This is a genomic window from Candidatus Nitrososphaera sp. 86-2, from assembly GCF_056726185.1.
In genome coordinates, this window is record NZ_JBWZON010000001.1 from 931,315 (window position 1) to 1,040,692 (window position 109,378).

The window sequence follows — 109,378 nt, forward strand, 5'->3', positions numbered from 1 at the left end:
AACCCTTCCACCTCCACAGTCACTTCTTGGGTGTCGAAGGGGTAGTTCCTAAAATCCATGTTCTTTAAGAAAGTGCCTTTCACTCTCACTTCGTAATAGTGTGGCTCAATTCGACTAGGTTCTATCTTAGCATTCATAGAGTTCATGAAATCAAATGCAGGTTTTTGTTGTGTAAAATCTTCCGTAGAGTTGGATGCTGAAGCGAGCCAGAAGTAAAAGTCCAAATCATAAGAGCCCGCTTGGAGGTCTACCTTTCCTACGTTGATAAGATATACTCCTGCACTAAGGCGTCCCGGCTCAGTAACTGAAGAAGAATTGCTAACGCTATCTCGCCCATCCGGAGAGATTTGTGCGTATGCATCCCTTATCAGACTTGAGGTATTATTTGTCGAGATATCTGTATTCGATGATTGAATTGATAACAAAGATAGCAGTCCTGTCAGTACAAGGACAAGCAAAGACAACAATGCGACATGCGAAAGATAGTTATGCAAGGCTACTTGCTCACGTTGATTCTATTAATATTAATCTACGTTGAAGCCGCTGAGTCGTTTGCCCTCGCCGGCGGAAACGGCCAAGGCCGGCTAGGGTCGTGGGATGACAGCTCAGCGTGCTACGGTGTGCGAGTGTAAGTCGATCAGGTGTGATCTTTATGATTCATCTGACGAGGGTGGTATGGGATTGTTGTAGAAGTGTTTTGTGCGCACAAGATACTGTCAAATATGCATTTGATACAACCGATATGATCTAAACGTACCATTTTTCTTACAAAATGCAATTTGTAGGCACATATCAGAAAAGCCCCTACTGTGAAATACAGAGTATGAACAAGGCAGTAGGGGCTAATATGTCATGGCTTGACGTTTCAGGCGCACATAAGCTCTGTTCATGACGCCCGATACTTCCTTTGCCCAATTATCATAGAAATGACTTTCTCATTAGCAGTCTTATCCGGTTCTGACGTCAGCCGTAGCACCTATAAGGGATAAAGAACCCAGTTCAATCACAGAAACTTATCTGAAATGTGATGTGATGGCATTGCGAATTCATGAATTGTTCTCATTAAAGGGCCAAGTATGGTTTAGGCGGGGAGATTACTACTATTCACTCCGCCAAGTACAGGTCCTTATGAGAGACACGATTAGGATGCAGCCGGAGAATGCAGAGAAAATCTTTAGGCAATTCAAGGTGTGCAACAACCCGCCAAGCTATCTTGAATCTAGTGCGTAAGGCTAGCCGCTAGGACAAATACTCAAGTACACCTTTACGACATTTTCAGACATGGCCGGACGTTCGTCCGTCTTAATACATCGAAGAGATTACTGTATGGCAGGGAGGGCCTAGCATCAGTCACCACCGCAAAAGCATATACAATTCAAACTTTATCATCCGTCCCCAACTATGGAGACTATTGAATAAGGTGTGTCCGATTGCTTTGCGTGTTGCAACTCCACCTCTGTAGAAGTTGTTGGTCGCTCTCATTCGTTAATTTCGGCATTATACCATAAATGACTTTCCGATCTGGCAGTTACGTCCTCGCCGAGAACTAGCCATTCCCGGCGAGGATAAACAGATTGCCGGGCGACTTGGGGTCCACCCGGCAGCAACAACTACGGATTCTTGTGATAACAATTAGATGGTCATTAACAGACATAGCTCAGAGCATGTTTGCCAATGTAAGGCTCTACCGAGTCTAGACTTAAGTCGCCCTCGCCGGGGAAAACGACAAGCCCGGCGAGGGCTGGCACAAGATTCGGTAATCAAGCGCCTTGGCAAGCGCCTGACAGCATATTATAGAAGATTGTTATAATAACTGCCATGCGGTCACAAATGCGGTATACAGTAAGATTTTTTGCCATTTGGATAAAGCCTCAAGTACAACAACACAATATTTTCACTTGTGGCAGGGCGCTCATCTCTCATCGTGATGATCCTTACATTTGCCGCCTTGGGCTCTCTACTCTTTTTGACTGACCTACCAAACAAGAAAAACTGGAGCATAAACTATCCGGCCGTTATTCCTGTGCAACCAAACATATCCTAAGTTCAAGCGTTTCAAATTGCACAGGAGGATCTAAAAGCAAAGTTGGGTACACTCGAAGGCGTAAGGATAGGACTAGGTTACTACAACTACTCAAGGGAGCGAGACGGGAACAATCTAGATTATGATCGGTATGTAGTCGCAAATCATCTGAATCGTGGCTACCCAATCGCTGACGCCTACCAGCATCCTGAGCTACTGAACCTGCATTTACACTATATCCGGCCGAATGGCACGTTTCCTCTGATAGTATGCATTTTGAATTTGTCTTCTTCTCTCAGGATGACGTCGCTGCCAGTCCATAGAAAGATCAGAAGCGCACTTTCCGCAATAGTGCGAAAAGTGCCGTGTACTTGTTACAAAGTTTTCCAGCGGCAGCATTTGCCTGCATTTGGTGCATTCGATTAAAGCATTGTCGTCCATTACTATAAAATAATATAATCTGATTTACGAAACTAGGAATCAAAATAATAAGTGCGAAATGAAAGCCAGAGAAGAGTACCGTAACAGGGCTTTTGCCCTTAATTACATGAATGCAAATGGAAAATATTGGAGTTCATATCAATTCTAATTTACGCAACGTTTGTGCGTTCGGTAAAGCATTAGAGATATCAAAAACACACCCCGATGGGCACAGGGACAAACAGAATTGTTTGTGTATGCGCCTTTTAATCATAATATATAATGCTGTCTCAAAACATGGAAAATAGAGTAGTAAACATACATGCACAAATTGCTTTATTTGAATAGTTTTCTTGCGAACTGCGGGGCACTATATGGAGCTATGGCTAGGAGATGTTTATTGTCTAGCCTTGCCATCAGCCCATTCCTCTTGAGGCATGGAATGTCTGGGACGGTAGGGGCGTTCAGAAGTACGTTCCAAAGGATATTTTTTCCTAGTGTACCGCCTCTGTGCTGTAAGATACGGCCCTGTCTTCTTTTGCCGATAAGTCTTGTTGGCAGATCTAATTGCCACACGAGCGCTAACCGGATTGGCTGCAATCCACTTGTGCCTAACTTCCAACAGACATTGTTTACATCGGCACCTACATGATTGGTAAAAATCACTTGCGGGTTTATCAAGTCCGCATCTCAAACAGTGTTTTGTGTGCCGTAGTTCATCCATATATAATGAAAAATAAATGCAGAGTAGCTAGCTCGGAATAGCGAATAAGAATGTGCAAATGAAAGAACAGGATAGGGCACATTTACCGATATTATATACATGACATTTCTGAAATAGAAAAGCTGTATACTTTTATCTTATTCTTATGCGTGCATAAGAAAAAGTGTTTTTTACAGCTTCGAAGCCAGTACTGTAGGACAGGAATGGATTAAAGCAAGATAGCCCTTTCTAGCGTGAAAATGGAAGCGAATAGACCACCCAACGTCGCTAATTCAGCAACCATGTCATGTGAAGTCTGTGAGCATCTAGTATCAAGACATGCACCAGTTGAAGGAATGAGCAATGTTCACTACTGCGCCGTCTGCCATCAGGAATGTTATTTTCGAGAGGGTTCATAGGCTCCGAATACAGACCGATACTATTGCACAACAATAGTAGAGTGGGTCTATCTACCAGTACGGACGCCACTAATGTAGGAAAGTAATGGTTTCTCTAGCCAAAATAATCCGTTATAGAATTGGCTTTTATTTTCCCATTCCCCTCGCATGTCTTGCAAACGACGGTTTTGTAGCCAATAGTGACAGCTCCAGTCCCTTTGCAATTTTGGCAAATTTCTTTTTCCATAGGCGAACAGGGAAGAGGAATGATCTATTTGAGTTTTCATTATGTGACACAAGAGGTAATGTTTTCTGTCATTTTGGTGTATAACCTAGCTATATTGAAGGTATCTGATAGATAGCTATGCTATTATCCTGATATGTGGTTATTCTGGCTCGTGGAACTCACACACACAATAACACACAGAAAAGCTCGAAAAGGAATGCAGGAGAAAAAATATGAAATTTAGAAGCAGGGTGGACATTTGTGCAGATATTCTTGCAGCAGCCAAAGACGGCGCAATCAAGACCAGAATAATGTACAGCTCCCGCACAGCAATGAGGCAGCTTAATGAGTACCTAGACTTGCTTATCGAAAATGAGTTGCTAGTGTATGCGTCCGCCGAGAGAGTTTACAGTACCAGTGAGAAAGGCATTCGTTTTCTTGAAAGCTATGAAGAAGCTTGGCGCACTCTCATTCCAAAGAGCAAAAAGCTTCCACGCCAAGAGCCGGTTCAGGTTGTAAGCAAAGGGAATAGCCAAACTAAACACTAGGTTGCTAAGGGAAGTTCGTCTTTCAATTATTCAGGAGAATTACGCACTGCTTTCCATCTTTACTTTTGTGTAAAGCAATGCCGCAAGGAGTTCTGCAATTTGTTTGTCGTCTAGATCTTTCAAGAGCTCTGGCTTTATGCCTAACTTGACCAGCAAATTACGATCGCCTGTGGAGCTATTAGGTTTTGCAGATATGGCATAACTGCGCAAGTCTCAGCCTATACATGTTGAGGTTATGAGAATTTATGAAAGCAGTTCAAATCTCCGTTCTTCCCGATAATTGTGGATCCTCTATGTCATTTTGAGAATCGGACCGATTAGTGAAATGAGGGCGCTGGCGCCTCGACTCCAGTCGGGAGACAAATACATCAGCGTGACCTAGGAAAGTAGCCGCCATCTAGAATAATGCCCGATTAGTGAGCCACCGTCTTTTATAGACAACATGAACATTCAGCACTATTTTATGCCCATAGAGAGGACCAACGAATCGGGTCGTCATGTCGTTGAGCAACTGTTTGGAGCCCGGCGGTTGGCACTGATTTGCTCGCCTTATATCTCCTCAGAATATGCAAGAAAAATCACAGGTCTAGCAGCAAGAGGAGTTTTAGTAAAGGTATTGACTTCAGATAAAATTGTCGAATCAGATTTCCGCATAAGAGAATTTTTTGCAGAGGTGAAAAGAAAAGAAAAACTGGATACCCTCAAGACACTCGTGATTAGTCACAGGATGTCATTTGAACACTCCAAGATGTACATAATTGATGATGAATATGCTGTAATGGGTTCTGCCAATCTGACAAGAGCTGGCATGTGGGAAAATGGTGAGACCATTGATATCTACCGCACTCATACAGATGTTCAGCTAGCTAGGGAAGCATTTGAAAGTGCATGGAAGGATGCACTTGCAGCTGCATTTGGAAACAAGAGCAATACATATCAGCATACTTCAACTTACTCACGCCAAGGTACACGTGCCAATTACCAAATCCATGAAAAAACAGGATCCAAGAAAATAGAGGATAGAGATTCCATTTTCGATGTTATCAAACGTGAACTAAGGAGTCTGACTAAATAACCACGAACATTGTGCCCGCCGCACAGCTTTCCTCCTCCGCTTTATCGTTAAGCGTTCCTTCTGTAAAAGATACTTCACGTTTATGGAGTAAGGTGCGCTAGCCTAACTCAAAAATCAAGTTCACGCTCATCCAAAAGTATATGAACGTGAATTCGTGCCATGTTGTTTACAGCTTCTGCCATGCGTTTCTTAAATGTTACTTGCACGTTTTTGAGCGCAAAAAACGAAAATCGGCTTGCATGACGCCGTTCACCGGTCGGCTCATAAAGGTTAAATATTCGAATTCTAATGGGTAGGATAGTATGAACAAGCCAATCGTAGTGGCTCTATCTGTATTGGCTGTACTCTTCTCTGCAACGGCTGTATCGGTGTTGCCGGTTGCCCACGCCCAGTATGGTGTCGGTGGCAGCCCGGTGGCAGGTGCAACCCCAGCACAGCTTCAAGAATGCCAGACTCTTGGCATCGACAAGTCCGAGTGCACCGAGAACGCAATTCTCGCAAAGAGAAAGATCATAGCAGTACAGGACAACGTAAACAATAAGGACAAGGGTTCAGGAACTAACTACTTCTCAGGAAACGAGACCTGGGTATACATCGGCGTCCTGGCCGCAATCTTTGGCGGAGTAGCTGCAGCGTTCTTCTTCAAGGGAAGAGGCGCAACACCTCCAAGCTAAACGTCCCTTACCTCCTCTCTTTTTGTTTATTTTTATCTTCATCCTACTATTCTAACTAAAAGCTCTTTTCACACAAGTCTCTTCTCTTTGTTTTGCAAAGGTTTTCACGGCAACCAAAATGTATATATCATTGTACTCTCTGGACTATGCTAATGAACTTCTTAGGAAGTCTCGGAAGTCTACTTGGGCAGATCGGTCCGAACTACGACCCGCTGTTCTATGACGTCATGGTCTACATCTTCGGAACCATGCTGTTTGCAGTGTTCCTGCTTGGCGTGATCGCCTTCTGGCTCAGAAGGAAGGGTCTTGGCGGTGGCTCTGCAAAGGAAAAGTGGGCTCAGGAATTGGAAAGGTACTTTGAACGTGAGCAGATCGGCCTGATTCCGGACGAAAAGCACCACTGGTAAAAAAACAAACTCAGGGCTTTACGCCCTTTTTATCTTTCTTTTACGACATCATCATTAATTACCTGTTAGATAGCTCTTCTTGCCGTTGCTCGTACTAGTCCACCCCTCGCCAATGACAAGCGCAAAAGAGCTTGCAGGGGCGCTGCAAATATTTGGCGCTGCAAGGGCACAAGACGGCCTCGTCGTGCTAGAGACTACGCGTGTCCAAGAAATCGCAGGCATGTTTGGCGTCGCAAAGGCGTCTGTAGCAATAGAATGCGAAAGTCAGTTTTCCCCGATATTAAAGGCAATAGTACAGGCAGGCAAGCGGACCGTCCTGCAGGGCCAGAGCTTTTTCGTTAAGGTCAGCCTCACCCAAGCCCGTGACTTTGCCGCGAGAGATTTAGAGTTTGCAGCCACTGGCGCGCTTGCCGCAGAGCTTGCCGGCGTTTCAAGCCCTGCAAGAAGCGAGGACGAAGCAGGAGCAAAAACAATAGCAGCGTACGTGGGCAAGGGAAGGAGGGCATTTGTAGCCCTCAGGGAGTACGAGGGTGCAGGCGGAGCGCTCGCCGGCTCGCTTGGGATGGCGTCGTGCACGCTGACAGGCCCTCTGTCGCTTGCCTCCTGCGTCGCGGCCTGCAGGGCTGGGTTTTCTTTGCCAGAACCATTGCTCCTGTACAGCGACGAAGATGACCTTTGCAGAAACGCCAAGCTTGCGAGGTCGCTGGCTGAAAAGACAGGAGCAAAAAAGCAGAAAATTGCGATAGCAAAGGTACGCGCAAAGGGCGGCAAGGCAAAAACGCTCCAGCTCGACCTAGTTGCTGCAAGGACGCTTGCCGGGATGAAGGGAAGCAGGTACGTTGTCCTGCCGCTGTCGCTTGCCACGCACCCACAATGGTTCATAGAAATGGCCACAAAAGAAGTCCATGACGCCGGCAAAGTCCTTCTTGCGCCGATGATGTTTTCAGAAATGGGCGCGTCGGAAGAAAGGGCAGAAAAGGTCACGCGCCGAGAGTTCATGAAACTAAAGACGGTGTCGGAAAATCCGAGGCGCCTCAGCCTAGAGGTAGGACCTAACTACCTTCACGACATTATCGATTCCGTCTAGCGACTCGGTCATCTTTTTCAATTCAAGGACGCTCTTTCTGTATGCCGGGTCTGAGAGCACCTGTTCCATTGCTGCCGTGATTTTCTCCGGCTTTAGCTTTTTCGGGTGGACCATTACGCCTGCGCCAAGCTTGGCAATCTTTTCAGAGTTGCCCAGCTGCTCGCCGTGGTTTTCTATCGGTATGGTCACGACGGGCTTGCCAAACTGTATGGCCTGCGAAAGCGCGGTGTGACCTCCGCGCATCACCACGAGGTCGCTCAGGGCAAACACCTCGTCACGGACAGGGCACCATTCGTAATACCAGCCAGACTCTATCCTTTTCGGCTCGATGCTGCCGTGCGGACGGCCCTCTGAGAAGATGAACTGGATGCCCTTGCTTTTATTGTCTGCATGACGGGTCGCTTCAAGTGCAAGCCTGATGAGCGGCATGCGCGTCTCCATCGGCCCGCTGACGTGCACAAACGCGACGGGCCTTGACCTGTCTATCTTGAGGTCTGACGCCACCTTTGCCACCTGCCCTTCTGTGACAAGGGGTTTGGGCGCAGTAAAGCCGATGTACTCTAGCTTGCGCGCTGCCGAGCCGACGCACCACACGTTGTGCGCAGCTATCGTGTAGGGGGGCGGCAAATCTGGGACGAGTATCCTGTCGGCCAAGTTCCACATCGAGCCAAGGAACTCGCCCACCATAGCCTCGAACAGCCGCGAGATTCTGAATTCCCTCAGCCTCGGCGACAGCAAGAGCTTCACCTGGTTCAGGAGCACTATGGAAGGAATCCCGAGAAGCTTTGCCGCAAAGAGCGGCGAAAGGCGCGAGTCTGACAGGATGACGTCTGGGCTGTACATCGTCATGTTGCGCGTTTCATGGTTCACCTGCCGCGCCAGATTTGTAAACCAGATGGGGATGTTGGCGATGCTCTGCTTTACGGAAAAGCCGCCTTCGACGCTCCATGCAAACTCGACAGGCGGGGCGTTGACGCACTGGTAGCCCCTCATAGAGACGTATTTTACGGCCTCGCCAAACGAGGAAAAGCGCACCTGAACGTTGCTTCTCTGCAGGTGGTCTGCCACCATGACCATCCGGCTTGCATGACCAAGCCCAACGCCGTACGGCGCAAGATACGCCTTGCCCAACTAACTCTACAGAAATGCATGGATGAGCTGGCGATATTATTTGTTATTATTGTCGTTGGCAACCCGGACCACGTTTCCCCCGGGTTTTTCCTCCTTGAACACCTGCGTCTGGAACGTAAAGAGCCTTGAGGAGGGGTCGAGCCAAGCGTCTGACGGCGCCCCGGCCTTGTAACAGATGTTTGCCAGGTATTCGTCGACGTCCCAGCCAAGCTCGACTGGCACCTGCGGCAAGAGCAGGCCCGAGCCGTGCCTCCACTTTAACAAGAGCCCGTCGCGCCCGATTACGATGCGCTCTTTGCGCCCGACAGGGCTTGCCGTTATTATTTCCTCCGGCGCAGTCAGCACACTCACCTCAAACACCAAGTGCTCAAGCTCGCTGCCGTCGACAGGCGCAAAGCGCGAGTCTTCTGTAGCTGCGGCAATCGCGGCCTCGATGACAGACTGGTGCAGTTCCTTGTACGGCAGTGGAAAGCCGATGCAGCCGCGCAGCTCCTCACCTTCTTCCGTTGGGCGGCTTAACGTGACAAAGACTCCGGATTTTGGAAGCTCTGCTGCAGGCTTCTCTATCACCACGGACTCGGCCACGTATCTTTCCACGGCCAGCCTTGCAAGCCGTACGAGCTCTGCCCCTAAGGTGTCTGATATCACGCTTTTTGAAAATCATGCTAAACTAAAAAAGCCATTGGAAACTGAGCAAACATGGGTCAGTCTTGCTTTTATACAAGTTTGCAAAGACAGGTTTCATGAAGTGTGCCCATTGCAGCCGCGAGCTTGCCTTTTCCACAAGGTACGACAGGGGTTCTGGCCAGCAGGTCGACGTGTACCGGTGTGTGTACTGCGGGTCTGAAATGCGCGAGTACAGGCCCAACAGGCAAATAGTCCGCAGTTAAAGACGCGTCTGTATTGTAGACGCACACGCGGCTAGCCAAGCTAGGAACAGCGGCAAGAAAAAGATGCAGAGCTTCTCATATACGCAGCAGGGCATCACGGTCCGGAGCACAGAAAACAGCTTTTGCATTGCACGCAGCGCCTAGACGGCATTGCACAGGCACTCTATCAGCACAGGCTGGGTAGCAGGCAAACTAAAGACTTCCTCCGTCCAAGTCACGCGTTGCACTTCGGGCAATTTCTTTATCTGCCGGATGAATCGCAAGACCTCGTCGTTTGTCTTGTAGACAAAAGACACAGACAGATCAGAGTGGCCCAGAGGCACCGACACCAGTATCACGCCGCTTATCTTTAGTATTTTTTTTGCTACGCATTCAATGTCGTTGTCTTTGAGGCAGATATCCAATAGCCCTTTTCGGCAGCCCAGTTTCAAATAGTCGACTTCGTATTTTTTCTTGATGTAGCCGTTTTGAAAGAGTATCCTTATCCTCCTCTGGACGGTGCTCAGTGGCTTGTCCAGTTTGGCAGCAAGGTCTTTGCTCGAATAGCTAGTCTGCGATGTCAAAAGGCTGAGCAGCTTTGCGTCAAATTCGTCAATGTGTGGCGCATCAACGTTGCTTTTTCTCATGGTTATCCACCACTTCTACAACAGACACTCATTGTTCACATTGAACAACTATTCACTTAACCAAGCAAATTACTTAAAATTTAGCTCCAGATTTAGCAATTACCTTAACTTTATGAGTCATTACGCTATCCCGGAAGGATTGCGCAGGAAATCACGAACTTGACATACATGTCTGCCAGGCATCACGGCGGCTGGCACCCATTATAGTCAGAGTCATTTTAGATGGATTAGTAGAAGATTTAATTATCATGCGCCCCTACCTACCATAACTGCCAGCGGCAAGTAGGGGCATCGGGGTTTTTGTTCGCACTTGCTCAGGCGCGATGCTGGCACGCGCCTGATATGAATAGTGCAGATGCAAAATTTTAATGATTTTCTGACCCAAACACGAGCCTTGCAGATAATTTATCCTTGCACGGGCATCAAGCCTTCGAGTGTCTTTGAAGGACCTGCACTTCTTGGCGGTCCAAACCGGCGAGACAAAGCATATTAACGGTATCAGCAGAGACTCTATCGTATATATATGATGAACTGCCCAGCGTGCGGAGCGGTAATGGTGTGGCTCAACGGCTCCGTCCTGCACGACCCGCCGACAAAATTCTATGAATGCAGGCAGTGCAAGATCAAAGTGACCAAGCTTGCTGACGGCACCATAGAGACAGAACAACAAGAGCTGCCGCAGCAGCAAGAGCAAGAACAACAGGCAGCTCAATGAAGGTCAAAAAAGTAATAGAGACCTGCATCTATTCCCGCGACCTAGAGTCGCTAAAGAAATTCTATACAGGCATTTTGGGGCTAGAGATAGTCGAAGAGGAAGAGGGCAAGCTCGTGTTTCTAAGGGCGGGAGGCAGCATGCTCCTCGCGTTCAACCCAGACCGGACGTTTCCTTCAAACGACAGGCTGCCTCCGCATGGGGCGCACGACGGCAGCATCCATTTTGCGCTTGAAATAGAAGCAGACGATTACGAAAAGTGGAAGGAGCGCCTTGTGCAGAACGGCGTTCCGATAGAGCTTGAAGTCAATTGGAAGGAGTCGGCAAAGTCGCTGTATTTTCACGATCCTTCTGGCAACCTCGTGGAACTGATAACGCCTGGCGCTTGGCCTGTGGATCATTACTAAAAGCATAATAATGTTGCACAGTTTTTTCACATAAATGCAAAAGCCGCCTTCTCTTCGTGAGCAGCTTGACGACAAGAACAGGATAATAGTTTTGCCCGGTGTGTTTGACGCACTGAGCGCGAGGATTGCCGAGCAGGTCGGGTTCGAGGCCATGTTCCAGACGGGCTACGGCTCGTCTGCCGCGCTCCTCGGTATGCCCGACTTTGGGTTCTTGAACGCCGGCGAAACGGTCGATAATGCAAGGCGCATCATACGCGCAGTCAGCGTCCCCGTGCTCGTGGATGCGGACACTGGCTATGGCAATCCGCTCAACGTGTGGAGGCTTGTCCGCGACTTGGAGGCGCTTGGTGCGGCGGGGATATTCCTCGAAGACCAGATCTGGCCCAAGAGGTGCGGCCACATGGTGGGCAAGGACGTTATCCCAAAGGACGACTATTTGCCAAAGCTAAAGGCGGCAGTAGAGGCACGAAAGAGCAAGGACTTTGTCATAGTCGCAAGGACCGACGCAAGAGCGCCCCTCGGCCTTGACGAGGCAATAGCAAGGGGCAAAGCGTACAGAAAGGCCGGCGCCGACGTGATTTTCGTCGAGGCGCCAAGGACCGTGGAAGAGCTGAAAAAGGTCGCCGACGAGATAGACGCGCCGCTAGTTGCAAACATGATAGAGGATGGCGTGACTCCGAACCTGACGGGGCAGGAGCTGCTAAAACTGGGCTACAGAATAGCAGTCTGGCCACTCTCCGGCCTGTATGGCGCTACCTATGCAATGCGCGAGGTGTTTTCAGAACTGAAAAAGACCAGCTACACCAAAAAGACGCGCAAGATGATGGTCACATTCAAGGACTTTAACGAGTTTGTTGACCTTCAAAAATACATGGGCCTTGAAAAGCGCTACGGCTAAAGGCTTGCTTAATTAGCAGGCACAAGGTGAAAAAACCGTGCCGAAAAAGGCAAAGAAGCAGGACGACGAGCAGGTTGAACTCTTGCACGAGATACTTGCCGAGCTTCGCAGGCTCAATGCAAACCTCGAAAAGAGGCAGCAGGCAAAGGCCGCGCCTGAAATTGAAGACGCCATCGACGTGGAAGACGAGGATGATGATGACGATGAAGACTCGGAAGAACTGGAATATTTCGAGTGACTGTTATAATTTACCGGCTTCGCGCAGGCGCTGCTGCATCCGCTTTTCGCCCTCGGAAAAGCGCTTCTTGTCCTCTGCAGTATTTAGCATGAGCGGAGGCACCTCTGTTGCCTTGCCGTCCTTGTCAAGCGCCACGAGCGTCACAAAGGCGGTGCCTGTCCGGACCCGCGTGCCATTGTCATAGTCCTCCGACTCGACTGTAACTTCGACCTCCATCGACGACCTTCTGACATAGTTTATTCTTGCAGAAAGCACGAGCGCGTTGCCGATGAATACCGGCTTTAGGAACGTCATCCGGTCCATCGTCGCGGTGACGACGTTTGGATGCCCCACGTGCCTCTTGGCAACGATGCCGGCAATGAGGTCCACGTTCTTTAGTATCACGCCGCCAAACACGTTTCCCATTGGGTTTGCGTCCGAAGGCATCATCAGGACCGTGGTTTCAGCCTCTGACTCTTGCGGGCTTTTTGCCTTCAACAACTTGATTTGCGTCTGCCCTCGGCTATAAAGCGATTCCTGTTGCTTAAAGCGGTAGAGTATGGAAGTAAGATGCTAGTGGGTGCTGAATGCGTGTATTTCATCTGTGATAGAATATCTGCCGGGATTCGTTGTACAACCTTATCAGCATGCGGCCTTTATCTGTAGTATAGTATGTTCTTGTTTCTTGGTGATAGTGTAGCATCCCATTGTGGATTAGCATATTGATGTAATCGCCTATCTGAGGAGACGAAACATAGGCTTGAGATGCAATTCTTGATTTTAATGCGCCTCCCATCGCAGCATTTAGTATAGCCGAAGCGATATCAATTCGACTTCGATATTTTGCACGAATATGGTTCTTTACTGTGTCGTCAGAGGGATGGTAAGAATGCGAGTGTTCTTTTCTTCCCACCTGCCTTGAATCATGCCCACCATTCGATCTGGCAATGCAATAATCGACAGTATTTGAATCTTGGCCTAATGTGGCAGAATCGCTATTATTCCACATCAACTAGTCACCTCCCGCAAATTTATGTCCGGGTCCACATGTACAGGTATGGCCTTGCGATCAATGCGCCCCACCGGCAGCAACAATGAGCTTCCATTGAATCAAGGCGTCCGAGCATTCGTGCACAGCTGCGGCTCGAAATCCTGTATCTATTTCGCATGTACCATCTATCAGACAGTGTAATAAAAATACAAAAGGTGGACGATTCATAAAGAATTATGTTGTACATTCTGCCCATATATTTTCTTCTAAAGCCCAACCCAATGCCCCTTATCTAACATATGTAAGTAGGAATACTATTGATATGTCTGTAAACATCCGTAACTAAAATAATCTATTCAAAAGCTACTATACAATAATGCTAAAGGGCCCATCAACAGTTGCCGATATCCGTCGGTGGACCCAGCTACTACGGCCGAAGGTCGTTTTTTCTTTGCTTGACTTGTGCTTTAATGCAGCTGGATAATAAAAAATATGGCTTAACATTGTTCATGTATGATTAATGTAGCTTGTACGTTGGTGCATGCATTCGCACTCGACGTTCCTATTTTTATCGCGCGTTAATATTCGAGAATGAGCTTAAAACAGTCACGATCCAGAGTTCATCAAGGGCTCAAAACCATTATTAGTAGACAAGTTGCGATGTCAAGTTTAATTCACGACAAAAGAATTTTGACATACGTCCTAGTGGCCGTTGGATTGGCAATGGTGGCAGGGGTGATGGTGTCGCCAAGCGTCGCATATGCCGACGGCGGTGACCATCATGATCACAAGGACAATCACCATCACCACAAGAAGCATCACAGGCATCACGACCGCAATGATGAGGATGATGAAGATCCATGATCCATGACAAAACTAATGACAACAACATAAGTTGTCACCCCTTCTCCTTTTTGATAGTCCAAAAAATGCTGGCATGTCCAACTAATCATTATCGAGGCGTCCTGTCTACAGAGCATATTAGTTAAGATTGGCAGATGTGTGACTGATTCCAAGTAGACCAGAATCAATTTCAAGCAGTGTAGAAACGGCGTACGTCTAGGCGCAATTCATAAGGCGTTTACCAGCCGGTTCATCTTGTCAAGGCTGACCTCAAACCCAAAGCGGCTCTCTTCCTTTTTCATGTGACGGTACATGCTCATCAGGAGATTTGCGTGGCGTATGGTGGACAGCTTGCCATCCATCTTTAGCCTCACGATGCGGTAGACGTCGTCGTAATAGTCAAAGTACGAGAGCACTTTCTTTCTGTACTTCTTGGCGTCAAAGGAGCCTTTCTTGTCGTCAAGCGCGTCAAGGAAAAAGTCACAGCACAAAAGCGATGGGATGATGCCTTCTCCAAGCATCGGAAACACGCAGCCTATCGACTCGCCGACTCCCACCACGTTTCCGTCAAAGAAAGGCTCCATCTTTTTCGGAGGCGCAAGCCTGATTGGCCTGCCTATCTTTTTGACTATTTTTGCTTCTGGGTGCCGCTCAAAGAATTCCTTTATGCCGTGGTATTTTTTTTCCACATCACCGGCACCCATGTAGCCTCTAGCGTCTCCGAGTGGAAAGTACCAGAAATACCCTTTAGCGCCCTTGTAGCCGATTGTGTAAAACTCGTCCTCTCCCTTGACACCTTCAAGTAGGTATTCGTACGCAGGTATGAGAAAGTCCTCGTCAGATTTTGGCAATAGCGTGCGGTGCAGGCCCGTGCAGTCAAGGACATGGTCGTATTTCTCAAGCGGAAAATCCCCCCTCGTCACCTTGGTGCCGTACTTTATCTCCAGACCTTGCATCAGGTCGTGCTCCCACTTGCGCTTGTCGTACGTGACAAGCCCCTTAAGGTCGAGGTATTCCACCTTGTCTGCCGGGAGATCCATCCGCAGCTTCTGGCCGACATGCATGATGTAATCTTTAAAGTCAAGCCCCGCTTTATCTGAAAACTTTGTCAGCATGTGCCTTGACGCGCCCCAGGCGCAAACGGGCCAGTGATTCTCCGGTCTTGAAGACTCGAACACATGGACCTCGTGGCCGCGTTTCTGGAGCATGTTGCCAAGGTAGCTCCCGGCCACTCCCGCACCTGCGATTGCAAATCTCAACGCGCAGGTGTCAGGGCCGCAACTTTACTTATAATCCTTGTCGCCTTCTTCTTCTTGCTCGTACCGTTCTGCAACCCGGTAGCGCACGTACTTGTCGTCTGGCGAGTATTTTGGCGGGTGCGGGTCTGCGGTCTGCGCGTGGCATTTGGGACACGCGCTTGCAAGGGTATATGCGCCGCAGGCGGTGCACTTGCGGATGAGGTGCTTCATTATGCCTTTCCCCCCTCTATCCTTGGTGCGACTTTTTCGACTCTTCGCGGATAAAGTTGAACGCGCCATGCTGCTTTTCAATCGCAGAGCGGATCTTTTCCACCGCGTTATTCATCGACTTTTCAGCCATCTTAAAGTTCTCTGCCGTGACTACAATGCGGTAACGCGGGGCGCCCACGTACGTGACATCGGTCGTAGCGTTTCCCTTGCTGCTCTCCACGCCGGCAAGCGTGGTTTTTATTATCTCGATGCCATCGGGCTTTTTCGAGGCGATCTCCATGACGCCTCTCACCTCGACGTGGGGCACCTGGATCTTGTTGCTTTCCTCCTCCATCGCTTTTTTGACATCGTCTGAAAAGTCGAACTTTTGGAGAAGCTCTGGTCCCTTTCTTGCAATGTCCTCAAAAATGTCATAGACATAGTCGTACTTTTGCAGGACTTTATCCTCTATCTCGGCCACCTGCGGGTCTGCAAGTTTCAGCTTGGCCTTTATGAAATCCATGAACACATCAGCCTTTTCGCTCTTTTTAACCTCGATGAGCTTTGACTTGCGCTCCTCGCCGGAGACCTGCTTGAGCGAGCAGTCGACCTCGCCCCTTGCCCTGTTGACGCGGATTACCTTCAGCACCGCTTTCTGCTTTGGCCTGACATAGCGCTCAATGTTGCGTATCCAGCCGGTCGCAATCTCGGAAATGTGGAGAAAGCCCGTCATGCTATTGTACTCGTCGAGCGTGACATAGGCGCCGTGGCCGGTCACCTCCCTCACCGTGGCGATGACTATCTCGCCTTCGTCCGGCAGCCGGGAGGCCTCTTGAGCGGCTGACAAATCATTTTACGCGGTGCGCAGTCCATACTTTAAGGTTGCCCTAAAAGTCGACGCCCTTTCTGGCCTTTATCCCCTTCTGGTACGGATGCTTTACTTCCCTCATCTCGGTGACAAGGTCCGCCGCTTCGACCACCTTTTCGTGCGCATGGTTGCCCGTCAATACAAGCGTGGTCCTGTCTGGCTTGGCTGCAATTATGCCAAGGACATCATCTACTGGTACAAGATTGAGTTTGACTGCATAGTTCACCTCGTCAAGGATCATGACGTCATACGTCCCGGAGGCAAGCTTTTCTCTGACAAGCCCAACTGCCTCCCGTGCCGCCTTTTGGTGCTCCTCTATTGGGTGGTCGTCGTCGATGATTCCCACGAACCCCTTGCCGGCGGCTATCATCTCAAACTCGGGTTCCAGCCGTTTAGAGCTTGTCAGCTCGCCATAGTACCACTCGCCCTTGATGAACTGGATCATGCCCACCTTGTGGCCGTGGCCTACTGCCCGGAGCACTATTCCAAGCGCCGCGGTGGTCTTGCCCTTGCCCTTGCCAGTGTAGACTATGACCGGGGCCCTGTCTGGAGGCATATATGTTGTCAGTGGAGTTGAATTCGGATAAAAACCAACCTGACCTGCCCGACCCTAGTAGAAATATCCAGAACCTCCTTACATTATCTATTTTAGTAAAAAGAGTAGAGGTCTGCTAAATGATGCTAGAAAGGATGGACCCTGACATAGCCGGCCTTCTGATGCCCGGAGAGGAGATACTCTTGGTGGCTTCACAGTCCAAGGTCGCGCCCGGCGGGTCCATCTCGTCTCCGGACAGGATATACATCACCACGACTCGCGTGCTCTTTAAGGACCCCAAGATGTTTGGCCTCAGGGCAAACATCATCGCCGTGAAATATGAAGAGATTGCCACCGTTATGCTAAAGCGCGGCGTGTTTTCCACAGAGATACTCCTAAAGCCCCGCGCATCGCTCCAGCACATCGACCTGCCAGCAGTCGACAAGCAGGTAGCGCTCAGAGTAAGTTCGCTCATCCAGAAAGGCATGAGGGGCGAGCTGGCAAGCCGCAAGGCCGCGCCACCGTCTAGGCAAGAGTCCCTGCCCGAGATAAAGCCAGAGCAGGAAAAACCCAAGATAGACGCGCTTGACAGGCTCGAAAGGCTGGCTCTCATGAAGCACCAGGGCATGATAACCGAGGAAGAGTTTGACATCCTCAAGGAGGAGCTGATGCTCGGCATAAGGCCGCAGATAAGCGGCGAAACACTTGCTTCCATGCAACCGCCAGAGATGGAGCAAAAGAAGATAATAATAGAGCCTCCAAAGCCGGCGGCACAGAAAGCAGAAAAGCCAAATGAAGAAGAAAAAGAACAGGCGATTGCGTGCCGTTACTGCGGCTTTGCCTCTGTGCCCCAGGCAGCCAAGTTCTGCCCGGACTGCGGCAAGGACCTAAAGGCAGAAACCAACGTGTGGAAGATGTGCCCCGCGTGCGATTCTCTGACGACCAACGACGCGGCGTTCTGCTCTGCCTGCAGGCAAAAATTCCCCGAGACTCTAAGCTAAGTTAATAATAATACTACCCCGCAATTGTTGCGTGGTAGTCCCAAGGATAGTGGTCGCAGGGGTCACGAGCGGTGTAGGCAAGACCACTATCGCAGTCGCAATAATGCACGCCCTGCGTAAGAAAGGGCTTGTCGTACAGCCATTCAAGGTCGGGCCCGACTTTATCGACCCCTCATACCATACGCTTGTCACGGGGCGCAAGTCGCGCAACCTCGATGTGTGGCTCATGGGAAGGCGCGGGGTCATAGACTGCTTTAATTCCGCGTGCGAGGGCGCCAACGTTGCGGTCATCGAGGGCGTCATGGGCCTCTTTGATGGAATGTCTGGAAAGGACAACTTTGCAAGCACAGCCCACATGGCAAAGATGCTCGGCGCGCCCATCGTCCTCATAGTCGACGCGGGCAAGAGCGCGCGCTCTATTGCGGCGATTGCCCTTGGATTCATGCACTTTGACAGGAGTGTCAGGATAGCAGGCATCATCCTGAACAACGTGGCAAGCGACAGGCACGCAGGCTATCTCGGAGACGCGCTTGCAGGTGATGGAAAGATAAAGGCGCCGGTGCTTGGCATGATAAGGCGCAACAACGAGATAAGGATGGAGGAGCGCCACCTGGGTCTCGTGCCTGCGCAAGAGCTGCAAAAGAAAAAGCGTAAGGAGGTACTTGGCGCCGCAAGATACGTTTCAGAGCAAATAGACGTCGATTCTGTCTTGAAGGCGTGCGGTGCAGGAACGCTCCCTACTGCTGCAGCATCATCGCCCGCAGTTGAAAAGGCGCCAAAGAAAAGGACCACGATAGCAGTCGCGCTCGACGAGTCGTTCAACTTTTACTATGCCGACAACCTCGACGCGCTAAAGAGGGCGGGCGCAAGGCTGGTCTTTTTCAGCCCGGTAAACGACGCAGCGCTGCCAGAGGGAATAGATGGCATCATCCTTGGCGGCGGCTTTCCAGAAGTGCTTGCAGACAGGCTTGCAGAAAACAGGTCCATGACAAGGTCTGTTGCAAAAGCTGTAAACGTAGGTATGCCGGTGTACGGTGAGTGTGGCGGGTTGATGTACCTGACGCGCTCGATAAGCGGGTACAAGGGCGAGAAAAAAGTACGAAGGATGGCAGGGCTGATTGACGCCGACACGGTCATGACCTCGCGTCTTACGCTCAACTACACCGAGGCAGACTGCAACGGCCCGGTCTTTGGAAGAACAAACTTGCGCGGCCACGAGTTCCATTATTCTACGATAGAAGGTATTTCCAAGGACAGCAGGTTTGCGTATGCCATGAAAAAGGGAAAAGGAGTCGCTGACGGCAGAGACGGCTTTGTAATCGGCGAGGTCGGCCTTGCAGCGTACATGCACCTGCACTTTGCAAACAATGTTCTTGCAGAGAGGCTCGTGCGCAGCTGCGCGTCCTATTCGCGCCGCTGATTGTTTTGGTACAGCAATAAAAGCGCGTTGATTATCGACGACGCGGCGGGGCTCCCACCCTTTCTTCCGACGTTTGTTATGAAAGGCACGTCGGCTTTGGCAAGCGCCTCCTTTGACTCGGGCGCAGACACAAAGCCCACAGGGATTCCTACTATGAGCGCCGGCCTGACCACTCCTTCTTTTACCATCGAAATGACTTCCAAGAGCGCGGTCGGCGCGTTGCCAACGACCACAATCCCTCCATCTATCTCTTTTGCCGCGTGCCTCATGGCCATCTCTGACCGGGTCTTGCCAATCCTCTTTGCCTCCTCTGCCACGCTCCTGTCAGAGATATAGCAGGCAGTCCTGAGTCCGAGGTCGGAAAGCGACTTTTTGTTGATGGCCGCAAGCACCATATCGACGTCCGTGACTATGGTGCACCTGTTTTTGACCGCGGAAAACGCGGACTCTATCGCGCGCTCGTGGAACAGTATCTTGCCGTTTCCGGCAAATTCAAAGTCGGCCGTCGCGTGGATGACCCTGCGCACCAGTGGCCATTGTAATGAGTCATAGTTGTGCGGGCCGACCTCAGAATCAATTATCTCAAAGCTCCTCTTTTCAATGTCAAATGCCCTTTCCGTCATGCTCCTGCTTGCCGCAGTCCCGAAACTGCCGTCCGGCCCCTGGCGGTTTTCCACCTCCTTGGCGCGCTCAACTATCAGGTTTACAAGCTTGTCGTCAACGCCAAGGTGCCTTGCCATGTAAGCATTTTTGAATTGTGCTTTGTCAAGCGCAGCTGAAACGTCGTTTACCACGTCGCGCTTTATGTGGGCGCCTTTGTGCAGGAAATAGGGCATCATCAGGAGAACCTTTGGTTGTTTGGCCACCGCCTGCATTACTCCTTGCTCGATGTTTGGGCTGTCAAGCTCCAAAAAGCAATGATGCACATTTCTGTATCGCGGCCTTATCGCCTCGGCGGTGTGCACGAACGCGTCGTGTGCGTTCCTGTCGCTGCTTCCGTGCCCTATCAAGAGCACGTCGCACTGACTGTCAGGCAGGCTGACGCTTTTTTCCTTCTTTAGCTCTGCTATTCGCTCTGACACAAGTTCGGGCATCATCGGGTGATAGCTGAGCGGCCTTGTGATCACAAGTTTCAGGTTCTTGTCCCGGCCCATCTTGGCGCTCTGCCTTACTGTATCTTTTAGCTTCATGCCGGGATAGAGGAAATAGGGCATCACGGTTATCGCCTCTGCGCCGGCATCGACGCATTTTTTTATGCCCTCGCCGATGAACGGCGGGAGCACCTCAAGGAAGCAATAGTCGGCAAAGTCATAGCCTGCCTTGTCCTTTGCAAGCGCGCATATCTCCTGCATCTCCTGCCGTACCTCCGGCTCCCTGCTGCCCCTGTCGACGATAAGAAGTGCCCGCTTCAACTGCAAAAAACGTGTGCGCGCCTTGGGATAAAATATCTTTCTCGCTACTGGCCTACTGATGTAGCAGCGACCCTGCACACGGCCACGGTGAGGTTTGGAGGAAACTTTTGCTTTTGCACTATCAGTTCACCATTATTTGAGTCCAGGATGGCCGAAGCCTCTGACACGCTTGCCGTCCCCTCGAACTTTTGCACTGCCGGCGAGGGGTTTGGCACCTCCACTTTTGCCAAATCTTCCTTTTTGTATATCCGGACAGACACTCCATGCTGGCCGGCAAACTCGTCGAGGCCCTTGACCCTTGCCCCGCGGTCGACGCTTGCGATGTTGCGTACGCTCTTTAGTGCAAGGCCCTTTTCGTTGAAAACTGTCGTCACTCCAGACTCTATGACTTCCTTGCTAGTATCCCAGTGCAGGCCGATGCCGACAACGAGTGTCTTCGGCCTGTACACGACGGACTTGGCCGCAACCTCTGGATCGACTGCCCTGTCGGTGATGACAAGGGCCGCCTTAAAATCAGGCGACTTGACTTTATCGATGCTATCGACGAGTGTGACGTTTTTCGGAAGCTGTCCCTGCCACCAGCCGCGCTCGCCGGCGTCCTGATAAACGGCTATCTTTTCCTCGTTTACCATGAACGCGCTTGTACGCGTGACGTTGTCAAAATTCTCCATAGTCCATCCAAACTCCCTGCCCACCAGGTCTACCGCGATTGTTTCGTTGACGTCCGCGGCGGTGGTTATGACAGGCTTGGCTCCAAGGAATGACGCGATGAGTTTTGCAAGTGCGTTTGCGCCGCCAAGGTGGCCCGAAAGCGCGCTGATGACATAGTTTGCCCTGTCGTCTATCACAATGACTGCAGGGTCGCTCTTTTTGTCCACGAGGTGCGGCGCGACCATGCGGATGGCTGCTCCAAGCGAAAACACGCATACTAGCGCATCATGCGACTTGAACAGGCCGGCTACAAGCTGCGTGCTCTGCTCTGAAAACCAGATAATGTCGGTGCCGCCGTCGCTGTGCTTTTCCGGGACATAGACTTCCACCTCTGGCATCCTGCCCTTAATCTTTCTGGCTATCTCTATCCCGTGCTTTGTGATTGCGACGACAGCCGTCTTGGCCAAGGCAAAACTATGCACATTGCAATGGGAATTAATCTTTTGCTTCCAGTTTGTTGCGAGTTTTTCTGGCGCCGTGCGCTGCGTTTGTCGGTATATTACTTCAAGACCATTATCTTGTAGTACTCGTTTTCATAAACTGTGTTGTAGTATGTTGCAAGTTCGTCCTGCCTGTCAAGCCAGTATTTTGTCGTATTTATTGCGTCAGAGCCGGGATGGCTTGTTATCACCATCCATCTGTCATATGACCAGGGCTCCTTGAATGAAGCCTTCCATGTGCTTGGCTCGATGATTTCGTCAAAATGCCGGAGGGCTATTCCGCTAGTTACCATCACCCTTTGCTCAAGCCCCGAACCTGTCAGAATCATGATGCTGCCGTTGCCGTCGTACAGCGACTTTAACGCCTCCCCTGTTTTTATCGCAAGCTGGTTTTCCTTGACATTGTAGCCGCCCTTGGCATCGTCCAGCGTGATGACTGCGGAAAAAGCGGGCGTTGACAGTTGGTAGACAAACAGGGCGCCGATCGCGGCGGCAATGACGATGCGCTTCTTTGCCCGGCCGTCGAGCCGGGCAAGAAATATGCACGCCATCACTATTATCAGAGGCGACAGGAGCACCATAAATCGTGAGTTGAACCAATACGACATTTCTCCGATTCCAACCAGCAGTGAGGCGATTGTGAACAGGGGAGGAAGCGCCAGAAAAAGCAGCACGACCTTTTTGCCGTCGATTCGGGCCTTGCGAAAGAAATAGTACCCTGCCGCCCCCGCTCCGAGCAAGAGCGGCCCGTACATCACAAGCGCGGTGATGCCGTAGACCGATAGGACGTTCATTGGCTGCAGGAACAAGAGCTCGCGAAACGGCCTGTTCTGGGCGTACCATGAGGCAGAATAGTATTGCGCGTTGCTGAACTCGAACGGATCTCCGTAATGGTACTGGTTCCAGGCTAACCAGAATACTATGCTTGACAGCGAGAGGATGGAAGCAAGTATGGCAAGTACCTTCCGGTTGTTGCTTTCGCCCTTGTTTCTTAGCGCAAACACGCCTACCACGATTACCAGAAAGACGGGCAGGAACCAGCCTTCGTACTTGCATAGCGCGGCAAAGGACAGGAAGACCGAGCACAGTATCAGGTTTCTCAGCCTGTTGCCGTTCTGATACCACGCTTGGAAATAATAGGCAGAGGCCACGAAAAAGAGCATGAAGGGGGCCTCCGTCATTGAAGTTATCCCAAGGTACAGGATGTTGGGGTTTGTCGAGTACAGCAACGCTCCCGCAAATGCCGCGTACGACGGCATAACGGCAATGCTCGGTATTTTTAGTGCCTTTGCAATCTTGTACAGGTATACAGAGGTCAGGGCCAAGCAGGGCAGGCTCAGCGCCAGGCCCGCAAACCCTGTTGCAAAGAGCGAGTCTATCATGACGAATGGAAAGAGCAGGAAATGTGGGAGCGGCATCCACACCGTACCAATCTGGCCCAGACCGGGGTTTTCGCCCCAATCTGCGAACTTTCTGGCCGCGACTGAATGCGAGACGGCGTCCCAGTAATAGAGGAGCATATACTTGTCGACTATGAAATACAGGTACAGCGCCACTGCCAGCCCGATGGCGATGACAGCCAAGAAGATTATCACGGGTTCTCTTTTGTGGACTGCCACCTGCAGCATATGTGTCCGGAAAACTTTGTTAGGATAAAAGCCTTGTCAAGGAACATTCTTTTGCCGTACGTCTATAGCGTCTCCCTGGTTGTTCAGCGCCATGCTGGTGTATGGATATATGCTGACATCATAGTTTCTGGAGCTGCCGTAAAAAGTCCTGACGCTTGCGGTGCTGTCGTATGCCTGCCCTATCTGCGTCTCATTGATGCTTCCCTGCAGGTGGGGCTCTGACACGAGCACCACCTTGGCCGTCTTGATTGTAGAGTACAGGACATCTCGGTAGTCATTCATGGCATAAGGCATGTGATACGCAAAGATGTAAGGCCACGCATAGACAGGGTTTGCAATTATCGTCGTGTCCTTGTCTGCTATCGACAGGACAAACGCCGTGGCCTCAAACTGGCCCGACGTCACGTTGGTGGTTATCAACAGCGTGGTGCTCACCAGCCCAAAAATTATCACTGAAGCCGCTATGCCGTATCCTACCAAGTGACGCCTCGGCTTGATTTTGTCGATGATGTCGTTCAGCCACAGGGCTGCCGCGATGCAAAACACGGGCAGCGCCGGGAGAATGTGGAAATACTGCACATATCCTATGAGCCACAGAAATGCCAAGAGAGGTCCTAGCCAAAACAGGATAAACAGGTCTTTTTTCAGGACGGCGCACCCTACTCCAAGGATGCCCACCGCCAAAAGGACAGGGTCGATGACAAAAAAGATCCAAAAGACACCTGCGACACCATAGCTGTGCCTTTGAGTCTGCGCCAGAACGCCTTTGACCCAGTTGTCAAACGAATCCGTGGATATGCTCTGAAGGGGCCACAGCAAAGGAATCAGGACCACGGGAATGAGCCAGATGCCGACGTTTCGCAGCCTGCTTTTTCTGCTTCCCTTGCTGCCGGCGTAAACCAAAAAGCCGACAAGGGGGATCATGGTGAAAACAGGAATCTTGGTGAAAATTGCCAGACCCAGGCACACGCCTGAAAGCAATGCCCGCAGGTACTGTTTTTGGTTTGAGCGCGCCATATAAAGCGCAAGCAGGATCGAGGATAGCAGGAAAGGCATCAGCAACGGCTCTAGCAGTATCCGTCGGAGAAGCCGGCTCATTGGCATCACCGCAAACAGCAGCGAGGCAAGCAACGCTATACGCGTGTTGTACTTGTATTCGGCAATCTTGTAGACTAGGAACGTATCAAGCACGGCCAGCAATCCCATCCATATCTTTGGGATGAGGTAGAGTTCTTCGATTGACTAGACCGAAGCGGACGGATGCAGAGAATCTGGAAAGCCCGTGGCGTTCCAGAGGTGCGTAAAAGAGGACAGGATTATTGGGATAAAGATAATCATCGAATATTTTTTCTTGCTGACAGTAACAGAAAGCAAAAACAGGTATGCAAAGAACTAGCGACTATAAAAAATCTATCGAGGTTCAGCGCGTAACGAGGGTCAAGATTAAAAGAACAGTCGTGCAATGTACATGCACTATTGCCAGTCCAGCTTGACGACACGGACGTTGCGATACTAAAGTCATTGATGGCAGACGGACGCAAGTCTTTCCGGGCAATATCCCGGGAAATCAAGGTGAGCACGCCCACGGTCAAGGCTAGGTACGAACGCCTCGTCAACATCGGACTCATCAAGGCAGTCAGGCCTGAGCTAGACTTGTCCAAGGTAGACAAAAAGGATGGCGAGATTGGCGACGCGCTCCAAGAGCTAAAGAAGCAGAAAAAGCACTTTCACGTGCGCGTAGACGGCCTGAAGGTGAAACTGAAATGCGACTTTTGCGGCGGGCCGGTCCACGGCAAACCAAAGGTGCTCAGGTTTGCAAGGTTCGAGCGGTTCTTTTGCTGCGTGCAATGCAGGGCGTCGTACAAGGAAAAGTACGGCGGAAGGATAGAGATGCTGCTAAAGCGCAGTCATGAGGAAGGAGAAGGATAGCGCGCAAGAATTTTTCCGTCAAAGTCAAACATGATGATTTCAAGTGCTAGCTGCCCCTTTGAATGCTCGTGCATCTGCGCGTACACTTTTTTGCAAAGCAGACCATAAAAGCCAGAGACGTTGTTTTTTGCCACTATCTCGCCTGCGTGCCGGGCGGTGTTTGCCTGCCTTATTTCCGCTACGATTGGCGCGGTCGCGCCGCACTGCTCGGCAAGGCCGGCCATGAAATCAAGGCTTACGTGCGAGCCCCGCACGTGCGTCTGCTTTATCCCCATTGCCATCTTGGTCAGTTTCCCGATAAAGCCGGCGATGACTGCCTTTTTGATGTTCTTTGCAGCGCACTGCTTGACCGAATATCCGGCAAAGTCTCCCATCTGCACAAAGCTGTGCTCACGAAGGTTTGGAAATAGCGCCTTGGCAAAATCCTCACTCCTCCCGCCGGTTGTCAGGACGGCGGTGTCGGCCCCCATCGCGATTGCCACGTCAAGGCTCTGCCGTATCGCTGCTGCAAACGACGCGGTAGAATATGGTAGCACTATGCCAGTCGTTCCGAGTATCGAGATTCCGCCCATTATTCCAAGGCGCGGGTTATCCGTCTTTTTTGCAAGCTCTTCCCCCTTTGGAACCCAGACCACAACGTCTACGCCCCTTGCCTTCAACTGCTCGTGCGCTGCTTCGCCCACAGCCTGTACGAGCATCTTTGTCGGAGTCGGATTTATAGCGGCCTTGCCCATCTCTAGGCCGAGGCCGGGCTTGGTCACCCGGCCGACTCCCTTACCGCCGTCTATGTTTATCGCGCCGGGTTTGCCGCTGAACGAGACGGTTGAGCAGATCTCCGCCCCATGCGTGACATCGGGGTCGTCGCCACCGTCCTTTATCGCGGCGCATGTCGCTTTGTCGCTTTCAATCTTTGTCCACGCTATCTTTAGCGTCGCAGTCCTGCCCTTTGGCAGTGACACGTCAACCTGCTCCACAGGCCTGCTTGTTATGAGCGCCAAGAGCGCGGCCTTGGTCGCCGCCGTTGCAGTGGTTCCGGTGGTATAGCCGGTGCGCAGGACGCCTTTTTTCTTTTTTTCCTCGACCTCTGCAGGCAGTTCCTGCTCCTGCTCTGCCAGCTCTAGGTCGTTATTATTTTCATCATCAGTAGTGGCAGAAGTCACAGAAGCACCGCCCCACCGTCAATTACTATCGTGTTGCCTGTAGCAAAGGAAAAGTCCTCGCCTGCAAGGCTCGCCGCGACTCTTGCGACTTCTCGTGGTTTTCCCCACCGCTTCATCGCGTTTTCCTGCGCTGCTTGTCTGCGCGCCTTTTCGTCCATTGAGTCAAAGGTCGCGTTGGTGGCAATGTTGCCAAGCGCAAGCGAGTAGGCGCGAATTCCCCTGTTGCCGTATTCAAGCGCGACATGCTTTGTCATGGCGATGATGCCGGCCTTGGCAAGGGTGTAGGGCGCGCCCTCGACGTGGCCTGCTATTGCAGGGGTAGACGAGATGCTGATGATAACACCGCTCTTTTTCCTTACCATCACAGGAAGCACCGCGCGTGTCAGGCGGAACGTGCCTTTTAGGTCAACGTCAAGGATGCGGTCAAACTCTTCGTCCGTGACCTCGTGCATCTCCTTGTACCACGTTTTTTTGTCAAAGGGGTAGCCGGCGTTGTTGACTAGGACGTCTATCCTGCCATGCCCTGCGACTGCGTCTTTCACAAAGGCTCTGACGCTTGCAGGGCTTGAAATGTCGAGTGAAAAAGGGTGAGCATTCTTGCCGACCTTCTTTGCGGCGTCGCCGGCGCTCTTGATGTCCCGGGAGCACAAAAGGACAGCGGCGCCTCTCCTTGCAAACTCTAGAGCCATTTCAAAGCCGATGCCCCGCGTGGCGCCCGTGATTGCCGCAACTTTGCCCTTCAATGGCAGATGGTAGATGATGGACATTATTATTTTAGATTGCTTGCGGCCGCTATACTCTGCTACAGCTGGGACGCCTTGTCTGTCTTTTCCCACGTAAAGCCCGGCTCGCTCCTTCCAAAGTGGCCGTATGCCGCAGTCTTGCGGTAGACGGGGCGTTTCAGGTCAAGCGTCTTGATGATGCCAGCAGGCTTCATGTCAAAGACCTTGCGGACCCGTGCCTCTATCTCCTCTTCAGGCGCTTTGCCCGTACCGAACGTGTCTACCATTATGGACACGGGCTCGGCGACTCCGATTGCGTACGCTACCTGCACCTCGCACTTGTCTGCAAGGCCGGCAGCGACCACGTTCTTGGCGACGTACCTTGCCATGTAGCACGCCGACCTGTCGACCTTTGACGGGTCCTTGCCCGAGAATGCGCCTCCGCCGTGCCTGCCCATGCCGCCGTACGTATCTGCGATTATCTTGCGGCCTGTGAGGCCTGTGTCGCCAGGAGGTCCACCTATCACGAATCTGCCGGTCGGGTTGACGAGGTATTTTGTCTTGTCGTCCACCCACTCGCCGCACACCGGCTTGATTATCTTGCTTATTACTTCCTCGCGCAGCTGGTCCATGCTAATATCGGGCGAATGCTGTGTTGATACTACGACCGTGTCGATGCGCTTTGGAACGCCGTTTTCATAGACGACTGACACCTGCGACTTGCCGTCAGGCCTGAGCCAGCCAAGCTCCTTGCTCTTTCTCGATTGCGAGAGTTTCATTGAGAGCTGGTGGGCCATTGTTATCGGGAGGGGCATCAGCTGCGGAGTCTCGTTGGTGGCATAGCCGAACATGAGACCTTGGTCGCCGGCGCCCTGCTCCTTCTTTTCAGTCGCAGTCACGCCCATCGAGATGTCAGGGCTTTGCTCGTGCAGTGCTGCAAGCACAGAGCACGAGTCGCAGTCAAAGCCGTAATCAGGCTTGTCGTAGCCGATCTCGCGGATTGTGTCGCGGACTATTTTCTGCACGTCGACCCTGCCCTTTGACGTCACCTCGCCGGCCACAAAGACGATGCCAGTGGTGGTCATCGATTCGGCGGCGACGCGGGAATCTGGGTCCTGCCTGAGAAACTCGTCGAGAAGCGCGTCAGAAATCTGGTCGCACACCTTGTCCGGATGACCCTCTGTGACGCTTTCAGAAGTAAACAGCCAGCGCTTTACCATTTAGGCACCACGCTAGAGGTCTTTTTCAAGCCTGATGAACAGAACGTTGTTGCCCCGGATGACTACTTTGCCGTAGTTGGCCATCACGTCGGCGCCGTTGAACTCTTCTGCGTCAGTAAGTATCAGGTTCATGTAAGAATCGACGTTGTTCATCCTCCCCTTGTACTCTATCTCACTCTTCAGGCGCACTGCGACCTTGCGGTTGAGCGATCTCTGCAGAATCGAAAGGGGACGTTTTGGTTGTTGAGATGACGGAGAAGACACGCTAGTTAATCACTTTGGAGGACGTAGGTTCTCGCCGCAAATAAAAAGGTTCCCTTGCTCCCTTAATTCATAAAAAGGCCGCATCCCAGATGAGAATGAGGATATGTTCATCCAGACCGGCTCGCAGTCGCTTGACTTACTCCTTGGAGGCGGCGTCAGGACAGGGATGGTCATCGACGTGTACGGCGAAAGCGGCTCAGGCAAGTCGCAGTTGTGCTTCTCGTTGTGCGCGAATTGCACGAAGGCAGGTTTTCGCGCGTTTTTCGTGGACACTGCCGGCACGTTCCGGCCCGAGCGCGTCTGCGAGATGGCAGGAACGACAAAGGTCCTAGACAGGATAACGTTCGTGCGGGCGCTCAACACCAAGGACCAGATAGGCGTAGTCGAAAGGGCGCGGGACGCAGACGCCCGGCTCTTGATAGTCGACACGCTGACGTCTCTTTTCTCGGCCGAGTATTCCGGCCCGGCAAGGCACCTTGCAGTCATGTCTCATTTGCACGACCTTGCAACATTTGCAATAGGTGCCGACTGCGCGGTGGTAGTGACAAACATGGTAAGAAACGCGCCCACCGAGACTGGCAAATCCATACAGCGAGAGTACCTTGGGAGCTCGGTTTCGATATACTCGCACGTCAGGATGAAACTCTCCACGGAGGACCCCTCCAGAGGGCGGTTTCATGCTGCGCTCTTGCAGCCGCCTGGCGGCAGCGCGCAGTTTGCAATCACTTCACGTGGCCTGTTGGACAGAGGAGACTAACCGTTTTATAGAACGGCAGTCTAAAAACAACCGTGGACGTTTCGCCGCAGGAACTTGTCGTCAAGCAGGACAAGATGCCGCTTTCAGTCATCCTGCCCACGTACAACGAGTCGCAAAACATCTCCAAGATGCTAGACTCGATTGCAGAGGCGCTCCCGCGCAACGCGCCTGCTGAAATCATAGTAGTCGACGACAACTCGCCCGACGGAACCGCGGACATTGCGGCCAACCACGCCAAGAACCTCGGCATCCACGACAAGCGCCTGCACATACGCGTCGTGCGCAGGCAGGGCAAGCAGGGCCTCAGTTCTGCAATCCTTGCAGGCGTCCATGAGGCGACGGGCGAGGTGGTCGTGGTCATGGACAGCGACCTTTCCCATCCTGCACACACCATACCCAAGATGCTTGAGGAGATAAGACAATCAAGGTGCGACATCGTAGTCGCCTCCAGGTACATCAAGGGAGGCGCCATATCGGGCTGGCCCTTCAAGCGCAAGCTCATGAGCAAGGGCGCGACCAAGATAGCAAAGTACAGCCTCGGCATCAAGATAAAGGACCCCATGTCCGGCTTTTTCGCGTTCCGCCGGCACATCATCCATGGGATAAAGTTCGACTCTATCGGCTACAAGATGCTCCTAGAGATGCTAGTCAAGGTCAGAGGGGCGAGGATAAAAGAGATACCCTATACGTTTACAAACAGGTGCGCCGGCGCAAGCAAACTCGACTCGAAGGTGATGTTTGACTATATACGCGCGGTATGGCGCCTATACCGCTACGGCAGGGCCGCATCAAGCGAGCGCAGGACCTCTGTTCGCTTTTTCTCAAAGGCAGGCAGGTTCTACACGGTCGGGGCAAGCGGCCTTTTGGTCAACTATGTCGTCTCGTTCATACTTTCGGCGCTTTTCCCGGGCATCTGGTACCTGCACGCGACGGTGGTCGGCATCATATTCTCGATTACGTCCAACTTTGTCCTCAACAAGATCTGGACGTTTGAAGACAGAGACTTTGCAGCCAGAAAGACGCTTTTGCAGTACGGCATGTTTGCCGGCTTTTCCGCGTTTGGCGCGCTGGTGCAGCTTGGCATAGTGTACGCGCTGGTCGAGACGAGCGAGCTTAGCTATCCATTTGCACTCATTGTAGCTGTCGCCACCGCATCGCTGGGCAACTTTCTCCTGAACAAAAAGTGGACGTTCAAGGAAAAAGTGTGGAGTTAGTTCGACAAGTGACTATTTATATCGACCCCGAATGTGAATTATAACCTACAACAATCTTTTTTGTATGAAATTTATACTATAATTCCACCCTATTAGCATAATTCTAAAATCTTATGTTGGAAAGACTTAATAATTTATCACATCAATTCCAAACAACGAAATAAACTAACTAGATAGGGACCCCCCGTATCACCGGCGCGGCGCGTGGCCGGCCTTTCGATAGGGGGATGACCCTATCTAACCGGCTTTATTACTGTGAGATAATTTTTGAAAATATCAGTTGGACCTGCGCTTTCTTGGCTCTATCAGGCCCATCAGCTGGTAGCCATATTCCAGGTTGTGCTTGACGTGGTTGATGCCGTGCGTTCCGTGCGGGACGAACTTGCCGTCAAGCACGTTCTCGATGTACGTCTTGGCTTTGCGTATCGAGTTGGCGGCGTGCTGTAGCTGGTTGTCGGTGAGCTTGCGGCCAAGGTCCTTTTCCACTTCTTTCTTCAGGTCCTCCGGCCTTGCCAGCTTGCCATACTTTTGCAGGCGCTTGTGGTTGACCGAAAGGTCGGTTATCTTTTTCACGTCGGCGGCGGGCAGGCTTGAAAGCGACAGCTCTAGTTCCTTCTTTGACCTGCCTGTGATGATTGCAAGATTGTCTACAAGGTCGTCGCTGAACATCACCGGCGCGGCGGGCTGGCTTGTGGACCTCCTTGCTCCCTCTGTCGCGGGCCTTGACGCATAGCTGGCCAATGGGTCTTCAAAAGGCGCGCCGGCCTTGCGCTCCTGATAGTAGCGCTCGATGCCATAGACGCCTACCGCCTCGCCCCGCGTGTCTACGCCCTTGTCCAGTATCGAGATGACATCAACTATTATCCGGGGAAAGTGCAGCTTCAACTGCGCAGACGCCTTGGGATAGTTTTCCATGATGTCCATGTAGATGTAAAACGTGGCGTCGTTTACGGCCTTTGTACCTGCCCTCTTTGAGTCCATGCCCTTTGCTGCAACTGTCAAAAAGTCGCACAGGTCCGATTGCGAAAACGTGTGGCCCGATACAGTGCAGGCATCGGCCACCGCCTTGATGGAGGCTATCCACTTGCCGTACGCGTTGACAGTTGCGAGCGACACGTTGCCCACAAACTCTACTGCCTTTTTGCGGATCTCGGCATCCTCTATCTTTAGCATGTCAAGCGATGACGAAAGAATGTTTCCGAGCGAAGCGGAATCTTCGAGCCTTGGTGAGGTTGTAGCAGGTTGCCTGCCAGAAGCCATAGCGAGCTGTACTATCACCACATGCCTTAAAGCTTTCGCAACACCTCGACACTAGTCGGACAATCATCATAAGCAGCAACTATTTACCTGCCCGCCCAAGACACAAAGCACGATGGACACGCTAGAGACGATATTTTCCATGCAGAAAGAGCTTGCAGGCATGATGGACTTGTCGAGATATCCCGCGACGGCCGAGGGCAAAGTCTCGGCTCTTTCCACCGCGATAATCCACGAAGCGGTGGAGCTTCAGCGCCTGACTAACTGGAAGTGGTGGAAAAAGCCTTCCGGCTTTGACGAGGCGGCTGCAAGGGAGGAGTTGATAGACATCTGGCACTTTGTTGTGCAGGCGTCTCTGGAACTTGGCATGACGCCGCAGGGCATACTCGATGAATACAAAAAGAAAAACCAGGTAAACCGCGACAGGCAAAAGTCAGGCTATTAATGGCGCTAACTTTTCGAGGTCGGTGACTCCGGTCATGTCGATTATCTTGACCTGCTTCCGGAACGCCTCGACCTTTTCCCGTGGAGACAAGAGTATAGGGTACGGGCCTTCTGCCCCGATTATCCTGCCCTGCCCATCGATGCCGTTTCTGTGCAGGGCCAAAAGCGCATGGCCTGCCATGTGCCCCTTCACCTCTCTGCCGCACACCACTATCCGCTTCAGGCCAGGGTGTGCAAAAGCGTAATCGATGATGGCATCGATGCCCTTGTTCTCGGACAAGAGCCGGCCGGCTATCGCGACCTTGCCCATTATTTCAGACTTGGAAATCTCTTCAAGAAGGTCTATGCTGCCAAGGGTGCATATTGCCACCTCTTTGCCCCTGCCCTCGAAACTCTCGTGCTTGACTGGTATGAGCGCCTCGCAAATCTTGCCTGCCGCGTCGTCAAACTTTTTCTTAAAAGTCATAGGCCCCAGCTGACCTTGTTTGTAGGAACCACGCGCACAAAGGGCGCCTCGCCCTCCTTCCAGGGGTCGAGCCTGACCCACGCAAACCTGTCGTGGAAGATCTTGTATAGGCGCGCAAACTCTTTGCCCCTCTCTATTATCTCGGCCATGCCCTGCACGCATACCGCCTTGTTGCCAACCGAGCTGTCATAGATGTCGACTGCAAGCGCGACTTTGTCATTTTTCTTTACGTTCTCTAGCTTCCGGGTTTCAAGGTCCGTGGCAAAGTAGAACGCGCCGGCCTCAAACACGTACGACACAGGGACTACGTGCGGAGTGTTATCGTGGCAGGTCGCAAGCCTGCAAGCCTCGTTTGCAAGCAGGAACTCTTTTTCGGCCTTGGTAAACGAGATCAATTATACAGGAATTTCCTGTTTCTCGTATTTATTATAGCCGGCGCGAAGCAGAGGGTGGCAACAGCCCGCGCCCTTGCGCTGGACCCAAAGATCCTCCTGATAGATGAGCCTTTTGCTAGCCCGGCGCTGCCGCCTTGGATTCGCGCCAGCGGCTGTAGCGGATCATCAATATCCCTGCCGCAATAACGATGAGCGAAAGCGCAAGGAATGCAGGGGAAAACACCGGCTGCAGCTGCCCCGGCGCGGCTGACGAGTACTCGCACTTGCCGCCATCGCAGATCTTGGCCACCGGGAACACCAGAAGCACGATGACAAACGTAACGAGCAGCGCGACTCCTGCTGCGGACACTATTGCGCCCGACTTGGCCAGCAGTTCGATGCCGGTAGCCAACGCAGACCGTTGCGCCTTGGGAGCACATAACTATTTCCGCTCAGCTCAGATCAGAGGCTGGTCGCGTCCAAGGTCGAGTACTTGCAGCCGTCGCTCGTTGTGCGCTTGAACTGGCTGTCAAAGTAGAGGAACGGCTTGCCCTTGTCCTGATGCTGCCGCCAGAGGTCGTGGACGTTTTCAAAGTACTCTTTCTTTTTGCGCCCCTGCATCCGCAGGATCTCGTGCGAAAGCACGTGCGAAATGCGCGGGCAGTTTTCCTCCGCAAACATGGCGTTGCGCTTTGTCTCCGATCCTTCCTTCGGCCTGTTCCAGAACGCAAGGCCAAAGTTGTCGGTGGTGTAACCCTCTGTCTTGCAGTCCGTGAAAAACGGCTTGAACGGAGTCAGGTAAAAGTGGTATATGTCATGGCCTCTGCTTTCGTGGTCGCGCAGGAAAAGCGCAAGCGACATCCTGTCAAACAGCTTGCCCGGTATCACGGGCAGTATGTCTGCTTCCACTGCTATGTCAAAGTCGTAATAGCGCCTTATCCACCACTTGAAAAAGCGCGCCATGGAAGACACGTAGCCCCAGTCCTCGGCCTGCAGGCGCACCCATTCGTCATTGCGGGCGACATAAATGAAGAACAGTTTCTCTGCTTTCAAGGCCATGCTACTACTCGTGATGGTGACCGTGCATGTTGCTGCCTCCGCAGCTGCAGCTGTGCTCGTCCTCGCCCCCCATCCAGCCTATCCTTTCGGGCTGCGGGTGGCTCTTGCTCACGTGCTTGGTCAGCTTGTAGTCAGAGTCAAAAGTCTCGCCGCAGACGTTGCAGGTCAAAAGAACGCGGAACTCTTTCAACATGCCATGATTAAATAAGAAGGCATTAAAACCTTATGACGCTTGGCCTACGACCCTACGAAATACAAACAGGACTCGATGGACAGCTGGAACAGCCGTGCGCGTGATTACCACGACGGCTGGGCGGGCGCGGGGCGCGGGCCGTTCCGGTCTACAAGAGAGCTCGTAAATGCGGCCGGCATTTTGGAAGACAATTTCGTACTGGACGTTGCGTGCGGCACCGGCGCCGTGTCAAGGGAGGCATTTTCTCGCCTCGGGCCGGCGGGAATGCTTGTGGGGATTGACTTTTCAAGAGGGGCGCTAAAGATAGCAAGGGAAAACGTGCCGGCGGGCCACTTTGTAGAGATGGATGCAGAGAATATTGGTCTGCGAGGCAGGTTCGACAGGGTGCTGTGCCAGTACGCACTAATGTTCTTTCCAGAGCCGGCGCGCGTGCTGAAAGAACTGCGCGTGCTCTTGAAAAAAGGCGCCACGATTGCAGTGGCCGTGCACGGCACGGCTCAGGGTGTGCCCTATTTCAGCACCATAATGGAGCCGGTGCTAAAGCGCATACCGGACATCAGGCCGGAAGGTGCGCCGACGGTGCACCGTTTTGGCGACCCGAAGGACCTTGAAAACGTGCTGGCTTCTGCAGGTTTTGCAAGCGTCACTGTCAAAAAATTCGTGTTCGATTATGAAGCAGGCCCGTTTTCCGAATACTGGTCAGACTACATGTCTACGACAGCAGCCGCCATACGGCCAAAGATAGAGGCAAAGGGCGCGCAGGTGGTGGCCGAGATAAAAAAGGAAGCAGAGGAAAAGGCGCAGCGTTTTATCAAAAACGGAGAGATAAGGTTCCCGTGGGACGTCCTCGTCGCGACTGCAAAAAGCTAACTATGTACAGTAACTTTATTACATTCACGCCTAATCCACGGACATATGCCTCCATGCAACAAGGAATGCAAGGTAAAGGTCTACGAAGCAAGAAACATCAAGTTCACCAACAAATTTCCCGTCAACGGTGGAGCAAACTGCAACAAGACCCTGAAGGGCGACCAGAAACTCGTCGACTTTGTAAAAAGGTCTGTTGAGAGCAAGACTACTCCGATAGAAGGCCACCTGTGCGCTGAAGGGTGCACGTGCGATCCAGTAGGGACGCCAAAGTGGGGAAACTGGCGCAAGTACAAGTTCAAGATGACAGTGGTCGACGGCAACTGCAAGTTTCCGATTGCAGGCAACTATGAGAAAAGGTCGGGTGTGTCGGAGGGCGTGTGCGTAGAGCCGGAGGATTCTGAGGATGACTATGGCGAAGTCCCGATAGCCTACGCAGGCAGCGGCAGGAGCGCAAGAAAGACGCAAAGAACCGCTTAGGGATTTTTTTACCAGACATGGCGACAAGTTCTTGATTATACTTGTCATTGCAGACGAAAACTAACTGATTGTTTACTGGCCGTGTTCTCTGTTCAGATGACAACAGTGGATGCAGGGCCGTACGCAGGTCATCCTGACTGCATTCTGGCATTTGTATCCATGCTATAAAAAACTCGATTGACCTTGTTTTACTGGAGACTCTCATAAAACCATAGGGGTCGATGTCGGCCTCTGCGTGTTCGTCAGCAATAGTTATGGCTTGCAAGGATGGAACAAGACGAGCCAATCACCCAAGTGTCCGACATCTAACCCCTAATGTGATTCTAGGTGAATTTTAAATGAGTTTCTGTAGTTAGCATTGTTATACAAAGCGAGTCTTTCTTTTTTAAAACCTAGCATTCCACAATTAATGACTATCTACCAGAGATTCGCCTCTGAAGATCGGTCACCTGTTCATCAAGGGCATGAAAGCTTGGGGTTAGCCGGCAAGTAAGGCCCTCTACTTGTCATTCTCTGACAGGAACGAAACTGTGCTGAATAAACCCTTCTCTTATCATTCGCATAATGAATCCGGCAGAGCAAGAGCTGACGCATTTAACTACTCACAAGGTCATATATCCCTAGGAACAGACCGTGACCTGCCGCATAGTTGAGAGTGATGGGGGATGATTGTTGACCAATACCTCCAATATGCACAGGAAATGATTACCAAGCTTTCAACCAATCCGATCTTTATAGAATTTGGCCTCCCGGGGCTTTTCGTCAATAGTTTACTTGCATCTACCGCTTTACCTTTACCCATAGAGATTGCAGTATCGGCCCTTCTGGCGGCAGGTCAGGACAAGTTCCTAGTTTTGCTCACTCTAGCTGCAGGTACTGTCGCCGGAGGATTTCTAAGCTACTTTATCGGCAAATCAGGAGACAAGGTATTTCGCTTTTTAAAACCCAAGAAACAAGAAAAGAAGCAGAAAAGGGGACATGACATATTGACAAAGTACGGATGGCTTGCTTTGGTTGCAGCTCCATGGATCCCCGTCTTTGGCGACATTATAATCATGATAGCAGGGGCAAAGAGTTATGATATTCGCAAGTTTACAATAGCAATGACAGCCGGCAAAATCGCCAAAGCTGTCGCTACGGTGTATTTTATCAGTTTGGTCACAACGAGATTGTTTGGAGATATGTGAATTAGAGATGCGATTAAAAGTCGGCGAGTGTTTCGTTTCTTTATTATAGAGGAACCTCATAATCTGCATTAGGCAGACACTTGTCACAATATTTCTGAATGACTACACAACCTTCCAGCTGAAATAATGCATTGGTTGTTGCTGTCGCTGAGCATATCCCGCAGTACACTGCGTTCTGATTTCTTTTCAATTGTACAGGCGTTATTCGGAAAGGTTTTGTCATTATTCATTAGTCATTTGCCGAGTATATAACGACGACTTGATTTAGTATGGTAAGACTTGCTATCCTACTCTCATATATCATATCCAAGCATGAACGACAATGTACCAAAGTCCTTGTCGTTTGCTGCTGCCAAAAGCTAGCCCCGTCTACAAAAGGCAACTAAATAAAGTATAACATTCTGAAAAAGCGCAAGACTCTTACTGATGACCTGCTTAATGTTAAGGAGGTCTTGGAGAGGCTGGAAGAATTATGAAAGATTGCATTCAGTGCCTTAATCCCATTAACGCGGAGACTTTGTCCTTTGAGCAGCGTCTTATCGACGACCAGGACTTTTGTCGCAAATGCTTTGAAGAGGCGGCAGAAGGCGACGGTTTGGCCTACCTGGACAATTCCCGCTTTTTGACTTCTAACAGATAGTGTCGCGGTATTATGTTTGGAATCGCTAATGTGACGGCAACTCATACTCTGCTTTATCCAGACATTTCTCGCAGTATTTCTGAACTACCATACATTCATCCAGTTGGAATAACGCTTCCATTGTGGCATTTTTAGAACAGACAATACAGAATATGGGCGAATTGGTGGTAGTCTTTGATGCAGGTCTTGTCTTAATTGGTTTTAGCACCATTCGGCTTGACAGGCACTCGATATAACCCTTCAGGATTTGCATCTAGTTGCAATGTACACTAGACTGTTTTAAGAGATGGTCGGGACGTACTAGTACGTAATAATGAGGTACTGGCTCCGCCGGGCATCCTGTTTCACGCTTCAAAGGTTTGTCACACCCGGCGGGCCATCATCATCATCAAATTCTCAGTGATTGAATTCTACCATGACTCTCCAGCAACAACGGGTCTGAATCAGGGCTTACTTTGTGCATAAGTCTTTGCGCCAGTGAAATCAATTGCCACACAAGGCTCGTTTCCTACTACCCACGCGTCATGTCCTGGAGGCACTAGTCCCGTATCACCCGCAGAAAATTCTTGTTCGCTTCCATCGTCCATTCTGACTCTCATCCTGCCGGAAATCACGTACATCGTATGAGATTGCTTGCAAGAATCCGTCTTGACGATGGGCTTCACAGACGTGGACCATTTCCATCCTGGTTCAAATGTTGCCTTGCCAATTGTTGCTTCTCCAAGATTTGTTAGGTCGATTTTCCCGTTATCGAATTTTCTTGTTTCATCCGGACTTGACATACTCTTTCTTTGCATTTCCACCATAGTAATTAGAAGAATGGCAATAGTTTCTAAAATCGATTGTGAAAGTTACTACCTAGATCTTATTCTAGAATTTGCGCCGAGAACGCGGGGTTTATGCAGTTTGGAGGAGAAAAGGAAACACGAGTTGTATTTTTTAGTCTCTTTCTGGCACCATAACAGCATCAATAATAGGGATAATTTCTATAGAGCCAAACTGTTAGAAATAGATTGTTTCGTCAATATTATCCTTAGATTTTCAAACTAATCTCGTTATTGATCATTTTTTTCTCAACTCATTATAATTATAACTGTATATTTAAGGTAATGTCCAATCTAACAGGAACCAAAAAGTTTCTGCTCCCTGTTCTTTTGGTCGCTGTCTTGGCGATTGCATCCTTTGCATACGCCATGCCGCATGTTTTGGCACAAGACGCGACCGACCAGGGAAACGACAATAACGATGACAACACTCTGACTGCACCCTCTGAAGACAACAATACAGCCAATAATGCTCCGGTCGTCCCTCAAGAGAATAATACCAGCAGCGACGGTGCCCTGACCGCTCAGAACAATAACACTACATCTACCCCGGAAGGTAACAATAATCTGAATAACCAATCCACGGACAACAATACTCAATCAACAACGCCAGAAGGAGGCAGCAACGCGATGAACATTCCGGAAAATAACAATGACAACAACACTATGACCATGCCGCCGTCGGAGAACAACAATAACACTATGACGACTCCCCCTAGAAACAACAACACCGGGACTACTCCTCAAGAGAACAATAACACTTTGACCGCTCCATCTGAGAACAACAATACTAACACTAACACCAATACTAACAACAGCACTAACACCAACAATAACACAAGCAACAATACTAATACAAACAACAATCTCCTCAACAATACCAATACCAATACTAACACTAACACCAACAACGTACAGGTAACACAGCAAGTCGTCGGGTCGGTTAAAGTAGCCAACAACCAAAAGGTGGAGAACTTTTCAGAGGCTAATCTAAAGATCAAGCACGACAGAGCGGAAGAAGTAGCAAAAACTCACTTTAAGAGCGGAAACGTGATTGACAGCCATCTGAGCATAGTAAACAACTTTCTCGTGTACACTGTCATCATTGCCAATGTACAGTCCAGTACTGTCAACATTGTATTTGTTGATGCCGGCAACGGAAACGTGATCTTCATATCGCCCCCGATACCCGCCGACCGCGAAGACATATCCAGTGGAAGAAACGAATGCGACTGCAACTGCGATAATGGAAAGGAGCATCACCATCACTGGCCATGAGCAAAACCGTCACCTGTACTGATGTGCACGTATGACATCATTACAGCAGGCAGCGCGCTCGTGTAAAGCCAAAGCCGCGGACCTCAATAGAGTGAGGCCCTTTTCTTCTTTCTTTTTCTCTGCTATGTGCAGTTATGCACTTACAAAGCTTGTGTAAGGGTCGTTAACTAATGCCTATACCACCTCCGATAAGTTCTTAATTTACCTCCCCAACATTTCTCTAGGTGGACTAGTTTTGGCATTCAAAAAAGTCGGCGCGGTCATACTGCTCGTCTCAAGCATGGACAAGTCGGTCAAGTTCTACAAGGACACGCTTGGGCTGCAGCTAAAGAGCAAGTCCAAGGATTGGACCGAGTTCTTCAAGGACGGCACGGTACTAGCGCTCACCCCGGCCAAGAGAAAGAGCATGGTAAGCTCTGGCACGGGAATGCTTGTCGGCTTTATGGTAGCCGACATGAACGTCACGGTAAAGGAGCTAAAGGCGAAAAAAGTAAAGTTCTTCAAAAAGCCCAAGGACGAACCGTTTGGCAAGCACGCGGTAATCGAGGATCCGGACGGTCACCTCATATCCATCGCAGAGATAAAGACAAAGTCTGAGGAAGGCTTTGACATGCTCGGCATGTTCGGAACCGATTAGTACTACTTCCACGCGGTGACCAGGTACAGCGAGCCTCCGAAATCCTGCAGGGCCATTCTGGTAAAGCCGGCTGCCTTGAGCAGAGCCTCTACTTCGTTTCTTGTCATAAAGCGGTAGCCCTGCAAGGAAAAGTCCACCTGCATACCCATTATCAACCTGCTCTCGTCGCTTGTCTTTTCGGGCAAGAGCCCTTCCACTATCGCAATCGCGCCGCCTTTTTTCAGCGCGCGGTAGCAGTTTGACACTATCGCCTGTTTGTCAGACGCCGCATAGAGCGACTCGCCTAGGTAGACGAGGTCGAACTCATTCTCAAAAGCCATCGCTTCACCGGTCTCCCGCAGTATCTCTACAGGCTTGCCGGCGGCCATCTCCATCGCCCTGTGCGCGGCCTCGGACGGCTCGACTCCCACAAAGGATGAGCGCGGGTAGCCCTGCAGCAGTTTTTCAATGAACGTGCCGGTGCCGCAGCCGACGTCAAGCACCCTGCACCCTCTGGAGAGCATTGCATGCAGCTTGCGGCCCTTGTTGGTTTTTATAGCGTACAGAAACGCGTTGTGGTCCCAGTCGGTCGCCTCCACAATCGCCTCAAACGTGGAGGTCATATCGCGCGTCCTGCCCGTCTTTACCAGCTCTTCAAGCCCGCCATACTCTAGGCTGCGCAGCGCAATGTAGGAGAACTGGCCTCCAAGGTAGTTTTGGCTTTTTTTGTCAAGGAGGATCTCTTTCATCCTTGCCGGCAGGTGCAGCTTTTTGCCTTTCATCTTCAAAAAGCCAAGTGCGACAGCTGCAGAGCACCACGCCCTCACTGCATCCCTGTCGAAATTGGCCTGTGCCGCAAGGCCGTCGGGAGTCGCATCGGCCTGTACAAGCGCGTCAAATAGCCCCGTCCTGCGCCCGACGTGCGCGACCCACACTCCGTACAGGCCGACAGAGTACCCCCACAGTCTCTTGAATTCCGCGCTCCTCGCCTTCCAGGCAGCTGGCATTATTATGGCCAGCTACACATTGCGCCTGCTCTTAAACGGTACTTTCTTGCCGGGGTTCAGAAGACAATCGGGGTCGAAAAGTTCCTTGACGGTTTTGAAGAGCGCGGTGATTTTTCTACCATACATCTGCTCGATGTAGCCGACCCTCGCAAGGCCGTCGCCGTGCTCGCCCGTTATCGTCCCGCCGCTTGCTATGACCTGTGCAAAGACGCGGGAGGCAAGCGCGCCGATCATCTCCGACTCGGCTTTTGAATCCGTGTCGACTAGAGGCCGCGTGTGTATGTTGCCGTCCCCCACGTGGCCGTACATGACGTAGTCGAGCTTGTTGTCTCTGTACGCGACAAGCAGGTTTTCCGTATGCGCGGCAAGTATCTCGGGCCGTACTACAGTATCCTCCACGAGCCCAATCGGCTTTCTGCTTCCAACCGTCATCTTCATGATGTTTCCAAGAGCACCTTTTCTTGCGGCCCATATCCTAGCCATGCTCTGCTCGTCAGTCGCGTATTCCACTACCTTGGCGCCTGCGGCCGTCATCCTGTCTCTGCATCTTGCCATCTGCGCTTCGACCTTGGCGCGGCTGTCGCCGGCAAACTCGACGTACAGGAGGCATCCAGTCTCTGTGCTTTTCTCCAGCGCAAGAACCGTTGCGTCCAGCATTTCAAGGGCGACCGGCGATGATTCCAGTATCGCAGGGACCGCCCTTACCGCGGCAAGCAGGTCCTCAAAACCAACCACAAGAAGAAAGCGGTGCTGCGGCAGGTCCAGCACCCGCAGCCTTGCAGATGTGACGAGCGCAAGCGTGCCCTCTGACGCGGCGATGGCCTTGTGTGGCTCAAAACCGCGCTTTATCACCGCGTCGAGCCTGTAGCCGCACGAGTTCTTGCTCACCTTTGGGTAGCTGCTGATTATAGTTTCAGCGCTTGGCGCAAGCAGCATCTTTAGTTTCTCCATACGGGCGTCAAAATTATCCTCGCCTGCATGGCCGGCAGAGCCGTCCGCGTATACAAGGTCAAGTGCCTCGACAAAGTCTATGGTGTTGCCGAACCCGAGGCAGTGCACGCCGCTTGAATTGTCCGCTATCATGCCCCCGATTGTGCAATAGTTGCTGCTGGCAGGGTCCGGCGGCAGGAACTTGCCCTTCTTTTTCAATTCCTTGTCAAGGACGCCTTTTACTATCCCCGGCTCGACTATTACATAGTCGTCGCCTGTTTCAAGCACCCTGTTCATGTGCCTTGCAAAATCAAGCACGAGGCCACCATCCGAAAGCGACTGTCCAAGCAGGCCGGTTCCCGCGCCCCTCCCCACCACGGACACCTTTTTTGAAAACGCGTAACGGCATATCGTCTGCACGTCGCCGGCGTCTTTTGGGCACGCAACCAGCGCGGGCTTGATTTCATAGTGGCTTGCGTCCATCGAGTAGACCTGCCTGCTCCACTCGTCAGAGAGCACCTCTCCCTTGGCAATGCGTACAAGCCCGTCGCTTATCATCGTCATCAACTAGCTTTGGCGGTGCCACTATTATAACAAACTCGGCTATTTCAAACTGAATGATTAAATAACACTGGTTATGCTGTAGCGGATATGATGCAGGCGGAACACTGCCCCGTATGTGCAGGCAAGGGAGTCATCGAGATAACGGATTCCCAATGCCCGTTCTGCAACGGCACGGGCGAGCCAAGCAGGGCTGCAGAAAGTTACATGAAGGTCCACATCTGTCAGTGCATATTCCTCGACAGGAAGAACTGCCCCATCTGTGGCAAGCGTTGCCATCATAGTACTCCCAATAGGCCAAAAATACTAATAGCACCAAGATAGCAATAATTGTACTGGAAAATTATTCTATATTTTCATGCACACGGTGTTTTGCAATAACTACCATAGGCAACTGGTGTTGGAACAATGAAGACAAGCCGTACTGCAAAAAATGCTACAAGCATCTCCGTTATCACGACCTATGGAAAAAGGGCAATGACAGGAGGATGAGAAGTCTAATTGCAAACCCATTCAAGGGCAAGACACATTCGCTTGAAAGTCGTTTAAAAATTTCTGCAGCCAAAAGTGGAAAATCAAACAGCATGAAAGGGCGAATAATGCCGCAACATGCCAAGTTTGGCAGCAAGAATCCTAGTTGGAAAGGTGGCGTCTCTAAGCTTAGTAGAAGGATCAGGAGATTAGCTGAATACAAAGTATGGCGTTCAAAGGTATTTCAAAAGGACAACTTCACTTGCCAAAAATGCGGCAGACGCGGAACCAGCTTGAACGCACATCACATCAAGCCATTTTATAAAATTCGAGAAGAAAATGGCATCACTATGGTTGAGCAAGCATTACGCTGTCCAGATCTTTGGCTCGTTTCAAACGGACAGACGCTTTGCATAAAATGTCATTCTATTGATGGGCGCCCAAAGCAAGAGCCTAATCGCCCAAAGATCCTGATTGCGCCGATGTAATATTGATCCGTACTCTTTTTATCTTCGCTTGTTAGCTATGCAGGTAGTTGCTGAAAGTCACAGGCTTGATCGCACTAGGCATCATCCCGGTCTTGCTGTGCGCGTCTTTTGCAAGCAACGCGTACGCCGAAATCTTGGGCTATAGCGAAACAAAGGTTGTTGTCAAGAGCAGCCAGCAGCATTGTTTGCAGTATGAAATCAAGGCAGTGGCGATTGGGTTTAGAGATGTCAACGGCAATATAATAAAACAAGCGGCGGCGGGATCACAAGTGTCTGTGCAGATTATAATCAACAATGGTTGTGATATTGTAGATTATCCTGCCACAATAGCGCTTGAAGTCAGGGACTCTGAGGGCTTGACCAAGTATTTGGCACTCCAGCAAATCGCGCTGGAACCGGGCCATCAGCCAAGGGTTGGTTTCTCGTGGACGCCAGACAAACCCGGAGATTATGATGTAAGGGTATTTACCATAACTTCCATAAACTCCACAGGTACTTTGAATCCTGTCATGATGCACAAGATTTCAGTTTACTAACATCTACATCGATAATAGACACAAGATTTAAAAATTATCTGCGCGCTTTTGTAACTGTTGAAACAGGTCGACGACATGGTCTGCACGTTTTGCAACGCCAAGATAGACTATGGCAAGAGCGTATGCGATGCCTGTGCCAAGAAATTCAACATCGGCAAGTACGACATGAGCAAGGACGGCTGTGGCTGCGACGGTTAAATTTTTGGGGTCAGCAAGTGGTATATACAATCATCGGGATCTTTCAGCCACCACATCATCATACCCCGTTATTTTTCGACGCCAATCCTGTCCATTAAATGTTAGCTATTGACTAAAGACTTTAGAAAGTGAGTAACACACCCACGCCCGAGCGCCCAACCTGGCTATGAAGGGCCGAGCGCGGACTCAATGAATAATCTACTCATGATAAGCAGCTGTTTCAGCTTGAATAGGTAAATAATACTATAACTACCTTCCAGATATGACTCGAAGGTATTACATTACTGCGATTATCCTTACCCTTTTGCTTGCAGGAGTTGGACACCTCTATCTAGGCATGAAAAGAAAAGGAATCGTCTTTTTGTCGATTGGAGTGGCGGTAGTCATAACGTATCTTTTCTTCTTTTATAATTTGTATGGATGGATTCTGAATATCGTGGTAGTAGCAATAGCACTAGGCGATTTGATAAAGACAATCGACAATAGAAAGCAAATGATACAGGGCTAATCACCGACGAGAATAGAAACCCGCGCCCAACTCGCAACATGGCTATGAAGGGCCGAGCGCGGATGTAAGAATGTCTGGAAGGTTGTTTTACCTTCCCGCATTGTCTGACGCCTCTTTGATAAGACGTTTTTGCCGCATCAATCCGCCATAGGTTCCAGGTCAAAGCCAATGTTTGACTAGTGCCTTGTCCGGCGTATTTCTGCTTATCCTTATTCTGTACGCGAACAGCTTTAACCGTTTTGAGCTTGAGTAACTATACCTAACTCGGTAAAAAATGGGCTAAAACCTAGTCTGAAAGCTTGTTATTGAGATAGTTATGATAGTGGTTTATTCCTTCTTGAGTCAGTCTGAACGGCAAGAATGCGGTTCTTACATGCCTTTCTATTTTGATAGCTGGTTTCAAGAAGCCCCACTTTTGCAATCCTCGATAAGCCTTTTCGACCATCGGCCCACTGATAACAGGGCCGTCTTTGTTCACAATAAAATCATGCAGGTCTTTGCTTGATGCCGTACCGCCATATTCGACAAGATAGCATAAAACCAAGTCTTGCCCGAACATAGGTTTTTTGATTGTAGTCGGTGCGTTCTGTAGGACTGTAGCCAACAATAGAATGTTGTTACGGCTAGCTTTAACCCTTCATGCCTTCTACAGTATGATATGCAAGCGTTTCGCGCAGCTTGCATGATAATATTTGTTAGTCTTGCAATGTCTGACTGCTAGTTTCTGATCCCTAGTCATTGCCTGCCCGCAACCATAACACAAGCCTTTCTGCTTTTCCAAGGCTCGATTGAAACAAATTTCAAATGCGCTTCGCTGTATAATCATGGCGGGCATGTCTAGGGTACTTGTGGTAGTTTCTCGTTATACTTGTTCTGTGCTATGCGGATTGTAATTGCAAAGCCGACAAGTGCAACCATAAGGGCCAGCATTGAATCTGCTAGATAGTGGGTAGACTGTACATCGAGGCTGAAAAGTAGCTTACCCAAAACTTCGGGGCCAGCGTTGTTATAGAGATAACTGCTCCATATTGCAAGGTCATAAGTCGCTAGCTGAAAGACCAGATAAGCCACCGGCACAGCATATAGGAAATATCGTGCTCTTAGGGTGGAGAGTCGTTCCAGCACATTTGTAGATATGTACAGGTGATATAAAGGGCTTATCCTACTCTATCTTTATGCCCTTTAATGCGTCGGCCAAGAAGGGGCTGAACGATTTTAGTATGTCGTTGGCTCTGTATGTCCTTTCACCATAGCGCAGCTTCCTTCCCTTCTTTTTGCGTGGTCTTTCTTCATCTTCAAAGCCAAACGGTATAAACGGAATTAGTGGCGTTCTTGGCGTTTCTATGGTAGGAGTTGGGAATACTGGAGTTGTTGTAAGCAGTATGTCGGTAGAGACAATTGGCGTTACCTTTGGAGTCTGGCCCGTTGTCGGGCTTGTGACAGGTGAAAGAAGGGGTATTATGTCGGTCAGCAAGTCGGTGTTTATGACTGCTTTTTGCGCCTTGCCTAGTCCAACATCAATAACGGGTTTTTGTGTCTGGCCTGTAAAGGGTTTTGTAAGGTTGTTTGTAAGGCTCTTGTTTAAGCTCTTTGGAGTTATTGAATTAATGACCTTTTCAACATCAAGGCTTTTCGAATGTCCTTTGCTACTTAGGCCAAATCCAGGCGGGCTTTTCAGGGATTGCGTTTCTATCTCACTTGTCCTTGAGGTTGAACCTCTAGCCTCGCTCGTTGAATCTCCAAGCCCTAGACCTGACAAAATGCCGCCTGTGGCTTTAGCGCCTGCGGAAACACCCAAGGTTTTTGCTATGCTCTTTGAGCTACTACTAGCTGCAAAGGGCTTCAAGGTAGAATCGAAGTTTTGCTGTGCAATGTTCTCTAGTGCGGTGAAAGACGTTCTTGGTTGCTTTGTTGAACCTGTCGCCTTGCTTGCACCTGATCCAAAATCAAAAGGTCTTGCATTCTTGCCGAGCACCTTGCTTATAGCGTCCTTTTCAAGCTGACCTGCCGCACGCTGTTTGAAATATGAAAGGGCTGTTTTGGCTGTGCCTTCTGGAAATTCAACTATTGTACCCTTCGGGAATGCTTGCTGTGTCTGGCCTGTAAAATCAGCTATGTCTAAATCCTCTACAATGGGCTTTGCTACTTTTGCATCTATTCTCTCTGCCTGCTTTGTAAAAGTGCTTGGGATTAGTTTCTTTATTCCACCTGCGAAAATCCCTTCTTGCACATAAGTTATCTTGGTAAATGGTTGCGGCAATGGCTTTGTAAATTCAGAAGAGAAAATAGGCATGTTTGGCAAAGGTGCATTGCTTCTTTGGATTGTCTTTATTGAAGATGTCAATAACGGGTTTTCAGTGGATAGCTTTTGCGCGGTAGTTAATCCTGCTTCTTGTGGCGGTTTGATTGTCCTTTCAGGCTCGAATATACTAGTTGTCCTTTTTGCTGATAACACGGGTACGGACTGCACTTCTGTGAATTTTCCGCCGCTCATGCCTGTTTGCCCTGACAGGTTGCGCAGGGTTTCAGACTCGGCCCGTCCTATCTCTGCTATTGGTTCTTGCAGTTTTGCACCCTTGCCAACGCTTACAACTACTCTAGAACCTTCACTCTCAAGCAAGATGCCTTTAGGAAATGCGGGCACGGAAAAGCTCTTTCTACCTACCGCAAGCCCTAGTTTTTCGCCTGTCTGGCCTATCTCTTGAGTTACTAGCTTTGGATATGGAATACTTGCACTCTTTGTAAATATGCGCCCGCCCACGCCATAATCAAGCGGTATCATCTCACCCGTCCTTGGATTAGTGATAAACGGTATTGTCTTGCTTTCTACGCCTGCACCCTCGACGCCCGCCCTTGACAAAATGGCTTCTGTACCCAAACCCTTAACGGCTGCCTGTCCTGCCAGATCTAAGGCTCCTTGGGGTCTTATTGCTACACGTAAGGTGTTTAAACCTCCCATTATACCCTCTCTGCCTACATTAGCTAATTCACCATATCCCCAAGTCGAACCAATGAGAGACGCTGTACCTGCCAAAGAACCTATTGCATAACCTGGATTTTCCGCTATTTCCTTCCCAATTTGGCCTAGTTGTTTTAATCCTGCTGGCTGGTCCTTCATTGCGGTAAATATTGAACTGATAAAAGCCTGCTCTACACCGGGGGCTAGTCTAACATCAGTTTTCCCTAAAGCATTCAAATCATATTGTTGTTGAATACTTGCGGGTATATTTCCGTAATAATTCTGAAAGCCTGCCTTAATACTCTCTCCAAAATCTGGATTAGTTGCAGGTGTTGCTAGCCTTTCAGTAGTTTGTACAGGTTGAATGTCTCGTGACCTAATATCAAAAGGATTTGTTATATCAGGTGTAAAATACTCTTTATTGGAAGCTGGCTGCGGTGATTGCCTAAGTGTGACGGTTGAGCGTGAAAACGTGTTAAATGCGCCTAGTTGCTCAAAACTGCTCGGCCTACCGCTTACAGGCTGGCCCATGCCAAAATCTGACAAGTTAGGATTTTCGACGGGTTTTGATGCTTCATAGGCTGAATTGATGTTTGCAGCCGTATTCTCTTGAGTGATTCGCTCATTTGGAATGTATAACCCTCTTGCTGCTTGTGCGGCTGTCAGACTACCGAAAACAGGCTTTGTGTAATATTCGCCTGCTTGTATCTGTGCTTGTTGCAATTGTGCATAGCCTCTCTCTGTTACTGACATATCAGGCGTTCCACGGTTTTGAAATGCTGCCTTTGCCTGTGAAAGTGTCAGGCCACCGAAAACAGGCGTCTCGGGCGCTGGCGCGCTGCTCTGGCCCAAAGGTGAAGGATTTTCACTGCTAGTTGGATTTTCCACAAATTTGAAGCCTTGTAAGTTTTCAATGGCCCCTGTCTTTGAGTTTCTCGTAAAACTAAGAGCATCAACATCTATACCAAGATCCTGTAATTGCTTGATTGCATGGCCTGATGATAAAATCTCGGTCAGTCGGGCGGCAGAACGTCCTTGCTGTGCTAGCGGGTCGCTTGCGGCCCTAGAGTTAGCGGCGCGTAAATCAGCATCACGCTTTTCCTGTTCGGCCTGCAATCGTGCAAGCTCTATCTGCTGCGCCTGTTCCTGTGCTTGCTGTTCCTGTGCTTGCTGTGCGGCTTGGGCTTGGCGGGCTTGCTGATTAAGGGCTATGCGGTCGGGTGAGACTTGTCCTAAATAACTGGACATTTACAGAAAAATATACTTGTCCTGAGCTTTAAGGGATTCTAATCTTACTGCCGACTTGCTAGCAGCATTTTTTGAATGTTGGTAAGATGTGCATCTTCTATCTTGTCGGGTGCTTTGTAGATTGTACGTTTCGCCTGTTGTTTATCCTCTATGACGAGCTTAACCTTCTTTGTCTGTAGACCTTTAGAGAGAATAGCAACAATAGTTTGCATGTACAATATCTCTCTACTGTCTGGCTCATGCACGCCATACTTGGCGTACTGGTTACGGCAATTGTGTAATGTCATAGCAGGATAATTGAACGGTAGCATCTTGCCCTTTGGGCTTCTGACAAAACCATTAAAGCAGATTTGTTCTTTGCAGTCGTTACAGTTAGTTACTGGCCCATAGTAGTCACCGTCCAATTGTGCATTATTGTTGTAGCTCATGCTTTGCCATTATTTCTATAGGTTATCTCAGCTATAAACGACTTGGAGCAGGGCGGGGCGGTGTGCGCTGGCTTGCTTGTTTGTCTGATTACTGTCTATATTATTATGTATATAGTGATTGTATCACGCTCAATAAGGTGCAAATTATTCAAAACAATAAATTCAAGTGTTTAGGGCTTCAAACAGCGTTAAAAACTTGTGATAACTCGAAGGTCAGAGCTTCTAACTATCCAAGTATTACGTTTCTTGAATAGAATCTTGTAAGAAACATGCGTTAAACAAAGGGTGCAAATCGAATAAAACAGGTTGTCTAACTGTCTTAATGGTATAACTGCACACTTGAATAATTTACAGAATCCAACTATCAAGAACTATTCATTTTGCAGTATGGAACGCTTAGTTTGACGGATAACGCACAGCAATTTGTTTAATGCAATACGGTTTGTTTAATACAAATTAAACGGGGAAAAAAATTCCTACAACTTTAGGAGCGCCCTATTATGCGGTTTTAGGGGCTTCTGCTATAGGATTATCAAAGTTGAAGGTTAGTGCCTTCACCGCCTTACGGTATTCCCCTAGTAGTTCATCCAGTGTCGGCCGCATGTAGTTGTTATTCAGGCCGACATCATGGCCGATAAGAATCTCCTTATTCAGTGTCGATAATCCAGGTGTCAGAGTCAAAACGGTATTGTAGAACTTGCGAAAGCCATGCACGCGCATGATTTGTTTTCGCTCTGCAAAGTTGTCGCCTTCGGTCCTGATGCCTGCTTTTACTGCCAAGTCGCCTATTACAATACCGATTGTTTCAGCTTCCAAGGGTAGCTCCGGATAGTATTCATGGCCGATTACGGGCTGGTCTTTTGGCAGGCTGTCTAGCCGTTTAAAGCGTTCTTTCAGATACTTGCCTAGATACTTGGTTGCTTGTGGCGTAATGAAAGTTTCGTATTGTTCTGGCTGACCCGCGTACACTTTCAGGGCCATGAGTTTATCAGACTCCATATACCGCAGATCGCCAAGTTTCAGGCCAGCAAGCGCGCCGAGTCTTATTCCTGATGTTGCATAAATCAGAATTATGGCCCTTGTCCTGTTGTCCTTGGCAAGGTCTAACATCTTCGTTATCTCTTCACGACTGTAAGCCCTGTCTGTAGTTGCTTCTTGCCTTGACTGTTTGAACCTCAAAAGCCGATCCCAAAAGAGTTGTTTGCCGTTGACTGTATAGAACAGTTTAACGGCAAAAATTCGCACGTTTCTTGATGAATTTGACAGGTTATCAAGGCTGTTGAGGTATCGGATGTACGCCAAGACCTTATCCTCTAGCTGCGGTATTTCCCCGTTTAGTAGATTCTTTGCGTCGCTCACATTGCAGTAATCCATGAATTTATCCAGTGCAAAACAGTAGGTTTTCTTTGTCGCAGGGGTCTTGATTGCTTCTAAAAATAATTCGTATGGGTCGTTTTCTGTCGGGTTTTCGCTCGCCATTAATTAAACAAACTTGGTTAACGGCGAGCTATAAGCGACATCATCATTAGCCGCCACTCCGCCTCGCACTGGCAAAGATTCCAATCGCTGCCAAGCCTACCAGTACAGGCCAGTACCATATCGCGACACTTCCAAGCCAGCCCATTACTGCAAGGATTCCGCTCGTGATGAGGATTGCCAGCATTGCGATCTGTGGGCTTCCCCTTGGAAATATTGCAGCTATCAGGATAATGAAAAAGCCACCTACCGTAAGGCCAAAGACATTACCCAACGGGCCGAATATGTCAGGGATAGATAATACCGAACCCGCCGATACTGCCCTCACGACCAGTACGCCATTTTCATAGACATTAATGTAAATGGTTGAAGTATTGTTCACATTGGGGGCCGTCATGGTAATCTGGCCGCTTACATTCGTGAAATTGAACCATTGATTGTATGTTGGGTTTCCGAGGATATTATCCACAAAGTTAACGGTGGCATTATACGGCTCTATGCTCTTTTCAGTTGTAAAAGTCACATTACCTAACTGCGTAATATTGGCCCCGTTGGTACGCTGCATATTCCAAGCCCATGTACCGCCCTGCCAGTTAATAGGAATCTGAACGGTGTTAATGTTGATGTTTTTGGTGGTGGCGTCGTTGGCGCAGATGTTGCCGACAAGGGCGGAAGCTCCAGTGTTTGTATTTGTAACCTCTACATTATAACACTGTCCAAACAAATACCGCTGTTGTAATTGGCCCGAGCTATCAAAGTCTGCAACGTCCACGACTTTACCATTATAGGAGGATTTAAGGCGGTAAAGTGTGGGGTCGGCTGCATTAATCTGAAATAGATAACCATCGAAAGTGTTTGCATGAACTAGATTAGATGTGGTAGTAAATGGACCGAATATCTCACGGCCTACTGTGGCGGAACTAGAAGCCAGAACAACCCATTTTGTACAGTCGGTAGAGTTGCCAGCATATAGGGTTGATGCTTGAGGATAAGCATAATTCCCATCACAAATAAGTCGAACTAATCCGCCTGTTGAAAGGATTGTTGTATTTGCTATAAGCGGTGAAAGCAATTTTTCCGTGTACGTGGTAGGGCTAAACGTCGTTGCGGCTGTTACCGTCATTGGCGTCCAAGTCGTACCGCTTCCAGTGACTACCAAACCGCTAGACAAATTATAAAAGGTCGATGATACGCCCGCAATGGTGCCCGTTCCAGGTGTTACGGTTTCTACATACATGGGCTGAGGCCCGAATGTGCCCGTTGTCGCCGCATAGCCGATCGCTTTTGAGGCGGTCGCATAGTAAGCGGCGCTGCCTGTCTTGTATGTCCTTGTGGTTCCGTCAAAGTCGTATTGCTGTTTTTGCCAAGTTAACCAAGTGTCTGTAAATTGCGCGCTTGATACTGCGTCATTAGATTTTGTTATTGTGTATGTGCTAGTTACGCCACCCTGAACCATCCTAACTATTTCCTTGTCGGTAACGTCGGCCATGCCTATAGTGCTACCCACCGCAGCCGATCCAAAGCTACCCAAGACCGCAGAGGTTGAGCTAGTCACCTTTAGAATCCTCGCCTGAACGGCTGACGCTGAAGGAAAAGCGCAATATGTTACATCTTGGGCTATCGCCGCCCCGCTAGTTGCAGACTCGCAAGCAATCTCTGAGGGTTGTATAGTCAAGTTAGGAGCGGCTATGCTCGTCATTCCACCCAAAGCCCGCGTAGACCTGTAAGTGTTAATTTGGTTATTTGCGCCGCTTCCGCCACCTACCATATAATAAACAGCGTTTGCGGTAGTTGTAACGCCTACAAGATTACCTGTTGCAGAACTTAATGAGACGGTAAGATATGCGGTACTGATTTTTGCGCCCGTGTCGATGTTGACGATTGAAGTAGTAAGGACGGTTGTGCTGTTGACTTGGGCGAAATATACACGGTTAACGCCGCCGACCTTTTCCACGGCTGATATTGCGCTATTGGTTGTAAGTGCTGTAAGGGCTGTACTGACCGTTGCGTTTACGGTTCCATCCGCGTTGTTTACTCTGACGACTTTCAGGTTGCCTTGATTAATGTCGATAAAGTAGGTGGTCGGCGTCGCGCTGTCCTGCCAGACTCTAGACCACTTGCCAGAATTGAGACTTGTAAAAGTAGGCTGGCTGGTAAAGGTGGCAGGAGAAAGCGCGCTGGCGTTCTGGACCTGACCGACTACCATGGACAAAACAGATAGTGCCAGCAAGCCGATCAGGAGCAGGCTTGCACATTTTGCGTAATTCGTCGATTGTCTCATTAGGCGCTCAGCTCAGTTCCACGGCCTGACAGAATATAGAAGACTGCTAATCCAACAAAGAACATCACAATTACCTGCAATGGTAGTGTAAAGGCTTCATTCAGGCCCAAAGTGCCTAATACGTGCATCATTGTACCGCCTAGCATGAGATTGTTGAAGTAATACCAAGCAAGTTGTAGGGCTTGAACAAAATCACCGAAGGGATTATCGACTCCAAAACTTGCGCCTGAATTTGCGGCCGTAATGTTTCCTTGCATCTCGTTTCTTGTCTGTGTAAAATTCATTGCTTGTTGAGTAATCGCGCTAACACCCAGTGTTTGGCCCATGAAGAAGATCCCCCAGTTTACACAATAGAAGAATAAGAGAAAGCTAACGGCGGTGCGCACTTACTTTTTAACCCCCTATGATAAAGCCAGCAGCTATCAAGGCGGCTGCTGTGATAGTTCCGCCGACAAGCCCGACTTTAGCAACTTCGTGCATCAAAAGAAAAATCTTGGCCTTTCGCCTTTGCCGCATCTTTTGCTCTGCGGTGGTGGTAATTGTAGACACGGAATATTATGCGGGAGGATAGCTTTAAGCTACACCATAATAAACAAGCGGGCGGTATATGCGCTCCACCAAGCGCCCACACTATGAACTACCGCCCGCTTGAAAGATACGTTATTCTTTGTCTACGATAAAATAAAGGAAAGAGATAGCTTTAGGGTTTGTTATTGTTGACGATCTTTCTGTATTTTGTGCGGGCGACAAGGACTACACCCAATAGTGCGATAGAGCAGAACATTATGCAGCCTGTTATCGGGTTTGGATTTGGCAGGTACAGTTCAGTTATCGAAGCTATCAGGCTTATTCCGACCGCGACCGCAAGAAAATACAGGCCGTTTTTTTCAGCTATCTTTTTCAAAAAGGGTTCTTGTGGTTTGAGAGCCATCTTCTAGGATTCTATCGGCATGGTTGTTAAAAGCTGTTCCGCTCTATCTAATCTTGGCCCTTCTGAAATATGCAATCCAAGCCACAGCAAGAGCTAATACCCATGTAGAGAAAAGCGCCACGGCTGCGATGTTTGCAAATTGTGCGATGTCCGGCATGTGTCCTTTCAATGAAATGAGATAAACCGACATTGCGACCGCCCAAAATCCCACGATAATAAAAGATACCTTGGCGGACAGTTTTGAAAGGCTAAGATTGTCTTTGTTGGTCATGCTCTCAAGTCCTTATTTGTAAATCCAAAACTGCATAGTGCCCGCTTTGGTGTCTGGAATTTGCAGAAAGGCAAGATCACACCTGTCGGCCTTCTCCATAATGACCTTTGCCGCCCTACCCCTCACGGTAAAGCCGTAAAGGTATTTCCTGCCGTCAATCCTTTTTTCCTCTAGCGGTTTGTACTGTTTGCTTGTTTGGTTTCTCCTATGTTCCTTCATAGCCATTACCAATAGTATTACTAATGGTAGTATATAGCTCTATGTCATAAGACTTATAACCATTAGTGTTACCAACAGTATTGTAGCAATGCCGATAGAAAAAGCGGAAATTTGTGTTTGTAATATCTGCGGTCATCGGTGGCTACCGAGAAAGGATAAGCCCTTCCCGCCTATTGCTTGCGCCAAGTGCAAAAATGCACGCTGGAATTTACCGAAAGCAAAGAAATAGGTGATTACTAACCTAGATTAGATCGCATTCCTTTCAAATGGCTTAACCTGCTGGTAGTTATTTATTGCCGCGCTGACATCACGTATTGCATCATTTATCTCGGCAATCGGGATTTTTGCCAGAAAAATTAATGCTTGAGGCTTATACTGATCGTCATGTTGAACTTTGTACGCCGCGCGATAGATGCACGCACGGCAACCTACTATGAGTTTTAACCCATGCCCGGCATGTTCATCCTTGATGGAGTCCTGCAATTTATCCAGGGCTTTGTAGTCTATGTTCTCTGAATCCCAGTTCTCATCTATTCCGCCTGACATATCCGAGCTATAACCTTAGGACGACTGAGTAGTCAGACATGACGATCGGCGGAACGCCAGAAGTAAAGCCCAAAGACTACACCTACTATCAGGATAATCAATCCTATGATGCTGGCCCAGATATTGCTGCTGAAGCTACCGCCAACCATGATTGATACGCCAAATAATAGTGCGGCTCCGACGATGACTATTCCTAGTATTTTTCTACCTGCGAACTGAAGCGCTCCCATGGTAGCTGAGCTTACAGAAGGAGCTTCTATATAAGATAGCTAGGAGATGAGGGAAAAAGCGAAAAACGCGGTCATTTATAGAGCCAGAAATAAAGTCTCTCATATGCTTCTATCTCCCGCAAGTAAAATTGCGTTTCCTCAACATTGGTCGATTCCTCCTTTAGCAAGTAAAGCCCTGTCAGAATGCGATGAATCTCCTCTCTGTCTCGTGGTCCATGCCTGATTATCATTATCCTGACGATTGCATCTCTCATGACAATTGGGTTGTGTTTGTCAGTGATGCCCGTGCGGAGCAGGTCACAGTATTTTTCGAGTGTGAGTGTTTCTTTTGGCCTGTTGGGATTGCTTGGGCTAAAGGGGCTTTCGGACCATTTCACCGGCCAGCTCTCGGCGGGGTGGATATAGCCGAGCTAGTCACCTAGGGGGAGGGAGGGAGCTAAGATTTAACCCGCGTCTACGCATAGTATTCATACATTGGAGTATAGGGTAGGCTGTTCTGGCTGGTCCTATTCAGCTTGGAAGGGCCCATTTTATCCCGATAAGCTTCCTGCCGGTAAGTGGCTAGAATACTATTCGAAGGTGTTTGATTATGTAGAGGTCGATTCAACATTCTACGCAACGCCTAGCCTTTTCAGGGTCAAAAAATGGGCCACGAATACGCCCGCAAACTTTCGGTTTACTGTCAAAATGCCAAAGACGATAACTCATGAAAAGGCGTTTTACAATATCGACCGTGAGCTTGAATACTTCTATTCCAGCCTAAGCCCCTTGAAGGAAAAGAACCTATCATTTCTCATACAAATGCCACCCTCGCTTAGTTTCAAGACGGGATTTAGGCTTCTAAAGAACTTCTGCAATATCCTTGACACCAGATACAGGTACGCGGTCGAGGCCCGTCAGCCTTCTTGGTTCAATGAAGAGTTTTACGAAATGCTCAAAGACAACAAAATATGCCTTGTTTGGAACCAGCTCGATGTAATCCAGGCCCCGCCCGTTGTAACAGCGGATTTTGTGTACGTTCGTTTTATTGGCGACAGGAGCATCGATGAGAAGGACTTTGGCAAGATTCAACGAGATAGACTCAATGAGATAAAATATTGGACGGACATTATGAAGAAGACGGACGTACCCCTCGGCATTGTTCCAGCAAATAACCACTTCGCAGGTTTTGGGCCAGGAACGGCTGCAGACACCCGCAAAATGTTAGGACTCGAAGAGGTTTTCTGGGATGACAAGCGGCAGGCTAAACTACCTTTCTAGTGGCGACTAGCTGGAGCGAGTTACTAGCTAATTTGTTCTCAACCAACCAATGATGTCGCTTAACCATTTGGTAACATAAAATGACTATCTACTTTATATGAAAGACATGGGTCGTGTAATTTGGGTAAAAGAGAGTCGAATTGGCTCGTCGGGCTGGCCTTCGGCTGGTCCGCTTTTCCCGACATCTTATATCCAACGATTCATTGCAGGCAAGATTGAGGGCTCGAAAGTTCTATCTCCGTCTTTGTCCCATAAAGAATCCAGCTCACTGAATCTTCTGCTTTTCTGGCTCTCGAAATGAACCCATGTGCTGCGACTTATGAAGTCCGAGAGCTGGATTCCAGGACTCAAGTACGATGGAGTAAATGAAATAACGTTTAGGATTCTCGATAGTTTGTTTTCGAGTTTGGGTTGGTAGTTCATCCCTCTAATGTTAACGCCGTCCGTCCGAAGTGAATGAACAAGGACTTGCAGTTTCTTATCATTACGATACTCCTCATCATCCATCATGATAGACCCGATGAGACGGTGCTTTTCAAGATAGAAGGCAAAACGAGCAACTGTAGCTTGAATAGCTAAGCCTTTCGGATCACATGCTTTTTCTCCATACAGATGCTTAAGCTGGATTTTGTTAATCGCTGTCGCAAATAGAACAGGCTTAAGCCCAGCAATAACGCGGAATACTTCATCAGATATTTCCTTTCTCACGGGGTGATCCATATGATCAAAAATGTCTCTTCCACCAGCAATCTTATGATAGTGTAACTCATATTCTTGGACGGGAAACCTTCTTTGTTGCGTTTCGGGTATGTATTTGGCTAGGATTCTGCTGACATGGTCATGCGCAAGCCTGTCGGAATCAGGCGTAATCGCAAGCCCGCTGATTACATACCACTTCGTATCACTCTTTCCAAAAGGGGCGGGCCACCCAGGATCGCCAGAACTATCTAGGTAAAGGGTCATTGAGCCAGAGTGCATCGGATTGCTAGATGACACGCACCGACTAGAAGCTTGACCTATAAAACGTAATCGCTTCTATGTAAAACAGCTAGGAGATGGCGAATGAATAGACCAGGCTGCCATTCCAAATCCTTCTAGTGGAAACGACATGCCATTATCGACTGCACGCAAGGGCCAAGTCTCATGATTTCAGTTGCAGCGTCCATTAGTTGCGAATGCCCTCAACGGAGACGTAAAAAGTTTAATACGATACTAGAAGATTGTTAGGGAATGTCAGATGAAGGGAGCGAGCTTACAATGTTCATCAAAGATACAATCACGGCCATAACGGAAGCTGCAAAAGAAAATGGAAACATTGTACCGAAACCTGGACAAATTGATTTTGAACTGAAAGTTTCTACCAAAAAAGGAGCGGGAGGCCGCGCCTCAATCGTTGTTCTTGATGCGGGTGGGAAATATGAAAAAGAAAAAGTTTCAGTCATTCGCTTTTCTCTCATGTACAGTCTAAAAGATCTTCATTGAGGCTTCCCAATTCTATCCACCTAGGCCACACTCCCAAAACCTTCTAACTTGAAGGATATTCCGCTATCCTGCGCCCTCAAAACCCAAGTCTGCCAGTTGTATTTTTCCAGGATCTTTACCCTTGCCTCATTCAAAACGTAGGCTTTGGCGTTTGTGTCTGGGTAAATATCTCCGGGTTCTGTCGGCCCCTCAATGTCCACTTGCTGCACCAGCTTCCAGTAAAGGAGGTCAGAAACGCGACTATGTGTCGCGATATCGGTTGTATTGATTCCATGGTTTGTATGTAGGTAAAGGTCGATTTGGCGAATAGTCGCCTTGCCATATGTCGCTATTGCTTCCAAGATGATCCTGCGCCTGCCTGCTATCTCTGTCAGTTTTTCCGCCTTTTGCGTACCGTAGCCGTTAGGGGCTTTGCACGTTTGGCCGCAATCCTTGCATTTATGAGGCGTCCAATTAAAATCTTGGATTTGAGCAGGCGCAGCGGCATATTGTCTTTGTAGCCTTTTCTGAACATGCTTTTTCATATGCGATATGTCTATCTTGTGAACGCAGCCAGTCTGACAGGGGATAACAAGATAGCAGGGCTGTACGGTCGTCAATACGTTGTTACCTCCTTACTGGCTTGACTGTTTCCGCCTGACAGCAAGGCTAACACTTCATCTTTTGTTTGACCTGTCAGATCCATGATTTTCTTAATTGCTGCGTCTCTTTGGTTGTAGGCTTTGGTCATACTGACAAGGGCTGTCTTTTCGTTTTCTTTGGCAGACTCTACCTTTTCGGCAGTTATTCCAAGTTCCCTTATTCTTTGCTCTGTCTCTGCAAGCTCGCGGGCCTCGCGTTGTTTTGATAGTGCTAGGTCTTTCTTACCGCGCTCATTGTTTACCGGCTTCCAGTCTTGCCTAAGTGCGATTATAAGAGTTGCATCTGTACCTTGGTTTATTGGCCGTGTCCTGAACGGGCTTAATCGGCTTGTTGCTTTTGGTAGCCATCGGTATTCTATGGTTTCAGGGCTAACGTCGCAATATTCCGCCCCTTCTGCGATTGCATCAGTTACGGTAAGCTCGCCGGGCCTTCCGACGTTTTCCCAAAGGTATTGCCTAAACAGATCTTCCCTTTGGTTAATCTGAATTTCCCTGGAAGCCTTGCGTAAGCTGGCTTGCTGGCTGATTTGCTCAAGCCCACTGTCAGGCTCACACACTGGCCCTCTTGTATTCTCTCTCTCACCCTGACCACTTGGCAGCGTACCACTTAGCACATTATCGGGTCTTTTTCGTTGATTGCAGGAGTAGCAGCTAAAACCGATGTTGTTACGGCTATAGTCGGTAGTGTCACCGTTAGCATGTTCTATAATTCCTTGATCAATAGATACGTCTTGTTTGCAGATTTTACACTTTCCGCTCTGAGTTTCATATAGCAACGCTTTCATAAGTCGCCGCTGTTCTGTGCGTGTCGGATTGTAGCGACTCATTGCTCTCCCTCTCTAATTGCTAAGTGGTTCTTGCTAACAGGTCTAGGGGAAATGGCTTTAGCTTGGCTGTTACTATTGGTAATTATTCCCCCATCAAAGACGGGGCGGGGTTCCGCCACTATGGATGTTGGAGCAGCAACGGCCCCCGCCTTGCTCTTTACAAGTGCTGACATTATGCAAAAGCCTCCTTACGTTTGAGGGCCAAGTAATACCCGCCTTCCACGACGTAGCATTCTACCTCGTAAAATTCAGGGTTCTTTATGTCGAAATAGTCTAACAGTTCTTTTGGTAGAACTACACCCGTACCGTTTCTTACGGTCTGGAGCTTGGTTATTTTAGGCCAAGTAACTACTCTCGGCCTAACCTGAACCTTTTTAGATACCGTTGCAGCAATTACAGCCAATGATAGCAACTCCAAAGGGCCAAAAGCTCTACGGACAGAGGACATCCATTCTTCGCTGCTATCGTTTCTGTTTGGCTAGTTAGTCTTGAAGCCTGCAAAACTGCGAGACTAGCTAGCTGAATAGAATTTCTCATCTATTGCGTCAGACCTCCAACGTTCAGCCCCAATAGCTTCCTAAGGACATCTTCGTAGGTGTCCTTAACAGTGCCGCGAGCAGCAAGGGCGGTCTGCACTTCGCGGCTTATTTGTATGGTGGTTTTATCAACCGATGCCATTATAGTAATTATAGTATGGGTTTTGGCTAAATAGCAATTGAATTCGTTTTTTCGCCTAAAATCGCATTTCATATGCGCACAAAACTACGTATGATAAGGTTTCTATCGGTAGGAGCTAGTCTTACCTTCAAGTTCAGCCGAAAGTCGATAGCAATTGGCGACTATCGCTTTTTTGAGTCAATTCTCCCGTCCTGGAGCTAAATGAATCCAGTATTTTGTCAGGGTTTCAGGCGGTGTTTATACTTCCTTATCACTTCCTCCAATTGCTCATAGTTCGAGGTTTGGCCGTACTTGCTATCCAAGACTCTTAACTGCTCAAAAAGCTCCTCCTTTGCCCGGCCTTCATTCTTTAGCGAATCAACAGGGGCGAGAGCGTATAACAAGAATGAGTTTGTAAGCTGCCATTTTTGAGATTCATATTCCATCCGTCTTAGCTGTTCCTGCACTGTTACCATCTGTGTCTTAACGTCTTGCTCCCTTGCTTCCTGATCTTGTAATCTTTTCATCATGGCTTGCGCCTCGAACTTGTTATCTATGACCAGCCGTTCTAATTGTTCAACATTATCCGCCTTCTTTGCCTTAACCTCAAGCTCCGCCACTTGCTTTTTCAGCCGATATTCATCGTTAATTGTGAGAGCATCAATCGCCCGCGTGTACTCCTCAAGCAGTGCCTTCAATGATTCGGAGTCGTCTCGGTTGTAATAGACATTATCCAGGTCTATAGAATGACCCATCATTATCTCCTTGAATAACGGGTTTGCTTTTGCATTCGCAACTATGGTATTCATGGCCTTGCGGAAGGCATGGTTAGGTTGTAACGCGTACTTTTCTTCTGTGGATATTCCCGCTTTGCGCAATAGTTTTTGCATTACGTCATAGAGCGCGATGTACGTTATCCGTTGAGGGTGTTTCGTTTTTCTGCTAAAGCCATCCTTGATAGAGTCTCGGATAAGCGGCGCTTCGGGCTTTAATTCCTCGCCCATTTCCTGCCGCCATTTCAGGTAGAACTGGATCGCAGCCACGGCCTCTGGAGTGCAGAATGTATGATAGTATTGAGAACTGCGGGCATAAACGACTAAGTGGCCGACATTATCGGGGCTATCGGGTACTACTTCAAAGTCCCTGATTCGCAGCTGTAATAGCCCTTCCGCCCTTATTCCGGATGATGCAAGGACAAGAATGATAACGCGCTCACGATGGTTTGCAACTGCAAGCAGTTTCTTTATCTCCTCATGGCTGTAAACGTGGTATTTCTTTGCGATTCGTTCAGGGATAAAGCGGTTGATTTTGTTCCAAGATAATGGGATCTCATGATAGTCGAAAAACTGCTTTATGGGGTTGATGTAATAACCGACGCTGTTAACGCTTACCTCACCACGCTTAAACTCGCCGGTAGTCTTTGCAACCGTCTTTAGATGCATCGCGTACTTTAGGACAACGGGGTTGATTTTGTCAGGCTTCATTTTGATAGCAGCGTCAGGATTGAAGCCCTTCTTTTCAATGGCTGCGTACCCAAAGAACTTGTTCAGGGCTGTCTTGTAGCCTCGTGCTGTGTGTTTTGACTTGCAACTGTGGAGAAATTCGGCCACTGAAGAATAGTCATCTATCGCTTTCTGTATGGGCCTGTTTTCGGCCTTTTCCTGTCCGTTGAGGCGTTGTGTGGCGGCGGTCGTGGTTGTCTTGCTCACTTTGAGGCTCTTCCTCCCTTCTAGGATTATCTTCCGGGCTAGATAAATTGGTATTATCCATAATTCTTTCCATTAAGTCTTTAGCCTGCCTTCTTTTTGCGACCGTAATCTTGACTGCGACCATACCTTCAAGGGGCTGACCGTACAGGACGACAGAGCCTTCTGACGCCATCACAAATATAGGAAGCGCAAGCATGTCCTCCTCGCCTTCCACGACTATAAGCGCCGGCTTTTTTTCAAGGAGCGCCTCTTTCAAGAGGTCGACGGCAGCCTGCGAAATCGTGCCGGCAGGATTGGTACAGTGCATTTCTTTTGCATCGTGCCTTGGATAGTCGCGTACGAGCCTCCGCTCTTTGCCGTCCACTATTGCCAAATCGGGAATTATGCCAAAGCCAAGCAGCCGCTCCGTCGTCGCGTCGCCGACTGCGATTATCTTCTTGGCGCCTTTTACAATAGTCGAAATCTTTTCCTTTGTCACCTGCGCGTCAGGCACGAGCGTACCAAAAGGCTTTTTGAGCGCGTCGAGGTCTTGCTGTCGCAAGCAGATCTATTTCTGTTGTTGCAGCAGTCAGGCTATTAAGCTGACGGCTTTTCCTGGGCTTTTGCGCCTTCCTGTGAAGCCTTGGCCTCTGCCTCTTCCTGCGCGCGCATCTCTGCGGCAATGATGCTTATCCTTCCGGCAATAATCTTGGCCGCCTTTTCAAACGATTGCGCCTGAAAAGACTGCGGCTCGGAAAGCACGGTTGGTTTTCCAGTGTCGCTTCCCTGGCTGATGTGCTGGTGCAGCGGTATCTCGCCTATGAACGGGATGTTGAAATCATCGCTGATTTTCTTGCCGCCACCCTTGCCAAAGAGGTATATCTGCTCGTTGCAGTGCGGGCAGTTGAGGAAAGACATGTTCTCCACGACGCCGATTATCGGGACATTTAGCTTGTGGAACATCCCGACAGCCTTGACTGCCACGTTCATCGCCACGTCCTGTGGCGTCGTGACAATGAGTATGCCAGTGATAGGAATCGTCTGCGCTATGGTAAGCGGCGCGTCGCCTGTCCCCGGCGGCAGGTCGATTATTAGGTAGTCGAGCTCACCCCAGTTGACGTCGGTAAGAAACTGCTTGACTATCCCAGAGACAATCGGGCCGCGGTAGATTCCGGCCTGCTGCGACTGCTCGTAGAAAAAGCCCATCGAGATTACCTTGACGCCTGCGACCTCTGGTGGCTGTATCTTGTTGTTCTCGACCTCCGGCTGCGCCTTTAGCCCCAGCATCAGAGGCACGCTTGGGCCGTAAATGTCGGCGTCAAGCAATCCGACCTTGGCTCCAGTCTTTGCCAACGACAACGCGAGGTTTACAGAGACGGTAGTCTTGCCTACTCCGCCTTTGCCGGACGCCACTGCCACGATATTCTTTACGCCAGGCAGCAGTTCGTCGAGGTTCAGCGCCCTTCCCTCCATCACGCGTGCAGTCACGCGCATCTGCAAATCCTGAACGCCAATGCCTGCTATGGCGGCGCGCACGTCGCGTTCGATGTCGCTGTTGAACGGGCAGGCCGGCGTTGTGAGTTCAAGAGTAAAGGCGACCTTGCCGTCGCTTATTGAAAGATCCTTTATCATACCCATGGAAACAATGTCCTTGTGGAGCTCCGGGTCAACCACCTTTTTCAGGGAACCTAGGACTTGATCTACCGTCACCATTTGAGAAAAATTTGCCTACACCGTATTTAAATCATCGTTTTGGAGTTCCTGCAGCTTAAAACCAAGCCAAAGGTACGGGGGATGATGTAGAAAATTTTAGACTTTATGCAATCCAAAAGTTCATAAAGTTGACGTCAACCACTTCTCGCGTACAATATTATGTTTGCCATAGTGCACATGAGCGACGTCGTCAGGATTCCTCCAAGCAGACTGACAAACTCTCTCAAAGATGCCGCTATACAGATCCTCAAGGAAAAGTACGAAAGTATGCTCTCGCCGGACGTCGGCTACGTGGTCATGATAACCGACGCTGAGGTGAGTTCGACTGGCAAGCTGGTGGCAGGGGACGGCGCAACCTACCACAAGGTCACTTTCAAGGCGCTCACGTTCTACCCCAAGCTGCAAGAAGTAGTCGAAGGCGAGGTCGTGGAAATCACCGATTTTGGCGCGTTCGTGAGAATAGGCCCGACCGATGCGCTACTACACCTTTCGCAGATAACCGACGACTATTTGAAAAGCGACGTCAAGCAGGGAGTCATCGTCGCAAACCAGTCTTCCCGTGCCCTAAAGATAGGCACAAAGATCCGCGCAAGGATAACCGCAGTCAGCCTCGGCAAGGGCGCAGGCATGGGCAAGATAGGCATCACGTGCAGGCAGCCGTTCCTCGGCGCCCTTGAATGGATACAGGAAGAGATCAAAAAGGGCAAGGGCAGCAGCGCAGGAGGAGAGGTCAAGCCTGGAGCCGCTCCGAAGGACAAGAAGGGAGGCAAGTAGTATAGATGGCCAAAGAAAAGGCGTGCAGAAAGTGCAAAGCCCTCACCAGTGGCAAGGTGTGCCCCGTGTGCAAGTCGACCGACCTTAGCCCAGACTGGTCTGGCATCATCTTGGTGTTTGACCCGGCAAAGTCGCTCGTGGCAAGCACACTTGAAATAACCGCCCCAAGCAGGTACGCGCTGAAGGTCCAGTAAGGTTGTCAAGCCTGGACACATTTCTAAACGTCAGGCAAGCGCTCGTTTCTTTCATCCAGGAAGACGTCGGCACAGGCGACATTACAAGCGATACTACAATCCCTGCAGACTTGAACGCAAGCGCAGAGATAATCTGCAAGACGGACAACGCGGTCGTCTGCGGCCTTGAAGAGGCAGGCATCGTTTTTGACATCTGCGGCTGCTCGGCAAGGGCGCTTGTCAAGGACGGGGCAAAGGTGAGCAAGGGCAGGCGTGTCATGATAATCAAAGGCAACGCAAGGGCGATACTAAAGGCCGAGCGCACCGCGCTGAATCTGGTGATGAGGATGAGTGGCATAGCCACAGAGACAAGGGCACTTGCGGACAAGGCCAGACCGGTCAAGATAGCAGCAACGCGCAAGACGGCCCCGGGCCTGCGCTATTTTGACAAAAAGGCAGTCGTCCTTGGCGGCGGGCTGGCGCACAGGATGCGCCTTGATGACATGGTCCTGATAAAGGATAACCACATTGCCCTTGCAGGCGACGCGCCTGACAAATGCATCAGGCTTGCAAGAGAGGGCGCCGGAGCCGCAATAAAGATAGAGTGCGAGGCCAAGAGCGAGAAGGAGGCAGTTGCAGCCATCAGAGCCGGCGCGGACATTGTCATGCTGGACAACTTTACTCCGGCGCAGGCTGCAAAGACAATCAAAAACATTGCAAAATTAGGATTGCGCAAAAAAGCCATCATCGAAATTTCCGGCGGCGTCAACCACAAAAACATCGAGCAGTACGCAAAAGCCAAGCCGGACTATGTCTCGATGGGCTACATCACGCATTCGCCAAAAGCAGCCGACTTTAGCCTAGAGATAATAAAAATAACAAAAAGTTAAGAGATGGCTAGCATCCTGTCGATGGCCAGCCTCGCCTTGTCTGCAACTTGCTTGGGCACCTTTACCTCGTAGACGTTGTGTGCCAGCGAATTGTAGACTTTTTCCAGCGTTATCTTTTTCATGTAGCGGCAGGTGGCGTCCTCCTTGACCGGTATGAACTCTTTGTCAGGGTTTTCCTTCTTCATCCTGTACAGTATGCCGGTTTCGGTGGCAACCACGAACTGCTTGGCATCTGATATGCGGGCGTGCTTCATCATGCCCTCTGTCGACAGTACATGCCCCTTTTGCGCAAGGTCGCCCTTGGCCATGTGATACATCGTCGACGACGTGCAGCTGCATTCCGGGTGCACGAGAAAGTCCGCGTTCTTTAGCGTCGCAAGCATCTTGTTGATGTCCTCCGCCTTTATGCCGGCGTGCACGTGGCACTCGCCGGGCCATATGTACATGTTCTTGCGTTTGGTCACTTCTGCGACGTACGAGCCAAGGAACATGTCTGGCAGGAACAGCACCTTTTTGTTGGCAGGTATGCTGTTAACAATCTTGACAGCGTTTGAGGACGTGCAGCAATAGTCTGACAGCGCCTTGACCTCTGCAGTCGTGTTAACATAGCTTACTACCGCTGCATCTGGGTGCTCAGCCTTCCATGCGGCAAGCTCCTCTGCGTTTATGGTAGACGCAAGCGAGCATCCGGCCTCAAGGTCTGGAATTAGCACCTTCTTTTCGGGGCACAGTATCGATGCAGTCTCGGCCATAAAGTGGACCCCGCAAAACACGATGACATTGGCGTCTGTCGCTGCCGCGTTCTTGGACAGGGCTAGCGAATCGCCGACAAAGTCGGCGACATCCTGCACTTCGGGAAGCTGGTAGTTGTGTGCCAAAATAACGGCGTTTCTTTCCTTCTTCAGCCGCAGGACCTGCTCCTTAAAGTCGATTGCAAGCATTGTCATGTCTGTCTATATACAGACAATGATTCATGTGGTCTACATTTAAACCAGCATAATCGAGGATATGTGTGCCCAGACCTGCAAGAATACAGGCAATACTTGCCACATTTGACGCACAATAGTGTGCAAAAGACCAATCCGGCTAGAAGAGCGTTGAATAAAACTCAAGAAATATTCTCAATGTGTCATAAACAAAAAATGCCCGGTACCGTTGACGATTTTTGTCAAAGGATACTCGAAATAGACAAGAACATACGGTTTGCAGGTATTGCAGGCAATAATGGTAGGCTCATCAGCTTTGCGTACAGAAAGGACCTAAGCCTCTTTTGACAAAAGATGAAAGCGAGGTCTCGGCCCTGCAATCATTTATGAGAATGAATATGCGCGCTACCTTTGAGCCAAAACTCGGCAGGACGCTGTACGCGTATGCTCTGTACGGCAAGGTCAAGAGGGCGACGATACCAATAAGAAAGTCATCAAAAATCACGCACATCTTGATGGTGTCATTTAACTTGGAAGTCAGGCACGAGCCCATAATACTTGGCCAGATAATGCCCCGGCTTGACAGGCTTTTTTCATGACACATACGCAGAATGATGAATACAATTATAAATTTCGATTCCATAATGTTTCTGGAGATACATGCCAACACACGGATCGCTTACAAAGGCGGGCAAGGTCAGGGGACAGACGCCAAAAATCCAGGCCAAGCCGCGCTCAAGCAAGATAGCAAGGAGGCGCAACAAGGACAACTTTGTCAAGCGCTTTGAGAAAAAGAGGCTGCCAGGCCAGAAAAAGCCAGAACGCCGCGGTGGAAGAAGGTAAGCGGATAAGGGTAAAATCCCCCATCTGCCTACCAACTAACTGCTATAGCATATGCCTGCAAGAAAGGTCGGCATAATAGGCTGCGGTACCATCGGCAGCCAGCTTGCCCTCGCAGTCGACACCGGCGCGGTAAGAAACGCTTCTCTTGCTTCGCTTTTCGATGTCGTACAGAATAGCGTGCAGGCGCTAAGGCAAAAATTGAGTACAAGCCCCCCGGCATATTCCAATTTTGACGATTTCATAAAGACAGACTGCGACATTGTAGTCGAGGCCGCGTCGCAAGAGGCGGCGATAAAGTCTGCGGCAAAGGTGCTGCGCACTGGAAAAGACCTCATGGTAATGAGCGTGGGCGCCCTTGCAGACAAGGCGCTCCTTGCAGATATTCTAAAAGAGGCAGAAAAGGCAGGCCGCAGGCTGTACGTGCCCACGGGCGCCATAGCAGGCATCGATGCAATCAGGGCAGTCAAGCACCTTCTGGATTCCGTGACGCTCACCACGACCAAGAGCCCAAAGGCGCTTGCAGGCGCGCCGTTCTTCGAAACTAGCAGGATCAGGCTGGACGAGATAAAAGAGAGGACAGTCATCTACGAAGGGACGGCTGCGGACGCTGTCAGGGCGTTTCCGGCAAACGTCAACGTCGCTGCTGTCCTGAGCCTTGCAGGCATCGGAGTCGACAGGACGAAGGTCCGCATCGTTGCAGACCCCGCGTTCACTACAAACCAGCACGAGATAGCCGCAAAGGGGAGCTTTGGCGAATTTCACTTTACGGTCAACAACATGCCCTCGCCGGGCAACCCGAAGACAAGCTACCTTGCGGTGCTTTCCGCGATAGAATGCCTGCGGTCTATATGCGACGACGGCATGAGAGTGGGCTCCTGACGCAAGCTTTTATAGTTTATATAGGGAACAGTGTTTGCGCACCCTACGTATGAGTTACGGAAGAAGAGATAACTTCGGTCCCAAGCCTGTAGAAGCGGGCAAGGAATACGATGTTCAAATCACGGAAATATCCCGCAAGGGAGACGGAATCGCAAGGATACAGGGTTTTGTCATCTTTGTGAAGGACGGTAAGGTGGGCCAGAACGCCAAGATCCGAGTCACGCAGATCGGACCGAGGTTCGCGACCGCCGAAGTCGTCAACGGCGCAGCTACAAGCGACAATCCGGCAAACTAGACTGCGTTCTACGAATGCAGATCGTTTCTTTTTTTGTTTTTCTACTATCTTGGTAAACAAAAACGAATTTAGGTCAATCATGTCAAGCAATCCCGGTGTCCCTGCGCAACAACGTCATTGCCGTCGTGGCGATCTCGTGCATCGCAGTTGGCAGCCTGTGGGCCATAGGCAACCTGACAAAAGAAACGCAGCAGGCAGACGTGTCGCACGTCGAGGGCATACTGCTCTTGGCAGAGCGGAGCACTTTTAACGATACGAATCCGAGCATCTCAGCACATGTTGGCGTGCCAGAAAAACTTGTCGTGGTCAACAAGGACATCGTCATACACGACTTCCAGATTAAAGACAAGACAGGAGGCATCCTGGACTTTGAGACTGCCCCGCTAAGGACGGAGCAGCATTTCAACGCGGCCATAGTCGCGTACAAGCCGGGCACGTACGAGTACTTTTGCTCTTACCACCCGACCATGCGGGGCAAGATTATAGCAACAGCGGCTAACTAGAGGGCGCCGGGGTTTTTCACTATAGTCAGCACGTCTTCGTCAGACATCACGTGGTCAAGTCCCACCTTTTGTCCCGCGAATTTTGCAGACTTGCCCCACACCATGCCGTACTTGAAGTTACGCGTCATGCTGCGGTGGATCTTGTTGCAGATGTCCCGGACAGTCGAGCCGTTCTGCATAATCATTGGCTCTTTGTAGTCAGTCTCGCCGCCCTTGGGGCGCATGTATATCCGTATAAAGTCGAGTTTGTTGTATATCGCCTCCTTGACTGCGTCGATGTTGACGCTTGCGTCGGCGGAAATCGGGATAAAGTTGTTTCCTATCTGCGACTGGACTTCCTTAATGAACCCCTGGTTGACGAGGTCTATTTTGTTGAGGAGCACGAGCGACTTTAGGTACACACGGTTTTCGGAAAACACATCGATGAGCTGGTCGTCGGTGAGGCCCGGCTCGCGGATAATTATCCTGCCGTTGTGGATGCCGTACACCCGGGCAATCTCCTTGACCATCCTCTCCTCCATTTTTATAGGCACTTGGCAGTTGACCGACAGGCCGCCCGTCGAGGTTTTTTCGATGACTACATCCGGAGGCCGCTCGTCCAGCTTTATCCCGGCCTCTGCAAGCTCCCTTTTCAGCAAGCCAATGTGCTGCGGCTGAAAGACATCTAGTATGAGAAGTACGAGGTCCGCGCCCCTTGCGACGGAGATGACGCGCCGGCCAAAGCCCTTGCCGGCGGCAGCGCCTTCGATTATACCGGGCAGGTCGAGCACCTGGATTTTCGCCCCACGATAGTCCATCATGCCCGGTATTGCGGTAAGCGTCGTGAACTGGTACGAGGCGACGCGGGACTTGGCATTTGTCAGCCTGTTCAGAAGAGTTGACTTGCCGACGCTTGGCAGACCTATCAGGACGACGGTGGCATCCCCTGCTTTTCGGACGTCAAAGCCGGCGTTCTCGCCTCCCGTATGCATGGTCCGGCCGTGGATGTTCGCCTCCTGCTCCCGCTTCAGCTTGGCTATCTTGGCTTTGAGCAGGCCGACGTGGAACTCGGTCGCCTTGTTTATCTGGGTCTTGTGGATCTCGTCCTGTATGGCCTTGATCTTTTCAGGGATGCCCATCGGCTACGATATATGGGTTGACAGAGAGGCGATAAAAATATTGTCAAACAAGCGGCGTGCCGCACTTGCTGCAAAAGTTAGAGCCGGGCAGGTTTTGGGCGTTGCATTTTGGGCAGGCACCGGCGGCCTGCGGCGCGGCAAGGCTCGGGCTGGCGGGCTGTTTCAACCTAAAGATGGTCTTTGAGTTTTTAACTGCCTCGCGCGCAAGAGCTGCAAGGCCGTCAGGGTCTTCCATCTCTACAAAGGTCATGCGCGGAGCGCCGTTGTACATGAAGGCCACGTCGCCTATCGTGACGGTGGTGGTTTCCCGGGAGCTTTGAAAATTTCCCGTTGCAAACGTCCGCCTTCCATAACTTGACGTCGTCCCAGAAGACCTTGACACGGACTCTTTTCTCTTGTTCATCACGATTACGTCTTGTACGGTTTCAAGGGCCGTTGCGTCGACCACATGTGTCTCGAAATTGTAAGACAGGACGCGGATGTTGGTCAACGCCTTTACCCACCGGTAGTGTTTAGAGAACACGCCGGCGGTATCCTGAGTCAGCTGGATAAGTTTTTCAGACTTGGCAAGAAACAGCGTAGCAGGGTAGATTCTGTCAGGCACCCACTGCCCGTTTTCAAGATACTCGAAATCAAAAAAGACAGCCTGTTCCTTTTCGATTCTCTGGAACCTGTCCACCTTTTCGACTATTTCGCCTCCTTTTTCATCGTCAATGTCCACGCGGACGGTGCGCGCGCCGCTGCCGTCGTTGTAGAGGATGTCAAGCACCAGGTTTTTGTTGCTCCCTAGCAAACCCTTCTTTTCTTCCATGACGGGCGTCATTTTTTCAACGGAGCCGGCAGCGATGCTGAAGATAAGGGATGAACCCTTGTACAGATTCAAGACGTTGCCGCGTTCTGGAGGCAAAATGACAAGTTTGTCTGCGCCCTGCACCCTTGCGTCATCGCCTGTCGCACCGCGTAGATGGTATTCAAAAGTCTGGATCATGCGCGCGTCTGCCATCAACTGCCCCTTGTTGACTGTAGCCGCAGGTGCAGGTGCAGTAGGGGTTTGCATCTGAACTGCAGGCGCATTGATTGGCTGATCTACACAATCTAGGTTGTATTGAAACTTGCTTCCGGGAATCTTGGTTACTGTTTTTTTCAGCAGTTTGTCAATAAACCGCTTGTCAGGAGCAAAAGGAAAAAAGTCATAGATTTCCAGCCGCACGCCCTGGCCGTCATCGTCTGCAAGGCGTGCTTGGAAAGGGAATGAAAACCGGTTCTGCAGCCACATCGTGCCGGTCTTGCCGTCGATTCTGTACGCAGTCCGGTCTACACTCTTGACATCCGCGCCTATTTCCTTGCAAGACTGCAAGAGGGCGTCAAACACCACATCTTTTGTAGACTGAAAGATAGCAGAGCCACGGGTTATCAATCAGACATCCTCCACGAGCAATGCACATTCCGGATTGTGCATACAGTAGATTATTTCCTTTCGGGCTTGATATATACAAAGTTACATTTTTATGAAGAGCGAAATGCAGTGGTGGCAAGCTCCGGTGGTGTAGTCCGGTTAAGCATTTCGCCCTCTCAAGGCGGAGATCCCGGGTTCAAATCCCGGCCGGAGCATTTCCTTCTCATATGCCAATTTGCCACAAAGCAACAAAGAACCTACTTTTCCAACCTTACCAAACATACAGTAAAGTACTGTCTGGCTTAATGACACGAATTGTTAATGGCCCTGCCCTCTGTCACGCATTACAACAAGAAATCCCTACCTCTACTGTTTTTCTTTCAATCCCGACTTTCTTACAAAAACAACTCCGAATACCAACAGTCCTGCAATTAGACCAAGCGTGGGAAAGGCAGCTGCTGCACCTACCAAAAGCTGGCCTATTACATTTCCCAAACCCGCCATATACGTATCATCTTTCTGCAAAAATTGTTTTAATCCTTCTTGACCATTGATCGGTAACAGTGTTCCTTGACTCGCAGCCGTCACGTCAGCTTCTCCCGCCATCCACCCATCAGGAGCTTGCTTGCCAAAGCACTTTGCGCTTGCATCGCTGCGTTTCTCTGCCGCAAATACACTCCTCTCCCTGAAAGATAATGACGAAAAAAATACCCGCGCTCAGTCGAGTGAGTGATGCCAAGTCCAGACACTGCAGGGTTAGGATGAGCGCGGATATTACGAAGTGGCTAACTGCAAGTTCGGATATGACGTCATTTGTTATTATTTACACCGCATCGGCGCTCCCGCTGATTGTTATATTGGATTTTTCCAATGGGATAAAGAAAGAGGAACTGCGCCCCCTTGCAAGATAGTAGTGTTGTGGAGGACAACCAGATACGCGGAAGCAGGGGGCGCAGGTGATGTCAACCTAACTGTACCACATCTAGCACATTTAGCTAGTTAAGACTCGTGCAACAAGACCCTAGAGTCTTGAGAGTATATCGAAAATACCATTCCTCAATCCCGAATAACCGTCAGGAATTGCCGCTATTGGGGAGAGGTAAAACCCTAGCCAGTGCATCTCCAGTTGCCTCTTGACTCATCTTATCTCTTATAATGACCTCCTTATTGGTGGCTACTAGATGGGCAATGGAGTTTTTGTCCTGAATCAATCCAGCCGCTTCCTTTTGACCCAGCAGCTTTTAGTGTTAAATTGGCAGCGCCCGGCCCGTGCTCTGCAAAATGGTTATTGGCAGGCACAATTGCTAACGGTAGCTTGGTTTTTTATTTCATTCATCCAGTACTGCGCCTAGCCAGACCCTTCTTTAGGGTTCTCCAAATGCTCCAAATCCTTCTTGTTGGATTTTGTGTTATCGTAAGGATTCTGTTTCAGCTCTGCTGGCGCGCTTTGTGGTTTCTTTGCTTCCTCGTCTTTTCTAACATCTTCGCTCATACTGGATATCTATAGAAATAACTTAAACGAGTTAGCCTTTACCTTTAGTATCGTCGAATAGATTTTCATGCCGTGCGTTTGCATACCCTCAGCTCGCTATCAATGCTCTTCAGAGTTTGGGCCCGCCGCAGGTTCATCCACCGCTATTCGATGAACCTGATCCAAATGCCTAGTCCGCGCAGACTTGGATTCCATTGCCTTTCCGCAGACGCCGCACCTTACCGGTTTGCCTGTCATTGAAGATTATGATTTTGATATATGCGAATTTTATATTAATGAGTTATGTTGCGTTGAGCGGATAATGGCTGAGATGGGGTAGCTCTCCGACATGCCGAGGCTAACGTCATTACCTATGAGATTGATAATCGGAAAGCAGCAGAAAAATAACGCCTACTTGAACCCTACTCGGTGGGAGCAAAAGAGTCTGCCGATGCAAAGGCAAAAGGATCGCAAGACGAGCGGGAAATGTCGGTAGCGGATGCCTTCTTTCTTCAAGTACTCTATGAAAAGAGGAAAATCTCGAAAAATGAAGCAGGTTATTCAACAAATGAAACACAACAGCGGCAATCTTGTGTCAAATGCAAATTTAACTTGGGTGACGAGGGCAAATGCCACATAGTCAAAGGTAAAATTAATAACGAAAAGGGCGTATCAAAATTCTTTTCACCGAAAGGCGAAGGAATGCTGCCTGGCGATATTGTCTGGATGTATGTAAAGGAAGCTGGCAGGAAATTGAAGTACAAAGAAGGCCATATCATTAACAAAGGCGCAACCGGCTTTCAATGCAAAGATTGCAAATATTATTTGTATTCTAGAAACTGCTTGTTAATTGAAGGTAAGTTCAAGCCAGAGATGAGTTGTGGTTTCTTTGTGAAGGTAGGACACGGAACAGAAGTTTAGTTTCTTTGTACTCTACGCAAGCGAGAGGTATTCTGTTCAAATTCAACATGACATAGCGTAACGTTTGTGACCATATAGCATCGCACGGCGTTGTGAATCATCATAACCATTTGCGAGTTCTCTAAGGCAGGTACAAGTTATAATATTTCATTCTTAGAAAGAGCTTAATCACAATACTGTCGAATATGATCATGTATTCGATTAACTGGAAAACATTTGTTGCTCCAATGTGTCTGGCCCTTATCGCTAGTGTCTCAATTGGCCTAATATTTCTGAACAATGGAGAAGCAGATATTCGAGGAAGAGCAGAAGTGGCGGAAGGAACAGGCTCTAAAAAACGGTTTATTACTTTAGTCGCGCAGGATGCAGATATTGAAATTGCCCCGGGAAAGACAGTTAAAATGTGGACGTTTAATGGAACCGCGCCAGCACCACCTCTCAGGTTCACAGAAGGAGACAACATATCTGTCAAATTTATCAACAAGACCCCTATTCCGCATACCATTCATTTTCACGGAAATCATGATGACCTAAATGACGGCGTTGAGCCGCAGGTCATGCCCAATCAGACATACATCTACAATATCACAGCAGCACCTGCAGGACTCTTGATGTACCACTGCCACGCATATCCTACGTCACTTCACATAAGGATGGGAATGTATGGCGCGATGATAGTCGACCCAAAGGACAAGCCATTGCAACCTGCAAGGGAATTTGTAATGGTGATGGGCGAATATGACACCAAAAATATCATGAACTTTGAAGCAGAGTACTACCCCATTAATGGCTATGCAGACCAGTATGTATCCCATCCGATAAAAGCCAATTACGACGAGCTTGTGCGGCTATATGTCATAAACATTGGAACCACCATACCATATCAATTCCATCTTCATAGCGCTACATTCATGGCATACCCATCGGGCCTAGTTTCAAACAATCCAATACACGCACAGACATTTCCAGTTGGGCCTGGTGACGCCACGATAATCGAGGCAAAGTGGAAATATCCCGGTACGTACCTGTTCCACAGCCACGGCATTCAAGAGGAAAGAGGCAACATGGGAAAAATAATTCTGACCGATGGACGGGCGAAAAATGCGGTACTGCCAAAGGTAGAGAACCAAAGCATCTCCATATTTGATTGGCAATACGAACTGCAAAAGCAGTTGCAAAAGCCAAAGATAACGCAGCATGACGACAAACAGTTGAACGCAATGGCCGAAGCGCTGCGCGAGACAAATCCTTCTTCCGGCCACGGCGGCCATGGAGTGTCGGCAGAGAAGGAACAGAATCAGCCGCCTGTAACCAACAATCCACCAGGGGTTCCTACTGCCGAGCGATCAACTGCCAACTCCACAGGCGCAGAGATTACAACAACTAGCAATGACAAGAACGGGACCGCCGCCATTGATCATAATAATAACAATACAATATCAATAGTGCTAGGAGCGGCAAATCCAAGCAACGAGGTTTATTTTGACCCTCCAAATGGCAAGGTCAAGGCAGGCAAAGTTACTTGGGTTAATGACGACTCTGTGCCACACACAGCCACAACAGGAACTCCAGAGTCAGGACCTTCAGGCCAATTCGACACAGGCATCATATCCCCAGGCAGCAAGGCAACAATATCCGTGGAATCGCTGGGTCACTACCCGTATTATTGCACTCTGCATCCTTACATGATAGGTGTGCTGGAGATTCAACCTCCGCAGTAGAAAAAGATTTGCAGCCAGGGAAACGTGCTTTGCTTTAGCTATAAAGACAGAAAGTGACTGAAAGGATATTCTGGCTATTTTATTTTTATTTCGTCGGTTGCTTTCGTCTGTCCGAGGCAGGTGCCGTTGTTTGTTCCTTATTCTTCTGTTCTAGATACTCGCTTACTACAGGATCATTAGCCGTAGCAGGATATTGTTGGTCACTTTGAAATGCTGTTGCAGTATCTGTAGCAGGAGCATCGTTCTTTGATCCTAAAACGCTGTTTCTAGTTTCTCCTTGTGAATGTCCTGGCGGCATCTTGGCTTTCTTGTCATGGTCTTCGGCTTGATTGTGAACAGTATCAGTTCCCATGTGTGGTTACAACCCAGTAATACCTTTAAACAGTTGTCAACGTCCACATCTTTTCTCTCACCGGAGAAGCACGGGGAGATACACCAACAGAAGAATGTGAAAAGGCAAAGAGGAAAGAGTAATGTTCGACTCGTCACGGCCCGAGGAGCAAAAACTCTTGCATGTATTTGCGACTTAACTTTACTATTGTCCCAACTTCATGAATATCATGACTTGCTCGAATCGCAGCAGAGGTTCTGCGGGAAGCGATAAACAACTCTGGCTAGAGGGAATTGTCCGGTGCAGCTATCATCATCAAATCGTTCAAGAATAAAAAAGAAGATAGATTGATTGCTCACTTTACTCCAGCAGGCTTGGAACTTTCCTTTTTGCTTGAAGAGGCTGCTGCTGTTCCCTGCTGTCCAGACAGAGCTTTCTCCTTCGCAGAGGTCGCTGCATCTTTTGCTACCTGGACAGTATCCTTGGCAGAGGCTACCGTTTCCTTTACAGAACTTGCTATTTCATCCGTTACACCACTTTTCTTCAATTCTGTTGCAGTTTCTCTGACTTCGGCTGCAATACTACGTACAACCGATGCAATTTCACGAACAGCTACTACGAGCTCTGGAATCGCACCACTTTCCCGGAGTGCCTTTGATGTTTCTCTTGCCATGATGGCATACTCTTTGATGGTAGAAGCGACTTCCTTTACCGTTTCGACCTGCTGTTGTGCAGCTGCAGATAATTCTGCAGTCTGACGACTTGTGCTTCTTGTATCGTATTCAAACTCGCGATTGCCGCTTCTGCCGGATTCAATATTCTGACCCCTCTTTTCTTCACTAGAATAAGAAGACATGCCTAATCTACTTCGCTCAGATATTAATGAGATTACATAACCCTCTTTTCCGAATCAATAATCGGCTTGCTGACGGCGGGGGCCAATCATCGAGTTTTCAACAGAATGAATTCAGGGACTAGACTATGCCATATTTCTTTTCCAGTTTTCTTATCTTGTAAGTAGCAACGATACTTCCGGCAAGCACAAAGATTGCGCCTATTATCAAAATGTCCTGACTGTTCATTCTTTTTCTTGTACGGACGCAATTTCACAGGTCCTCAATATTAGATAATGAGGAAAAACATTAGTAGAGAATTTTACACGTAAAAATTGCATGATTCTAGGGCTAGCTCGAACTATTTTGGTTTCTTGATTCTTAGCCTCAACATTCCATCGAATACGTAAATATTCGAAATGCGTAGAGTAATCGGGTTACGGTCGAAAAAACAGTAACTACGTGCCTCAAAAACATGTGGGAACTGAAACCATCTGGGACTTAGGTTCATGTGGTGGCATCGACCTAACCCATCGAAAACTTTGCTGCATTTCATTGCATTATGATTTCTAAAGTGGGAGGACCCGATAAAATCCAGTTAATGCTGCTCCTGTTGTTTTCTAACAAAAACCACCATCACTGTCGGATATTCGATGAAAAATTTTGCTAGCATGTGATCGTTTACCATAGTTATTCTCTGATGATATTATTTCCCCTTGTGTAACAATGTTAAGTGCTGTTTAAGAGCACGTAAAGCAATACTAAATTGACCACAAAATGGATCTATCGGATCTGACCTTTCCGTTGATGTATGCAGCATTTGCAGGGATAGGAATAGCTCTGGCATACGTCGTTGCCGGATCGAAAATTCGTGGTTGGTTACACAAACCTTCAGTTCAAGTGTAAACCAACCCCCTTCCGTTTTTGAGCTAAAGGCCAATTATTAACTGCGCTTCTCCTTAGCACAAAGGGTCCTTCTTACACCTCAAGGATTAGCCTAGCTGATGAGTGAAGAGCGGTTATCTGGGGCTAGGGATACTAGGACCCTTGAAAATCTCTGATCAGTTTGCCAAGCCTCGAATAGGCGGCATCGTCAAGATGACCTGCTCCATGCAATTTGGATACAGTCTCGTTCAGACTGGCAAGAAAACGCTCGACCTTGTTTTCATATTCCTTAAAGCCCTCGCTTTCGCCGCTTTTTGAAATCCATTCTCTTTCGCCGTTGCCCATGGTCAATTCTGACCCTCTAAATCGTATAAGGATGCAGGTTGGGTTAGCCAAAAGTCTGACAAGTCGGCAAGGAAATAGTCGCCATTTGTCCTTATGAATAGAGAGACAATTGCAGCTACTTTGATATGCCATCTCGTGATCAAGTAAGTATGAAACGGGAGGGAAAAGACGGCAATTTGAAGGCCAGCAAGGTTGCAGACAAGACCTTCGTCAGCCTAGACGAAAACACTCTCGTCGCGGATACCGCAAAGACGATGTACGAAAGAAAAGAATGCACCATCATAGTCACCCGAAACGATCCAGAGACTCGTTCCCGCATCCCAGTCGGCATCATCACTGAAAGAGACATTATCTACCGCATAGTGGCGCAAAACCGCGGCCCGTTCAAGGTAATGTTGAAGGACGTAATGAGCACGCCGCTCGTCACGATTGATTCCGAGGCATCTGCCGAGCAGGCGCTATCAGTCATGAAAGAAAACGACATCAGCCGGCTGCCTATCGTAAACAAAAAGGGCATCATCATAGGATTGCTGACCATGAAAATGCTGGTAAGAAAGGCTTCAATTAGCAGCAAGGTTGCGCAGGCGGAATAACAAGATGCGGCAGGGCAGGCGCGTATGACACCATCTGGGCAACCACAAGGACAGCTGGAGCAACAGCAATAGCCTACTTTTTTTCAAGTTAGGAAATCAACGGCATCATCCGCCACCCCGTTGACCTGCCCTGCGACAACTTCTTTCCGACTTGCTTTAAGGTCGTTGCGGAGCTATTTTACACAGTCACGTTATAGAAAAAGAGACAAAAAGAGACATATTCATTCTAGTGAAAAAGGCCCTACTCGCCCCCGCCGGGCTTTCGGGACCTAATGAACACACATAGATGCAACCTTGCAGTGCTTCGGGCGGTCGGTGGTTAGGCTTCCAGACGTGGCAAGCTGATCGAAGCAAGTCTATTATCAGTATCCCTGATTATAGGTATTATTCACATATAATTCCGTATTTATGATAATATAAATAAATAAGGTCTCCGATTAGGAGACCCGTTCGTAACTAGATCGTGACGTCGGCATGTGCTTTTCTTCGGTGTTCTTCGGCAGCTTCATAGGTGTCAAATTTCTGCCTGCAGATGTCGCATCGTTTTCTCTCTTTATTCTGTCGTCGGGCCAAGAAATCGGCCAAAGCCGTGAGAAGGATTCCAAATCCAAACATGCCTCTATCCTGCAAGAATTACCCTGTCCTCTCTAAAATGACTTTGGGAACGGGCATCTGTTTGAAGAAACGAAATGACGGGACAATGCAAACCGGTTATGAAAAACTACAGGACAAAATGCGAATTTTTGCTTTATGATAATAAACGTCTTATAGGAGACGCGATTTTCACAAGGTACAATGTGCAAACGCGTTTTGCCGCAATAGGTGCAAAATAATGCAGAGGCGGGCTGCGGCAGATACTTTTCGCATTCTCATAGAACATGCGTACGTTAGCTTGCTCTAACAATTCAGAGCATTGAAACCGATTCACTTTAAATTGGCAGCTGCGCACATGACTCTGGAAAATGTCATACGGCGGAAGAAGCAATTACGGTGGAGGTAGAGGTTACGGCGGAGGAAGAGGTTTTGGAGGCGACAGAGGATTTGGTGGCCCAAAACCGGTTGAAACCGGCAAGGAATACGACGTGCAAATCTCAGAGATCAGCAGGCAGGGCGACGGAATTGCAAGGATTCAGGGCTTTGTGATCTTTGTCAAGGGCGGCAAGGTTGGACAGAAGGCCAAGGTAAGGGTCACTAACGTCGGTGCGAGGTTTGCGACGGCAGAAATCGTGAGCGAAGGGCAGCAACAGGCATCGTCGTCACCATCATCATCGCCGCCGGCTGCTAGCACGGAGGAAAAACAAAAAGACGTTGCGCAGGCTGGCGAGGAACCGCAAAGCTAGAGAACGAAACGGCCAGCTGGCGACCTCGGACAGATTTTGCGCGTGGTCGCTGGCAGGTCCGGCCTGGCTCTTGCCGTTACACTGAAACATCGTGTTTGTGGCTTTGCTGACCGAGAAGAAATAGCAAGACGCGGAGTAGACCGGGGTTAGACAATCGGTGCGCACGCCTAGACACGGATCTGGAGTATAAAGGCGTACTTCGGGCCTACCCCGCGATCTAACTTCTGCAATAGCCGAATATTTGTCTATCCCGGAGGGTTGCAAGAGTACATGCAGGTCAATCAATTACGATGAAAAGGCAGATCCTATCTTTTTGCGCACCTTTTCGACCACCTTGGCTTGGTCGTACGGTTGCACGAGGCCGACTAGCACCGTGGTATCGTCATTTACTGGAAAGAATATCCCATCCACGAACTCATGGTGCACCAGCAGAAAACCTACCTTGCCAAACAGCCTTTCGTTTGTGCGCGTGATGCCCACCACGGTGGAGGTCTGCTCAGCAAGCAGCCGGGTATCCTCCTCCTTTATCTGGGGCACATTCATCTTGACGTGCATCCCTGCGACCTTTTTTGAAAGCACAAAAGTCGCCACTATGCTCCCATCGAGGTCCGCAATCTCGGCGCACAGTTGGTCGTATTTCACTGCAGGAACGGCTACGGGCAGGTGAATTAAAAATGTTAAAGCCCTGCCTGCAGGGTAGTGGAGGGACCGCTGTCAGGCGGCCCTCCCAAACCGCAGTTCCACGCTGCCGTTCCCGGCTACATTTACTTTGTAAAACTCGCTTTCGGAAATCGGAATAGAGTCTATAACCACGCTGCCGCAGGTAGGGCACTTTGGAAAATCATCGTCGGCGATAAAGTATGTCGCGCACCAGTAGCACGATGGGCACAATACAAAATTGGCCTTCCGGACCTTGTCGTCGTACTCTCGAAATTGTTGTGATGTTACAATTGCGCCATCCCTCCTCTGCTTCTTATGTCAGGAGGTCCATCGCCATGCGCAGCTCGGCGATTTCCTTTTCTACGACTCTTCTGTCGGTATCGTCGCTAGCGTATTTTAACAGAGTCTCGCAGGCTTGCAGTTGGGCAAGTATTATGTCCTTCTTGTCAAGGCACAGGGCGTGGTAGGGGTCTGCGAAATTGTACGTGACTTTTCTTCCAACATCGTTGCAGCCGCATGTTCTGGCTATAATCACCTGCGCCACCTCAGAATCTGCAATGTTCATGAGGTAAAAATGACGTTTATCAGATAAATGTCGTTCTGAAAGAATTTTAGTAATACTAAATCTATTAGCAGATTCTAAACATGATGCTGCAAGGCTCGGCAGTCCGGTAAATTCTCTTCATTTTTCTGCCTACGCAGGCAGATAATAGGGGGACTGTACACTTCGTCATCACCCTGCAACGCCAACATGATGGAAAAAGCGGTGTAAAAATCTTATTCAACCACGTGGACGCTGTGGAAGCTGGACTTGCACTTGGGGCAATGCGCGTGCACGCTCATGCACTCGATGCAAAAGTCGGCCGCCGCTAGAAACTCGGATTCATTGCCGCGGTAAAAGCAGTGCTCGCAAAAGCGCTTGGCCAACCTTGCCTCGGAGGAGGCTACCATGCATTTAACCTTTTAGACAATGCACTATTAAACCTTCTTGCCGCGCCTTGGTTTTTCCTTCAAAAGAGCTGCCACTTTATCCCTTATTTTTGCCGAGTTTGCCTTTGGCGAGGCAGAGACGCACAGGATGCCGTCGCCAAGCGGGAAGGTGAGCAGCGTGACCTTGTCGTGCTCGGTTATTCCATAGCGGAAGGCACCGAGCTTGTCCGCGTACTGCTTGAGCGTCACGACGGTGGAGAGTGACTGTATGTACATCTGCTGCTCGGCAGGGCCGTTTAGTAGCGGATGTATCCCTTGCTGGAAGCCGCCCTCGATGACCTCGCCGTTTGCGTTGACGATGCCGGCAAAGCGTATGTTCCTGTCTAGCTTGATAACCCTCTCGCAGAGGTTACGTTGCATGGGCAAGAGAAGCCAGCGGGGCTATAAATCGTTTACACGGCAAGGCGCGTTTCAATGGCGTGCCCTTCTTTGATGTGCGCCGAGTAGTGTATGTGCACGAGCTCGTTGATGTCCGTGTCGGTGAAATACTTGACAGAGTATCTTGCGAGGATCATCTTGCAATCGGCGCAGTACACCTCCTTGAACCTCGGCTCGTTCTCTTCCCCCTCCACCGCCGCGCTCACCGCACCAGAAAAGTATCGTGCTTGTTCTGCGAAAAGCGCATCTTGGATGCCTTGTAGTAGATGACCTCGCCGCGTCTTTCGATGACTGCTACCACCGCCTCCTTGCCCATCTTTTCAATCTGCTCGATGGCGCTTGCAAAGCCCCTTGCAGTCACATTTGCGCCTTCGTTTATCCCAAAGACCACATACTTTGCCGGCTTTTTCTCGTATTCGCCTCTTTCATAGACGCGAAAGTCGTCGCCAAAGCCAAAACCCTCCTTTGCAACGTATCCCCGGCTACGGAGGTCGCGGTAGACCAGAAACCGTGTCATGATGTTCCGGTCATGCTTTAGCAGGTGTTCAAAGAGCGAGTCGAAAGTGATGTCTTTTTTGCCGGCAAACGTCAGGCGCTTTGCCTGCAGGAGGTACAGCGCCTCGTACGGTTTTAGCACGTATTCCTGCCCCTCGCGCTCGCCAAAGCCCCGGGTGCGAAGCTCGTCCTGCGACCTCGTCTCTACTATCAGCACCTTGCCTCCTCCTGCGAGCCTTGCCTCCGCTGTCGGCTGCACCTCTTCAGCCTGTTGCTGCTGTTTTTCAGCGAACGGCTGCTGCGGCTGAGGAGATGACATAACGATTAAATCACAGCAGACTTCCACATTTAAGCATTCAAATTTAGTGCATAGATATGAAGGGAGTAAATTATCGTGAGACGCGCGGGATGCCTTACGTTAGGCGCGAATACATCGCCGGCAAGCCACAGATCAAGATAGCAAGGTTTGCGTCCGGCCAGGCAAGCCAGGATTATGATTACAAGCTGGAGCTCATCGTGACTGAAAAGATCCAGATAAGGCACAACGCCCTTGAGGCTGCGAGACTGGCAGCGAATAAGAGGATGGCGACTGCAGGCGAGATGAGCTTTTTCTCGATGCTTCGGGTCTACCCCCACGTCATACTCAGGGAGAACAAGATGATCGCAACGGCAGGTGCAGACCGTCTCCAGGAGGGTATGCGCCGCGCCTTTGGCAAGGCAACAGGTCTTGCGGCCAGGGTAAAGCCTGACCAGGTCATATTCGAGGCTTATGTCACTGCGACAAACCTTCCGCTTGCAAAGGAAGGCTTCAAGGTCGCGTCAAGCAAGCTCGGATGCCCGACCTACACGCGCGTCACTGCGCTAAAGCCGCAGGTCGCAAAGGTAGAGGAATAAAAAAACTCCTCTTCTCTTTTATTATAATTTTCCAGTCAGCGCTTTTATGCTGTCAGAGTTGCAGGCGCTCCCTTTTCCACCCGTCGCCTTGCATATCAACGCGGTGATGTTGTTGATTTCTGCGTTGATGGCCTTGCCGATTGCAGAGTTGAGGTTGCCAAGTTCCGCCCTGACCTTTTCGTGCGTCATGTTCTGGATAAGTTCTGGGCTGTAGCCGGCGCCTACCTGCATGTACTGGCCGTCGACTAGCAAAAACGGGATCATCTGGTCAGGGTTATACATATCAAGGATTTCATAGTCCTTGTCGTCAAGCTCTTGCAGCGGCTCAAAGTTGCGGTCAGCAGTCTCTTTTCCGGCAAACTCGACCGTATCGCTTTGGTACTTTGCCCTTGCAAGGTTGAACGTTGGTACGTTAAGGTACTTTTCGTCGTGGCCGGCGCTCTTGTCCTCCACCACGCCCTCCCATTTCCCAAAGCGCTCTAGCGCCTTGACTATGGCCCAGCGCTCTGCCGCGCAGAATGGGCAAAAGCCTGCGCCCATGAAATACACCAGCGATTTTCCGCCCGGCCTTTTCAGCGGCTGATCTGTCACGTGCATGAACTTGCCAAGGACCCTCTTTGGGACGAAACTCACGCCTGGTTTGCGGCGCTCCTATTTTATTAAGTGTTTTGAGGATTTTCGTTCTAGCATCTCTTTTCGGAAAAGTAAATAATCTCCTGCCATTTAGCTGTCCCATCAGTTGGCGCTCAGAACCCTTACCGATCTCGACGACAAAAGGTTCGACGGAAAAAAGGTGTTTGTCAGAGTCGATTTCAACGTCAGTGTGAGCAACGGGACCGTGGGCGAGGACTACCGCATCCGAATGACGATTCCCACAATAGAATACCTCACAAAGAGAGGTGCAAAGGTGGTCCTTGCGTCGCACCTTGGACGGCCCGACGGCCGCGACGACGACTATACGCTTGCGCCGGTGGCAAAGCGCCTGTCAGAGATAGTCGGCAGCAGGTCGAGTATGAAGGTCAGGTTTGCACACGACTGCGTCGGCCCGGCGGTCGAAAGCGAGATTGACAAGATGAACAACGGCGACATATTGCTCCTCGAAAACCTGCGCTTTTACAAGGAGGAGGAGGCCAACGACCCGGAATTCTCAAAGAAACTTGCAGGCATCGCGGACGTCTACGTGAACGACGCGTTCAGCACGTCGCACAGAAAGCACGCCTCCACGTACGGCATGGCCAAGCTTGTCGACGCGCGGCTTGCCGGCTTTAACCTCAGAAAGGAAGTCGAATACTTGTCGATGATGAAGGACAACCCGATAAAGCCGTTCAAGGTCGTAGTCGGAGGGGTCAAGATAAAGGACAAGATAGGCGCTCTGGAGCACCTTCTTCTCAAAGCTGACAAGGTGATAATCGGAGGAGCGGCGGCGTACACATTCCTAAAGGCCAAGGGCTTCAAGACAGGAAAATCGCTCATAGACAACGAGCACCTGCCGTGGGTGTCAAAGGCCCTTTCGTCCTACGGCGACAAGATAATGCTCCCGACGGACCACGTCGCGGCCATATCGCCGGCAGACACCTCGATAACGATGGTCAAAGGCGACATACCCGACGGCATGGCCGGCTTTGACATCGGCAACGAGACGATAGAGCGGTATTCTGCAGAAGTGAGCGGCACAAACGGTGCCGGCATGATATTCTGGAACGGTCCCATGGGCATGTTCGAAGTCAGGGCGTTTGCAAACGGCACTGTCAACATAGCCAAGAGCATGGCGCTTGCCTACTGGCGGGGCGCAAAGACGCTTATAGGCGGTGGCGACACGCTGGAAGCGATGAAGAAGTCCGGCGTCGCCGAGAACGAGGTGAGCCACGTCTCCACGGGAGGCGGAGCGACCTTGCGCTACCTTGCCGGAGACGAGATGCCGGGCGTGTCTGTCCTAAACGGCAACTAGTAGAAGTTAATTAATTACACAGGGACGTCAATACCGGCCGTTGTCAGCGCCTCCGCACAGGGTTGTCATGCACATCGACTTTGACTACTTTTTCGCCCAGTGCGAGGAAATCCGCAGGCCGGAGATAAAGGACAGACCTGTCCTAGTGTGCGTCTTTTCTGGGAGGACAGAGGGCAGCGGCGTGGTGAGCACTGCCAACTATGTCGCAAGAAAGTACGGCGTAAAGTCCGGCATCCCAATAAGGGTTGCGAAGGCAAGGCTTGCAGGCGTGGACAACGCATTGCTCTTGCCGCTTGACGCTGGCTATTACAGGCAGGTGTCCGAAAGCGCGATGGCGGCAATCAGGGAGCATGCCGATGTCTTTGAGCATGTCGGGATTGACGAATGTTTCATCGACGCGTCAGGACGCGCCAGCGGCAGTTTTGACGTTGCAAAAGGGCTTGCGCACAAGATAAAGCAACAGATACAAGAGCGCACGAAACTCACGTGCTCTATCGGCGTTGCGCCAAACAAGATGCTTGCCAAGATAGCGTCTGACTATTGCAAGCCTGACGGCCTTACGATTGTCAGGCTGGAAGATGCTCTGCGGTTTGTTTCCGCGCTTGACGTGGACAAGATACCGGGGATAGGCCCCAAGACCCGCGACAGGCTAGCAGAGCTTGGGGTAAAGACCGCCGGCGACCTTGCGTCGTTTGACCTATTCAGGCTCATAGGCGAGTTTGGCAAAAAGACTGCGACCTACATGCACAACGCGGCCAAGGGAGTCGACGACGAACCAGTCGTAGAGTCGGAGGGAGAACGCAAGCAGATTATGCGCATAGTCACGCTGAAAAAAGACGCCCAGAACGCGGAGGAGATGTACGACGACCTTGAGGAGATATGCAAGGTCATACAGAAAAGCGCGGCTGAAAAGAAAATGGCGTTTGGGTCGATAGGCATAATCCTCGTCCTTGACGACCTTGAAAACGTCAATAGGTCAAAGGCGCTCAAGGCCCACGCGTCGAGTTTTGATCTCCTGCACTCGACGGCAAAATCGCTGCTTGATGAAGCAATGAATGAGAAAAAGAGAAACGTGCGCAGGCTGGGCGTGCGAATATCAGACCTGCAGGACAGCTCTGGCCAGAATACGCTGTTTGATTATTTTTCATGAAGCAGGGGTAGCGCTTGCCTGCTGCTGATTATGCAGCCTGCGTATTCGCCTGCCTTCCACGTACATCACGATTCCAAGGTAGATGCCAAGCCACGGCAGGAACATTATCTCGCCGGCCACAGAGTGGAACGCCTCCCATTCCCGGGGGTTGACTGTCACGATGAGTGCGTACATCGTCAGCGATATTATGCGGATGATGTTCACGGTGACTGTGCCAAACGTGCCTATCGCAAAATAGATGAGCTTGCGCTTTAGCGGTATCTCCATCTTTAGCAGGAACGCAAGCATCACGAGTGTGTAGATTATCATGCTGTGCACACCCGCTGAAGGCCAGAACACCTGCAGCACAAAGGGCCCGTGCAGGCCGCTTAGCACGAGCATGTTGCCGTGCGCCGTCGCGACATTGCCCTTGCCTATTGCCATGATGTTTGCGTCGATGAACCTGACCACTGCCTGGTCTATCTGCAGGTACCCCGGCACTATTACCTGGAGCGGACCAAGCGAGTCGTATGGAAAGAACGCATCGAGCGACAGGATGACCGCGCTCCCTGCAAGGTATATCGCCCCCGCCGGCGCTATCTTGTACCATTTCCTTCCAAACAAGACTGCAAGGGACGCGCCGACAAACAACGCCATGACTGCAAAGTCCCACATGAATGTCCAGCTCCCAATGACTTCTTTGCGGATGCCGTACGATAGCCCAGCCTCTCGGATAGAATCCTGCAGTCCGAACTGGAGGGCCGCAAAATAGGCAATGGCTATTGCGGCAAGGCTGGCTACTACTAGGAATTTTTTCTTGCTTACCGGCTGCCTGGTGCCTATGAGCTCGGCAGCGATGAACGCCATTGCAAAGATGAATCCGCCCCTGCCCTCGTTCCACGAGAGGTTGAACGAGTTTGGATAGATGGCGAGTGTGAATATTATCGGCAAGACGAGGACAATCGTTACGGCGACGCTAGAGTTTATTCCAAATATCGTAGGCGCTGCCGCCTGCTGGCCTGATGACGGAGTGGCCCTGTCGCCGGACAAACTGCTTTTTTCTAGCCATTACAACATAAAAACGTTCTATGCGTTCTTGACGGCTTCCAAGAACCACTTGGGCACCATGTCCTGCGCGCTCTTTAGCAGGAAAGTTATGCTGGAGTCGAGTATGTACGTGGTGGCAAAGTCGTCGGCGCTTCGTATAGACCGGCCGTACGACTGTGCAAGACGGAGTACAGTGTACCATGTGTACCAGCGCTGGTCTCTGTCCTTCATCGCAGAGACCTTTCTGTCCGTAAGGTCTGGATAAGGGACTTTTGTTATCACCTGGAACCTTGACAGGTCGTCCTTCAGGTCTACGCCCAAATGCAGCGAGGGCGATATTAGCACGGTCGGCCGGGTGCTCTTGTAGTGCTTTTCAAGCACCTCTTCCCTGCCAAGCGCCGACCCTGTCTCGATTAGCCTGGACGCGTTTTCCCGGCTGATGTTGTCGCGGATGTACTGCAGCTGCGAGTACGACGTGGTGTGGATTATGCCCTTTTCGTTCTTGTGTATCGTCATAATGTTGTCTATTGCCTTGGCGATTTTGGGCATACTTTCCTGCATCGACCGGGCGTTGAGCCACGCCACGTTCATCAGGTGTATCGGCCTGTTTTTCACGGGAAAGTCCGAGTCGCGCACCTGGACGAACTTGACTTGGTCCGGCTTTAGCCCGGAGACCTTGCAGAGATAGTCCTTTGACAGTATGGTTGCGCTCATGAACAAATTGATTGTCCCCTTGTCGAGTATGTCGCCAAAGTAGCCGGAGGTTTCAAGCGGGGTCAGAGTTGCACGCGTCAGCTGGTTCTGCGCATCGCGCTGGATGCTTGACACTATCCAGTTTTTCTTGTTGGAGCGCATGTCAAACAGCAGCGCCTCAAGGTTCTTCTCCTTTGAAATCGCCTCTATCAGGTTGCGCTCGGTGTACGGCTCGGCGACCCTGCCCCGCTCGATGGCGTCTGTCGCCTGCTCGATGAATTTCAGCATCTTGTCTCTAAGGGAAGAGCAGAACTCCATCCACGGCTCGACATCCTCGACGTTTTTCTCCGGCATCTGTACCCTTGGAAGAAAGCGCAGCGCATTCTTGTGCACCGTGAAACTGCGGAAATCTCCAACCTCTGATTCTATCTGGTGTGCCTCGTCCATCACTAGGAGCTTGCGCTTTTGCGTGGTGCCTGTGTAAAAGATGTCGGACAGAAAGTAGCGGTAGTTGTAGACTGTGTGGCTTGCTTTTGCGCCCATCCACCTCTGGTGGAAGTAGTGGCATGGCCGCCATTCAAGCTCCACAATCTTGGACTGCTTTTTCAGTTTCTCAACGTATGTTTTTTCTGAAAGTGGGTCCAGCCTGACCTGCTCGCCAAGCGTCCCTTCTCCCACAACCTTGTAGTCTAAAAGCCGCGTCTTGTACGCGCAGTCGTACGAGTCGTCCTGCACGCAGGGGCCATAGTCGCAGTTTTCGCTGAGGCCCATGTCCTCCTTTACTATGCAGGGAAAGTTGGCCCGGCCCTTTACCTCAAAGACGAACGGAAAGTCCCGCTGGTACTGCGCCTGTAGGTCTTTGGTCGCGGTGCAGATGTGCGAGCTTCCAAGATACCGCGCAAGCGTGATTGCAACCGGCGTCTTGCCAAAGCCGGTGGGCGCCTCAAGGAATATGTTCTTGTAGCCGGACTTTAGGGCGGACTCTATATCCAGAAGCACAGAGCGCTGCTTTTCGCGCATCTGGCCCAGCGGAAAGTATGACAGGATTGACAATGAAGAGCACTTGCTCTCAGTGCGACGTACTTTTTAAGGTTGGGTCGTAGAGCCAGCACCTGACGTACCCTGTTCCGGTCGCAAATTCGGGCGGGTCTTTCTTGCACACCTCCATTGCGTGCGGGCAGCGGGGGTAGAACCTGCAGCCGGCCGGCGGATCGAGCAGGCTTGGAGGGCTTCCGGGTATAAAGCGGATCTTTTTCTCGCTAGAATGCAGCCTGGGCACTGCGGCTATCAGCGCCTGCGTGTACGGGTGCTTGGGGTTTTTGTAAATGTCCTCAGTCGATCCTATCTCGACAAGCTGGCCGGCGTACATTATGCCTATCTTGCCTGCAACCTGCGACACAAGGGCAAGGTCGTGGCTTATCAGGATGACGGTTACTCCCTTTTCTTCGTGCAGCTTTTTCAAAAGGGCGATTATCTGCGACTGTACGAGCACGTCAAGTGCTGTGGTAGGCTCGTCTGCAACTAGGAGATCCGGCTCCATAAGGAGCGCCATCGCAATCACCACGCGCTGCTTCATGCCGCCGGACAGCTCGTGTGGGTAGCGCGACGCCACCGCCGGCCCCAAGCCCACCTGCCTTAACGACTCTACAATCTTGGCGTCAATGTCGCCCTCAAAGCCGTGCTCTTCCAAAAGCTCCCGCAGCTGGCTTGCCACGGTGTAGACAGGGTCGAGCGCGTTCATTGCGCCCTGAAATACCATGGCCACCTTTTTCCAGCGGACCTTTTTCCCAAAGTCACGGTCGGACATCTTGGCAATGTCCTCGCCTGCAAGGACTATAGAGCCTGCCACTATCTTGCCGGGCGGCTGCATCGAGCGCATGAGCGCAGAGCCAAGTGTGCTCTTGCCGCAGGCAGACTCGCCAACTATGCCAAGAGACTCACTCTCTGAAAGTGCAAAGTTGACCCCGTCCACTGCCTTGACCGGACCCCTCTCTGTCAGATAGTACGCGCAAAGTTCCCTGACAGCAAGTTTTTTTTCGTCCCCGGAAGGCATGATTTGAAGTCGCCTCGCACGGTATAAGAGGTTATTGAAGTTGGAAAGGCCCGACAATTTTGCCGGGGAATTTGAGCGCAGGAACAGCGCCAACAACCATCAGGAGGAACAAGGCAGTCCCAGACATTCTTGCTTATTTTTTGAGCTTGCTTATCGAGTCGATTATTTTCGAATGATCGGCATCAACCTCCGTAGTCACGTAGAGCAAATGATTATCGTCGAGTGGCATTGTGATGCGCTTGATTTTTTCGTATTCTGCCAACACGTATTTTCCCCTTCCTATTTTTGATGCAAGCTCGCTGCGTGTTTTCCATGCCTTGATGGCCAAGTCAAGCGATTTTCGGCTCTCTTCCGGGGTAAGAAGATTCTGCACGCCAGACCTATGGTCAGAGAATAGGATCTTGCCTTCCATGTCGCAAATCGTGACCAGTCTGATTTTTGGGTCGATGCTCATGACATCATGATGGATCTTCTGGTATGCCATATGGCAATAATTACAATCTCGTCCTAATAACATTTTATGATTTTGAGAATTAACCGTATAGCATCAATAATTCATAGAAATATGTCTAAATACCTCCACAATATCTAATCAGACAGATATCCCGACTCGCCGGGAGCCCACCTTTGAGCGCGGAAAGGGTTGTTCTCGCAGTCGTACAAAATTGCCACCTGACGCCTTCCAAAAGGGGATGTTGCGCCCCCGAGCGGTTATATAACCGGTAATTGCCATTATGCAAGTTCCGCCTCATTGAAGTCTCCAATATGCCCTTTTGACGCAAAAAGCGGTGTCCTGTGCGCCAGGTGCGACGAAAAACTGCACGCCGGCAACATCACGCAGGACGACGTGGACGCCGCAGTAACTCTGACGAGGGTTGCCAACAAGAGCCAGGACGTGGACAGGTTCACCCTAGCGAGAGGCGCAAGGGTGGACGAAGACTATGTCCTTGTCCTGAGAGGGCCCGACGTGATGTCTGTCAGGGCCAACCCTTCGCTTGCAGAGAGGATAGAAAAAGAGTTTGGGCACAAAGTGCACTATGTCGAGTCAGAGACGTCAGAGCGCGGGCTCGTCGAGAGCCTATTCCACCCGGCAAGGGTCATTTCAGTAAACCAGTTCTACCTTCCAGACGGCAACAAGGTGACCAAGGCAGTGGTTGCAGGCAGGAGCAGCAACCAGAAGGTCAACGTCGAAAAGATTCAAAAGATTGCAATGGCCGTCAAGAACATGGAACTCCTCGTAGAGTTCGAGCAGAGATAGAGAGAGATAGGCCATGGCAGTAGTCGACATACACAGGACGCATTACGCACGCCAGCTTGGCGAAGACCTCGTCGGCAAGCAGGTGAGAATAGGCGGCTGGATAGAGGATGTACGCGACATTGGCAAGCTTGCGTTTGTGACAATACGCGACGTCACCGGCGCCTGCCAGGCGATAGTGACAGGCGAAAATGTGCAGGCGGCTGTGCAGGCTCCTAGGCAGAGCGCGGTGATTGTCGCCGGCACCGTGCAAAAGAGCAAGGCCAAGGATTTTCCGGTGGAAGTCAAGGTGACAGAGCTTGCGATACTGACAAAGGCCGTCCATCCGCTTCCAATCGACCCGACGGGCAGAGTTGAGTCGGCCCCGGACAAGAGGCTTGACGCAAGGGCACTTGACCTGAGGAATCCCAGGGTTGCGGCGATATTCCGCCTGCGCTCCGCCGGCCTCAAGGTGGTGAGGGACACCCTGAGGGGAGAGGACTTTGTAGAGGTCAACACACCCAAGATAATCGGGAGCGCAAGCGAGGGTGGCGCAAACCTCTTTGGGTTTGAATACTTCAAGCGCAAGGCGTATCTGGCCCAGAGCCCGCAGCTTTACAAGGAACAGTTGACGCTGGGCCTTGACAGGGTGTTTGAGATAGGCCCCTATTTCAGAGCCGAAAACTCGCACACCGTCAGGCACCTGACAGAGTTTACGAGCATCGACGTCGAGGCGGCGTTTCTCGACTACGAGGATGTGATGGACCTCGTGGAAAAGGTGGTTGGAAACGTCATCCGCGACTTTAACGAGAACCACAGGGCAGAGCTTGCGGCGGCAGGCGCGCAAGAGATCCCGTTTGGCAACAAGAAAATAGACAGGCTCACGTACGAGCAGTGCCTTGATGAGCTGGCCAAGGAAGGCGAAAAGCTTTCGTTTGGCGACGACCTATCCGACGCAGCGCTCCGCAAGCTGGGCGAGATGCACAGGGGATTCTATTTCATCATGGACTGGCCGATGAAGCTAAAGCCGTTCTACATCCACGAGAAAGAGAGCGACGAAAGGCTGTCCAAATCGTTTGACCTGCAGCACGGCTACCTCGAACTGGTGTCCGGCGGCCGCAGGCTGCACGACCCTGAGCGCCTGAAAAGCAGACTTGTTGAGCAAGGTTTGAACCCGGCAAGCTTTTCCGAGCACCTCAAGGCGTTTGACTGGGGAATGCCCCCGCATTCTGGGTGGGGCCTCGGCTACGACAGGCTGATGATGGTGCTAACAGGCTCGCAGAACGTGCGCGACGTGGTCCTTTACCCGAGAGACACAGACAGGCTTACGCCCTAGCGTTATACGATATTTACTTCCCGCACGTTTTCCTCAAAAATCCATGCGGCAAACCTGTCTTCTGTGGTCGAGTAGATCACCCACACAACTGGGTTTATCTCCATAAACCGCGCGTCCGTACGCGAAGGCGAGGGAGGCGACGGATGCGAGTGGAATATGCCGGCAACCTGTAGGTTTTTGCTTTCTGCATAGTCGTACGCCTTTAGAAGCTCATCTGGCGGTATCTCGAACGATGCGTATGTTGCATTGGCGTTTCTCACCGGCAATATCTCTGCTATTGCAATTCTGTCCTTCTGCTGCCCGCTGCCAAGAAGAAAGGCGCACGACTCGTTGGGCATTGACGCTCTTGCGATCTGCTCCAGCTCTTGCAGTTGAACTGATGAAAGGGTCATGCTTTTTTGCGAGCCTATACCAGTCAGCTGACCGTTACCTTGCCGATCATGTACGGGTGCAACATGCAGTAATAGTCATACTCGCCGGCTTTTTCAAACACGTACGAAAAACTGGCGCCATCCTTCATAAGGCCAGAATCAAACACCTTGTCAGGAGCAGGGGCGTTGTTTACTACCTTGCCGGATGTTACAGTATGATATGGAGTGGTACTGTCATCGTTGGTCCAAGTCACCATGCTTCCGACTGCAGACTTGACTTCTGCAGGAGAGAAGAATTTCCCGTTAGTTGGATTAGAAGCACCAACCACTATTGAGACTGCAGTGACAGTAGCCCCGGACGTCTGAGATCCAGAGGTCGCACCCGGCGCAGAACCGGTGGCGTTTGTCCCGTTTGCAGTTGTTGCTCCAGTGGCATTTGCTCCACTTGGCGCCGTAGCATTGTTGTTGGTAGTAGCATTAGCGCCAGCAGCGCCAGTGGCGTTTGTCCCACCCGAAGTAGCGTTTCCGCTTGAAGTGGCGTTGCCACCTGCGCTGGAAGTGCCGGCCGCGCCAACCTTTAGCATACCATCCATGAACGGGTGCACCTGACAATAGTATTCATAATCACCTTCCTTCAAGGTGGCAGTGTTAAGCAGGTAGGTCTTGCCGGCGGCCAAGACTTTAGAGTCAAAGGTCTTGCCATTGTCTGCCTTGCTGGTCACGGTATGCACCGCGTTGTCGTTGTTGGTCCACTCTACACCATCTCCCTTGGCGACAGTCACAGGATTCGGACCGTACGAGGGGTTGCCCTGCGCAGAGGCGCCTGCAAGGATAGATGCCTTGACAATGTTTTTAGGGGCAGCTGGCGCTGCTGGAGGAGCGGTCGGCTGTTCTGTGGCAGGCTGAGGAGCCTTGGGTGTCACGAGGCCAAACGCGTAGAACGTGATGCCACCCACCGCGGCTCCTGCGATGAATATTACGCCCATCGCCTTGACATACTGGGGCTTTCGGAAAGAAGTTACTGCAAGTACCGCCCCGGGTATCCCAATTATGGCCATGAGGCCGATATACGTAAAGATGGTTGGGACCTGGACGCTCACTGTCACCGCAGCTGCGACTCCAAAGGTCACGAGAAAGCCAAGCGTGATGAACGTCGCGGACTTGGCCCTGCCGGTCGACGGAAAGCCGTCCTTGAAAAGTCCTGAGGCGAGAAATATCATCCCGATAAACATGGTAAGGAGGGAGACTGCGTGCATACCGTCGATGAAAGTCTTGGCAATGCCTGCAAGAGAAATGCCTACGCCAACAATGCCGATGGACGTAAGACCAATACCGGGTGTCAGCAGGTCCCAGTCAGTCATGTTTGACTATGGTGGGCATTTCTGGCATAATTAATCTTTTCTGCACCTCTAAAATTATTGACCACCCGCCTTAATGTCGGCGTTTTGCAGGACTTGCTGACACTTGTCCATAGCAGATGTCTTTGACGTGGGCGAAGGCGACACTGTCGCAGATGCCTGGCTCACGACCGTGAACCTACTGGACATGCTAGAGCACGCCCACAGGGTTGACGAGGACATGTACGACTTTTCCCAAGCAAGGGACAAGATAGCCAAGGTGTACGCAGTGGCAGAGGCGCACAGCATGGACAACAAGAGCGGCAGCAAGTGCGGGTGCGGACTCTCGGACGCCGAGCACGCCATATTAAAGCGCAAGGTCATGACGTTTTTCAGGCTGCAGGTGTCAAACCTAAAGCGCTTCCTCGTTTGACTGCCACATACATATCCGAATCAATTAAATGCAAGCCAGCGCTACTGATTTTGAGGCTCATAGCGTGACTGCACGCGACTTTGTCGAAGTTTCAAAACCAAGAATAGTAGTCCTCTTGGTAATTACGGCAGTCACATCTTACCTTGCCGCTACCCGCTTTGACGCAACGCCAAACGTGGCGTGGGACATTGACTGGTTCAAGCTTGGCTTTCTCACGCTAGCCGGCGCGCTGGCGTCAATGGGCGCAAGTGCCCTGAACCACTATTACGACCGCGACATCGACAAGATAATGGAGAGGACGGCCAAGAGGCCGATTCCTGCCGGCAGGCTGTCGGCAAAGAGCGTCCTTGCGTACGGCCTTGGCGTGAGCGTGCTGTCTGTGGTCATCGCATGGTTCACCCTCAACCCGATGGCGACGGGCATGATTGCCCTTGGCATATTCTTTTACGTCATAATATACACAGCGTGGCTAAAGCGCAACAACCCTTGGAACATCGTGATAGGAGGCTTTGCAGGCAGCGCGGCGTCAATGGCCGGCTGGGCCACGGTGACAGGTTCCATGGACGTGCTCGGTTTTCTCGTGGGCTGGCTGGTGTTCATGTGGACTCCGCCTCATTTCTGGTGCCTTGCGATACGGGCGCGCGAAGAGTATGCATCAGTCCGCGTCCCGATGCTTCCTGTCCTCATCGGCAACCAGAGAACCGCAAGCTACATCCTTGCAAACACGGCCATACTCCTCCCCTATTCCATCGCACTCTACTTTTTCGGCCTCGGCCTGCTGTATACCATAGTCGCGGCCGTCTCGGGCTCGCTCATGCTCATCTACCACTACAAGCTGACCAAGAACCCCACGCCGCAGTTCGCATGGAAAGCCTACAAGGTCACGGCGCCGTACCTGCTGGTGATATTCCTAGCGATTGCGTTTGACGCGCTCTTTTACTACAAGCTGCCGTTCTAACTTGCTGTTCCAGAATCGGCGACGAGCTCTATCCTGCGCTTTTCCTTCGTGACCCAGGCGACCCTGATGAGGCCATAGATCTCTAGGTCCAGCAGGATCTTGTTAAACTCGGCGTCGGCCATGGTCACGCCTTCCTTTGACAGCGCGTTCATCAGGTCGGCGTCCGTCATGTTGCCGGCCTGCCGGACCTTTTCGTAAATTAGGTTCCTTAATGGATACTTCATAGAGTGTCACCGTAAGAGCCTTTTTTTACACGAGATAATAACTGATAGATAGACAAGTAATGACCTTCCATAATCGCCGGATTGGGCGGATACGTCAATCCATTCAAGGCCAAGCAGCTTGAGGAACACGGTCCAGAAGGCATCAAATACGTGATTCCAGCCAGCTTATAAAAAAGTATGTTCAGAGGAAGAAAGTCGAATAAGCGACGAGTGCGAACATGTACAGAGGTGGGCTTCTAGTCTCTATTCCTGCTCTCGTTGTTTCTGTATTTCTTCGCTCTGCCTCAGTTGAGTACCTATGGTGGCACCATGGACATCCACGTTATGCTTTACCAGAGCCTCATGAGTAGGAAACGATATGCCGCAGGCGGTACAATCATACCTTCCCTTTGTGCCTGACATGGTGTTAATAGGGGCAGGGAATTTTAAACAGTTACAAACATGAGCGCAAACACAAAATCACGATAGTAGGTGACGGGAAAGGCTTGTCTTGCTGTTCAACCTGCTCAAAAGAAGCGACTAAAGAAAGAAGTGTGTATGTGTATTGGCTTTAATCATCCGTAAAAGCTCTTGTCGATTGGCTTTGGCATGGCATAGGTAAGGTTCTTTTTCATCGACTCGTACCACTCCTCGACCTCCTTGGTTATGGACGGCCTTGCCGCCCTCAATGCCTGCATAAAGTCGGCGTTTGAAATGTTTGCGGATTTTCTCTGCATTGCGCTCACCGCCGCTTCGCGGCAGAGTGCAAAGAGATCTGCCCCGCTGAAATTCTTGGTCGTCTGCGCGATGCTTGCCAAGTCGACGTCACCTTCAAGGGGCATCGACTGCGTTATTATCTTTAGTATCTCAAACCGTGCCTTTTCGTCCGGCTGGCCGATGTATACGATGAGGTCCAACCTGGCGGGCCTAAGGAGCGATGGGTCGATGAGGTCTGGCCTGTTTGTTATCCCGACTATTATGACTCCCGAGTTGCCGGCGTCGTCCATCTCTGTCAGTATCTGGCTGACCACGCGCTCGTTTCCGGCGCCGTCCTCGCTCTGGCCCCGCGGCCTCGCAAGCGAGTCCAGCTCGTCAAACACTACGATGCAAGGCGAAGATGTCTTGGCTTTTCTAAATATCTCGCGTATCGCCTTTTCCGACTCGCCGACCCACTTTGACAGGACTTCCGGGCCTCTGACTATTATGATGTTGGCGTTGCTCTCTGTCGCAAGCGCCTTGGCGATAAGAGTCTTGCCAGTCCCGGACGGACCGTAGAGCAGCGCGCCCTTTGGCGGTTTTATACCCATCTTGGAAAAGCTATCCGGCTCTTTTATCGAGGTGATGAGGTTGTCGTGCAACACCCTCTTGGCGTCGTACAGGCCGCCGACCTCGTTCCACTTGACCCTCGCCACTTCAACGTAAAACTCCCTCATGGCGGTAGGCACGATTTCCTTGATGCCGTCGCGAAAGTCCCTCGTTGTAATCACCATCTGCTCAAGCACTTCCGGCGATATCTTGTCGCCTTCAAGGTCTATTTCCGGCAGGTAGCGCCGAAGGGCCTTCATTGCGGCCTCTCTGCAGAGCGCCTTGATGTCGGCGCCCGTGTAGCCGTGGAGCTCTGACGCAAGCTCTTGCAGGTTGATGCCGTCGTCAAGGGGCATTCCACGCGTGTGTATCTGCAGTATCTCAAGTCGCCCTTCCGCGTTTGGCACGCCTATCTCTATCTCCCTGTCGAACCGGCCAGGGCGCCTAAGTGCGGGGTCGAGACTCTCAGGGCGGTTCGTTGCCCCAAGGACTATGACCTGGCCGCGCTCTTGCATCCCGTCCATGAGTGCAAGTAGCTGCGCCACGACGCGCTTTTCCACGTCGCCAAACGCCTCCTCCCTCTTGGGCGCTATTGCGTCAATCTCGTCGATGAATATGATGGAAGGCGAGGACTCTTTGGCCTCCTTGAATATGTCGCGCAGGCGCGCCTCAGTCTCGCCGTAGTACTTGTTCATTATCTCCGGGCCGTTTATTATGAAAAAGTTTGCCTCCGACTCTGACGCAAGCGCCTTTGCAATCAAAGTCTTGCCGGTTCCCGGCGGCCCGTACATGAGTATGCCGCTGTGCGGCTCTATCCCCAGCCGGGCAAAGACCTCCGGGTGGCGCATCGGCAGTTCGACAATCTCGCGCAGGCGCTTTATCTGCTCCTTCATGCCGCCGATCTCCTCGTAGGTGACACGGGGCTTGCGGTCCTGCGCCGTCTCGGCCATTATCGAAAGTTTTGTCGGGCGCTCGACGCGGACGATTGCCTTTGGCGACACCTTTTGCACCTTGAAATCCATCGAGTTGCCGAGAATGACGACAGAGATCTCGTCGCCCTCGCTCATCGGAAAGCCCTTGAGCCGGCCCTTGACAAATTCGCAGAATTCCTTGTCTACTGTGATGTTGCTGTCGCCTATCGGCATCAGCGTTATGCTCTTTGCAGCCTTGCTCTCGGCCTTTCTCACGTTCAAGAGGTCGTTCAGGCCGACGCTTGCGTTCTTTCTCGTCTGGCCGTCGATGCGGATGATGTCAGTGTCCTCTTCTTCGTCGTCTGCGGGCCACGCGGTGACGGCAGTCGTGCGCTTGCCCATTATCTCTATCACTTCGCCGGGCTGGACGCCGATCTGCTCCATATAGTGCGGGTCCAGACGGGCCCTGCACTTGCCCACGTCGCGGTGCTTGGCCTCGGCCACCCGCAATTGTACCTGAGGAGATTCGTCGCTACCTGCCTTGGCCTTTTTCAACCTGTACAAGCCTCCGGCGTTTTTGGGAACAACATTAGTTTTACTACTATTACTTCATCTTGACCGATGCGCGGCTGATGTTCATCACTTCGATCTCGCCGACGCCCTGCACACCGCGGATGGCCTCTTCGAGCTTGTCCATCTGCCCCTCCGCGTCGTCCAGCATAAAGTCGCCGACGACTGCGTTCAGGCCAAACGCTATCGGTTCTTTGGCGTGGCCTTTGAGCTCCATCCCTTGCGGGATACTCTTTTTCAACCCATCCACGATGCTGTCGACGTTGATGTCAGCATCAGCTGGAAGGAGCTTTATCCTCGCCACAAGGCGCGCCATGTCTATGGGCCCTCAAAGCCGCAGCCCACGCACTTGTAGGGCCTTGCAAATTCGCGGCAGGACTCGCAGCGCCACATGAGGACATAGCCGCAGTTCGGGCAGTAGAATTTTACACATTCATCATTAGGCATTATCGGCCTGCTGCATGAGGTGCAGACCGGCAAGGACAGTTGCTTTGACATAACGCTCAAGAAGGCGAATCCGAATTTATATCTATCTAGCCGTCGACCAGCCGGCGGATTTCGTTGCCAAGCAGCGCTTTTGCCATCTTGCCCGCGCTTTTCACGTCCAGCACCTTGGCAAGGGCGGCCGCGTGAAAGTCAAAGTCGCCCGTCGACGACACGTCTTCCAGCTTGTCCTCAGGTATTGCGGAAAACAGATCATCCAGGGCCTTGTTGTCAAGCCTTTCCAGCAGGCGCCTTGCAATAAGCATCTTGGAAAATTCCTCTCCAAACATAGCCAACCAGCCCTTCGGATATTCGTTCAGCGTGTCATCATTTGCCGAGATTGCTCTTGAGATTGCCCGGCCCGCCAAGAGCCCGCCCATGCCGCAAGTGTATATCCCGCCGGCGGTAGTGGGCTTGGTCTGGCCTGCCGCGTCGCCCACTATTACAGTCCGTCCTGATACAAAATTGTCAATCGGGCCCATGACCCATATCGGCGCGTACACCTTGCGCACGACGGAATGCTGACCACCCTTTGCATCCATGTACGACTTTAACGCGCTTGCCGCGTTTATGCCCTTGCCGGCGACTCCCACCTTGCCCCTGCCGTCGCCCGTCGGTATCACCCACGCAAAGAAACCGGGGTATTTCTCGCTGTCAAACGCGACTTCGATTGCGTCGCGCTCTATCCAGGGCGCAAACACCTCGTACTGCGCAGACGAGAGCACGCCGTCGCGGTTTCTGCCTATTATCGAGGCGACGCCTCTAGCGTCAACGAAATAGTTTGATGTAAAGTCGCCTTCCGACGTTTTCACAGCATATTGCTTATTTTCCTGCGAAAAAGAGCGCACAGAGCACTTCACTCGAATGTCCGCGCCAGCCCTCTGCGCCTGCAGCGCCACCTGCTTGTCAAGGGCGCGCCTGTCAAGCACCACCACCTTTTGCTTCTCGGCTGAAAGTTCAAAGCCGTTTGAAGGTGAGAGTATCTTGGCGCGCTTTATTCTGCCGTTTTCAATGGCGCTTGCGTCGGGCACTATTCCGAGGTTTTTCATTCCCTCCATGCTGACAAGGCCGCCACAGTGCTCCGGCGTCCCTATCTCGGCGTCCTCCTCAAGGACTGCAACAGAGGCACCTGCCCTTGCCGCCTCCCTTGCAGCCATCAGTCCAGAAATGCTCCCGCCGGCTACAATGACATCAAAATGAGACAACGGCCAGCAAGGTATTTCTCACGCTATTAATTAAACTATGGGAGCCTTGGATTTCAAACAGGTCATGGTGGTCAGAAGAGACCTGGGCATGGGCACCGGCAAGATAGCCGCGCAGGTGGCGCACGCCGCTGTGATGGCCGCCGAACGAACAAAGCAGAAAAAACCGGACTGGTTCGATTCGTGGTTTGAAAGGGGACAGGCCAAGGTAGTCGTAAAGGTGCAGAGTTTCGATGAGCTCATAGACGTCATGAACCACGCAGAGAGCCTAAAGCTGCCGGTCGTCCTTGTGCAGGACAGCGGCCTCACGCAGATACCGCCCGGCACGGCTACGTGCGTTGGGATAGGCCCCGCGCCGGCAGACTTGGTTGACAAGGTCACGGAGCGTCTGAAACTGCTCTAGCTAGCGCCTGCTGACTATGATTATTCCTGTGATTATCAGGCCCGTCGCGACGGCCTGAAAGATGCTTATCGACTCGCCAAGCGCGGCTGCCGCTATTGTGATTCCAAATATCGGAGTCGTCGAAAACACCGTCATCGTCTTTATCGTGCCTATCCTCTTTATCCCTGCAAGGAAGAACAAGAGGGCGCCTCCAAAGCCCGAAGCAGACAGGGCTATTATGATGAGCCACAGCTGCGCGTTTATCTGCCCGAGCGCGCCCCACCTGCCAGTAGCGGCAGCCACTCCGAGAAGCACGAGCCCGCCTGCAAGCGACTTTATCATGGCCATCTTGGCGGGACTGATGTCAGAAAACGTCGTCAGCTTTCTGCTGAAATTGTTGTCAATCGCCCAGAAGAACATGGACGCTAGGATCATCAGGTTGCCCGCGTTGAACGCGATTATCGTGCTGGAAGAGAACTTCAAGTCGGTAGTCGCCATGAACAGCCCCACGATGACAAGCGTAACTGCGGCAAGGCCGAGTTTGCCGTGCGGCCTTTCTCCAAAGAAAAGCGACGACAGGATTACCGTGAACAGCACCTCGCCGTTTGACAGGATGGCGGCGTCCGACGCCGCGGTCATCTGCAGGCCGCTCAGGAGAAGTACGGGTGCGACCACTGCCCCAGAGGCCGTGATGGCAATCATGTAGCGAGCCTCGCGTCCTTGCAGGCGAAATGATGCTTTTGCAAAAGGCACGAGCGTCAGCCCCGCGATTGTATAGGCGACGGCGGAAAGCGCAAGAGGGTCGACGCTTGCAAGCGGCACCTTGGCGATCGTGAACACAGAGCCAAAGAGAGCGGCGGCTATCAACACTGACACGTATCCCAGATAACCTTTTTGCTCCTTCTGTGCCCCTGCCTGGGCCTCACGCTCTGGCGCCGTCAAGAGTGCAAAATACGCACGCCGCATATTTTATCCCTGCCCAAGTGCGCGTACACGCAGACAAGAGATATATGGGGACAGGCATGTTTTTCCCGCGTGTCAGGCAAGGGGTCTTCAAACAAGAAGATCATCATTTATGCCATTATTGGCATAGTGGCCGTCGCAGCCGTTTCAGCAACCTTTCTCGCAGGCAAGGCCGAGCCCACGCCGGAAGAAAGGCAGCAACAGGAACAGCAACAAACGATTGCGACACAGAAGGAGTTGTTTTGCGGCCCAAACGCCAAGGCCAATTCTAACACTTTTGTAAGCGAGCAGGTGCTCCCCTCGCAATGCGAACTTCCGCTCGGCATAGCCGTTGACAAGGACAGGGTGTGGTACGTGTCAACCAAGCAGGGTACACTCGGCAGCTACACCCTAGCGGACGGCAAGTTCCAGGAATTCCCCATCCCGTCGTGGCCTGCGCGTTCCATTCCAAGCCCTACAGCGGTTTCCATGGTATTTGCCACCAAGGTTGACAACGCTGGCAATGTGTGGTTTACGGACGACAAGCCGAACCTGCTCTGGAGGTTCAACAGGGCAAACTCGACGTTTGACTCGTTCAAGTCCCCGGCCGTAGGGCCGATTTCATTTGACTTTGACTCCAAGGGCGGCATGTACCTGGTAGGCGTCAGAACCCCCGCCCTCTTCCATGCAGACATATCCAAGATGAAGCCAGGCACTTCCGATGGCTTTACCGAGATAAAGCTGCCACTTGACGCGTTTGCAGGAATTGACAGGACTATTGTAAGCTCTGGCTCAGTAGCTGTCGATCACGAAAGAAACGTTGTATGGGCGACAGTTCTGGCATACCAGCAAAAAGGCCAGATCTACAGGTACGATATTGCTCAAAACAAGACGACTGCAATCAGCCTGCCAGCCGAACTCACTTCGCCTGTCGGCACAGTCCTCGACAAAGAAGGCAACCTGTGGGTCACTGACCACGGCACCAGCCTGTTTTTCGTCATAGGAGCGTCAAACCAGACAATAACCAAGTACGTCACTTCCATGCCGTCTCCAAAGATCTTTGGAGGTCAGACGCCCTCTGACGCGGTCAGCTGGCCCTACTGGATGCAGCGCGACAGCAACGACAACATCTGGTTCAACCAGCACGCGGCCAACAGGATAAGCAAGTTCGATCCAAAGGCCCAGACGCTGACAGAGTACTGGATTCCAACCCAGAACGCCAAGTTTGGCGGTTGCAAACCAGACGCGCCGACCTGCGGCATCGCAAATGCCATCCAGTTTTCCATAGGCCCGCAGGGACAACTGTGGTTCACAGAATGGAGTGAGAACAAAATAGGCACGATAAAGACAGACGCGCAGGTCCCGTTCAGCGTGTCTGCGCCGGAGGAGATAACCGTAAAGAAGGGCGACAGCGCGGAAATCAAGGTCGGCTTGAGCGCGCAAGGTGCATTCAATGGCAGCATGATTGCCACAGGCACGTTTACGTACAATGGCAACCTTGGCAACTCGACCGGCATCTTTAGCGAGCAGAACGTTTCCGTTCCGGCAGGCAGCTCAAAGCAGGTCTCGTTCGTGTTCACTCCTGCAAACGATCTTGCCGCAGGGCAGTACATGCTGATGCTTGGCGCAGAAAACGGCGAAGTGTCGGTGCTCAAGGCAGTCAAGTTAAACGTGACATAGTCAAATAGCGCGTGTGAGAGTGAGACTTTTTGTCACGCGTTCTTTACGTTTTGGCAAGAGTCGTGTATAATTAAATACGGCGCGCCACGATTGATATGCCTGTGTCAGACGACTATCCCGTCGTCATCAATGAGGACGGCATCAAGCTCAAGACGGAGAAGATGGAGCAGGAAAAGCTCTACCACTGCGTATTTGATGGCAAGGTCTTTTTGTTTTACAAGGACGAGCTAGGGCTCTTGCACTGCTACGAAGTGGAGGACCAAGAGGCGGTAAAAGAGATCGCCAAGAATCCGAAGGACGTTGAAAACATCCTCAAGAAATATGCAGGCGTCTGAGAACAGATAATTGCTCGACAAACATTATATGCTACCTTGCACAATAATTTGCACCATTGTCTACTAGCACCAACACAACCAGACCGCCGAAGGCATCTAACGAAATTTTTATCGGCAAAAAGCCGCTGATGACCTACGTTACCGCCACGTTGGTGCAGCTGGCCAACGAGCCGACGGTCATCATAAAGGCCAGAGGCAAGAGCATAACCCGGGCTGTGGATGTGGCACAGATAATCGTCAAGAGAATGGACACCATCGGCTACAAGATAGGCCCGATAAAGCTCGGCTCTGAGCAGGTGACGTCCGAAGACGGGAAACTGAGAAACGTGTCCACGATAGATGTGCCGATATCGCACACAAAGTAATTTTTTACTTTATCATCATTATCATCCCATTTATCAAAAACTGCACGCCATAGTACACCAAGAGACCGGCTAGACCGAGCATCAGAAACCTGTAATATTTCGACTTCAAGACTGTCGTCCCTTTTGACGCGAGGTACGCGGTAGTCCCAAGCCACGCATAGTCCATCCACACGTGCGTTCCAAACAGCAGCGCAGGCCCCGCCACGGGCCCAAAGGCAGCCGAATCGGATATCAGTTTCAGGCCGGCTGTGAGCCACCAGACAAGAAAGAACGGGTTGAGGGCGGAAAAAGCAACGCCTGTTGCGAATGGCCCTCTCCTGGCCTTGACGTTTTTCTGGTCGCCTTTTCTAGTAAGGATGCCGGCTATATGCATGACAGCAAAGCAGATTATAGACGCGCCACCGATTACTGCGATCATGTCTGCATAGTCTGCGATAAAAGCTGAAGCAGAAAAGAGCCCTGCCGCGATTGCGGCTATCACTATGATTTCGACGACTGCGTGCCCGTGCGCGACCTTTATTCCGGAAAGCGCGCCCTGCCTTGTCCTGTACATCATGTTTGCCACAAACAGCGGGCCGGGTGCAAGCACCCCCGAGGCCGAGACTGCGATCACCTCTGCACCAAAGGCAAGTGCATCCACCATGCCACGCTAGCGTATGCGCCCTCTCTCTGTTAGCCTTTGCGCAAAGGCAGAAATACTTGGACCATCACAAAAATCGTCATGGGAGTGGACACCATAAGGACGCTAAAACTACTGGGCAAGTGGTCCGCAAACAGGGCCGCAGGCAGGAGGCGCCCGCTTATCGCGGTGTTCAGCATGACCCATTACTGCAACTTTTACTGCCCCATGTGCCCGTTTGGCGATGCGGACAAGGAGGGCCAGGTGGCGCTTGCAAGGCGCAAGGACCTGACGACTGAGCAGTGGAAGGCAGTGTTTGACAAGGTGTCCAAATACTGCGTGTGGGCCATAGTGGAGGGAGGCGAGCCTACGAGCAGGCCGGACTTTATGGAGCTCATAAAACACCTGCACAGTCTAAAGATGCCGATAACTCTCATCTCCAACTGCTCGCTCTTGCACACAATAGACCTTGACGAATTGAAAAAGCACATCCAGTTTGTCACGTGCAGCATCGACTCGACCTACGAGGAGCCGTACTGCAAGGTACGCGGCGTCAACCCGCACATGTACCGCAGGGTCATGGACAACCTGCGTCTCTTGACGGAACACAAGGTTCCGCACTATTTTAACAGCGTCATCACGAAATACAACGCGCAAGAATTCATCGACCAGACGTATTTTGACAGGGCAAAGGAGCTTGGAGCAAGCGCAGTCTCGCTTACGTTTGTCGAGGACAGGTCCGACGTCGACTACTCGCTTTTGCCGGACAGGCAGACCATGGACAGGGTGTGCGAAAGCGTGCTTGACTATATCGGCAAGAAAAAGGGCCCGCAACTGATGATCCCGGCAGAATATTTCCAGCAGATACTGGAGCACGGCCGTGGAGTGTTTGACGAATGCGGCGTGTGGAAGAGCATCTTTGTAAACGGCGATGGGACCGTGATGGTGCCATGCTGGAAGTTCAACGGCCCGGAAAACACGTACAGCCTCCTTGAACATTCGGTGGACGAGATATGGAGCGCGCCGCAGTGGGACATTGCAAGGACGTGCCATGACTGCCAGGTGCTCGGCTGCATCTGGTATTCGTCGCAGCCCGTGTCGACGTTTGCGCGAAACTACATGCGCGGCCTTGGCAAGATAATCAGCCAGGAACGCCCTGAACTTGCAGAGGCCGTCTGATTACAGCCCGGGGCAGGCGCTACCAGATACTTGAAGGTCTATGACACGCTGGCAGCAAAAAAGAAGGACTTTACCCCCGGAGATGTTGCGAGGATATTTCTCTGTGGGCCGACCGTGTACGACTATTTGCACGCTGGCCATGCAAGGATGCTCCTCTTTTACGACGCCGTTGCACGCTACCTACGCTCTCTGGGCACGGAGGCCAAGGTCATTGTAAACATCACAGACATCGACCCCAAGGTGTTTGCAAGGGCGAAGGCAGAAGGCCGAGAACCTAAAGAGCTTGCCGGCGCGTACATCGGCGAGCTCTTGTACGACGCAGCTGCGCTTGGCATCGACGGCTTTGCGCTTGCGCGCGTGTCAGACCACGTGCAGACGGCGCGCTTGCTTGCAAGGCGCCTGCTCGACGAGGGCAAGGCGTACAGCGCAGGCGGAAACGTCTACCTCGACGCCAATGGCGCGGGGTTTGGCAGGCTGTCAAAGATGACAGAGCAAGAGCTTGCAGACTGCCGGCTCGACATTGCGCCGGGCAAAAAGTCGCCGTCTGATATACTGCTCTGGAACGCAAGCGAGGATTTTGGAGCAAGTTTTCCCGACGATGTGCTTGGAGGGGGCGTGCCATGGTGGCACATGCAGGACACGTCGGTTGCTATGGTCAGCTTTGGCGGCAGGTACGACATGCACGGAGGCGCAGACGAGCTGGTGTACCCGCACCACGAGTCGCACCTTGCGCAGCTGAGCGCGCTCACGTCAGAGAGCAAGCCGGTAAAGCTGTGGACGCACGTCGGCCTTGTGTATGCCAAGGGAAAAAAGATGAGCAAGTCGCTTGGCAACACGGTCGCAGTCAGGGAACTGCTGCAAGACCACAGCGCGAACGAAATGCGATTATATTTTTACTCTACACATTATAGAAAGCGGCTCGACTTTTCAGAGCAAGACCTGGCAAGGTGCGCAGCTGCTGACTCTGTCATTGCAGGCGCAATCGACAAAAAAAACAAGGCGACGTACATGAAAAGATTCATGCAAAAGATGGACGATGATTTTGACACGCCGGGAGCGGTAAAGGTGATGCTTGAAGCGGCGTGCGCAGGTGCAGGTACGGGGGCGATGGCAGAGATTCTTGGCCTCAGATATCGATGATTATGGCAGGATGGAGGAAAACGAGTGGGCGTTCTGCTCGCTCTGGTCAAAGGAAATAAAAATCAGGTGCGCAAGGGCGCTTGTCAATCCGCGGCTCAAAGGCGACTATTTCTTCAACAGAGCAACGATTGAAAATTGCAATGTTCCGTACGAGCAGGTGGCAAGGGCGTTCTGGGACGCAGGCATCGACTGCCACCTCTACTTCAGGTCGCAGCCGCCGCAAAACTTACGTGTGGTAGACACCATGTACGTATTGAAGTCTGTGAAAAAGTCCGGACCAATCAGGGCCCGGGTGACAGTGTGCAAACCGTCAGACATCGCAACGTGGATAGATGTTTTTTGTAGGTCGTTTTCAGTCCCGGAATGGAAGGACGAAGTCGAGCGCATCGTAACAACCAACGCCAAGAAACTGGACCTCTTGCTGGCATACAATGACGATGACGACATGCCGGCAGGATGTGCGGCGCTTTTCACAAAAAACAACCTGATAGGCGTCTATTGCCTTGGCACCGTTCCGGCCCAGAGGAGCAGGGGCGTCGCCAAGTCGATTCTGAATTTTGCCAAGGCGCTTTCGGAAAAGCGCGGCCGGGTTTTGTTCCTGCAGACGCTTGGAAGCGAGAACCTGCTTGGCCTGTACAAGAGCGCAGGGTTTGAAACAGTCTATGCAAAGGCGATCTGCGCCGTTGCGAAAAAGACTTGAAGATATATTAAGCAGATTCTAATGCAGATAAACGAGATGCGTAGAAAGGTCAAGGTCGCCGTTGCCGGGATAGGCAACTGCGCTTCTGCTCTAGTCCAAGGCACCCGGTACTACCGAGAAAACCCAGACGCCAAAAAGCAGGAAAGCGACTGGATAGGCTTGACAGCGTACAACCTCGGCGGGCTGGAGCCGTCCGACATCGAGTTTGTGGCGGCCTTTGACGTCAACGCAAACAAGGTTGGAAAAGACCTTTCCGAGGCGATATTTGTCAAGCCGAATAACACTATTCGCATCATAAAAGAGATGGACAAGATGGATGTCAAGGTGCAAAAGGGCGAGGTCCACGACGGCATCGGCAGGCACCTTGCGCAAAAGATCAAAGTAGCAGACGGCCCGGCGGCAAACGTGGCGCAGGTGCTAAAGGACACGGGCGCAGAGATGCTGCTAAACTATTTGCCTGTCGGAAGCAGAAAGGGCACGCAGTACTACGCAGAGGCGTGCCTTGATGCAGGGTGCGCGTTTGTAAACGCAATACCGGTATTCATCGCATCTACGCCAAAGTGGCAGGACGCCTTTGCAGGCCGCGGCCTTGCGTGCGCCGGCGACGATGTCATGAGCCAGCTTGGCGCAACTGTTGTCCACAAGACGCTTGTCAAGCTGTTCGTGGACAGAGGCGTCAAGGTCAACGAAACTTATCAGTTGAATATCGGAGGCGACATGGACTTTTACAACATGCTCGACGAAGAGCGCTTGGAGGACAAGAGGATAAGCAAGACATCCGCGGTGGCCGCCATGGCCCCATACGAGGTCCCGATGCGCATTGGCCCGTCCGACTTTGTAGGATTCCTTGAGAACGACAAGATTTGCTACATCTCTATAAAAGGCCAGTACTTTGGCGGAATCCCGGTGGAACTTGACTTGAA

136 protein-coding genes and 1 tRNA gene (2 of these 137 running past the window's edge) are annotated in these 109,378 nt (G+C 50.7%); 59 read left to right on the plus strand and 78 right to left on the minus strand.

The window, feature by feature from the left end:
• Positions 1-458, minus strand: the start of a protein-coding gene (locus ACYOR7_RS05675) for a ligand-gated ion channel (RefSeq protein WP_479913362.1). Its footprint begins 553 nt before the window's first position; only the first 458 of its 1,011 coding nucleotides appear in the window; its start codon is at positions 456-458; the stop codon falls past the left edge of the window.
• A 3,545-nt stretch (positions 459-4,003) separates the two neighbouring features.
• On the opposite strand from ACYOR7_RS05675, the gene sso10a (ACYOR7_RS05680) reads away from it, so the two are divergent.
• From sso10a (ACYOR7_RS05680) to ACYOR7_RS05700, 5 genes are all read left to right on the plus strand, one after another.
• Positions 4,004-4,318, plus strand: coding sequence for an Sso10a family chromatin protein (gene sso10a / locus ACYOR7_RS05680; protein ID WP_479913363.1), 315 nt, complete (start codon positions 4,004-4,006; stop codon positions 4,316-4,318).
• Positions 4,319-4,781: 463 nt separating this feature from the next.
• Positions 4,782-5,393, plus strand: a complete 612-nt coding sequence (locus ACYOR7_RS05685) for a phospholipase D family protein (RefSeq protein WP_479913364.1) — start codon at positions 4,782-4,784, stop codon at positions 5,391-5,393.
• A gap of 302 nt (positions 5,394-5,695) precedes the next feature.
• Positions 5,696-6,067, plus strand: coding sequence for a hypothetical protein (locus ACYOR7_RS05690; RefSeq protein ID WP_294806602.1), 372 nt, complete (start codon positions 5,696-5,698; stop codon positions 6,065-6,067).
• A gap of 152 nt (positions 6,068-6,219) precedes the next feature.
• Positions 6,220-6,474 (plus strand): hypothetical protein, encoded by a 255-nt coding sequence (locus ACYOR7_RS05695; RefSeq protein WP_294806598.1) that lies wholly within the window; start codon positions 6,220-6,222, stop codon positions 6,472-6,474.
• An 85-nt stretch (positions 6,475-6,559) separates the two neighbouring features.
• Entirely contained in the window at positions 6,560-7,561 is a 1,002-nt protein-coding gene (locus tag ACYOR7_RS05700) for a hypothetical protein (protein ID WP_294806595.1), read from the plus strand.
• On the opposite strand, the gene ACYOR7_RS05705 is transcribed toward ACYOR7_RS05700, so the two are convergent.
• Entirely contained in the window at positions 7,514-8,692 is a 1,179-nt protein-coding gene (locus tag ACYOR7_RS05705) for a glycosyltransferase (protein ID WP_294806592.1), read from the minus strand. The genes ACYOR7_RS05700 and ACYOR7_RS05705 overlap by 48 nt on opposite strands.
• 36 nt (positions 8,693-8,728) lie before the next feature.
• Entirely contained in the window at positions 8,729-9,340 is a 612-nt protein-coding gene (locus ACYOR7_RS05710) for a TIGR00296 family protein (protein ID WP_294806589.1), read from the minus strand.
• 95 nt (positions 9,341-9,435) lie between these two features.
• On the opposite strand from ACYOR7_RS05710, the gene ACYOR7_RS05715 reads away from it, so the two are divergent.
• The gene (locus ACYOR7_RS05715) at positions 9,436-9,582 is read left to right on the plus strand and encodes a hypothetical protein (protein WP_294806586.1); all 147 of its coding nucleotides are present in this window, start codon (positions 9,436-9,438) and stop codon (positions 9,580-9,582) included.
• 140 nt (positions 9,583-9,722) lie between these two features.
• On the opposite strand, the gene ACYOR7_RS05720 is transcribed toward ACYOR7_RS05715, so the two are convergent.
• On the minus strand, positions 9,723-10,208 hold the full coding sequence (locus ACYOR7_RS05720; RefSeq protein WP_294806584.1) for an Lrp/AsnC family transcriptional regulator: 486 nt from the start codon (positions 10,206-10,208) through the stop codon (positions 9,723-9,725).
• Between the two features lie 523 nt (positions 10,209-10,731).
• Between ACYOR7_RS05720 and ACYOR7_RS05725 the strand changes: the two genes are divergently transcribed.
• Genes ACYOR7_RS05725 through ACYOR7_RS05740 form a run of 4 tightly spaced genes read left to right on the plus strand, consistent with a single transcriptional unit; the run spans position 10,732 to position 12,463 of the window.
• A complete protein-coding gene (locus tag ACYOR7_RS05725; protein WP_294806581.1) occupies positions 10,732-10,923 on the plus strand; it encodes a hypothetical protein in 192 nt (63 codons plus the stop codon).
• On the plus strand, positions 10,920-11,327 hold the full coding sequence (locus ACYOR7_RS05730; RefSeq protein ID WP_294806578.1) for a VOC family protein: 408 nt from the start codon (positions 10,920-10,922) through the stop codon (positions 11,325-11,327). The genes ACYOR7_RS05725 and ACYOR7_RS05730 overlap by 4 nt, the downstream gene beginning before the upstream one ends.
• A gap of 34 nt (positions 11,328-11,361) precedes the next feature.
• Positions 11,362-12,225, plus strand: a complete 864-nt coding sequence (locus ACYOR7_RS05735) for an isocitrate lyase/PEP mutase family protein (RefSeq protein ID WP_294806576.1) — start codon at positions 11,362-11,364, stop codon at positions 12,223-12,225.
• A gap of 37 nt (positions 12,226-12,262) precedes the next feature.
• Positions 12,263-12,463, plus strand: coding sequence for a hypothetical protein (locus tag ACYOR7_RS05740; RefSeq protein ID WP_294806573.1), 201 nt, complete (start codon positions 12,263-12,265; stop codon positions 12,461-12,463).
• 3 nt (positions 12,464-12,466) lie between these two features.
• Here ACYOR7_RS05740 and ACYOR7_RS05745 read toward each other — a convergent pair whose 3' ends face one another.
• Both ACYOR7_RS05745 and sso10a (ACYOR7_RS05750) read right to left on the minus strand, forming a co-directional pair.
• Positions 12,467-12,940 (minus strand): acyl-CoA thioesterase, encoded by a 474-nt coding sequence (locus ACYOR7_RS05745; RefSeq protein WP_294806571.1) that lies wholly within the window; start codon positions 12,938-12,940, stop codon positions 12,467-12,469.
• Between the two features lie 100 nt (positions 12,941-13,040).
• Positions 13,041-13,451, minus strand: coding sequence for an Sso10a family chromatin protein (gene sso10a / locus ACYOR7_RS05750; protein WP_366137765.1), 411 nt, complete (start codon positions 13,449-13,451; stop codon positions 13,041-13,043).
• 672 nt (positions 13,452-14,123) lie between these two features.
• On the opposite strand from sso10a (ACYOR7_RS05750), the gene ACYOR7_RS05755 reads away from it, so the two are divergent.
• Positions 14,124-14,297, plus strand: coding sequence for a hypothetical protein (locus ACYOR7_RS05755; RefSeq protein WP_479913365.1), 174 nt, complete (start codon positions 14,124-14,126; stop codon positions 14,295-14,297).
• A gap of 206 nt (positions 14,298-14,503) precedes the next feature.
• On the opposite strand, the gene ACYOR7_RS05760 is transcribed toward ACYOR7_RS05755, so the two are convergent.
• The 4 genes from ACYOR7_RS05760 to cobO are packed head-to-tail and all read right to left on the minus strand — an operon-like array spanning position 14,504 to position 17,148.
• Positions 14,504-15,535 (minus strand): NAD(P)/FAD-dependent oxidoreductase, encoded by a 1,032-nt coding sequence (locus ACYOR7_RS05760; RefSeq protein ID WP_294806568.1) that lies wholly within the window; start codon positions 15,533-15,535, stop codon positions 14,504-14,506.
• Between the two features lie 24 nt (positions 15,536-15,559).
• A complete protein-coding gene (locus tag ACYOR7_RS05765) occupies positions 15,560-15,745 on the minus strand; it encodes an RNA-protein complex protein Nop10 (protein ID WP_294806565.1) in 186 nt (61 codons plus the stop codon).
• A gap of 16 nt (positions 15,746-15,761) precedes the next feature.
• Complete coding sequence (locus tag ACYOR7_RS05770) at positions 15,762-16,571, minus strand: translation initiation factor IF-2 subunit alpha (RefSeq protein WP_479913366.1); 810 nt, start codon at positions 16,569-16,571, stop codon at positions 15,762-15,764.
• 40 nt (positions 16,572-16,611) lie between these two features.
• Positions 16,612-17,148, minus strand: coding sequence for a cob(I)yrinic acid a,c-diamide adenosyltransferase (gene cobO, locus ACYOR7_RS05775; protein WP_294806560.1), 537 nt, complete (start codon positions 17,146-17,148; stop codon positions 16,612-16,614).
• Between the two features lie 119 nt (positions 17,149-17,267).
• Here cobO and ACYOR7_RS05780 point away from each other — a divergent pair, with 119 nt between their 5' ends.
• Both ACYOR7_RS05780 and ACYOR7_RS05785 read left to right on the plus strand, forming a co-directional pair.
• Entirely contained in the window at positions 17,268-18,128 is an 861-nt protein-coding gene (locus tag ACYOR7_RS05780) for a PH domain-containing protein (RefSeq protein ID WP_479913367.1), read from the plus strand.
• A gap of 31 nt (positions 18,129-18,159) precedes the next feature.
• A complete protein-coding gene (locus ACYOR7_RS05785) occupies positions 18,160-19,548 on the plus strand; it encodes a cobyrinic acid a,c-diamide synthase CobB (RefSeq protein WP_294806555.1) in 1,389 nt (462 codons plus the stop codon).
• Here the strand turns inward: ACYOR7_RS05785 and ACYOR7_RS05790 are convergent.
• From ACYOR7_RS05790 to ACYOR7_RS05805, 4 genes are all read right to left on the minus strand, one after another.
• Positions 19,533-20,960: a precorrin-8X methylmutase gene (locus ACYOR7_RS05790; protein WP_479913368.1), complete on the minus strand. Its 1,428-nt coding sequence runs from the start codon at positions 20,958-20,960 to the stop codon at positions 19,533-19,535. The genes ACYOR7_RS05785 and ACYOR7_RS05790 overlap by 16 nt on opposite strands.
• 44 nt (positions 20,961-21,004) lie before the next feature.
• The gene (locus tag ACYOR7_RS05795) at positions 21,005-22,078 is read right to left on the minus strand and encodes a cobalt-precorrin 5A hydrolase (RefSeq protein WP_294808172.1); all 1,074 of its coding nucleotides are present in this window, start codon (positions 22,076-22,078) and stop codon (positions 21,005-21,007) included.
• Between the two features lie 92 nt (positions 22,079-22,170).
• Positions 22,171-23,739, minus strand: coding sequence for an ArnT family glycosyltransferase (locus tag ACYOR7_RS05800; protein ID WP_294808170.1), 1,569 nt, complete (start codon positions 23,737-23,739; stop codon positions 22,171-22,173).
• A 36-nt stretch (positions 23,740-23,775) separates the two neighbouring features.
• Positions 23,776-24,930: an ArnT family glycosyltransferase gene (locus tag ACYOR7_RS05805; protein ID WP_479913369.1), complete on the minus strand. Its 1,155-nt coding sequence runs from the start codon at positions 24,928-24,930 to the stop codon at positions 23,776-23,778.
• Positions 24,931-25,215: 285 nt separating this feature from the next.
• Here ACYOR7_RS05805 and ACYOR7_RS05810 point away from each other — a divergent pair, with 285 nt between their 5' ends.
• On the plus strand, positions 25,216-25,668 hold the full coding sequence (locus ACYOR7_RS05810) for an AsnC family transcriptional regulator (RefSeq protein ID WP_479913370.1): 453 nt from the start codon (positions 25,216-25,218) through the stop codon (positions 25,666-25,668).
• On the opposite strand, the gene ACYOR7_RS05815 is transcribed toward ACYOR7_RS05810, so the two are convergent.
• From ACYOR7_RS05815 to ACYOR7_RS05830, 4 genes are all read right to left on the minus strand, one after another.
• A complete protein-coding gene (locus ACYOR7_RS05815) occupies positions 25,647-26,762 on the minus strand; it encodes a cobalt-precorrin-5B (C(1))-methyltransferase (RefSeq protein WP_366137643.1) in 1,116 nt (371 codons plus the stop codon). The genes ACYOR7_RS05810 and ACYOR7_RS05815 overlap by 22 nt on opposite strands.
• A gap of 62 nt (positions 26,763-26,824) precedes the next feature.
• Positions 26,825-27,664, minus strand: a complete 840-nt coding sequence (locus ACYOR7_RS05820) for an SDR family NAD(P)-dependent oxidoreductase (RefSeq protein ID WP_294805878.1) — start codon at positions 27,662-27,664, stop codon at positions 26,825-26,827.
• On the minus strand, positions 27,631-28,770 hold the full coding sequence (gene metK, locus ACYOR7_RS05825; RefSeq protein ID WP_294805880.1) for a methionine adenosyltransferase: 1,140 nt from the start codon (positions 28,768-28,770) through the stop codon (positions 27,631-27,633). The genes ACYOR7_RS05820 and metK overlap by 34 nt, the downstream gene beginning before the upstream one ends.
• Positions 28,771-28,782: 12 nt before the next feature.
• On the minus strand, positions 28,783-29,034 hold the full coding sequence (locus ACYOR7_RS05830) for an LSM domain-containing protein (protein ID WP_075053799.1): 252 nt from the start codon (positions 29,032-29,034) through the stop codon (positions 28,783-28,785).
• Positions 29,035-29,137: 103 nt separating this feature from the next.
• Between ACYOR7_RS05830 and ACYOR7_RS05835 the strand changes: the two genes are divergently transcribed.
• Both ACYOR7_RS05835 and ACYOR7_RS05840 read left to right on the plus strand, forming a co-directional pair.
• Positions 29,138-29,791 (plus strand): P-loop NTPase family protein, encoded by a 654-nt coding sequence (locus ACYOR7_RS05835; RefSeq protein WP_479913371.1) that lies wholly within the window; start codon positions 29,138-29,140, stop codon positions 29,789-29,791.
• Between the two features lie 74 nt (positions 29,792-29,865).
• Positions 29,866-31,005: a glycosyltransferase family 2 protein gene (locus ACYOR7_RS05840; RefSeq protein ID WP_366137645.1), complete on the plus strand. Its 1,140-nt coding sequence runs from the start codon at positions 29,866-29,868 to the stop codon at positions 31,003-31,005.
• A 276-nt stretch (positions 31,006-31,281) separates the two neighbouring features.
• Here ACYOR7_RS05840 and ACYOR7_RS05845 read toward each other — a convergent pair whose 3' ends face one another.
• A complete protein-coding gene (locus ACYOR7_RS05845) occupies positions 31,282-32,265 on the minus strand; it encodes a hypothetical protein (protein WP_294805886.1) in 984 nt (327 codons plus the stop codon).
• A 112-nt stretch (positions 32,266-32,377) separates the two neighbouring features.
• Between ACYOR7_RS05845 and ACYOR7_RS05850 the strand changes: the two genes are divergently transcribed.
• A complete protein-coding gene (locus tag ACYOR7_RS05850) occupies positions 32,378-32,707 on the plus strand; it encodes a dUTPase (protein WP_479913372.1) in 330 nt (109 codons plus the stop codon).
• Here ACYOR7_RS05850 and ACYOR7_RS05855 read toward each other — a convergent pair.
• The 5 genes from ACYOR7_RS05855 to ACYOR7_RS05875 form a co-directional block, all read right to left on the minus strand.
• A complete protein-coding gene (locus ACYOR7_RS05855; RefSeq protein WP_294805890.1) occupies positions 32,696-33,172 on the minus strand; it encodes a hypothetical protein in 477 nt (158 codons plus the stop codon). The genes ACYOR7_RS05850 and ACYOR7_RS05855 overlap by 12 nt on opposite strands.
• The gene (locus ACYOR7_RS05860; protein WP_294805891.1) at positions 33,169-33,567 is read right to left on the minus strand and encodes a pyridoxamine 5'-phosphate oxidase family protein; all 399 of its coding nucleotides are present in this window, start codon (positions 33,565-33,567) and stop codon (positions 33,169-33,171) included. The genes ACYOR7_RS05855 and ACYOR7_RS05860 overlap by 4 nt, the downstream gene beginning before the upstream one ends.
• Positions 33,568-33,682: 115 nt before the next feature.
• Entirely contained in the window at positions 33,683-33,958 is a 276-nt protein-coding gene (locus tag ACYOR7_RS05865) for a hypothetical protein (RefSeq protein WP_294805892.1), read from the minus strand.
• A gap of 50 nt (positions 33,959-34,008) precedes the next feature.
• Complete coding sequence (locus ACYOR7_RS05870) at positions 34,009-34,599, minus strand: hypothetical protein (RefSeq protein WP_294805893.1); 591 nt, start codon at positions 34,597-34,599, stop codon at positions 34,009-34,011.
• A gap of 10 nt (positions 34,600-34,609) precedes the next feature.
• Entirely contained in the window at positions 34,610-34,798 is a 189-nt protein-coding gene (locus ACYOR7_RS05875) for a hypothetical protein (protein WP_294805894.1), read from the minus strand.
• Positions 34,799-34,837: 39 nt separating this feature from the next.
• Between ACYOR7_RS05875 and ACYOR7_RS05880 the strand changes: the two genes are divergently transcribed.
• From ACYOR7_RS05880 to ACYOR7_RS05890, 3 genes are all read left to right on the plus strand, one after another.
• Complete coding sequence (locus tag ACYOR7_RS05880; protein WP_479913373.1) at positions 34,838-35,668, plus strand: class I SAM-dependent methyltransferase; 831 nt, start codon at positions 34,838-34,840, stop codon at positions 35,666-35,668.
• A 45-nt stretch (positions 35,669-35,713) separates the two neighbouring features.
• Positions 35,714-36,145: a hypothetical protein gene (locus tag ACYOR7_RS05885; protein ID WP_294805897.1), complete on the plus strand. Its 432-nt coding sequence runs from the start codon at positions 35,714-35,716 to the stop codon at positions 36,143-36,145.
• A 665-nt stretch (positions 36,146-36,810) separates the two neighbouring features.
• A complete protein-coding gene (locus tag ACYOR7_RS05890) occupies positions 36,811-37,332 on the plus strand; it encodes a YqaA family protein (RefSeq protein ID WP_294805898.1) in 522 nt (173 codons plus the stop codon).
• A 1,083-nt stretch (positions 37,333-38,415) separates the two neighbouring features.
• Here the strand turns inward: ACYOR7_RS05890 and ACYOR7_RS05895 are convergent.
• Positions 38,416-38,754 (minus strand): cupin domain-containing protein, encoded by a 339-nt coding sequence (locus ACYOR7_RS05895; RefSeq protein WP_294805899.1) that lies wholly within the window; start codon positions 38,752-38,754, stop codon positions 38,416-38,418.
• A gap of 327 nt (positions 38,755-39,081) precedes the next feature.
• Here ACYOR7_RS05895 and ACYOR7_RS05900 point away from each other — a divergent pair, with 327 nt between their 5' ends.
• Complete coding sequence (locus tag ACYOR7_RS05900; RefSeq protein ID WP_479913374.1) at positions 39,082-40,074, plus strand: PepSY domain-containing protein; 993 nt, start codon at positions 39,082-39,084, stop codon at positions 40,072-40,074.
• A 235-nt stretch (positions 40,075-40,309) separates the two neighbouring features.
• Positions 40,310-40,711 carry a VOC family protein gene (locus tag ACYOR7_RS05905; RefSeq protein ID WP_294805903.1) on the plus strand — a complete coding sequence of 134 codons (402 nt, stop codon included), beginning with the start codon at positions 40,310-40,312 and terminating at the stop codon, positions 40,709-40,711.
• Between the two features lie 2 nt (positions 40,712-40,713).
• On the opposite strand, the gene ACYOR7_RS05910 is transcribed toward ACYOR7_RS05905, so the two are convergent.
• Together ACYOR7_RS05910 and ACYOR7_RS05915 are read right to left on the minus strand one after the other, a co-directional pair.
• A complete protein-coding gene (locus ACYOR7_RS05910) occupies positions 40,714-41,697 on the minus strand; it encodes a class I SAM-dependent methyltransferase (RefSeq protein WP_294805905.1) in 984 nt (327 codons plus the stop codon).
• A gap of 12 nt (positions 41,698-41,709) precedes the next feature.
• The gene (locus ACYOR7_RS05915; RefSeq protein WP_294805907.1) at positions 41,710-43,191 is read right to left on the minus strand and encodes an FAD-binding oxidoreductase; all 1,482 of its coding nucleotides are present in this window, start codon (positions 43,189-43,191) and stop codon (positions 41,710-41,712) included.
• An 87-nt stretch (positions 43,192-43,278) separates the two neighbouring features.
• Here ACYOR7_RS05915 and ACYOR7_RS05920 point away from each other — a divergent pair, with 87 nt between their 5' ends.
• From ACYOR7_RS05920 to ACYOR7_RS05940, 5 genes are all read left to right on the plus strand, one after another.
• Entirely contained in the window at positions 43,279-43,512 is a 234-nt protein-coding gene (locus tag ACYOR7_RS05920) for a hypothetical protein (RefSeq protein WP_294805909.1), read from the plus strand.
• Between the two features lie 164 nt (positions 43,513-43,676).
• The gene (locus tag ACYOR7_RS05925; RefSeq protein ID WP_479913375.1) at positions 43,677-44,147 is read left to right on the plus strand and encodes an HNH endonuclease; all 471 of its coding nucleotides are present in this window, start codon (positions 43,677-43,679) and stop codon (positions 44,145-44,147) included.
• 47 nt (positions 44,148-44,194) lie between these two features.
• A complete protein-coding gene (locus tag ACYOR7_RS05930) occupies positions 44,195-44,683 on the plus strand; it encodes a hypothetical protein (protein ID WP_479913376.1) in 489 nt (162 codons plus the stop codon).
• 57 nt (positions 44,684-44,740) lie between these two features.
• A complete protein-coding gene (locus ACYOR7_RS05935) occupies positions 44,741-44,881 on the plus strand; it encodes a hypothetical protein (protein WP_294806332.1) in 141 nt (46 codons plus the stop codon).
• Positions 44,882-45,143: 262 nt separating this feature from the next.
• Positions 45,144-45,389, plus strand: coding sequence for a hypothetical protein (locus tag ACYOR7_RS05940; RefSeq protein ID WP_479913377.1), 246 nt, complete (start codon positions 45,144-45,146; stop codon positions 45,387-45,389).
• A 286-nt stretch (positions 45,390-45,675) separates the two neighbouring features.
• On the opposite strand, the gene ACYOR7_RS05945 is transcribed toward ACYOR7_RS05940, so the two are convergent.
• The 13 genes from ACYOR7_RS05945 to ACYOR7_RS06005 all read right to left on the minus strand — a co-directional run bounded on the left by ACYOR7_RS05945 (position 45,676) and on the right by ACYOR7_RS06005 (position 56,355).
• A complete protein-coding gene (locus tag ACYOR7_RS05945; RefSeq protein WP_479913378.1) occupies positions 45,676-45,993 on the minus strand; it encodes a hypothetical protein in 318 nt (105 codons plus the stop codon).
• Positions 45,994-46,226: 233 nt separating this feature from the next.
• The gene (locus tag ACYOR7_RS05950) at positions 46,227-46,514 is read right to left on the minus strand and encodes a hypothetical protein (RefSeq protein WP_479913379.1); all 288 of its coding nucleotides are present in this window, start codon (positions 46,512-46,514) and stop codon (positions 46,227-46,229) included.
• Between the two features lie 37 nt (positions 46,515-46,551).
• Positions 46,552-49,596, minus strand: coding sequence for a hypothetical protein (locus ACYOR7_RS05955; protein WP_479913380.1), 3,045 nt, complete (start codon positions 49,594-49,596; stop codon positions 46,552-46,554).
• Between the two features lie 44 nt (positions 49,597-49,640).
• Positions 49,641-50,024, minus strand: coding sequence for a hypothetical protein (locus tag ACYOR7_RS05960; protein ID WP_479913381.1), 384 nt, complete (start codon positions 50,022-50,024; stop codon positions 49,641-49,643).
• A 498-nt stretch (positions 50,025-50,522) separates the two neighbouring features.
• Positions 50,523-51,503, minus strand: a complete 981-nt coding sequence (locus tag ACYOR7_RS05965; RefSeq protein ID WP_479913382.1) for a hypothetical protein — start codon at positions 51,501-51,503, stop codon at positions 50,523-50,525.
• Between the two features lie 46 nt (positions 51,504-51,549).
• A complete protein-coding gene (locus ACYOR7_RS05970; RefSeq protein WP_479913383.1) occupies positions 51,550-53,781 on the minus strand; it encodes a hypothetical protein in 2,232 nt (743 codons plus the stop codon).
• Complete coding sequence (locus tag ACYOR7_RS05975; RefSeq protein ID WP_479913384.1) at positions 53,781-54,107, minus strand: hypothetical protein; 327 nt, start codon at positions 54,105-54,107, stop codon at positions 53,781-53,783. Before ACYOR7_RS05975 ends, ACYOR7_RS05970 begins: the two co-directional genes overlap by 1 nt.
• A 67-nt stretch (positions 54,108-54,174) precedes the next feature.
• Positions 54,175-54,330 (minus strand): hypothetical protein, encoded by a 156-nt coding sequence (locus tag ACYOR7_RS05980; RefSeq protein ID WP_479913385.1) that lies wholly within the window; start codon positions 54,328-54,330, stop codon positions 54,175-54,177.
• Positions 54,331-54,481: 151 nt separating this feature from the next.
• A complete protein-coding gene (locus ACYOR7_RS05985) occupies positions 54,482-54,712 on the minus strand; it encodes a hypothetical protein (protein WP_479913386.1) in 231 nt (76 codons plus the stop codon).
• A gap of 43 nt (positions 54,713-54,755) precedes the next feature.
• On the minus strand, positions 54,756-54,983 hold the full coding sequence (locus ACYOR7_RS05990) for a hypothetical protein (RefSeq protein ID WP_479913387.1): 228 nt from the start codon (positions 54,981-54,983) through the stop codon (positions 54,756-54,758).
• A gap of 12 nt (positions 54,984-54,995) precedes the next feature.
• The gene (locus ACYOR7_RS05995; RefSeq protein WP_479913388.1) at positions 54,996-55,208 is read right to left on the minus strand and encodes a hypothetical protein; all 213 of its coding nucleotides are present in this window, start codon (positions 55,206-55,208) and stop codon (positions 54,996-54,998) included.
• 240 nt (positions 55,209-55,448) lie between these two features.
• Entirely contained in the window at positions 55,449-55,748 is a 300-nt protein-coding gene (locus tag ACYOR7_RS06000; RefSeq protein WP_479913389.1) for a hypothetical protein, read from the minus strand.
• A 301-nt stretch (positions 55,749-56,049) separates the two neighbouring features.
• Positions 56,050-56,355: a hypothetical protein gene (locus tag ACYOR7_RS06005; RefSeq protein WP_479913390.1), complete on the minus strand. Its 306-nt coding sequence runs from the start codon at positions 56,353-56,355 to the stop codon at positions 56,050-56,052.
• Positions 56,356-56,452: 97 nt separating this feature from the next.
• Here ACYOR7_RS06005 and ACYOR7_RS06010 point away from each other — a divergent pair, with 97 nt between their 5' ends.
• Positions 56,453-57,238, plus strand: a complete 786-nt coding sequence (locus ACYOR7_RS06010) for a DUF72 domain-containing protein (protein ID WP_479913391.1) — start codon at positions 56,453-56,455, stop codon at positions 57,236-57,238.
• A 186-nt stretch (positions 57,239-57,424) separates the two neighbouring features.
• On the opposite strand, the gene ACYOR7_RS06015 is transcribed toward ACYOR7_RS06010, so the two are convergent.
• Positions 57,425-58,234 (minus strand): DUF3800 domain-containing protein, encoded by an 810-nt coding sequence (locus ACYOR7_RS06015; RefSeq protein ID WP_479913392.1) that lies wholly within the window; start codon positions 58,232-58,234, stop codon positions 57,425-57,427.
• A 234-nt stretch (positions 58,235-58,468) separates the two neighbouring features.
• Here ACYOR7_RS06015 and ACYOR7_RS06020 point away from each other — a divergent pair, with 234 nt between their 5' ends.
• Complete coding sequence (locus ACYOR7_RS06020) at positions 58,469-58,720, plus strand: hypothetical protein (RefSeq protein WP_479913393.1); 252 nt, start codon at positions 58,469-58,471, stop codon at positions 58,718-58,720.
• Between the two features lie 20 nt (positions 58,721-58,740).
• Here ACYOR7_RS06020 and ACYOR7_RS06025 read toward each other — a convergent pair whose 3' ends face one another.
• The 8 genes from ACYOR7_RS06025 to ACYOR7_RS06060 form a co-directional block, all read right to left on the minus strand.
• Positions 58,741-59,061 (minus strand): hypothetical protein, encoded by a 321-nt coding sequence (locus ACYOR7_RS06025; protein ID WP_479913394.1) that lies wholly within the window; start codon positions 59,059-59,061, stop codon positions 58,741-58,743.
• A 254-nt stretch (positions 59,062-59,315) separates the two neighbouring features.
• Positions 59,316-60,146, minus strand: a complete 831-nt coding sequence (locus tag ACYOR7_RS06030) for a hypothetical protein (protein WP_479913395.1) — start codon at positions 60,144-60,146, stop codon at positions 59,316-59,318.
• A gap of 38 nt (positions 60,147-60,184) precedes the next feature.
• Complete coding sequence (locus tag ACYOR7_RS06035; protein ID WP_479913396.1) at positions 60,185-60,361, minus strand: hypothetical protein; 177 nt, start codon at positions 60,359-60,361, stop codon at positions 60,185-60,187.
• On the minus strand, positions 60,361-60,606 hold the full coding sequence (locus ACYOR7_RS06040) for a hypothetical protein (protein WP_479913397.1): 246 nt from the start codon (positions 60,604-60,606) through the stop codon (positions 60,361-60,363). The genes ACYOR7_RS06035 and ACYOR7_RS06040 overlap by 1 nt, the downstream gene beginning before the upstream one ends.
• Positions 60,607-60,725: 119 nt before the next feature.
• Complete coding sequence (locus tag ACYOR7_RS06045; protein WP_479913398.1) at positions 60,726-60,866, minus strand: hypothetical protein; 141 nt, start codon at positions 60,864-60,866, stop codon at positions 60,726-60,728.
• 218 nt (positions 60,867-61,084) lie between these two features.
• Complete coding sequence (locus tag ACYOR7_RS06050) at positions 61,085-62,554, minus strand: tyrosine-type recombinase/integrase (protein WP_479913399.1); 1,470 nt, start codon at positions 62,552-62,554, stop codon at positions 61,085-61,087.
• Positions 62,466-63,095 carry a GTP-dependent dephospho-CoA kinase family protein gene (locus ACYOR7_RS06055; RefSeq protein WP_479913400.1) on the minus strand — a complete coding sequence of 210 codons (630 nt, stop codon included), beginning with the start codon at positions 63,093-63,095 and terminating at the stop codon, positions 62,466-62,468. Before ACYOR7_RS06055 ends, ACYOR7_RS06050 begins: the two co-directional genes overlap by 89 nt.
• 35 nt (positions 63,096-63,130) lie before the next feature.
• Positions 63,131-64,246 carry an Mrp/NBP35 family ATP-binding protein gene (locus ACYOR7_RS06060; RefSeq protein ID WP_294806330.1) on the minus strand — a complete coding sequence of 372 codons (1,116 nt, stop codon included), beginning with the start codon at positions 64,244-64,246 and terminating at the stop codon, positions 63,131-63,133.
• Between the two features lie 159 nt (positions 64,247-64,405).
• Here ACYOR7_RS06060 and ACYOR7_RS06065 point away from each other — a divergent pair, with 159 nt between their 5' ends.
• Genes ACYOR7_RS06065 through nadC form a run of 3 tightly spaced genes read left to right on the plus strand, consistent with a single transcriptional unit; the run spans position 64,406 to position 66,083 of the window.
• Positions 64,406-65,020 (plus strand): DNA-directed RNA polymerase, encoded by a 615-nt coding sequence (locus ACYOR7_RS06065; RefSeq protein WP_294806329.1) that lies wholly within the window; start codon positions 64,406-64,408, stop codon positions 65,018-65,020.
• 5 nt (positions 65,021-65,025) lie between these two features.
• Positions 65,026-65,214, plus strand: coding sequence for a transcription elongation factor subunit Spt4 (gene spt4, locus ACYOR7_RS06070; RefSeq protein ID WP_294806328.1), 189 nt, complete (start codon positions 65,026-65,028; stop codon positions 65,212-65,214).
• Positions 65,215-65,216: 2 nt separating this feature from the next.
• A complete protein-coding gene (gene nadC / locus ACYOR7_RS06075; RefSeq protein WP_479913401.1) occupies positions 65,217-66,083 on the plus strand; it encodes a carboxylating nicotinate-nucleotide diphosphorylase in 867 nt (288 codons plus the stop codon).
• On the opposite strand, the gene nadA is transcribed toward nadC, so the two are convergent.
• Positions 66,080-67,030, minus strand: a complete 951-nt coding sequence (nadA, locus tag ACYOR7_RS06080) for a quinolinate synthase NadA (protein WP_479913402.1) — start codon at positions 67,028-67,030, stop codon at positions 66,080-66,082. The two genes, nadC and nadA, sit on opposite strands and share 4 nt — an antisense overlap.
• A gap of 195 nt (positions 67,031-67,225) precedes the next feature.
• Between nadA and ACYOR7_RS06085 the strand changes: the two genes are divergently transcribed.
• The 6 genes from ACYOR7_RS06085 to ACYOR7_RS06110 all read left to right on the plus strand — a co-directional run bounded on the left by ACYOR7_RS06085 (position 67,226) and on the right by ACYOR7_RS06110 (position 69,529).
• A complete protein-coding gene (locus tag ACYOR7_RS06085; protein ID WP_479913403.1) occupies positions 67,226-67,357 on the plus strand; it encodes a hypothetical protein in 132 nt (43 codons plus the stop codon).
• The gene (locus ACYOR7_RS06090) at positions 67,354-67,608 is read left to right on the plus strand and encodes a hypothetical protein (protein ID WP_479913404.1); all 255 of its coding nucleotides are present in this window, start codon (positions 67,354-67,356) and stop codon (positions 67,606-67,608) included. Before ACYOR7_RS06085 ends, ACYOR7_RS06090 begins: the two co-directional genes overlap by 4 nt.
• A gap of 61 nt (positions 67,609-67,669) precedes the next feature.
• On the plus strand, positions 67,670-67,852 hold the full coding sequence (locus ACYOR7_RS06095) for a 30S ribosomal protein S30e (protein WP_294806324.1): 183 nt from the start codon (positions 67,670-67,672) through the stop codon (positions 67,850-67,852).
• Positions 67,853-67,903: 51 nt separating this feature from the next.
• Positions 67,904-68,731, plus strand: coding sequence for an aspartate dehydrogenase (locus ACYOR7_RS06100; RefSeq protein WP_479913405.1), 828 nt, complete (start codon positions 67,904-67,906; stop codon positions 68,729-68,731).
• Between the two features lie 49 nt (positions 68,732-68,780).
• A complete protein-coding gene (locus ACYOR7_RS06105) occupies positions 68,781-69,026 on the plus strand; it encodes a TRAM domain-containing RNA chaperone (protein WP_075053752.1) in 246 nt (81 codons plus the stop codon).
• 95 nt (positions 69,027-69,121) lie between these two features.
• Positions 69,122-69,529, plus strand: a complete 408-nt coding sequence (locus tag ACYOR7_RS06110; RefSeq protein WP_294806322.1) for a cupredoxin domain-containing protein — start codon at positions 69,122-69,124, stop codon at positions 69,527-69,529.
• Here ACYOR7_RS06110 and ACYOR7_RS06115 read toward each other — a convergent pair.
• Positions 69,526-70,647 carry an OBG GTPase family GTP-binding protein gene (locus ACYOR7_RS06115; protein WP_479913406.1) on the minus strand — a complete coding sequence of 374 codons (1,122 nt, stop codon included), beginning with the start codon at positions 70,645-70,647 and terminating at the stop codon, positions 69,526-69,528. The genes ACYOR7_RS06110 and ACYOR7_RS06115 overlap by 4 nt on opposite strands.
• A gap of 43 nt (positions 70,648-70,690) precedes the next feature.
• Positions 70,691-72,064 carry a zinc ribbon domain-containing protein gene (locus tag ACYOR7_RS06120; protein ID WP_479913407.1) on the minus strand — a complete coding sequence of 458 codons (1,374 nt, stop codon included), beginning with the start codon at positions 72,062-72,064 and terminating at the stop codon, positions 70,691-70,693.
• A 118-nt stretch (positions 72,065-72,182) separates the two neighbouring features.
• Between ACYOR7_RS06120 and ACYOR7_RS06125 the strand changes: the two genes are divergently transcribed.
• Positions 72,183-72,258: transfer RNA gene (locus ACYOR7_RS06125), tRNA-Glu, on the plus strand.
• Between the two features lie 151 nt (positions 72,259-72,409).
• Here the strand turns inward: ACYOR7_RS06125 and ACYOR7_RS06130 are convergent.
• Positions 72,410-72,649, minus strand: a complete 240-nt coding sequence (locus tag ACYOR7_RS06130) for a hypothetical protein (RefSeq protein WP_294806316.1) — start codon at positions 72,647-72,649, stop codon at positions 72,410-72,412.
• Between the two features lie 575 nt (positions 72,650-73,224).
• Between ACYOR7_RS06130 and ACYOR7_RS06135 the strand changes: the two genes are divergently transcribed.
• On the plus strand, positions 73,225-73,395 hold the full coding sequence (locus tag ACYOR7_RS06135) for a hypothetical protein (protein ID WP_479913408.1): 171 nt from the start codon (positions 73,225-73,227) through the stop codon (positions 73,393-73,395).
• Here ACYOR7_RS06135 and ACYOR7_RS06140 read toward each other — a convergent pair.
• A complete protein-coding gene (locus tag ACYOR7_RS06140; RefSeq protein WP_479913409.1) occupies positions 73,392-73,535 on the minus strand; it encodes a hypothetical protein in 144 nt (47 codons plus the stop codon). The genes ACYOR7_RS06135 and ACYOR7_RS06140 overlap by 4 nt on opposite strands.
• Before the next feature lie 408 nt (positions 73,536-73,943).
• Between ACYOR7_RS06140 and ACYOR7_RS06145 the strand changes: the two genes are divergently transcribed.
• Positions 73,944-74,435: a hypothetical protein gene (locus tag ACYOR7_RS06145; RefSeq protein WP_479913410.1), complete on the plus strand. Its 492-nt coding sequence runs from the start codon at positions 73,944-73,946 to the stop codon at positions 74,433-74,435.
• A gap of 311 nt (positions 74,436-74,746) precedes the next feature.
• Positions 74,747-76,156 carry a multicopper oxidase domain-containing protein gene (locus ACYOR7_RS06150; RefSeq protein ID WP_479913411.1) on the plus strand — a complete coding sequence of 470 codons (1,410 nt, stop codon included), beginning with the start codon at positions 74,747-74,749 and terminating at the stop codon, positions 76,154-76,156.
• A gap of 85 nt (positions 76,157-76,241) precedes the next feature.
• On the opposite strand, the gene ACYOR7_RS06155 is transcribed toward ACYOR7_RS06150, so the two are convergent.
• The 3 genes from ACYOR7_RS06155 to ACYOR7_RS06165 form a co-directional block, all read right to left on the minus strand.
• A complete protein-coding gene (locus tag ACYOR7_RS06155) occupies positions 76,242-76,508 on the minus strand; it encodes a hypothetical protein (RefSeq protein ID WP_479913412.1) in 267 nt (88 codons plus the stop codon).
• 334 nt (positions 76,509-76,842) lie between these two features.
• Positions 76,843-77,343, minus strand: a complete 501-nt coding sequence (locus ACYOR7_RS06160) for a hypothetical protein (protein ID WP_479913413.1) — start codon at positions 77,341-77,343, stop codon at positions 76,843-76,845.
• A gap of 1,015 nt (positions 77,344-78,358) precedes the next feature.
• A complete protein-coding gene (locus tag ACYOR7_RS06165; RefSeq protein WP_294808298.1) occupies positions 78,359-78,550 on the minus strand; it encodes a hypothetical protein in 192 nt (63 codons plus the stop codon).
• A gap of 176 nt (positions 78,551-78,726) precedes the next feature.
• On the opposite strand from ACYOR7_RS06165, the gene ACYOR7_RS06170 reads away from it, so the two are divergent.
• Together ACYOR7_RS06170 and ACYOR7_RS06175 are read left to right on the plus strand one after the other, a co-directional pair.
• Positions 78,727-79,143 carry a CBS domain-containing protein gene (locus tag ACYOR7_RS06170; protein WP_479913414.1) on the plus strand — a complete coding sequence of 139 codons (417 nt, stop codon included), beginning with the start codon at positions 78,727-78,729 and terminating at the stop codon, positions 79,141-79,143.
• 962 nt (positions 79,144-80,105) lie between these two features.
• Positions 80,106-80,483 (plus strand): TRAM domain-containing RNA chaperone, encoded by a 378-nt coding sequence (locus ACYOR7_RS06175; RefSeq protein WP_294808304.1) that lies wholly within the window; start codon positions 80,106-80,108, stop codon positions 80,481-80,483.
• Between the two features lie 285 nt (positions 80,484-80,768).
• Here the strand turns inward: ACYOR7_RS06175 and ACYOR7_RS06180 are convergent, their stop codons facing one another.
• From ACYOR7_RS06180 to endA, 7 genes are all read right to left on the minus strand, one after another.
• Positions 80,769-81,125, minus strand: a complete 357-nt coding sequence (locus ACYOR7_RS06180) for a hypothetical protein (RefSeq protein WP_294808306.1) — start codon at positions 81,123-81,125, stop codon at positions 80,769-80,771.
• Between the two features lie 72 nt (positions 81,126-81,197).
• Positions 81,198-81,374 carry a hypothetical protein gene (locus ACYOR7_RS06185; protein WP_294808309.1) on the minus strand — a complete coding sequence of 59 codons (177 nt, stop codon included), beginning with the start codon at positions 81,372-81,374 and terminating at the stop codon, positions 81,198-81,200.
• Positions 81,375-81,456: 82 nt separating this feature from the next.
• Positions 81,457-81,708: a hypothetical protein gene (locus tag ACYOR7_RS06190; protein ID WP_294808312.1), complete on the minus strand. Its 252-nt coding sequence runs from the start codon at positions 81,706-81,708 to the stop codon at positions 81,457-81,459.
• A gap of 212 nt (positions 81,709-81,920) precedes the next feature.
• On the minus strand, positions 81,921-82,094 hold the full coding sequence (locus tag ACYOR7_RS06195) for a hypothetical protein (protein WP_294808315.1): 174 nt from the start codon (positions 82,092-82,094) through the stop codon (positions 81,921-81,923).
• 27 nt (positions 82,095-82,121) lie between these two features.
• Positions 82,122-82,493, minus strand: a complete 372-nt coding sequence (locus ACYOR7_RS06200) for a DUF6659 family protein (RefSeq protein WP_479913415.1) — start codon at positions 82,491-82,493, stop codon at positions 82,122-82,124.
• Positions 82,494-82,525: 32 nt separating this feature from the next.
• Entirely contained in the window at positions 82,526-82,705 is a 180-nt protein-coding gene (locus ACYOR7_RS06205; RefSeq protein WP_479913416.1) for a hypothetical protein, read from the minus strand.
• Between the two features lie 8 nt (positions 82,706-82,713).
• A complete protein-coding gene (gene endA, locus ACYOR7_RS06210) occupies positions 82,714-83,325 on the minus strand; it encodes a tRNA-intron lyase (protein WP_294804156.1) in 612 nt (203 codons plus the stop codon).
• A gap of 56 nt (positions 83,326-83,381) precedes the next feature.
• On the opposite strand from endA, the gene ACYOR7_RS06215 reads away from it, so the two are divergent.
• Positions 83,382-83,900, plus strand: coding sequence for a 50S ribosomal protein L16 (locus ACYOR7_RS06215; RefSeq protein ID WP_294804158.1), 519 nt, complete (start codon positions 83,382-83,384; stop codon positions 83,898-83,900).
• 21 nt (positions 83,901-83,921) lie between these two features.
• Here the strand turns inward: ACYOR7_RS06215 and ACYOR7_RS06220 are convergent, their stop codons facing one another.
• On the minus strand, positions 83,922-84,533 hold the full coding sequence (locus tag ACYOR7_RS06220; RefSeq protein WP_294804160.1) for a DUF929 family protein: 612 nt from the start codon (positions 84,531-84,533) through the stop codon (positions 83,922-83,924).
• Positions 84,534-84,639: 106 nt separating this feature from the next.
• Between ACYOR7_RS06220 and ACYOR7_RS06225 the strand changes: the two genes are divergently transcribed.
• Positions 84,640-85,848 (plus strand): phosphoglycerate kinase, encoded by a 1,209-nt coding sequence (locus ACYOR7_RS06225; protein ID WP_294804162.1) that lies wholly within the window; start codon positions 84,640-84,642, stop codon positions 85,846-85,848.
• A 40-nt stretch (positions 85,849-85,888) separates the two neighbouring features.
• Positions 85,889-86,998, plus strand: coding sequence for a DNA polymerase IV (dinB, locus tag ACYOR7_RS06230; protein ID WP_479913417.1), 1,110 nt, complete (start codon positions 85,889-85,891; stop codon positions 86,996-86,998).
• On the opposite strand, the gene artG is transcribed toward dinB, so the two are convergent.
• The 4 genes from artG to ACYOR7_RS06250 form a co-directional block, all read right to left on the minus strand.
• The gene (gene artG / locus ACYOR7_RS06235; protein WP_479913418.1) at positions 86,993-88,027 is read right to left on the minus strand and encodes a thaumarchaeosortase; all 1,035 of its coding nucleotides are present in this window, start codon (positions 88,025-88,027) and stop codon (positions 86,993-86,995) included. The genes dinB and artG overlap by 6 nt on opposite strands.
• Positions 88,028-88,063: 36 nt before the next feature.
• Entirely contained in the window at positions 88,064-89,770 is a 1,707-nt protein-coding gene (locus ACYOR7_RS06240; protein ID WP_479913419.1) for a helicase C-terminal domain-containing protein, read from the minus strand.
• 16 nt (positions 89,771-89,786) lie between these two features.
• The gene (locus ACYOR7_RS06245; RefSeq protein ID WP_294804169.1) at positions 89,787-90,770 is read right to left on the minus strand and encodes an ABC transporter ATP-binding protein; all 984 of its coding nucleotides are present in this window, start codon (positions 90,768-90,770) and stop codon (positions 89,787-89,789) included.
• 133 nt (positions 90,771-90,903) lie between these two features.
• Entirely contained in the window at positions 90,904-91,254 is a 351-nt protein-coding gene (locus ACYOR7_RS06250; RefSeq protein ID WP_294804171.1) for a hypothetical protein, read from the minus strand.
• Positions 91,255-91,521: 267 nt separating this feature from the next.
• On the opposite strand from ACYOR7_RS06250, the gene ACYOR7_RS06255 reads away from it, so the two are divergent.
• Together ACYOR7_RS06255 and aspS are read left to right on the plus strand one after the other, a co-directional pair.
• Complete coding sequence (locus ACYOR7_RS06255; RefSeq protein ID WP_294804172.1) at positions 91,522-92,028, plus strand: hypothetical protein; 507 nt, start codon at positions 91,522-91,524, stop codon at positions 92,026-92,028.
• A 13-nt stretch (positions 92,029-92,041) separates the two neighbouring features.
• The gene (gene aspS, locus ACYOR7_RS06260; RefSeq protein WP_479913420.1) at positions 92,042-93,340 is read left to right on the plus strand and encodes an aspartate--tRNA(Asn) ligase; all 1,299 of its coding nucleotides are present in this window, start codon (positions 92,042-92,044) and stop codon (positions 93,338-93,340) included.
• Between the two features lie 2 nt (positions 93,341-93,342).
• Here the strand turns inward: aspS and ACYOR7_RS06265 are convergent, their stop codons facing one another.
• On the minus strand, positions 93,343-93,732 hold the full coding sequence (locus tag ACYOR7_RS06265; RefSeq protein WP_479913421.1) for a M67 family metallopeptidase: 390 nt from the start codon (positions 93,730-93,732) through the stop codon (positions 93,343-93,345).
• A 23-nt stretch (positions 93,733-93,755) separates the two neighbouring features.
• Positions 93,756-95,072, minus strand: coding sequence for a cupredoxin domain-containing protein (locus ACYOR7_RS06270; RefSeq protein ID WP_479913422.1), 1,317 nt, complete (start codon positions 95,070-95,072; stop codon positions 93,756-93,758).
• Positions 95,073-95,175: 103 nt separating this feature from the next.
• On the opposite strand from ACYOR7_RS06270, the gene ACYOR7_RS06275 reads away from it, so the two are divergent.
• Together ACYOR7_RS06275 and cyoE are read left to right on the plus strand one after the other, a co-directional pair.
• On the plus strand, positions 95,176-95,481 hold the full coding sequence (locus tag ACYOR7_RS06275) for a hypothetical protein (RefSeq protein ID WP_479913423.1): 306 nt from the start codon (positions 95,176-95,178) through the stop codon (positions 95,479-95,481).
• A 28-nt stretch (positions 95,482-95,509) separates the two neighbouring features.
• Complete coding sequence (gene cyoE, locus ACYOR7_RS06280; RefSeq protein WP_479913424.1) at positions 95,510-96,439, plus strand: heme o synthase; 930 nt, start codon at positions 95,510-95,512, stop codon at positions 96,437-96,439.
• Here cyoE and ACYOR7_RS06285 read toward each other — a convergent pair.
• The 5 genes from ACYOR7_RS06285 to ACYOR7_RS06305 all read right to left on the minus strand — a co-directional run bounded on the left by ACYOR7_RS06285 (position 96,436) and on the right by ACYOR7_RS06305 (position 101,116).
• Complete coding sequence (locus ACYOR7_RS06285) at positions 96,436-96,663, minus strand: hypothetical protein (RefSeq protein ID WP_294804182.1); 228 nt, start codon at positions 96,661-96,663, stop codon at positions 96,436-96,438. The two genes, cyoE and ACYOR7_RS06285, sit on opposite strands and share 4 nt — an antisense overlap.
• A gap of 554 nt (positions 96,664-97,217) precedes the next feature.
• Positions 97,218-99,413 carry a CDC48 family AAA ATPase gene (locus tag ACYOR7_RS06290; protein ID WP_479913425.1) on the minus strand — a complete coding sequence of 732 codons (2,196 nt, stop codon included), beginning with the start codon at positions 99,411-99,413 and terminating at the stop codon, positions 97,218-97,220.
• A gap of 49 nt (positions 99,414-99,462) precedes the next feature.
• Positions 99,463-99,744: an elongation factor 1-beta gene (locus tag ACYOR7_RS06295; RefSeq protein ID WP_294804186.1), complete on the minus strand. Its 282-nt coding sequence runs from the start codon at positions 99,742-99,744 to the stop codon at positions 99,463-99,465.
• A gap of 2 nt (positions 99,745-99,746) precedes the next feature.
• Positions 99,747-99,926, minus strand: coding sequence for a zinc finger domain-containing protein (locus ACYOR7_RS06300; protein WP_148700436.1), 180 nt, complete (start codon positions 99,924-99,926; stop codon positions 99,747-99,749).
• 35 nt (positions 99,927-99,961) lie between these two features.
• Positions 99,962-101,116, minus strand: a complete 1,155-nt coding sequence (locus tag ACYOR7_RS06305; protein WP_479913426.1) for a geranylgeranyl reductase family protein — start codon at positions 101,114-101,116, stop codon at positions 99,962-99,964.
• Between the two features lie 64 nt (positions 101,117-101,180).
• Between ACYOR7_RS06305 and pth2 the strand changes: the two genes are divergently transcribed.
• Positions 101,181-101,516, plus strand: coding sequence for a peptidyl-tRNA hydrolase Pth2 (gene pth2 / locus ACYOR7_RS06310; protein WP_366137309.1), 336 nt, complete (start codon positions 101,181-101,183; stop codon positions 101,514-101,516).
• On the opposite strand, the gene ACYOR7_RS06315 is transcribed toward pth2, so the two are convergent.
• Positions 101,517-102,461, minus strand: coding sequence for a DMT family transporter (locus ACYOR7_RS06315; RefSeq protein WP_294804194.1), 945 nt, complete (start codon positions 102,459-102,461; stop codon positions 101,517-101,519).
• A gap of 69 nt (positions 102,462-102,530) precedes the next feature.
• On the opposite strand from ACYOR7_RS06315, the gene ACYOR7_RS06320 reads away from it, so the two are divergent.
• The 3 genes from ACYOR7_RS06320 to ACYOR7_RS06330 all read left to right on the plus strand — a co-directional run bounded on the left by ACYOR7_RS06320 (position 102,531) and on the right by ACYOR7_RS06330 (position 104,817).
• Positions 102,531-104,117: a Vgb family protein gene (locus ACYOR7_RS06320; RefSeq protein ID WP_479913427.1), complete on the plus strand. Its 1,587-nt coding sequence runs from the start codon at positions 102,531-102,533 to the stop codon at positions 104,115-104,117.
• 101 nt (positions 104,118-104,218) lie between these two features.
• Positions 104,219-104,452 (plus strand): hypothetical protein, encoded by a 234-nt coding sequence (locus ACYOR7_RS06325; RefSeq protein WP_294804198.1) that lies wholly within the window; start codon positions 104,219-104,221, stop codon positions 104,450-104,452.
• A 56-nt stretch (positions 104,453-104,508) separates the two neighbouring features.
• Positions 104,509-104,817, plus strand: coding sequence for an AlbA family DNA/RNA-binding protein (locus tag ACYOR7_RS06330; RefSeq protein ID WP_294804200.1), 309 nt, complete (start codon positions 104,509-104,511; stop codon positions 104,815-104,817).
• 4 nt (positions 104,818-104,821) lie between these two features.
• On the opposite strand, the gene ACYOR7_RS06335 is transcribed toward ACYOR7_RS06330, so the two are convergent.
• A complete protein-coding gene (locus tag ACYOR7_RS06335; protein WP_479913428.1) occupies positions 104,822-105,460 on the minus strand; it encodes a LysE family transporter in 639 nt (212 codons plus the stop codon).
• Between the two features lie 36 nt (positions 105,461-105,496).
• Here ACYOR7_RS06335 and ACYOR7_RS06340 point away from each other — a divergent pair, with 36 nt between their 5' ends.
• The 4 genes in view from ACYOR7_RS06340 to ACYOR7_RS06355 are tightly spaced (at most 30 nt apart) and all read left to right on the plus strand, a layout consistent with a single transcriptional unit that may run on beyond the window.
• Positions 105,497-106,615 carry a radical SAM protein gene (locus ACYOR7_RS06340; protein ID WP_479913429.1) on the plus strand — a complete coding sequence of 373 codons (1,119 nt, stop codon included), beginning with the start codon at positions 105,497-105,499 and terminating at the stop codon, positions 106,613-106,615.
• Between the two features lie 30 nt (positions 106,616-106,645).
• Positions 106,646-107,755 (plus strand): class I tRNA ligase family protein, encoded by a 1,110-nt coding sequence (locus ACYOR7_RS06345; RefSeq protein WP_479913430.1) that lies wholly within the window; start codon positions 106,646-106,648, stop codon positions 107,753-107,755.
• Positions 107,736-108,455, plus strand: coding sequence for a GNAT family N-acetyltransferase (locus tag ACYOR7_RS06350; RefSeq protein ID WP_294804208.1), 720 nt, complete (start codon positions 107,736-107,738; stop codon positions 108,453-108,455). Before ACYOR7_RS06345 ends, ACYOR7_RS06350 begins: the two co-directional genes overlap by 20 nt.
• A gap of 21 nt (positions 108,456-108,476) precedes the next feature.
• On the plus strand, positions 108,477-109,378 hold the 5' portion of the coding sequence (locus ACYOR7_RS06355; RefSeq protein WP_294804210.1) for an inositol-3-phosphate synthase. It continues 202 nt past the right edge of the window; only the first 902 of its 1,104 coding nucleotides appear in the window; the start codon lies at positions 108,477-108,479; the stop codon falls past the right edge of the window.

Excerpts from the sequence above, each read along its gene's own strand:
- sso10a (WP_479913363.1), top strand. The coding sequence starts at position 4,004 with ATGAAATTTAGAAGCAGGGTGGACATTTGTGCAGATATTCTTGCAGCA.
- ACYOR7_RS05685 (WP_479913364.1), top strand. The coding sequence starts at position 4,782 with ATGCCCATAGAGAGGACCAACGAATCGGGTCGTCATGTCGTTGAGCAA.
- ACYOR7_RS05690 (WP_294806602.1), top strand. The coding sequence starts at position 5,696 with ATGAACAAGCCAATCGTAGTGGCTCTATCTGTATTGGCTGTACTCTTC.
- ACYOR7_RS05695 (WP_294806598.1), top strand. The coding sequence starts at position 6,220 with ATGAACTTCTTAGGAAGTCTCGGAAGTCTACTTGGGCAGATCGGTCCG.
- ACYOR7_RS05715 (WP_294806586.1), top strand. The coding sequence starts at position 9,436 with ATGAAGTGTGCCCATTGCAGCCGCGAGCTTGCCTTTTCCACAAGGTAC.
- ACYOR7_RS05720 (WP_294806584.1), bottom strand. The coding sequence starts at position 10,208 with ATGAGAAAAAGCAACGTTGATGCGCCACACATTGACGAATTTGACGCA.
- ACYOR7_RS05725 (WP_294806581.1), top strand. The coding sequence starts at position 10,732 with ATGATGAACTGCCCAGCGTGCGGAGCGGTAATGGTGTGGCTCAACGGC.
- ACYOR7_RS05730 (WP_294806578.1), top strand. The coding sequence starts at position 10,920 with ATGAAGGTCAAAAAAGTAATAGAGACCTGCATCTATTCCCGCGACCTA.
- ACYOR7_RS05735 (WP_294806576.1), top strand. The coding sequence starts at position 11,362 with ATGCAAAAGCCGCCTTCTCTTCGTGAGCAGCTTGACGACAAGAACAGG.
- sso10a (WP_366137765.1), bottom strand. The coding sequence starts at position 13,451 with ATGTGGAATAATAGCGATTCTGCCACATTAGGCCAAGATTCAAATACT.
- ACYOR7_RS05765 (WP_294806565.1), bottom strand. The coding sequence starts at position 15,745 with ATGAAGCACCTCATCCGCAAGTGCACCGCCTGCGGCGCATATACCCTT.
- cobO (WP_294806560.1), bottom strand. The coding sequence starts at position 17,148 with ATGCCTCCAGACAGGGCCCCGGTCATAGTCTACACTGGCAAGGGCAAG.
- ACYOR7_RS05780 (WP_479913367.1), top strand. The coding sequence starts at position 17,268 with ATGATGCTAGAAAGGATGGACCCTGACATAGCCGGCCTTCTGATGCCC.
- ACYOR7_RS05800 (WP_294808170.1), bottom strand. The coding sequence starts at position 23,739 with ATGCTGCAGGTGGCAGTCCACAAAAGAGAACCCGTGATAATCTTCTTG.
- metK (WP_294805880.1), bottom strand. The coding sequence starts at position 28,770 with ATGGTAAAGCGCTGGCTGTTTACTTCTGAAAGCGTCACAGAGGGTCAT.
- ACYOR7_RS05835 (WP_479913371.1), top strand. The coding sequence starts at position 29,138 with ATGTTCATCCAGACCGGCTCGCAGTCGCTTGACTTACTCCTTGGAGGC.
- ACYOR7_RS05840 (WP_366137645.1), top strand. The coding sequence starts at position 29,866 with ATGCCGCTTTCAGTCATCCTGCCCACGTACAACGAGTCGCAAAACATC.
- ACYOR7_RS05845 (WP_294805886.1), bottom strand. The coding sequence starts at position 32,265 with ATGGCTTCTGGCAGGCAACCTGCTACAACCTCACCAAGGCTCGAAGAT.
- ACYOR7_RS05850 (WP_479913372.1), top strand. The coding sequence starts at position 32,378 with ATGGACACGCTAGAGACGATATTTTCCATGCAGAAAGAGCTTGCAGGC.
- ACYOR7_RS05855 (WP_294805890.1), bottom strand. The coding sequence starts at position 33,172 with ATGACTTTTAAGAAAAAGTTTGACGACGCGGCAGGCAAGATTTGCGAG.
- ACYOR7_RS05875 (WP_294805894.1), bottom strand. The coding sequence starts at position 34,798 with ATGTTGAAAGAGTTCCGCGTTCTTTTGACCTGCAACGTCTGCGGCGAG.
- ACYOR7_RS05885 (WP_294805897.1), top strand. The coding sequence starts at position 35,714 with ATGCCTCCATGCAACAAGGAATGCAAGGTAAAGGTCTACGAAGCAAGA.
- ACYOR7_RS05890 (WP_294805898.1), top strand. The coding sequence starts at position 36,811 with ATGATTGTTGACCAATACCTCCAATATGCACAGGAAATGATTACCAAG.
- ACYOR7_RS05895 (WP_294805899.1), bottom strand. The coding sequence starts at position 38,754 with ATGTCAAGTCCGGATGAAACAAGAAAATTCGATAACGGGAAAATCGAC.
- ACYOR7_RS05900 (WP_479913374.1), top strand. The coding sequence starts at position 39,082 with ATGTCCAATCTAACAGGAACCAAAAAGTTTCTGCTCCCTGTTCTTTTG.
- ACYOR7_RS05910 (WP_294805905.1), bottom strand. The coding sequence starts at position 41,697 with ATGCCAGCTGCCTGGAAGGCGAGGAGCGCGGAATTCAAGAGACTGTGG.
- ACYOR7_RS05915 (WP_294805907.1), bottom strand. The coding sequence starts at position 43,191 with ATGACGATGATAAGCGACGGGCTTGTACGCATTGCCAAGGGAGAGGTG.
- ACYOR7_RS05920 (WP_294805909.1), top strand. The coding sequence starts at position 43,279 with ATGATGCAGGCGGAACACTGCCCCGTATGTGCAGGCAAGGGAGTCATC.
- ACYOR7_RS05925 (WP_479913375.1), top strand. The coding sequence starts at position 43,677 with ATGAGAAGTCTAATTGCAAACCCATTCAAGGGCAAGACACATTCGCTT.
- ACYOR7_RS05940 (WP_479913377.1), top strand. The coding sequence starts at position 45,144 with ATGACTCGAAGGTATTACATTACTGCGATTATCCTTACCCTTTTGCTT.
- ACYOR7_RS05955 (WP_479913380.1), bottom strand. The coding sequence starts at position 49,596 with ATGTCCAGTTATTTAGGACAAGTCTCACCCGACCGCATAGCCCTTAAT.
- ACYOR7_RS05960 (WP_479913381.1), bottom strand. The coding sequence starts at position 50,024 with ATGAGCTACAACAATAATGCACAATTGGACGGTGACTACTATGGGCCA.
- ACYOR7_RS05965 (WP_479913382.1), bottom strand. The coding sequence starts at position 51,503 with ATGGCGAGCGAAAACCCGACAGAAAACGACCCATACGAATTATTTTTA.
- ACYOR7_RS05970 (WP_479913383.1), bottom strand. The coding sequence starts at position 53,781 with ATGAGACAATCGACGAATTACGCAAAATGTGCAAGCCTGCTCCTGATC.
- ACYOR7_RS05975 (WP_479913384.1), bottom strand. The coding sequence starts at position 54,107 with ATGGGCCAAACACTGGGTGTTAGCGCGATTACTCAACAAGCAATGAAT.
- ACYOR7_RS05985 (WP_479913386.1), bottom strand. The coding sequence starts at position 54,712 with ATGGCTCTCAAACCACAAGAACCCTTTTTGAAAAAGATAGCTGAAAAA.
- ACYOR7_RS05990 (WP_479913387.1), bottom strand. The coding sequence starts at position 54,983 with ATGACCAACAAAGACAATCTTAGCCTTTCAAAACTGTCCGCCAAGGTA.
- ACYOR7_RS05995 (WP_479913388.1), bottom strand. The coding sequence starts at position 55,208 with ATGGCTATGAAGGAACATAGGAGAAACCAAACAAGCAAACAGTACAAA.
- ACYOR7_RS06000 (WP_479913389.1), bottom strand. The coding sequence starts at position 55,748 with ATGTCAGGCGGAATAGATGAGAACTGGGATTCAGAGAACATAGACTAC.
- ACYOR7_RS06020 (WP_479913393.1), top strand. The coding sequence starts at position 58,469 with ATGTCAGATGAAGGGAGCGAGCTTACAATGTTCATCAAAGATACAATC.
- ACYOR7_RS06030 (WP_479913395.1), bottom strand. The coding sequence starts at position 60,146 with ATGAAAGCGTTGCTATATGAAACTCAGAGCGGAAAGTGTAAAATCTGC.
- ACYOR7_RS06035 (WP_479913396.1), bottom strand. The coding sequence starts at position 60,361 with ATGTCAGCACTTGTAAAGAGCAAGGCGGGGGCCGTTGCTGCTCCAACA.
- ACYOR7_RS06045 (WP_479913398.1), bottom strand. The coding sequence starts at position 60,866 with ATGGCATCGGTTGATAAAACCACCATACAAATAAGCCGCGAAGTGCAG.
- ACYOR7_RS06060 (WP_294806330.1), bottom strand. The coding sequence starts at position 64,246 with ATGGTGACGGTAGATCAAGTCCTAGGTTCCCTGAAAAAGGTGGTTGAC.
- ACYOR7_RS06065 (WP_294806329.1), top strand. The coding sequence starts at position 64,406 with ATGTTTGCCATAGTGCACATGAGCGACGTCGTCAGGATTCCTCCAAGC.
- spt4 (WP_294806328.1), top strand. The coding sequence starts at position 65,026 with ATGGCCAAAGAAAAGGCGTGCAGAAAGTGCAAAGCCCTCACCAGTGGC.
- nadA (WP_479913402.1), bottom strand. The coding sequence starts at position 67,030 with ATGACAATGCTTGCAATCGACTTTAAGGAGCAGGTCCTGCGGCTGAAG.
- ACYOR7_RS06085 (WP_479913403.1), top strand. The coding sequence starts at position 67,226 with ATGCCCGGTACCGTTGACGATTTTTGTCAAAGGATACTCGAAATAGAC.
- ACYOR7_RS06095 (WP_294806324.1), top strand. The coding sequence starts at position 67,670 with ATGCCAACACACGGATCGCTTACAAAGGCGGGCAAGGTCAGGGGACAG.
- ACYOR7_RS06100 (WP_479913405.1), top strand. The coding sequence starts at position 67,904 with ATGCCTGCAAGAAAGGTCGGCATAATAGGCTGCGGTACCATCGGCAGC.
- ACYOR7_RS06105 (WP_075053752.1), top strand. The coding sequence starts at position 68,781 with ATGAGTTACGGAAGAAGAGATAACTTCGGTCCCAAGCCTGTAGAAGCG.
- ACYOR7_RS06115 (WP_479913406.1), bottom strand. The coding sequence starts at position 70,647 with ATGGGCATCCCTGAAAAGATCAAGGCCATACAGGACGAGATCCACAAG.
- ACYOR7_RS06130 (WP_294806316.1), bottom strand. The coding sequence starts at position 72,649 with ATGGCGGGAGAAGCTGACGTGACGGCTGCGAGTCAAGGAACACTGTTA.
- ACYOR7_RS06135 (WP_479913408.1), top strand. The coding sequence starts at position 73,225 with ATGGGCAATGGAGTTTTTGTCCTGAATCAATCCAGCCGCTTCCTTTTG.
- ACYOR7_RS06140 (WP_479913409.1), bottom strand. The coding sequence starts at position 73,535 with ATGAGCGAAGATGTTAGAAAAGACGAGGAAGCAAAGAAACCACAAAGC.
- ACYOR7_RS06155 (WP_479913412.1), bottom strand. The coding sequence starts at position 76,508 with ATGGGAACTGATACTGTTCACAATCAAGCCGAAGACCATGACAAGAAA.
- ACYOR7_RS06160 (WP_479913413.1), bottom strand. The coding sequence starts at position 77,343 with ATGTCTTCTTATTCTAGTGAAGAAAAGAGGGGTCAGAATATTGAATCC.
- ACYOR7_RS06165 (WP_294808298.1), bottom strand. The coding sequence starts at position 78,550 with ATGGGCAACGGCGAAAGAGAATGGATTTCAAAAAGCGGCGAAAGCGAG.
- ACYOR7_RS06175 (WP_294808304.1), top strand. The coding sequence starts at position 80,106 with ATGTCATACGGCGGAAGAAGCAATTACGGTGGAGGTAGAGGTTACGGC.
- ACYOR7_RS06190 (WP_294808312.1), bottom strand. The coding sequence starts at position 81,708 with ATGAACATTGCAGATTCTGAGGTGGCGCAGGTGATTATAGCCAGAACA.
- ACYOR7_RS06195 (WP_294808315.1), bottom strand. The coding sequence starts at position 82,094 with ATGGTAGCCTCCTCCGAGGCAAGGTTGGCCAAGCGCTTTTGCGAGCAC.
- ACYOR7_RS06200 (WP_479913415.1), bottom strand. The coding sequence starts at position 82,493 with ATGCAACGTAACCTCTGCGAGAGGGTTATCAAGCTAGACAGGAACATA.
- endA (WP_294804156.1), bottom strand. The coding sequence starts at position 83,325 with ATGTCATCTCCTCAGCCGCAGCAGCCGTTCGCTGAAAAACAGCAGCAA.
- ACYOR7_RS06215 (WP_294804158.1), top strand. The coding sequence starts at position 83,382 with ATGAAGGGAGTAAATTATCGTGAGACGCGCGGGATGCCTTACGTTAGG.
- ACYOR7_RS06245 (WP_294804169.1), bottom strand. The coding sequence starts at position 90,770 with ATGCCTTCCGGGGACGAAAAAAAACTTGCTGTCAGGGAACTTTGCGCG.
- ACYOR7_RS06250 (WP_294804171.1), bottom strand. The coding sequence starts at position 91,254 with ATGGCATACCAGAAGATCCATCATGATGTCATGAGCATCGACCCAAAA.
- aspS (WP_479913420.1), top strand. The coding sequence starts at position 92,042 with ATGGCAGTAGTCGACATACACAGGACGCATTACGCACGCCAGCTTGGC.
- ACYOR7_RS06265 (WP_479913421.1), bottom strand. The coding sequence starts at position 93,732 with ATGACCCTTTCATCAGTTCAACTGCAAGAGCTGGAGCAGATCGCAAGA.
- ACYOR7_RS06270 (WP_479913422.1), bottom strand. The coding sequence starts at position 95,072 with ATGACTGACTGGGACCTGCTGACACCCGGTATTGGTCTTACGTCCATC.
- cyoE (WP_479913424.1), top strand. The coding sequence starts at position 95,510 with ATGCAAGCCAGCGCTACTGATTTTGAGGCTCATAGCGTGACTGCACGC.
- ACYOR7_RS06285 (WP_294804182.1), bottom strand. The coding sequence starts at position 96,663 with ATGAAGTATCCATTAAGGAACCTAATTTACGAAAAGGTCCGGCAGGCC.
- ACYOR7_RS06295 (WP_294804186.1), bottom strand. The coding sequence starts at position 99,744 with ATGGCGCGCCTTGTGGCGAGGATAAAGCTCCTTCCAGCTGATGCTGAC.
- ACYOR7_RS06300 (WP_148700436.1), bottom strand. The coding sequence starts at position 99,926 with ATGTCAAAGCAACTGTCCTTGCCGGTCTGCACCTCATGCAGCAGGCCG.
- pth2 (WP_366137309.1), top strand. The coding sequence starts at position 101,181 with ATGGTGGTCAGAAGAGACCTGGGCATGGGCACCGGCAAGATAGCCGCG.
- ACYOR7_RS06315 (WP_294804194.1), bottom strand. The coding sequence starts at position 102,461 with ATGCGGCGTGCGTATTTTGCACTCTTGACGGCGCCAGAGCGTGAGGCC.
- ACYOR7_RS06335 (WP_479913428.1), bottom strand. The coding sequence starts at position 105,460 with ATGGTGGATGCACTTGCCTTTGGTGCAGAGGTGATCGCAGTCTCGGCC.